The organism is Mucilaginibacter flavidus (assembly GCF_024055575.1).
GTDB classification, from domain to species: domain Bacteria; phylum Bacteroidota; class Bacteroidia; order Sphingobacteriales; family Sphingobacteriaceae; genus Mucilaginibacter; species Mucilaginibacter flavidus.
Genome location: NZ_JAMXOE010000023.1, coordinates 1 through 114329 on the forward strand (window position 1 = coordinate 1; position 114329 = coordinate 114329).

The following is a 114329-nucleotide window of genomic DNA, read 5'->3' on the forward strand; positions in this document are numbered from 1 at the left end:
AATAATGCGAGTAGCTGCGCGGCTTCCATGCAACAAAAGAACCGGCTATTTATCTTAAAAACACATCGAAATTATCCACTTATGGGGATAATCGATTTCTTCCGAACACCCATGGTGTTGTCACCAACAAGCCGGGTGTGCAAAATTCTTTAAGTTCTACGGTAAGCCGCCGACCTATTATACTCACAAACTTCATCGTTTTGTTGTTGAGAACACCAACAAAGGCGGAAACATAGCTGGCTGATATCCAACATAAAGTCTTAACAAAAACTCCGTTCTGGCGCGTATCCGGGCAGGCCAAAAGAGTTGAGGTACTCATGCCGCGCTGTGCATAGTTGTTCTGTAAATTTGAACGGGGTTTACAGGTGTAAAGGCCTTTTATTTATAATATGTTGGATACCAGAAATTTAACATTTAGCCTGGGTATACTGTAAACCTCGTCTGTAAACCCTGAATTAATACGCTGATTATCAATATGTTATAAAATGATAAAACTGAATACCGTTGATAATCAGCATGTTTCACAGCGTTCGGGGTGTTCGTGTGCAGATATGGAACACCCCGCTGCCGCCGGCTTTTTTTCCAATTTAATCAACAACAATTAACCCAATCAACTTAATCAACAATTCCCTAATTTAGCCACCTGGTTACCGTGATTAGCTAATCACTAAATCACCCATTCACTAATTCACTAATTAAAAGTCATGGCAGACGAGAAGATAATTTTTTCGATGGCTGGGGTAAGCAAAGTTTACCCGCCGCAAAAAACAGTTTTAAAAAATATTTACCTGTCGTTTTTTTACGGCGCCAAAATAGGGGTTATAGGTTTAAACGGATCGGGTAAGTCGAGCCTGTTAAAAATCATAGCCGGGATAGATAAAACAAACATCGGCGAGGTGGTTTTTTCGCCGGGATACACCGTTGGCTACCTTAGCCAGGAACCTGAACTGGATCCCAACAAAACCGTAAAGGAAGTGGTGGAAGAAGGTGTAGCCGAAACTACGGCCTTATTAAAAGAATACGAAGACATCAACGAAAAGTTTGGTCTTGAAGAGTACTACGGCGACCCCGATAAAATGGAAAAGCTGATGAACCGCCAGGGTGAATTGCAGGATAAAATTGACGCGGTAAACGCCTGGGAGCTCGACGTAAAACTCGAACGCGCCATGGATGCCCTGCGCTGTCCTGACCCTGACGCTAAAATTTCGGTATTGTCGGGTGGTGAGCGCCGCCGCGTGGCCCTGTGCCGCTTATTGCTTCAGGAACCGGATGTTTTACTATTGGACGAGCCTACCAACCACCTTGATGCAGAATCCATCGACTGGCTGGAGCAACACCTTAAACAATACAAAGGCACTGTTATAGCTGTAACCCACGACCGTTACTTCCTTGACAACGTAGCAGGCTGGATACTGGAACTCGACAGGGGAGAAGGCATTCCATGGAAAGGCAACTATTCCTCATGGCTCGACCAGAAGGCCAAACGCCTTGCCCAGGAAGATAAAACCGAGAGCAAGCGCCAAAAAGCTTTGGAGCGCGAGCTGGAATGGGTGCGCATGGGGCCAAAGGGCCGTCATACCAAATCAAAGGCGCGTTTATCAAACTATGACAAATTAGCATCGGAGGAAACAAAAGACAGGGAAGAAAAACTGGAGCTATTTATACCGCCGGGCCCGCGTTTGGGTAATATTGTGATTGAAGCCAATGGCGTCAGCAAATCGTACGGTGATAAATTGTTATTTGACAATTTGAGCTTTTCGCTGCCGCCAGCAGGTATTGTGGGGATTATCGGCCCTAACGGTGCAGGTAAAACCACGCTGTTCCGCTTGATTACCGGGCAGGATAAACCTGATGCCGGTACCTTTCGTGTTGGTGAAACGGTAGCGTTAGGCTATGTAGACCAGTTGCATGATGACCTTGACCCCAATAAATCTGTTTGGGAAAATGTAACCGGCGGACTGGAAACCATTATGGTGGGCAATAAGCCGCTCAACTCACGCGCTTACGTGTCGCGCTTTAACTTTAACGGCGCCGATCAGCAGAAGAAAGTGGGTGTGCTGTCGGGCGGAGAGCGTAACCGGGTGCACCTTTCTATTACCCTAAAAAAAGGCTCCAACGTTTTGTTGCTGGATGAGCCGACAAATGATATTGACGTAAATACTTTGCGCGCTCTGGAAGAAGCCCTGGAAAACTTTGGCGGCTGCGCGGTAGTCATCAGTCACGACAGGTGGTTTTTAGACAGGATTTGTACACACATCCTCGCCTTTGAAGGTAACAGCCAGGTTTATTTTTTTGAAGGGAATTACAGCGATTACGAAGAAAACCGGAAGAAGCGTTTAGGAGATGTTGCGCCGAAGAGGATTAAGTATAAGAAATTAACTGTATAGTTGATGGCTGTGGGGACACAGCCATTGGGTATTGATTAGACTTACGAAGTTTTCAAAACTTCGTAAGTCTTTTTTTGAACAATCCCATCCCAACTACTTCCCCTCCAAATGCCCCAGCATAAACTTCAACTCCTCCTTGTCCGGCAAAGGGCTCGTCATGGCCTTATCATCAAAAACAATTACCCTGCTTTTGGATTTATTATATTTTGGCCATTCGGACAGGTTGCCGCCGTTTGGATTGCCGGTTTTGATGAAATTTACCCAGTAGGCCGACATCTGGTTAGCCAGCACGTAGTCGGCCGGTTTCCAGGGACGGTTTAAAAATTTCAGGTCGTCCATTATGTAAGCAACTTCGCCTGTGTGGAATGCGCCATATTTTTCAAAATCGGGCGTTGCAGGCAGCTTGTGTTGAAAATAATAAACGTATACCGGCGCTTTCCGCGAAGCCTGCATACTCGCCCATTTATAACCCGATGCCGCGAATATCATATCGCGGCTTAATTTGTTTTGCGAATTCACGGCCTCTTCTTCGGTATTTGCAGGGAAAAATTTCAGGAAAGCTTCTGCTCCCTTGCCATATTGCTGTTCGGCGTCTTTCTTAAATTCTTCTTTGGTTTGATATTTAAACACAAAGGCTTCGTCGGCATTCCAGCCGGTTAAAAGTGGGATGCTGTTTTCTTTGTGTTCGGCAAATATTTGAGCAACAGGCTCAGGCAACACGTATCCGTCAACAATGGGCGAAAACCTTGCCGGCGCCTTCATCAAATCTTCGGCCGAAAGCTTACGCAGTTCTTCCAGGGTATTGGCATGTAATGTGGTTGCAACTTTTACGCCTTCCGCTTCGGCATCTTTTAAAGTTTTTGATTGTATCAGCGGGTTTGCCACCATAAATGAGCCGCTTTCTGCTATGGCCTTGTTAAACAAACCTTTTGCCACAGGCGAAGCAATTAAACAATTAACACTCATTGACCCTGCCGACTGCCCGGCGATGGTTACGTTGTTTGGGTCGCCGCCAAATTTGGCTATGTTTTTCTTTACCCATTTTAAAGCTTCGATTTGGTCAAGCAACGCATAGTTACCTGAAACGTTACCTGGAGACTCTTTGCTTAACTCAGGATGCGCTAAAAAACCAAAAATGCCAACGCGGTAATTTATCGACACAAATATTACCCCTTTTTTGGCCATTGCCTCCCCATCATAAATTGGCACGCCGGCGCCGCCGCTGCTAAAGCCCCCTCCATATATCCATACAAAAACAGGCTTTTTGGGCGCGATATTATTTTTAGCCCATACATTCAAATACAAACAATCTTCGCTTATGGGTGCATCGGGTATTAAAAATTCTTTTGTGTAAACACCAAACGGCACAGGTTTGGCCTGCATAGGGCTGGGACCAAAGGCATCACATTTTTTCACGCCCGTCCAATGCTCCACAGGCTGGGGCGCTTTCCAGCGTAAATTGCCCACAGGCGGCGAAGCAAAAGGGATACCTTTAAATGATATCACATCGCTGGTTTCGCTCTTAACACCCGAGACCTGGCCTCCTTCGACATTAATAAAACCCGGCAAAAAAGCAGCAGGATTTTTTGAACTGAATGAATAAAACAAAACAGCGGCGCCAGCCAACACGGCGCAAACCACCAGGGAATAAAGTTTTTTCATGAAATTGGGTTTATAATGTGTCTTTGTGACGCAATATAGTGAAATAGTTGATTAGGTTGATTAAGTTAGCGGTTGATTAAGTTGGAAATAGAATCGCTGATTTTGAGATGGTTGCGTTGATTTCGCTGATTTAGGCATACGTTGCTATAACTTAATCAACTCAATCTAACCCAATCAACTTAATCAACCTCTTTTTAAATTAAATTAAAAAGTATAATTTGCATCACGATATCCCTGCCAGTTAACCGCTTATAAATTTCAAATATGAAAAAACTATCCTTAGCATTTTGCTGCTGTTTTGTTTCGTTTTTATCGTTCGGCCAAACAGCCAAAAATACGTTGGCTATAATCCCCGAACCGGTAAAAACGGTAATAAAGCCCCGTCAATTTATTTTACCCAAATATGTAACCATACAGGCGCCTTTAACAAAAGACGTGGTGTTGGTAACCGAATATTTAAAAAGAAAACTAACCGGAGCCGCCGGGGCAATGGTTACCTTAAAAGCAAACTCGGCTGCGCCCGCCGCAATTAAGCTGTTGCTTAATAAAAAGGCAGATACTGTTTTAGGTAAAGAAGGTTACCATCTTTGGGTAGGCGCAAAAGGCGTTGTGATAAGCGCCAATGAACCTGCGGGCTTATTTTATGGAGTACAAACCCTTATACAATTATTGCCAAAGGAAATTGAAAGTACCGAAGTACAGCATGTAAAATGGGTTGCCCCTTGTGTTGATATTACAGATTATCCGCGTTTTGGATGGCGTGGTTTAATGCTCGACGTTTCCAGGCACTTCTTTACCAAGCAGGAGGTTAAACAATACATAGACCAGATGGTGCGCTATAAATTTAACCTGCTGCACATGCACCTTACTGACGACGAAGGCTGGCGTATTGAGATTAAAAGCCTGCCGCGTTTAACAACTGTGGGCGCTTTCAACGTTAAAAAAGTTGGGGAGTTTGGTGACTTTAGCGCTCCAACCCCTGACGAGCCGCGCACCTACGGCGGTTTTTATACACAGGAAGATATTAAAGAACTGGTGCAATATGGCAAAGACCGTTTCCTGAATATTATGCCTGAAGTTGATGTGCCGGGGCATAGCCTGGCAGCAGTGGTATCGTACCCCGAACTGTCGTGCACGGCAGGTGCTGATAAATACCAGGTTCGCTCGGGCGAGCATATGATGGACTTTGGTGCCGGCGGTATCAAGGCTTTGGTTGATAATACGCTTAACCCCGCCAGCGAAAAAACTTACGAGTTTTTGGATAAAGTGATGTCCGAAATTTCGCAGCTTTTCCCATTTGGCTATATCCATTTGGGCGGCGACGAATGCGCCAAGAATTTCTGGGAGCAAAGTGCCGATGTTAAGGCGCTGATGGCGAAGGAGAACCTAAAAAATATGGAAGAGGTGCAAAGCTATTTTGAGAAGCGCCTGGAAACCATTGTTGAATCGAAAGGTAAAAAGTTTATGGGCTGGGACGAGATTATTGAAGGCGGACTTGGCCCTAAAGCCGCAGTAATGAGCTGGCGCGGTATACAAGGCGGTATTACTGCTTCGAAACTTGGTCACGAAGTGGTGATGAGCCCGACAACCTTTGCATACCTGGATTATATGCAAAGCGACCGCGTTATGGAGCCGCATGTATACGCCTCCCTCCGCCTCAATAAATCGTACGAGTTTGAGCCAGTTCCTGACGGCGCCGACGCTAAATTAATTTTAGGCGGACAAGCTAACCTGTGGACGGAGCAGGTATTTAATTTCAGGCAGGTGGAGTACATGACCTGGCCGCGCGGGTTTGCGATATCCGAGTCGGTTTGGTCGCCAAAGGCAAAAAAGAACTGGAACAGTTTTTACCCAAGGGTTGAAAAACATTTCGCCCGTTTTAACGAGGCCGAGATAAAATACGCCCCAGGCGTTTATGACCCGGACTTTAAACCACAAATGAACACCGACAACAAACTGACCGTTGAGATGACCACCGAAATACCAGGTTTAGATATTTATTACAGCTTTGATAACTCGTATCCCGACAGGTTTTATCCAAAATATACCGGGGCTGTTGAAGTGCCTAAAGATGCCAGCCAGTTAAAGGTGATAACTTACCGCGGTAAAGATCCGATTGGCCGTATGATATCTATGCCGGTGGCGGAGTTGAAGCGAAGAGTTGGGCAGAAGGGGCAATAGTTGTTAGCCCCGAGCCGTTAGTCTGAAGTCTTGAGTCGGAAAATTGAAAAATTCTTCCGCTCAGGACTTTGGATTTTAAAAACAAACGTTTATGAAAAGAATAACTTACATCATCGCTTTGTTGGCCGCTTTTACCGGCATTTCTTCTTTTAATAATATTAAACCTGTTCCTTTCCGTCCACAGGTTGTTTTAACCCATGCAAAACGATTTGTTTTTAAATCATTTGTCGATTGTAATATGTCGGAAGTGTGGGTGGGTAATAAGTTTATTATTTTCCCCGGCAAATATGGCGAAGACCCGCTATGGGGACCATCACACAACCTTAAGTACGCTATTGGCAACACAGTTGATGATGCTTTCAATACCAAAGAGAAAAAATTTATTGAACCAAAATTGCCGCCAAATGTACCGCCCGGCAAACCGGGGTTGCACGGCGCCGTTTGGTTCGAGTCTGTATACCAGGATGTGAAGGATACATCCGGCAAAACCCTGTATGCACTTTACCATAACGAAAATTATCCCCAAACGCTGCCTTACGATGCCCGCACCGGCAAAGGGTATAAAAACTATAAGTGGCCTCAAGGGTTGAAAGGGCCGTCGTCGGCCTCGGCAGTTTGTCGTATTGGCATCATGAAATCAACCGATGGCGGCCAAAGCTGGGATAACCGGGGCATTTTCCTGGAGGACGAGCAACCGCGGTTGATACTACATCCCAACAACACAGCCGCCAACTTTGCCGGCGGCACCGGCGACCCATCTGCAGTTGCAAACGGCAAATACCTCTATCTTTTTTTTGGCGAATATGGCTATCCCGGTGTTTACAACGAGAAAGCCTACAATCCAAAAGACGAATGGAAAGGCCAGTGTATCAGCATAGCACGAATAGCCTTAACAGATTTGGATAACCCCGCCTCCAAAGCAAAGCGCTGGGACGGCAAAGCATTTACAATTCCATACAATGGTGTGGGCAAACCCGTGGCATCAATCCAAATCTCGCCCGCTGAAGGTGGCGGACCGGCATCATCGCCGACTGCCAAGTATTACTGGGGCCCATCCGTAAGTTGGAATACCTATTTAAATTGCTGGGTAATGCTGATGGCCAAAGCCGAAGGTCCCTCATGGAAAGGGAGCAGCCTTTATGTATCATTCAACAAAAACGCTGACCTGGGGGCCGGTAAGAATTCCCAACAATGGACTAAACCCGTATTACTGCTTGACAAACCCGGGCATACCCTTTGGTACCCATCGCTGCAGCCTTTAAACAGCGACGCCAACCCGGTAAATAAATATTCATCCGTTAAAATGGGGCAAAAGGCAAGGCTGTTTTATAAGGATAATGACGGGGGTAAGAATGATTATGTATCGGAATGGGGGGTGGAGTTTAGGAGATGAATGAAGGCAACCCTGTTGAAGGCGGTGCTTACCTGTGCTATTGTTGTGCCGAAAGGTCTTGCGAAACCAAATGGTGATAACTACCGCGGTGAAGCGCCGATTGGCCGTATGATAACTATGTCGGCGGCGGAGTTGAAGCTAAGAGTTTGGCAAAAGGACAGTGGCTAGCAGAATTTTTTGCCTTATTTTGTAAAGCAAAGCCCTGTATGTACGCGTAATTCGATTCAGGGCTTTGCTTTATAAAAGCAAACATAGTTTGACTGAATTAATTATTTGCTTTTCCTTTTATCGTCCGAAGAAATATTCTGCTTGGCTGCAGCTTTTTGAGATCCAAAATCTAGGAATTTATAGTTTAAAGATAAGGCGAACCATGATTTGTCCTGATAAATATAGGTTTTAGAAAGGTCGCCAACCGCATGGTCGTAGCCTTTAATTATTCCTATTTGAAACTTCTTTTGCCAATCAAAAACAATTCCGCCGCCATAGGTAAATCCGGAAATCGACTGAGAACTTTGTGCCGGAACCATGCTATTATTTGAAGAATTCATAGGCAACGAACTTACCCCAAATGTTCCGCCAATACTTATGCCGCCGGTATTTCCAAGTAACCCCAATCTAACACCTAAGAATGTACCCAAATTTATATCGCCATTAAGAATGGAACCTGAATGCGATCCTGTTGCCGGCCTGTACTTAAATGGTATTGACAAACCGGAGAATACCATTTGAAATGTTATTTTTCCATAATAGTTCGCTTTGTATTTATCAAAGTCTGCTTTTGTAATCCAAAGCCAGGAATTGAAATCGTCCGAATCAATAGGAACCCCATCGGGCCAGCCGTGTGCCTTCCAATTTAAGGGGTCGCTATAATGGGGCGGATCAAGATATTTGCCCGTCAAGCTATCATAGTTTAAATTAGAAGGAATTGTGATTCTGACATACTCCACTTTGTCAATAGTTTCTGTTTTATCAACCTTAAACCAATAATTGTTTTCCCAAAAGTTAAAACTTGATAAATCAGGGTGTCCATTCTGATCCTGCCAAACATGAATAGTGTTTGCATTTCCATTTAATTTGTATCCTATAATCGTAGGATCGTCCTGGGAATAGGATTGTAAAATTGTGAAGATCGTAAGTCCGATCATTAGAGCAATTGTTTTCATGACATTTGGTTTATTTAAGTTTTAAAGTCCTCAAATGTCCATTTCAACATAAGACATAACTACCGTAACAAAACCCTTTTTAATAGGGTGATTTTACGGTATTAAAAAGGGTGAAAACGCGTTGTGGATGTGATAGTTAGTAGGGAGTTTTGGATTATTAAATCTCAAATTAATTCATTAAATTTGGCACACTTAAATCTTATTAGTCATGAAAAAGTTAGCACTCGGGATCTTGTTTGTTTCAATCGCTTTTGGATTCACACTTAATGGAGGCAAAGCACTTTCTAATGCTTTAGCGATTTCAAAAACCGACTCCTTATTTAAATCAACATTAAATGGTCTACCCATCGGGCTTGCCGATACAATGATTTCAAATTTCATTAACGACAATAGAAGTTTCCACAAACGCACGTCTATATGGATAAGCAAAAAATGGATTTACAAAGTGGTCGCCCTGCAGCAGGAACATGCCGAAATAGACGGCCTGCGAATCTACTTTGCAAAATATGCGAATGGAAGAAATACGATTGCTATCGTGCCTACAAAACGTTCAGTAAGTAGCTTTAATTCAAATGATAAAGACAACATTACTAAATATTATCACGTCGATTACGATGTTAAAGATACAACAAGTTATTTCAATACTTCAGCCGCAGAGGTAACTGATGAATATCATCTTATTAGGGGAGCAAACCTTTATAGAAAATCCCCTTGCATTACTCCTGACACATGTTTGCTTACAGGGATAAACAATATTACCTGTGGCAATGCGTATATGGCTGTTGCCGATTTTAAGAAGCGTGCGCTTTTAAAAAAAAATACAGTTAATACAAACAGCGAATGGTTTCCAATCGGTGTATTTTCCGCTTTGAAAGCAGAATTAGATTCAGCGACTTATAAAATGCCTGATAAACCAGGGAGTGGCATACGTATCTATTTCGGGAAGCTAAAAAAGCGCAATAATTTAATAATAGTCACTACACAAGATATTAATAATATTCAAACGGATTATTACAAATGCTATAACTTGTCAGCTAACTTTAAGAAGATAAAAGACATTACAGACAACGGCGAGCAATGCCCTAATAATTGCAATGGAGTGACCTTACCTAAACCTCAATAGTTCTTAATAATTAATACTATGCTTCGCTATTTCACAATAAATACTGTATCAGAATTAATTTGCTTTATAATCGCTTTGGTCTGTTTAAGTACGGACAAAGGCCATATCTGGCGCGTTTTCATTATCTTTCTTTTCATTACCTGTCTTACTGAATTTTTAGGAATTTATTTCAAATTACGTTATCTCGCTGACATAAAACACAATGCACCAAATATTTGGCTTTACAACGTATTATTGATATTTCAGGCTGCGTTTTTCAGCTTAATGTTCTATCACTTACTCACTAAATATATTAATAGCAAAATCATCATTATCAGCGGGTTTTTACTTATAATGATCTTTTACATTTTTGAAATTATACGGCATGGAATTTATTTGTATAACGAGTTAACAAATACGCTCATGTTGGTACTTGTTGTGATAGGTAGCTTCTATTATTTTTATTTATTACTTAAAGACAAAGACTATATAAACCTTAAAATATCAGCTTCTTTTTGGTGGGCTGTAGGACTTTTGTTTTTCTATTTCATAACCACCGGTTGCAATATATTTTATGAAAAACTTCACCATGTTGTAGTATCGCCTAAGCATTATCTTACCTACTACATTTACGCTGGTTCAAATATTATCTTGTATGGTTTCTGGGTTTATGCTATTATTTGCAGAAGATGGGAAATACAGATGTTAAGGAACTGATAATTTATGTCGCCTTGATTTTTCTAATCGCTCCGACATTCCTGTTGGTTTATATATTAGTACACAACCGTCGTAAAAAGCGCCACATCGAAGAAAAAGCCCTCATGCAGCTCACCTTTGATGCGGAAATAACCAAAACCCAACTCGAAGTACAGGAACAAACCATGCAAACCATCGGCGCCGATTTGCATGATAACATTGGCCAGTTGCTTAGCCTTACTTCGTTAACGCTTAACTCCATTGAGCTGGATGGGGACAAAAAGGCAAGGAAGAAAATTGATGCAGCTATCGACCTCACGATGCGGTCCATTAAGGAAATGCGGTTGCTGGGAAAATTATTACAAGGCGACCAATTGGTAGGTATGGGCCTGGACGAAGCTATAAAATACGAGATAAACTGGATTGAAAAATCGGGGAAGTATAAAGTTAACTACACCAACGACGGCGAAATGCCGGCGGCCAGCAGCCCGGACAAAGACCTGATTTTGTTCAGGATTTTGCAGGAAGTGTTGAACAATATTATTAAGCATGCGCAGGCAACGGTGATATCGATAAAACTGGAATACCAGGATTCGGTGCTGCGACTGCAGGTTAATGATAATGGCATCGGTTTTAATCACGACGATTTGCAGCCGGGACAAACCGGCATGGGCCTGCTGAATATTCAAAAACGTGCCGGGATAATCGGAGGCGAGGCTACAATAACCTCAAACCCCAACGAGGGTACAACTATTTCAATTTTTACACCCTATCCATAACATGCAAACGGATAAAATATTAATAGCCATTGTCGACGATCATACCCTTTTCAGGGATGGAGTGGCGGTGCTTATGGCCGAATTTGACGAACTACAAGTGGTTTTTGAGGCAGAAAATGGCGAACAGATGCAACATATGCTGGCCAGGCACCCGCTGCCGCAGGTAATTTTAATGGATATAAATATGCCTGTGATGGATGGTTACCTTGCCACCAAATGGGTTAAAGATAACCATCCGCAAATCAAAGTTTTGGCGCTCAGTATGTTTGAAGAGGATAAGGCGGTTATCCGGATGATAAAAAGCGGGGCAGGTGGTTATGTGCTAAAGGAGTCGAAACCGAGGGAGTTGCTCCATGCAATAAAAACCATAAACGAAAAGGGCGTTTATATAAACGAAATGGTATCGGGCAAACTCGTCCGCAAAGTTGCCGATGATGACGGCCCCGATTTTTCGCGTAAGGAATTTGAATTTTTAAGGCTTTGCTGCTCCGAATTAACTTACAAAGAAATTGCCGACCTGATGTTTGTAAGCCCCCGCACAGTTGATAATTACCGGGAATCTCTTTTTCAGAAACTGAACCTGAAAACCCGTACTGGTTTGGTTTTATATGCCATTCAGAACGAAATATTTAAATTTTAACTCGTACAGACACAATACTTGTGTCTCCCGCTGACAGGTAAAGAAAACATTTTCAGATGCCGTGTTCTAGAGACACAAGTGTTGTGTCTCTACGGAAAAATTACCCCAAAATAAACTTTTCCACACCCATAGATTAACTTTTTGAGTACAAGGCTTAAATTTCGGGGTATCTTAGAAAATTATATAACATTTAAGCAGTTTTGACACAAAGGCTACAACAAAATTATATACCAGCATTGACCGGAGTACGCGCATTGGCGGCCTACCTGGTATTTATCTCCCACTTTGCCGAAGTTTTTGATGGCGGTTTTCCGCATATTATCCAGCGCTTTTTCGGCGAGTTCCATATTGGGGTTAGTATATTTTTCGTGCTGTCGGGTTTTTTAATCACTTTCAGGTATTACAACAGCTTTCATTTAACCGGCGCCTGGTTCAGGCAATATCTTAAAAACAGGGTCGCCCGTATTTACCCCATGTACTTTTTGCTAACGATTGCTGCCTTTGCTTACTTTTTTATTACCGGTGATGCAAAGGTCACCAAAGGATTGCCGAACCCGGTTGGGTTGATGTTTATGAACATAACTTTTGTGCGCGGCTTTTTTTACCAATACTGGGATACGGGCATTGCACAAGGCTGGAGCTTGACAGTTGAGGAATGCTTTTACTTTTCGGCACCCATTATTTTCCTCATCGCCAAAAAATACGGCAAGTTTTATATACAGCCGGTAATCATCACGCTTTTCGCTATAGTGATGTTCCTTATTTTTCGCAATATTAACTGGCATGGCTTTTTTGGCGAGTTCAGCTTTGTAATGGTATTTACCTTTTTCGGCAGATGTTTCGAGTTTTTTGTGGGCGTACAGCTGGCGAGATATGTATTAAAAAACGGCTTTAAACGCACCAATAAGATCAGCTTTACCTACGTCGGCTTTATCATGATTTTTGTTTGCGTATTTGTGATGGCGCTGCAAACACCCATAGCGCCATGGTTATTTGGCCTGGAGACACCAATAGGTATCATTACTAACAATTATGTGCTGTGTATAATGGTGGCCTTCTTTTTTTATGGGATACTCACAGAGGAAACCAGCTTTAAAAAGCTGCTGGCTACCCCGTTTGTCGAACTGCTGGGCAAAAGCTCGTACATATTTTACCTTATTCATTTAGGGTGGATGTATACCCTCATTATGGGCAGCTTCAATCAGCTAAACGATTACATTTTTACCTTGTACGACAAATGGCAAAAAGATTGGATTTCGCCCTTCCAGTACGATTGGGTGAACCTTTTGTTGGTTTTTATCGTATTAAACGCTGTTTCTATATGTTTATTTAAACTTATTGAGGAGCCGTTAAACCATACGATACGTAAATCAAACTTTTTAATAAAGTATAAACCACGCCCGAAAGGGATTACGGATTAAGGAATTATTTTACAACCGGCCTGAATTTACAATGAGAAAAACTGTCACTATTTGGCTTTATATCTGTCTGTGTTTTGTTTTAATAACCCCGTTAAAAACATTTGCAGGCTTTCCAATTGGCAAATATCGCAATATAGTCGTCCCCACATTTTCCTACTATCGGCAAACCGACAGGTTTGATGATAAAGACCATGTAATAAAAGGCGCCCCCGGTACCAGCTTTACATCGTATTCAAGTAACCTGTTTATAGGTTACGGCATATCACGCCGGTTAGATTTTATTGCCACCATACCCTATTTATACCAGCAAAACATTGTTGCGCCGGGTTACAAACTGGTTGATGCAGGTTTCGGCGACGCCGTAGTTGGTTTTAGCTACAACCTGGTGAACAGTAATTTTGTAAGATTTTTTTCGATAGGTGTATCTGCGATTGTGCCTATGTACAATATCCATGATGGGCCATCGCCGCTGGGGTTAAGTGCTTTCGGCAGCGAGGTTAAGCTAATGTACTGCGGTAACCTGCCTAAAGATGTTTCAACAAAAGGCTATTTTAATCTTGAATTTGCCTACCGCAGGTATTATAATACCCAGGGCCCTGACCAAATTAGCCTTTTAGGCACGGTGGGTTACCCTGTATCAAAACACGACCAATTGAGCCTTGATATTTTGCTCTACAGGTCGTTCAGTTCGAACAAAGAATTTAACAGTAATATTTTTGCCGCACGCGATTATTCGTTTTTTAAACCGCAGTTAAACTATGGGCATACGTTTACCCGCAGATTCTCGGCCTTTGTCGGCGGCTTTTATGTGCCATTTGGAGTTAACACCGGGGTGGGCTACGGCGGATCGCTTTTAGGGGTTATTAAGATATAGTTATGAAAAAGGTATGCTATATAATTGTTTTCGCGCTTTCAATCCTGCTGGGTTCATTGGCTGCCGTGAAAGCACAGCAGCAAACCGAAGAAACAGGCGATGTGGTATTAAAAGCAACGCCGTATAACAAAACTGCGCTTTTTACGAGCAGCGAAGAAGTACGGTACAGGGTGCAACTGCACAACAATACTAAGCAGCAGCAAAACGGCCGTGTTTTATACCAGGTAACTACGGATGATGGCAAAAAAGTTACTGCCGATTCGGTCCGGATTTCGCTTAGAGAAGGGGGAGATAAAGATATCATTGTAAACATCCGCAAACGGAACACCGGTTTTTACAGGATAAACTTTATCGTTAAATTACCTGAATACGACGACACGGTAAGACGTGTATTTGGCGTAAACCCCGAAAAGGTAACATCGCAATTGCACAAGCCTAAAGATTTTGATGCTTTTTGGAAACAAAGTAAAGTGGAACTGGCGCAGGTGCCGGCCAATTACCGGGTGCTGGAACGCAAAGACTTATCAACGCAGTATAAGAAAGTGTACTCGGTTGAAATGCATTCCTACGGCGACCTGGTTATCCGCGGCTGGCTGGTTGTGCCTACCGATGGCAACAAGTTTCCCGTGCACTACCGTGTTCCCGGCTACGTGGTAAGCCTGCAGCCTAATATGGATAACGACGATTTTATAGCCTTTGATTTGAATGTGCGCGGCAACGGCAACAGCAAAGATGTGATAAACATAGGCACGGATAATTACTCGTTGATAAACATCGAAAATAAAGAAAAATACATTTACCGAGGCGTTTATATGGATTGCCTGCGCGGCCTTGATTTTTTATACTCGCACAGCAACCTGGGTATCGATACCTCGAAGATTTTTGTGGAAGGCGGCAGTCAGGGTGGTTCGCTGGCGTTGATAACCGCTGCGCTGGACAAACGCGTAAAGCTGCTAACCATGCAGGTGCCGCTATATGCCGATATACACGATAATTTTGCCATATCGGCATCGTACGACCAGCAGGTTTTTCCGTTTAAAGTGTTCAGGAAATACCAAAGCCAGCATGCAGGTTTTTCGTGGGAGAAATTTTACAGCACCTTTGATTATTACGACCCGCAAAATTTTGCGCCAATGGTAAAGTGCCCGGTATTGATGGGGATTGGTTTGTTGGACCAGTTTTGCCCGCCGCGCTGCAGCATGGCATTGTATAACCATATAAGCAGTACCAACAAAGAATTTGTGTGTGTACCAAACTCCACACACGAGGTTAATTTTAATTATTTTATGTTTCAAAACCTGTGGCTTCGCGAGAAATTCAGGATACCATAGGCAAATAAGTGTTGAATTGTTTACCCATTTTTCAACAGGGTTGTTACAATCAACACGTTCAAAAAACGTTTTAAAAGCTGAAAAACCATACTGTGGGTACAATTGTTTACAGTTAAATGGGGAATTGGTATTTCGGCACGGTAATAGCAATATAAGGCAGTTACAAAGTTTAAATTGGCAGTATTATATGCCGGCCAGTTAATGAGTCAAAATTATGATGGTAAATTTTACAAATAAATTCCTGGTAATAGCCCTTGCCCTGGCATGCATAACCGGTGCTAACCGGGCGGCCGCACAGGATGGTACCGTGAACACCAATGTACTAACGCACGATAAAGATGGTGTTTTCAATTCCACAGCATCGTATACTTTTGATGTTAGCAGCACCTACACTACGCCGCAAACCGGCAGGGTTAAATACGAAGTAACCACAGAGGCCGGCAAAAAAATGAGGTCAGATTCGGTTGCCGTAAAATTGGGCGGTAAAGGTTCTGCCAGTTATAATTTTGATATCAGCGGCCTGCCATCAGGGTTTTACAAAATCAATTTCATGATTAATGTAACCGACTACGATGATACCACCCGCAAAGCATTTGGCATACGCCCCGAAGAAATACGCTCGCAATACGGCAAACCAGCCGATTTTGATGCATTTTGGCAAAATGCCAAAGCAGAACTTGCCACTGTAAATCCCGAGTTTAAGGTTACCGAAATGCCCGACTCGAGCAAAGACAAGAGAAAGGTTTTTTTGGTTGAAATGAAATCGCTGGGCGGCCTAACCATTCGCGGCTGGCTGACTGAGCCTATAACAAAAAACAAGAATAAGAAATTTGTAGTGATGCTGGCACTACCGGGTTACCAGGTTGATTTGAAGCCACTGTATGGCCTCGATCCGGATATCGCTATACTATCATTGAATATTCGTGGACAGGGCAACAGCAGGGATGTAATTAACGTACGCAAAGAAACTTACATAACTCTTGGTGTTGAAGACAAAAACAAATATGTATTAAAAGGCGCCATTATGGATTGTGTGCGGGCGGTGGACTTTATTTATACCCGCCCCGAATTACGGCATGATAACATAATTGCCGTTGGCGGTAGCTTGGGTGGATTCCTGGCTGTTGCAACTTCTGGCGTCGATAACCGTATAAGCTTCTGTTCAGCAGCGAACCCGATACTTGGCGATGTGCGCAATTTGGCTAACCAGGTTGACTGGCCTTTTAACGACATAAAAAGATATGTTAATACAAGGCCGGGACTAACTTTTGATAAGGTGTTAAATAATATGGACTATTTTGATGCCAAAAACTTTGCATCAGCAATAAAATGCCGCACATTGATGGGCATGGGCATGGTTGATAATATTGCACCGCCGAATACAGTACAAACCATTTACAACGGCATCCCGGCCGACAAACACCTGATTATTTTCAGGGATTTGGCGCACGAGATTGGCAAGAAGTATGTAGTGTATGAGGGCCGCTGGATGCGTGACACTTTTGCTTTATTTTAACATTAACCATTTATCATGAGCCTTTTGAAGACTTTTACAAAAATTTTATTTTTTACGCTGATACTTTTTATAACGACAGAAAGCGTTAGTTATGCCGATGGTGGATTTCCTACCAGGCCAGGTCGGTTGTTGATTGCCCCATCTGTTAGCTACTTTTTTGCCAATTCGCAATGGGATTCAACAGGTGTGAAAAGTCGTTTTCCAAATAATGGCAAGTTTTCGTCGGTGGGTGTAACCTTATATGCCGAATATGGCATCAGCCGGAAATTTGCCGCAGTTGCGTCAATTCCGTTCGTATACAATATGTACGACCAAACAGGCCTGCCGCAATCATCCAGTTCGGGACTTACCGACATGGAAACAGGTTTAAGATATTACCTGGCAAACATCGATTTTGTTTACTACTTTTCGATACAGGGTACTGCTATCACTCCGCTATATTCGAACAATAATAGCCTGGGCTATGGGCAGGAAGGCGCAGAGTTAAAGCTCGCATTTTCTGGTACAGGTCACTTAGGGGGCTTAAGCACTTATTTTAACGCTGCCGATGGTGTGCGCCAGTATTTTGGAACCAATGGCCCTATACAAAACAGGTACAATGCCACATTTGGCTTAACGCTTGATGAGGATTACGAAAACCAGGTATCTGCTACTGTAAGCGGTATCTACTCGCAAAGTAACGACAAGCGTTTTTCGGTAATACCACAAACCAATAAAGATTTTTCGTTCCTGCAGGCCTCAATAGGTTTCGGTCACTCGTTCACCCGCGAAACATCGTTGTTTTTAAGTGGCGGCAGGTTTTTAACAGGTCGTAACACAGGCATTGGTACCTCCGTGTCGTTGGCCTTTATTTACAGGCTGGATTATAAATAAAAAAGTTGGCACTAAACAGTAGGCAGTTGGCAGTAATTGAAAAAAAACTGCCAACTGCCTACTCACAACTGCCCACTGATTTCCCCAAACAACTCCTTTACGGCTTTTTCCCGGTAAGTAAATATTTTTTCAATTTGTTTGCCTACGTATACCGTATTGGTCAGCCTGCCTATTGGCCCGAATGGCATGGCGTAGTATAAAATATCGTTCATCAATACGCCGCCTTTTATCGCTTTAAAATGATGCTCATGATGCCATAAAGCATACGGACCAAAGCGCTGTTCATCTACAAAATATTCACCTTCCTTAACGTGCGTTATTTCGGTCATCCAGTTCAGCTTTATGCCTAATAAGGGTGAAATTTTGTAGGTGATGATCATGCCCTCGTACATCTTGGTATTAGGGGCATAGTCTGATGTCACAACAAACTTCATGTCATTAGGCGTAATCTTTGCCAGGTTTAACGGCGAGGAGAAAAAGTCCCAAGCCTGTTCTAAGCTGATGGGTATGGCTTGTTCGGTTTTTAATACGTATGATTTCACGTTGTAAGTTACGGTAATATATGTGCGGCGGTTTTAATTATATTTATTAATTAAGCCCCAGTCGCATCTCCAGCAGGTGCCCCTTAAATCCCGCTTTTTCATAAGCCTTTAGCGCGGGCTGATTTTGGTGGTAAACTTCCAGCCGCAGCTCCCTGATATCTTGTGAAAGTGCCCATGCTTTCAGTGCCTCCAATACTTTGTTGTTCACACCTTTGCCGCGATGTTCCGGCTTGGTGTACATAAAACCAAGGTAACAATACCGTGAATGCTTCAGGTAGCTTTTGGGTATCATTATCCGGGCATATCCGGAGCCAACTAATTCACCATCAAGTTCGGCAACAATTACTTCCACATCAGGCGCGGTAATCATCAGCCCCAAATCATAATAATGAATTTCGCCCTCCTTTAAAGTCGGGTCAAAAGGGCGTTCGGCTGTAATAATACCTTGTTCGAAGGTTAGCAATATGTCAAGGTCTGCCGGGCGGGCAGACCTTGTAATTATTTCACCCATATTTAAAACCGCTCGCTGGTAGCCATTGGTAAATCTCTTCTCGACCATTCGCTCCACGAGCCCACATACAATTTGGGTTCGGTAATTCCGGCGTAAGCCATCCCCAGCAAGGTATGGCAGGCGGTAACGCCGGAGCCGCAATGTACAATCACATCCTCTTCCGCCACGCTGCCAATGGTATCGTGATACATGCTCCGCAAAATTTCGGCAGGTAAAAATTTGCCATCGGCATCAAGGTTCAACACATAGGGCAAATTTGCCGCACCCGGAATATGGCCGGCAATTAAGTCGATGGGTTCGGTTTGGCCAAGATAACGCGGGCTTTCCCTTACATCTATAACAACGCGGCTATCGTCCTGTGCGGCTTCGCCAGCTTCTTCAATATCAACGGTGCCCGCATAGTAGCCATGCACCGGGTAAGGCTTTGCGGCTTTGGGTTGGTAGTCATCTTTATTTAGTTCGATGCCCGCCCTGTTAGCTGCCTGCAAGCCGCCGTTTAACACCTGCAGTCGTTTGTGACCAATGGCCCGCAACATCCACCATAAACGCGCCGCGCTAAACGCACCCGATTTATCGTCGTAAATAATTACATGGCTTTCGGGGGTAACGCCCCAACTTCCCAGTAAAGCAGCAAAGGCTTCGACGTCTGGCAAAGGATGTCGCCCGCCTTGTGAGGCGTCAGTTACTTTGGCCGCCAGATGCTTGTCTAAATCGGCATAAATGGCGTTTTTTAAATGGCCGGCAAGGTAGCGCTGGTGCGAGTCGGCACCGCCCCGGGCATCGATGAGGATGGTATTAGCGCCGGCAAAAGCCGGATCGTTGATTTCAATTAGTGGCGACATAGCTGCTTTGATATTTAGTGGTAAAGAGAACCAAGAGTCAAGAATCAGGAACCAAGATGAAAGCCGGCGTGTTTGATCGTCCTATCTTGATTCTTGGCTCTTGGTTCTTGACTCTCTCCCATATAAATATCAAATATAGCCACACCGAAATTGTTTTCAGCAATTTTACTGAACCATTTTATTGGCACAGTACGAACTGGCAAAAGCTTCGGGCTTAGCCTTAAACACAAAACCCATACTCAGGATGTAGCCCATGGCCTCGTGCAGGGCCTGGTTGCTTTTAAACATCGGGTTGGTGTTAATGTCGGCATGCACCTCAAGGTCAACTTCATACAGGTCGAGCAAGTCGCAAAGTTTGTAGGCAATGTCGATTGATTTTTGCACCTCGTTCAGCATTCTTTCTTTAATGCTCATTTTTTGCGAAGTGCGTTCCTGGTGGATAAACATAAACCCGCCACGTTGTTCGCGCAAAAAAACAATTACGGTTGCAAAATCAGTTACTGCGCCTTTTACCTGCGAGTCGGTGCCGATGCAAACTTTAAGCTTGTTGCCCAGGTTGGTTTCCCGTTCAATGGCCCGTTCAACTTCTTCTAAGATGGGCGAATTAATAACCTCGCCGCTAAATTTTCTCCAGGTCATAAATTTATATTTAGGTGGTAAATTTTAGCTGACCTTTTTACGGTCTATAAAAATAAGCGATAACGTTCCATATAAACGTTACTATGGTGTGATTTATTTGTTAACATTTAGCTGAATATTAACAGGTTGTGAAGTAGTTTATGGTGGATGGTTCATAGTTCATAGCAGTTGCATTGGCCGGGATATAAATAATCTCAAGCCAAGCCGACAATGAACGATGGATAAATAATCAATGAAATCTCTAAAACAGCAATCGGTGAAATCATCTTCCAATCGGTGCAACGGCAAAGCACTCTTGAGCGCCTATTGAAACAAACAACTGCGAAAAATCCCAACAAATAAAAACAGGTGAGATCAGCATATAATCCGTGAAATCACAACAATAATTTTATCCTATCTTTAACCTATAAACCCTTAACCCAATGAGATTAGCAAAATACTTCTTACTTGCTTTGCCTGTGGTAATTTTAGCCGGTTGCAAGCAGCCTAAAACGTCATCCGAAGCCGACGCTCCGAAGCGTACTGTGTTTTTTGATAAAAGCGGTATGGATACTTCGGTAAAGCCGGGCGACAATTTCTTTTTATATGCCAACGGTAAGTGGATAAAGGATACCCAAATACCGCCAAGCGAAAATAGCTGGGGACTGGGCAACATACTTTATAACGATAACCAAAAGCACCTGCACAGTATTTTGGATGATATATCAGTAAACGACAACCCCACTGGCAGCAAAGAACAAAAAGTTGCAGATCTGTATAAAAGCGGCATGGATACCGCCACCATAAACAAACTTGGCTACGACCCGGTGAAACAATTACTGGCTAAAATTGATGTAGTAAAGGATTATAAAGACCTGGTAAACCTCGCTGCAACTGGTTTTAAGGATGGCGATGGCTTTTTATTGGGCTTTTATGTATCGCCTGATGATAAAATCAGCTCGAAAAACGTGCCCCATTTCGATCAAACAGGGTTAACGCTTCCAGAAAAGGGCTACTACTTTAATACCGATTCGGCATCAAAAAAAATACGCGGTGAATATGTTAAATACATAACCAAGCTTTTTACGCTGACAGGCATCGACCCTACAATGGCGGCTTCAAAAGCGGATGGGATTTTAAAGCTGGAAACCGCGATTGCAGGCGCGAGCCTAAGCCCGGTTGAATTGCGAGACCCGCAAAAAAACTACAACAAGTTTACCGTTGGCGATTTTCAAAAACTGATACCGGATTTAGATATTCCCGGCGCCTTCCAGTTGATGGGTTTGAAGACAGACACCGTTTTGGTTGGGCAGCCGCACTACTACAAAGCGTTGGACTCATTGCTGAAAAGTCAGCCGATATCTGTTTGGAAGGACAAGGAATATTTTGGCGTGCTTGATGGTGCAGCAACATCGTTAAGTAAAAATTTTGCTGACGCTCATTTTGAGTTTTATGGTAAAACGCTAAACGGCCAGAAAAAACAAAAAGAACGCTGGAAAACTATCGTTGCTAAAGTTGATGACGGCCTGGGCGAATTGCTGGGGCAATTGTATGTGCAAAGGTATTTTACACCCGAAGCTAAACAGCGTATGCTTAGCCTGGTAAATAACCTCCAAAACGCATACCGCGACCGTATAGAAAAGCTTGACTGGATGAGTCCTGAAACCAAAAAGAGTGCAATTGCCAAGTTGGATATCATCACCAAAAAAATAGGTTATCCCGACAAATGGAAAACCTATGACGATGTTGAAATTAACAAGGATACCTATTACACCAACCTGCAATCAATAGCGAAGCATAATTATAATGAGCAGATCAAAAAAGTGAACAAGCCGGTCGACAGATCGGAATGGAGTATGACACCGCCGACAGTTGATGCCTATTATAACCCAACCTTCAACGAAATAGTGTTCCCGGCCGGGATATTGCAATACCCGTTTTTTGATAATGATGCCGATGATGCCATTAACTATGGCGCTATAGGCCTGGTAATTGGTCACGAACTTACGCATGGGTTTGATGACCAGGGCCGTCAGTATGATAAGGACGGGAACCTGAAAGACTGGTGGACAAAAGAAGATGCCGATAAATTTAAAAGCAAAGTGCAGGTAATGATTAACCAGTACAACGGCTTTACTGTTTTAAACAATGTGCATGTAAACGGCAGTTTAACCCAGGGCGAAAATCTTGCCGATATTGGTGGATTGGCCATTGCCTACCAGGCATTTAAAAACACCCCCGAAGGCAAAAGTGACAGAAAAATTGATGGTTTTACACCTGATCAGCGTTTCTTTCTGTCGTGCGCGCAGGTATGGCGGGCAAAGCGCAGCGACGAGTTAACAAGGATGTTAATTAACGTAGATCCGCATTCGCCGGGTATGTGCCGCGTAATTGGGCCCGTATCAAACATGCCCGAGTTTTACAAGGCATTTAATATAAAACCGGGTGATAAAATGTATAGGGAAGAAAAGGATAGGGTAAAGGTTTGGTAGAATATATGGAACAGTTTAGGGTCATAATTCCGGATGAAAAATATACCGTACTCGAATTTTTGCAGGAGGACTCTCCGGGTGTTGCGCTTATTAATAGGGCGCTTAGAACTTTCGAAGCAAAGGTGGTTTTTGGCTGGCATCTTTCATTGATGATTGATTTTGAAGATATCATAGAAAATGGTATGCCTTCTCAACAGGAGCGAAATGTTTTGGATGAGTTCGAAGAACGATTCAGTTCATTGTTAAAAGGTACTGATTTGGAAAAACCGAACGCATTGTTTTTAGCTCGCATTACCTGGAATAAAACCCGCGAACTAATTTGGCGGATTTACGAACCGGAAGCAGCAAATAAACTACTTGAAACTATTATTGAACAGAATCAATTTTCAAGAACGTTCGATTACCGGCTGGAATGTGATAAGGATTGGAAATTAGCTGAATGGCATTTAGCGGAACACAAAAAATAACGATTGCTTGGCGCATAGGTTTCGCACCTCCGGAGCGAAAAATTCTCTCGTGTTTTTTTCTACCAATATTTGCCCCCGATGGGGGCTGATTAGCATGTGCGATTCCGCTCGCTGGGGAAATAGTGGTTTAATTTCCTGACTGACATTATAGCCACAAAAGCGACTCCTTTGGGAGCCCAATATTGGTAGAAAAAACGCGTCACACATTTATTGCCCTGTAGGGGCAACACCTATACGATATGCTTTTACGCAATGTCTTTATTCCGGCAACTTGAAAATGTACCGTTCGTGATAATCTACTTCAAACTGTTTCAAAAACTGTTCGTATTCCTCCAGAAACGTTTTGTGGCGATGATGTCCCTCCTGGTTCAATACGTACTCGGTAACTTTGGCCACATGCGACCGCGAATATGAGAATGCTCCGTAACCCTCCTGCCAATTGAAAACTGCCGGGGTAAATTGCTTATCATTTATCCATTTGGAAGATTCGCTTTTGACAATCCTCATTAAATCTGCGAGAGATTGATTGGGCCTGAAACCAAAAAACATATGCATGTGGTCGGGCATGTTGTTTATGGCTAACATTTTATGTCCGTAATTTTGAACTATACCTATCATGTATTTTTTTAATTGGTCTTTCCAATCAGGTTGAAATAACGATGCACGGTATTTTACCGCCATCACGCACTGAATATGAATTTGGGTGTAGGTATTTGCCATTTATTCTTAATGATTATTTCCGCAATTTAAATGTTGCACCCACAAAAACAAAAAACCAACCAATAAACTAAATGCCTATATTGCAATATCAGTTATCCCCGTCGTTGTTCCCGCAATGCGGGTAAAACCCAATTAATAAAATTATCTAAAACCGAAAGATTATGTCATCTGATCGCAGAAAATTTATCAAGCAACTTGGCAGCACCATTGTACTCACATCTGCCTCACTTTCGAGTTTTGCAGCAATGGACGACCATGAGCGGCGACTATTACAGGCCGAAAAACGCTACAGCGCCAATGATAAAATTCGGATCGCAACCATCGGCATGGGGATAATGGGTTTTAATGATACACGGGCCGCACTTACCTGTCCAGGCGTTGAACTGGTTGGCGTATGCGATTTGTACCAGGGCCGGCTGCAGCGCGCCAAAGAAGTTTACGGCAATAATATTTTTATTACGGTTGATTACCACGAAATACTCGACCGTAAGGATGTTGATGCCGTAATAATTGCCACCAGTGATAACTGGCACAGCACAATAGCAATTGACGCCATGCGCAAAGGCAAAGCCGTTTACAGCGAAAAACCAATGGTGCATTACCTGAGCGAGGGCTTGGGTGAAATAAAGGTGCAACAGGAAACCAAAGCGGTTTTCCAGGTGGGTAGTCAGCGCATCAGCAGTGTTGCGTTTAAAAAAGCTAAAGAACTGTATAAGTCAGGCGCCATCGGGCAGATAAATTCGGTTGAAGCGTCGTTTAACCGCCAAAGTGCGTTGGGTGCGTGGCAGTATACAATACCACTCGACGCTGGACCGCAAACAGTGGCATGGGATCGCTACCAGGCACACGCAAAAACCAAGCTGCCTTATGATAGTAACCGATTTTTCCGGTGGAGAAATTACCGCGAATACGGCACCGGCGTGGCAGGCGACCTTTTTGTGCATTTGCTTACTGGTATTCATTTTTTAACAGATTCAAAAGGCCCCAGCAAAATATATTCCATTGGCGGCACCTACTACTGGAAAGATGGTCGCAATGTGCCTGATGTTATGAGCGCCGTTATTGAATATCCTGAAACACCGGAGCACCCAGCCTTCCAGGCAAACCTGCAGGTAAACTTTATCAGCGGCGAAGGCGAGCGCACCTCAACTAAAATTATTGGGTCGGAAGGCGTGATTGATTTATTTGGCGAGGGCGATGGGTTCACCATCCATAAAAACAAGCTGTCGGTGGCGCCGGGAATTGGCGGCTGGGATTCATTGGCAACTTACCCGGAAGCGATGCAAAAATCATTGATGGACGAGTACAATAAAAAATATTCTTCTTCCGACCAACAGCGGCCAACCCTGGCGCCGGTAACTTTCAGCGCCCCACCGGGATACAATGCATCAAACGAACACTTTGCCAATTTTATGGATTCTATCCGTACCGGCAAACCCGTAGTTGAAGATGCCGTATTTGGTTTCCGTGCAGCGGCCCCGGCGCTATCATGCAATGAGAGCTATTTCCAAAACAAAGTTATCCACTGGGATGCGGAGAATATGAAGGTGTTGGGATAGAGGTTAGTGAATTAGAGATTAGTTGAATAGGGATTGATATTATAAGCTTTTAACTAATCTCTGGTCGCTAATTAACTAATCTCTAATCAAATCACAGCTTCACGAAAGTGGTTTTTCCTACTACAGAATTATCCGCTTTATTAAGCACCTGGACAATATATGTACCGGGCAACAACGTGGCCACATTATCCTGCCAGTTTGGCTGCGACGATGTTGCCGTTTTAACAACATTACCCGATGCGCTAACTATTTTAATAACGTATGATTGATTGGATTTTAATCCGGGATTTTTGTCGATTCCCTGTATGCCTGTCAACATGCCGGTTTTTGTATTTTGGCCGATTGACATGTTGATGATACCGCTTGCAGGATTGGGATAAACGCTGATTTTCGTATTTGCAACGGCTGCAGCGGCTGGTGCATTGCCATAACTTAAAGCAATTGCCTTTGAGTAGCTGATGGTACCGTTTAAATCTTCAATTTTTAAGCGATAAATATCGACAACGTTATTAACCGGGTTTTTATCTGTAAAATTATATACGCCCTGCGAGTTTGATGCAAAGCCGCCCAGTACATCGAAAGTAATGCCGTTGTCGGTGCTTCTTTCAACTGTAAAATTGGTATAGTTTTCTTCGTTCTCAGTTTTCCACGCGGTTAAGGCGCCGCCGCTAGTTTTTGTGGCGGTAAAGTCAAGCAGGTGTATACCCAGTGCAGGGTTTTGCCTAACTATAATTGTAAAACGGTTGTTGCCGTAGCTACCGGTATCAGCCTTGTTGATGTCAAACACATACGAGTTGTTATTACGTATATCCAGCGAATCTTTCTTATAGCGGTCCATCAGCCACAGCTCATATATTTTTGGCAGCGAGTCTAACTGCGTTTTCTGTAGTGTAAGGCGGCCGCTGTTTGTTGCGTCAACTTTTAACCTTATTATTTGCCGTGTTTTTTTAGGCAGGGGCAGAAAGTTTATCGATAGCGGAACTGGTACATTGTCGGTAGAAAAGCTTGCCAATCCCTCTGGGGCACTCATACCTGCCAGGTATTCCGAATCTTCCTGCCTGTTATATTTTGACGAAGAGTTTGAATTAAAGGCAATAGCGATATCATCGTAATTAAAAGTATCAATAGCTAGTTTTAAGCGAAGCATCTGCCGCACGTCATACGGTCCTGCGGGCATGCCCATCAAAAAATTGCCGTTGGGGCCAGGGGTTGCCTGCACATCGGGTATTTTGGCAGCCTCGGTAAATTTTAGCGATGCAGAACTTGCAGCAGGGTCAGCTTGCACAAAAAACGCCTGGCCACTTACTATAATATTGCTGGCGCCGTTAATGGCCATCAGCGGGTTAGTTGGGTTGTAAATACCGTAGTTTTTGGTTATAGGGTTAAGTACATAAATATTGGGGAACAGGCCAGTACCGATAATGCCTGTTGTGCCGTTGGCGCCATTGTAGGTGTCAAGGTTTATGGAGCTTGCATAAGGGTTGCCAACCAATGTAAAGCCAGTGTTGGTTGATTTTAAATCGGCAGCGCCATACCATTCCTTAACATCAATATTGCCCTGGTTTAAAATGCCGGTAGCATTCAAAGTAGTCGGTGTTGATATATAGCCTGGCACCGTTTCATTGGCCAGCGCATCAGCCGAACGGTCCCCTCTGAAAAAGAATAAAAACCCTGCGCCAGCCGGGATGTTGAATGGGGTGGGGCCGTCTCCATCAATTAAATAGCTGTAATTGGTGCCGGTTCCTATTGTATTTATTCCCCTGAAATTACCACTGGTAAATGATGCGTTTGATGGTGGCAGGTTTTCACGATATAAGTAGAGAGTTGGGTTGCCCGCTTTGTCGAAACCACCCGCAGTGCCCGTTGTGCCTGTAATATATGCGCTGTTTTGAAGATAATTTATGCTGTAAACGTTAGTTGACCCAACGGTATTGCCATAAACAGGCGATGACATCAACCTGTAGCCCCTGAAACCGGTTCCACCCGATATATAACGCTCAACGCTGAAATTACCAACGCATGCAGCGCCGGAACCCAGCGGACCGATTGCAGCAGAACTGTTGTTGCTTGATTTTAGCGTAAAGGTATTAGTATTGATAATTTTTGCGCCATTGCCTGATGGGTAAATGACAGATGCTGCACCAAGAATAAAATTACCCGAATTACTGATGGATGAATTTTGCCCTGGGATCTTTATACTGCATTTTGAGCCGGGAGTGCCTGCATTAAACGTACCTGAATTTATAATGCCCGAATTTTTATCGCCCAAAGTAAACTCCGATGCTGCATCAGCAGTTAAAGTGCCGGTATTGGTGATTGAAGTACCATCGGTAAGTTCGAAATAAGTTGTTGTGGCAGTAAACACACCATTATTAATTAATGTGCTCGGATTTGTGCCGCCGTTAAAAGTAATCACGCAGTTTGCCTTTGTAATTACTTTACTGTTATTAATCAGGCTTGCGCCATTACTAAAAATAAGAGAGTTATCGAGTGTTAATACGGACGAACCTGAGACATTAACGCTTCCGGATAGCCCAATTGTCAGCAACCCGCCTACATCTGTCGTGCTGTTGCCGGCAAGTATTAAAGTATAAGGTGTATGAACATTTAATAAGCTGGCTATTGTTAAAGGGTGGTTCACCGTAACAGTAGTATTACCATCGATGGTTAAAGAATTACATGTTGAGCTAACATCTAATACAGCGTGGTTAGATGTAGCCGGTATCACGACGTCGGTAGTTGCTATTGGCACACCTGATGTCCAGTTACCGGCATCGCTCCATAAAGTGCCTGTGGCGCCTGTCCATGTAGTGGCAATGGGGTTGTTATAACTAATGATGATTTGATAAGTGTGGGTATTGCCGGCTGGGGCAGTAACTACAGTTGTAATTGTAGTGGTGCCGCTTGCATTGAGTGTGATACTTCCCGAAGCTACGCCTGATGCAACCGGAATGCCGTTTACCGTCATTGTTGCATTGGCATCGGTAGTAATGGCGGCTTGGGTTACACTGGTAACTGATGCATTAACAAATGCAGTGTACGTAGTTGTTGTGCCAACAGTACCTGTATTGGTAAGTAATGCGGCGGGGCTGATACTGATACTTTTGAGGGTTGCTATGCTGGCGCCATTTTTACTAATAATGATTTGATACGTGTGGGTATTGCCCGCAGGTGCGGTAACTATAGTTTTAATGGTAGTTGTGCCGCTCGCATTGAGTGCAATACTGCCCGAGGTGGTTCCTGACGTCACCGAAACGCCGTTCACTGTCATTGTTGCACTCAGGTCGCTAAGAACTGCTTTTTGTGTTACGGAAGTAACCAGTGGATCGACAGAAGTAGTATAGGTAGTAGTTGTGCCGACAGAGCCGGTATAGGTAAGGAAAGCGGTAGGGCTGATGCTGATAGCTTTGAGTGTTGCTATGCTGGCACCATTTTTACTGATAATGATTTGATAGATATGTATATTGCCTGCTGGCGCGGTAACTATGGTTGTAACAGTAGTTGTGCCGCTTGCATTAAGCGCAATATTGCCCGAGGCGGTTCCTGACGTTACTGAAACCCCGTTCACAGTCATTGTCGCACTGGGGTCGTTAAGAACGGCATTTTGTGTCACAGAAGTAACCGATGGATCAACTGAAGTGGTATAGGTAGTTGTGGTGCCGCTGGCGCCGGTGTTAGTAAGTAAAGCGGCAGGGCTTATACTTATGCTTTTAAGCGACGCTATGTTAGAACCATTTTTGCTGATAATTATTTTATACGTTCGGGTATTACCTGCTGGTGCGGTAACTACGGTTGTAATAGTGGTTGTGCCGCTCGCATTAAGTGCAATATTGCTTGAGGCAGTTCCTGATGCTACTGAAATGCCGTTTACCGTCATTGTTGCGTTAGCATCATTAGTAACAGCTGTTTGCGTTACATTGGTAACTGATGCAGCAACAGAGGTGTTATAAGTAGTTGTTGTGCCAACAGTACCAGTATTGGTAAGTAATGCGGCAGGGTTGACACTTATGCTACTGAGGGTTGCGATATTAGAGCCGGTTTTACTTATGATGATTTTATAGGTGCGGGTATTTCCGGCAGGTGCAGTAACTATGGTAGTAATTGTGGTGGTCCCGCTTGCATTAAGTGCAATGCTGCCCGATGCTGTTCCCGATGCCACCGGAACGCCGTTTACCGTCATTGTTGAATTTGGATCGATAGTAATGGCTTTTTGCGTAACCGAAGTAACCGCAGCGCTAACCGAGGCGGTATAAGTTACCAGGGATGCCGAACTGCCCGTTCTTGTAAGTAACGATGCCGGGTTAAGCGTTATAGAACTAAGGTTCGCGTTAGTACTGGCTTTATTGCCCACAGCGTGTGCAGCAAGCGTTGCTAATACCAGTAAACTAAACAGTATACGTGTTTTCAAATTAGTGGCAATAAAGTATCAAATCAGTTTCCCGGCAGCAATTGGATTGCTTTGGGGGCATCAAGTTATTAATTAATGTTGAAAAAAAACAATTGCTTTTTGATAAAGGCACTGTTTTTTCGTTAAAATATGTTTTTTTAATATAATAGTTATTAAAATATTGTTTAATGAATAATAAAGAATTAGGTTTTCAACATTGTAGGGCAAAACCAGCTATAAATTATACATTAAAAATAAACTGTGGCTAATAATTTGAATAACAGTATTTTATAGAATGTTAGTCCCATAAGTGCCTGTTTGCCTTATCAGCACAGTGTTAAAAAAATCAATAATTTATCAAATCGCTGTAGGTTTAGCAATAACAATGCTAAGGGTAAATTAGTGGGGAATAAATTACAGAATAACACAGGCTGAGTAATGTCAGTTAGTTATTTTTCTTTTAAGTGGTTGTGTTTAAGCAATGGTTAGTAAAGGCTTGCTTAATAGCTTAGTGGCGTGCGCAAGGCCTGAGTTCTGAAAGAAAAAGTTTCCACAATATTCGCTTTAAAAAGCCCCGGTTTGGGAAAAGGAGTGGGGAAGTCGGGTAAGTTGATTAAGTTGGACTGAGTTGATTAGGTTGGATTGAGTCAGCAACAACGCTAACTTGCTTAACTCAATCCAACTTAATCTAGTGCACCGATTATCATTACATCTTCACAAAAGTAGTTTTACCTACCACAGTTTTATCGTTGTTGTTTACTACTTGTATAATATAAGTACCGGGCTGCAGGGTGCCAACATCGTCCTGCCAACTCGGTTGCGATGAGTTTGCTGATTTTACCACACTGCCGGTTATGTTAACAATTTTAATAGCGTACGACTGGCTTGATGCAGCCAGCGACGGATTTTTATTTAAGCTTTGTATGCCCGAAAGTAAATTTGCCCTTGTATCGGGTTTAATAGCCAGGTTTATAGTGCCGCGTGTGGGGTTGGGGTAAACATTAATATTTGAACTTGCCACTGCCTGGGCCGAGCTGCCATAGGTTAATGAAACATTTTGTGAATGACTGATGGTGCCGTTCAAGTCCTCAATTTTTAACCGGTATATATCCTCACCCTTTACAGGGCTTTTATCAGTAAAGTTGTAGGTGCCCTGTGCGGCCGACAGAAATCCACCTAGTACATCATAAGTTACGCCATTATCGGTACTTCTTTCAACACTAAAGTTGGTGTATTTTTCTTCGTTTTCAGTTTTCCAGCTAATCAATGAGCCGTCGGTAGCTTTGGTGGCTGTAAAATCAAGCAGGTGAACACCTAGTGCCTTGTTTTGCCGTATAACAACAGTAAAGCGGTTATCGCCATAAGTGGTGGTGTCGCTTAAATCTACATTAAATACATAGGAGTTATTGTTACGCAGATCGAGCGAGTCTTTTGCAAACTTATCCATTAACCATACTTCATAAATTTTAGGAAGTGAATCGAGTATCGTCCTTTTTAGAGTAAATTGCCTCGAGACAGTTGCCTGCACGCTCAATTTAATAACCATAGGGGCCTGTTTGGGATATGGTACCGAATTTATCGCCAGTGGAACACCATCCGACGAAAAACTTGAGAGCCCTTCAAGCGCGCCTATGCCGCCTAAATCGCGCGCATCTTCATAACCATTATATTTTGTATTTGCCGATGATTTAAAAGCTATTAGGATATCATCGTAATTGTTCGAGTCGGCAAATAACTTTAAGCGCATTAATTTAGCAACTTCCTGTTGTACAGGCGCACCCATTAATAAATTCCCGCCAGTTAGCTGGGTAGTTGGTGTTTTTGCACTTTCGTTGAAAGTTAAAACAGCGCCGGTACCCGAAGCTCTTACAAAAAATCCTTGTCCGCTTGCAATGTCTCCGGTAAAAGTAACCGGGTTGCCCACATGTGTGGTTGATGAGTAGCTATTGTATTGATTGCTTACGGGGTCTAACACGTAAATGCTTGGGTCGATATTTGTTGCAGTAATGCCGCCGGTGTTAACCTTGTCCCAGTTTATGGTGCTGGGGTAAGGGTTGCCAACCATATTAAAACCCCGGTTATATGCTGAGTTGCCTGAAGCAGTTGTGTAGCCAAGGTTACCCGACGACGGTGTGTACCAGTCTTTAACAGTTATGGAACCCTGGTTTAGGGTGCCTGTTTGTGTTAATGTTACATTTTCTGGCGCAATAAATGGGGCCGCGGTTCGGGTTGTCCAGTTTGTGGCAGCCCCCCTAAAAAAGAATAACACGCCGTTACCTACGGGGATGCTCCAGGTGCCAGGGTCGGACGTGCCGATTGCCGAGGGCGATGTGATATTAGTTATGCCGATAAAATTTCCGCTTGTGAAACTGGCATTGCTAATGGCCCTGTTTTCGCGGTATAAGTATGTCGATGGATTGCCTGCGCTTGTGCTGCCGCCAACAGCGCCTGTAATAAATGCATTTGCTGTGCTGCTGGCCGCCGTGGTTTGACCGGCGGTAGCACCAACAATATAATTTAAGGCGTAAACATTGTTGCTGTTAACCTGTGTGCCGGTATTGACTGCCGATGAGATAATACGGTAATTTCGCTCAACCCAACGTTTTTTAACAGCATCGTAAGTTGTGCCACCCTGGAAATAACGTTCAACATTGTATGTGCCAACCAATGATGGGCTTGGGTTGGCGGCAACCGGCACCGAACCTATAGCTGCCGAACCATATTGGTCCGACTGAAGCGTAAACTTACAGTTGCTGCTATTGGTCATGAGGCAATTTGTTGACGTTGGGTATATTATAGAAGTGGAGCCAAGGTAAAAAGTGCCGTTTGCTGAGCCAACGTTGTTATTTAATTTAGGCTGATTACCATCTAAAGTAATAATGCATGACGAATTTGAGAGGCCGGCATAAAATGTGCCTGTATTGGTTATCGCACTCGATGCCGAGGCGCTGGTCATGTTTATTGATGAGCCATTTTTGGCGGTAAAAGTGCCGGAGTTTACAATTGAATTAGTGCCTGTAAATGTAAAAGCAGTATTATCTATAGTGAAATTACCTACGGTCGCGCCGCTGTTTTGATTGGTGATAACTGTTGGGTTTCCGCTGCAGGCCATAGTGCAGGTTGTTAACGACATGGTAGCGCCGGTATTGGTAATTGATGCACCGGCAACCATTATAAAGGCCGTGTTTGTTGCAGTAAAAGTACTGCTTACATTATTGGTTAATGGCGCGGTGTTGCCGTTTAATTTAAATGTTGAAGTGCCGCTTGTAGTTATGGTACCGGAATTTGTAACTGAAGCGCCGGCTTCAACATCAATAGTTGAACCGGTTACCGTTAGGCTGCTGCCGCTGCTGTTGTTGTTTATGAAGGAAGGATTTTGCAATGTGGCTGTTGACGCTGAAAGTAAAGACACCGAAGCCGTGCCTGTATTGGTAATATTTGAGCCGCCATTTAATGTCATTGTTGAAGCCGAAAGCGAAATACTGCCTGTATTAGCTATAGGTACTGGGTTGTTGCCAATAAATGACGATGACGAATTTGCGATAATTGAACCTGCATTGGTTACCGTAGTACCCCCGCCAAAATTTAAAGTCGATGCTGTTAGCTTTATGCTACCGGTGGAATTATTTGTAAATGTAACGGGGTTGCCAGTACTAATTGTTGAGGATGAATTAGCAACGATTTGGCCTGAATTTGATAATGTACCGTTGCCGGTGATATTTAACAATGAACCTGTTAGTGTTATAACACCTGTACTGTTATTGGTAATGCTTCCTGGGTTGCTTGTGGATATGCCTGTGGCCGAATTTGACTTGATGTTACCGTTATTGGTTAGTGTTGCGCTTGGGCCAAATGACATGGCACCATTAAATACTACAGTACAACCGGCACCGACAGTAAAAACTGATGGGTTGCCCGCGGATGATGCTGCGCCAAATGTAACTGTGTTTGTGCCGGCAAATTGAAAGTTTGAGTTTGAGTTAATGGTTAATCCATTGGTTACGGCTAAGTCTGCTGATAAAGTAATTGTGCTAGTCCCGGTAACAGTGATGGAGTTACAGGTAGAAGTTGCAGTTACGGTAGGGAGCCTTACCGTTGTTGGTATAATAACATCCACGCCCGAAGTAGGAACACCTGCTGACCAGTTGCCGGAAACACTCCAGTCGGTGCTCGTGCCGCCTGTCCAGGTTGTTGATGCAAGCGCATTTTCACCACAAAATACAAGGGTGAAGGTAATCACAATTAAAAGTACACTCGTTTTCAACACTTTATAAACAATTAGAGGTGCAAAATAAACATTTAAGTAATCAATATAATAATCACATTAACAGGTAATTATCAACATATCAACATTTATCAATTCGGGTTATCAACATCCGAAGTATTATAATTCCTTTAAGATTTAGGTTTTTGTTAAGAATAACTAACAATAATGGGCTCTTATACGTAATGACAATCAGTTAGTTACGTTTATTCTCTTTCGGAATGATTTTATTTGTTTAAACAGCTTTTGGGTCCGTTTAATAGGGTTTTTTGACCTAGGTGCCGAAAAAACGCCTGTACTTAAAAAAACTGTAACGGGCATGTTATACGGTAAACTAATAGCCATTGTTTCCGTAAAAGGGGTGGGATTTAAAGAAAAACAAGTTTTATATTGCGGTTTAAAAAAGCGGCCTTTACCGGCAATATATTTTTCGAAAAAACACACGGGTTAAGCATATGAATAAATTATACACAGCAATTTGCACAATACTAATATTGCTGTGCTTCGCCGATAAAAGTTATGCCCAACAGGTATTGGTTAACGATACCGGCAAAAAGGCGCTCATTGGCTTGTCGGCAAAATCACACAGCAATTTTATCATCAGTTATAAAAAGGCGCTGGCATTGGCAAAAAAAAATGGCTGGGCCGTTAAACGGAAAACGCGGAACGGCGGAGTTATATCGTTGCAGGGGATAAACAGCCTCGGTTTTCCCATCTACCTCAAAACCGATAACAATACCACAGCTGCGGCAACAACCGGCACCAATACCGTGCAACCCGGCGGCTCGACAGGTTTGAACCTATCAGGGTCAAGCTCCGTACTCAGCAATAAACTTGCCATATGGGACGGCGGCTCGGTTTACAGAGGGCACCAGGAATTTGCCGGTAAAACTATTACCCTGCACGATTCGACTGGCGTGATTGACCATGCCACACACGTTTCGGGCACTATGATAGCCAAGGGTGTATTCCCGGCGGCCAAAGGTATGGCCTTTAATGCCGCCACCCTGCAATCGTATGATTTTGATAACGATATAACCGAAATGAGCGGTGCTGCGTCGGGTTTACTGCTGTCAAACCACTCTTATGGCGATGCTGCAGGATGGTATTTTAATGATGGCGCTAATCACTGGGAATGGTACGGCCTGCCCGGCGACAGTGTTGACTATAGTTTTGGCTTTTATGGCGACCGCACCCAAAGCTGGGACAAAATAGCTTACAACGCACCTTACTATTTAATTGTTGAGTCGGCAGGCAACAGCCGTGCCGATACCGGGCCGGCCGTAGGTGACGACTACTATGGATACGCAAGCAAAACAAACCAGACACTGGTTGACAAAGGCCCGCGGCCTGCCGGAATAAGTAATAACGACGGCTACGATGTAATAGCCACAACCGGTAATGCTAAAAACATTTTAACCGTCGGGGCAATAAACCCTTTGCCCAACGGCCCTGCTTCCAGCAGCGGGATCAGCATTGCCTACTTTAGCAGTTACGGCCCCACCGATGACGGCAGGATAAAACCGGATCTTGTTGCCGATGGTGTTAACCTGCTCTCAACCGGCAGTAGTGGCACAACATCATACATTACCCTATCCGGAACGTCAATGTCGGCGCCAAATGTTACCGGGTCGCTCTATTTGCTGCAGGAATATTATGCGCAAAAAAATAGCGGTGGCTTTATGCGCGCAGCGACCCTGAAGGGCCTCGCCTGTCATACTGCCTTTGATGCAGGCAACGCCGGTCCCGATTATATTTATGGCTGGGGACTGCTTGACATGAAGAAAGCCGCCCAGGCGATAACCGATAATGGCGGCAAAAGCCTGGTAACAGAAAATAAACTGCAGCAGGGGCAAAAACAAATATTTAATGTGGTGGCATCGGGCCAGGGGCCGCTGATGGTATCCATATCATGGACCGACCCCGCGGGCACTATTACCCCCGATGGTACCATTAACAGTCGCACCCCGAAACTGGTGAACGACCTTGATATAAGGGTTAGCGATGGCACCAACACGTTTAAACCATGGATACTCGACCCATTGCACCCGGCTGCCGTAGCTACAACAGGCGATAATATTTTAGATAATCTTGAACAGGTATATATCCCCGGCGCTGTAACCGGCAAGGCCTATACCATCACTGTTTCGCACAAAGGAACGCTGCAGGGCGGCGTGCAGGATTATTCGCTTATTGCGACCGGGGTGGGGGGGCATGTTTATTGTGTTTCAACCCCACTTTCAAGCGCCGACTCGCGGGTTAATAATGTAACATTGGCAAACCTTAATTATACACCACCTGCGGGCTGCACCACCTATTCCGACCATACCGACAAAACGGTCCAACTGGAACTGGCGAAAATATACCCGCTGAGCCTTACCCTGGGTACATGCGGCGCTGACTTTAACAAGGCCGCCAAAGTTTATATTGACTGGAATGGTGATGGTATTTTTGGTGCTAATGAACTTGTAGCAACTTCAGGAATTATTAACGGAACAGGCTCATATACTACAAACATAACCGTACCTGCAACCGTTGTAGCCGGCGACTACAGCATTATGCGTGTTGTACTTGCCGAAACCAATGACGCATCAGTAATACAAGCCTGCGGCACCTATGCCAAAGGCGAAACGCAGGATTACCGCGTGCAATTTGTGCTTCCGGCGACCGATGCAGGCGCGACTGCTGTCGTAAGCCCCAGTACCGCGGGTTCATGTTCAGACGCTAACCAGGTTACAATATCAATAAAAAACTTTGGGAGGTTACCGATAAGCAATATCCCGGTAACGGTAACCATTACCGACGCGGCTAACGTTACAACTACTTTAACAGGAACTTATACTGGCACCTTACAAGCTTCGGAGCAGGAAGATTTTACTTTTAGTACGCCTTTTAATGAGGTTGCCGGAGCAACTTACAACATTGTAGCTTTTACGAGCCTCGCCGGCGACCCTGTTGCTGCCAACAACCAGGTATCAGCCGCGGTGACTATCAGCCTGCCACCAGAAGCGATCGGTTTAACAGCTTATTACTGTACCGACAGTAAAGACTACCGCTTAACCGGCACGGCTGACGGAACCATATTGTGGTACCAAAATATTGGCGACGCTATCCCGTTGGCATGGGGCTCGCCCGGAACAACCGCAACTGCCCCGGTTAACAATACGTTTTATGCAGGTGTGAACGATTTTAAAGGAACAGTTGGTCCCGCTACAAAAAATGTATTTACCGCAGGCGGATATAATCAGTTTACGCCATATGTTAATGTAAATACCAAAGTGCCGGTTGTTATTGAAAGCGCCCGATTGTATATCGGCAATTCGGGAAAAATTACTTTTAATGTGAACGATGCCAACGGCCGTACCGTATCGACCTCGACCATTAACGCCGTTGCAACCCGCACAACGCCCTTGGCCGGCGCACAACCCGACGATCCGAATGACCAGGGTGCGGTTTACAATCTTAATTTACAGCTGCCTGCAGCCGGTAATTATACTATAAATGTCGAGTTTGACAGCAATTCCACCTTATATCGCAACAACGCAGGCGTTACCGGCTACCCTTTTAAAATAGGCGATGTTTTCAGTATAACCGGCAACAGCGCCACTGCCAACCCGGATACCGCGGCCTACAAAACCTACTATTATTATTTTTACGATATGAAGGTAAAAAGCGCCGGGTGCCCTTCGGTATCGCGACAATCTGTAACTGTTTCAAAGCCCGTTATTACACAAAACGGGGCTGTTTTAAATTCCAGCGTGGCCACCAACAATCAATGGTATTTAAATGGTAAAGCTATTACAGGGGCTGTCGGCGCCACTTATACGCCAACACAAAGCGGCAATTACCAGGTTGCGCTGCTGCTTGATGGGGGCTGTACCGTACTGTCTGACAATTACGTATACATAATAACAGCTACCGGCGCCAATAACAAAACAGATATAGGCCTGGTAGTGTTCCCCAACCCGGCAAGCGGCCCGCTCAGCATTCTTTTTGCCGCCAAAGCGCCTGCAGATTTAACCATATCATTAATAAATATTGCCGGGCAGGTTGTAAACACCAGCAAGCAAACCATTGCTGCAGGTAATTTCAGTACCGTGGCCGATGTAACCAATTTACCGCCGGGTACCTATATTTTAAAGATACAACTGGGGCAAAAGGTTTATAATACGAAGGTGATAGTGTTGCGCTGAGTCGGGAAAGTCAGTAAAGTCCGAAAAGTCAGTAAAGACAGAAAGTTTATTTGATAAAAAAGCCTGTAAAGTCTGAACGTGCTTCGCTTGCAACTTCTTCGGACTTTACTGACTTTTCCGACTTTACGGACTAGAAAGTATACTTCAATCCCAGTCCCGGAGCGATATCAAAAAATGGCCCGGTGGCGAGTTCGGCGCGCGGATTTAAATCGAGGCTTACGGCTATGGGCGATTGCGGAATAAGGTACTCGAGGCCGATGACACCATCAACACCCAGCAATATGTGGCTATTGTTGTAAAATTCGTCGCTGCCGTTAAAACGACGGTAAAGACCGCTGCCTATGGCACCAATGTGCGCACCTGCACCGTAGTAAAATTTCAATTCTTTAACGCCAAATGCCTCCTGGTGAAATTCATACAGGCCGGTGATAACCACGCCATGCGAGCGGAAACCCAGCAAACCTTCAATAGCCACGTCGGGGGTAGTAAAATACTTGCCTGAGATGCCGTTTTCGTAACCGCCGAATTTAAGGCCGACGGCAGTTTTGTAGTCTTGTGCTTTTGAACGTATGCTTATTAATAACGAACTAGCTAAAATAAATGAGTAAACGAGTAATTTTTTCATTCGATAAATTTGTTTTGTCAAGGTTGATGAAACTATTATTTTGGATGTTACCGCATAATATTTCATAATATGTAAAAGCAACATAACGGCGAAAATGTGGTTTTATTGGTATTTTAAAGGGATAGCGGTCTTTAAAGGGTAGCAAACTGCTGATTTACAGTTGAAAATATTTGAGAAAATTTATGACTAGGGGGATATGAATAATATATTTTGGGGGACGGAACGGTGTGCACTGTTTCTTTAGCATGTCTCGTAGATGCCGCCGAGGCGGGTGAACATAAGAATAAAAAAATGAAATCGCGTGTTAATGTCCTAAAAAGTTTAAGTGTTTGGTTATAAGGTATTTAACCTAAAAACTTTCAAAGTTGTATTAACACGGTTAAAACCTTTTTGCGTTGTTAAAATGACTGACCATGATGATATCAGCATTTCAATCTTTATAAACCAATACCGTCATTTTTTAAATTGAAATATGATAAATTAGCCCGATTATTTTATAAATCACGTATGCATCATCCACACCTTTTAAAACAAGCCGCAATACTGCTTTTTTGTGCAACTATTTTACAAACAGCCGTTGCCCAGGATCCTGCCGCGAAAACGCCGGATGGCCCGTTCAGGAACGGAATGGTAGTTTGCGCCACACCCAATGCGTCAAAAGTTGGATTGGACATATTAAAAAAAGGTGGCAACGCGGTTGATGCTGCTGTGGCAGTACAATTTGCACTTGCGGTCACCCACCCCGAGGCCGGCAACATCGGGGGCGGCGGTTTTATGGTTTACAGGTCGGCAAAGGGAAATACCAATACGCTTGATTTTAGGGAAAAAGGCCCGGCAGCCGCAAGTGCCAATATGTTTTTGGACAGTGCAGGTAACGTGGTAAAAGATATGAGCCTTGCAACACACCAGGCCTCAGGTGTGCCGGGTTCGGTTGACGGCATGGTTGAGGCGCACCGCAAATATGGTAAGCTTAAATGGGCCGATTTGGTTCAACCCGCTATTGACCTGGCACGTAAAGGTTTTGCAATATCCAGGCGGTTGGCCGGCTCATTAAACTGGGGTGGCCCGCAGTTTAGGAAGCTGAACCCCGGCAAAACATATTTTTTAAAGGACGTAGCCTGGAAAGAAGGTGACTTGCTGGTGCAAGAAGACCTGGCAAAGACGCTGGAATTAATACGAGATAAAGGCCGCGACGGATTTTATGCCGGTAAAGTAGCTGATGAAATAGCAGCCGAAATGCGAGCCGGTAACGGACTGATTTCGAAGGCGGATTTACAAAATTATCATTCAGTTTGGCGCAACGCAATAACCGGAAAATATAAAGACTATAAAATTATCACCATGCCGCCGCCATCAAGTGGGGGGATTGCTTTGCTTCAGTTGCTCCATTCGGTTGAAAAATACCCGCTGCACCGCTGGGGCCATAACCAGGATTCGACCGTGCAACTGATTGTTGAAGCTGAGCGCCGTGTATACGCCGACCGTTCCAAATACCTTGGCGATCCAGATTTTTATAAAGTGCCGGTGGATAGCTTGCTAAACCCAACGTATCTTGACAACCGGATGAAAACATTTAACTGGAACGCAGCCACACCAAGCAGCAGCATACAACCAGGCGCGTTTGTGGGGTACGAAAGCGACCAAACTACACATTATTCAATAGTTGATAAAGAAGGCAATTCGGTTTCGATAACCACTACACTTAATGGTTCGTTCGGCTCAAAAATACTGGTTGGTGGCGCAGGCTTTTTGCTGAACAACGAAATGGATGATTTTAGCTCGAAACCGGGCGTGCCGAATATGTTCGGACTGATTGGTGGTAAGGCAAATAGCATACAGGCAGGCAAACGCATGCTGTCGTCAATGACGCCAACTATTATTGAAAAAGGTGGCAAATTGTTTATGGTGGTAGGTACGCCGGGCGGCTCAACAATAATAACTTCGGTATTTCAAACTATTTTGAACGTAATTGAGTTTGATGAGGATATGCAACAGGCCGTTACGTCGAAACGTTTCCATCACCAATGGCTTCCTGACCAGGTAAACATCGAGAAGGATGCGCTTGATCCTGCCGCAATAAGCAAGCTGGAGCAAAAGGGATATAAAATTATAAGCGGTGGTGCAAGCGGCCGCGTTGATGCTATACTGGTAACCAAAGATGGCTACTACGGCGGAGCGGACCCGAGAGGGGACGATACGGGGCTGGGGTGGTGAAGTAGTTGGCGGTTGTGAGTATGCAGTTGGCAGTCAAACAACTACTAAAAGTGCCAAATTTCTAACAACTGCCACTAAATACTGCAACTGCCACTGGCCAGCAAAAATTGCAACCGCGAGCCTGTCCTGCTATGAACTATGAACCATGAACTATGAACCAATTGAAACACCAGGAAACTATTGATTATTTTTTAAAGATAGTTTGGCAAACTGTGGCTAACCGGTACAACCAGATAGTTACCGAGTTTGGCATTACGCAGTCGATAGGGTATTTGCTGATAAATATTGATGAGAAGGAGGGCACTACGGTGTCGCAGGTTGCAGCGCTGCTGGGGCTGAAGTCGACAAGTTTATCGCGGATGCTGGCGCAACTTGAAAAATCGGGATTGATATACCGGGAATCAAACGAGGGGGACAAGCGCTCGGTAAAAATTTATTTAACCGAGCTTGGTAAAGAGAAGCGTCATCTGGCCCGGGTGATAGGGCGCCAGTTTAACAACTACCTTAACGATAACATCAGCGAAGCTGACCGGGAATACTTGATAAAGATGCTGAAGAAGGTGAATACGTTGACGATGAATTTTAAGCCGGGAGAGAAGTGAACCGGGAATAAACAGATTAAATGATTTCCGGGATGCCGTGCCTTCTTGTTAAATCCCAATTGACTCTAAACGGGGACGCAGAATCTTTCTGCATAATCCAATAAATCCTTTAATCCGCTTAATCCAGGTTCAGACAATTATCAAACCAAACCATACACGTTTATCAAAAAATCACCGTTATAAGTTGCGAAAACGGGCCTTAAAACGTACAGGCTTTTAGTGGCTTATACCATTAATTTGTTAAAAAATGTTAAGCTGCTGTTTTTGAATTATAAAAGAATAAATTTGCCGATTGAAATATAGGGGCCGTGTTTGTGCATTAGCTGCTTAATTTAAAGGCAAATAAACCGGATAAATGCCAGGATGAACAGGATACTGTTATTTTTATTGCTATTGTGCGCTTGTTTTGCGGGATGTAAAAACACCAACGATGTGCCTGCCCAGATAAGGGCGCAACAGGCGGTTGATGCTAAAATTATAACCGCATATTTGCAAAAAAACAGCATTACAGCCAAGCAGGTCGATTCGGCCGGGGTTGGTTTGGGGATATATTACGTGGTTGATACGCTTGGCGGCGGTAACGATGTGCTTACCAACTCAACCAGGATAACGGTTGGGTATACAGGTACAAACTTGCAGACGGGGACCACATTTATTACCACGGACCAGTTTCATCCGTCGTACGTATTAGGAAGTACGATAATGGGTTGGCAGTACGGGATAGCAAAATCGGGTGTAAAAAAAGGGGGGACAGTAACGTTGTACGTTCCTTCGCATTATGCTTACGGGCCGTTTGCGCAGCCGTCGTACGGATTGCCGGCTAATGCGATATTGATTTTTAGAATAAAACTTTACAACATAACCAACTAACATAACAAGCTCAGCATATTTATAACAGCGAAAAAGGTATGTGATGAGGGCAGCGACAAGCCGCTAAAACAACAAATAACAAATGAGACAAAAATTTTTTACCCTTCTTTTTATTTCTGCTATAGGTTTGGTATCATGCCGCAAAGACAAAATTGAGCTTGATATTAAACAATATGACGATGCCCAGATACAAGCCTATATAAGTTCGCACGGTATTACCGGCATGCAAAAGGATACTTCGAAGCAGGATAGTTCGGGTATTTATTACCAGCTGCTGCTGCCCGGTAAAGTTGTGCCTCCTGCAACAACATTACAGCAGCTTGATTATCCTGACAAGGTTTCGTTTGTATTTACGTTGCGCTCGGTTGATGGTCAATATATTTCGGCTGATACTATACAGAACCGGATGGAAGACTACCTTGGTCATTTAACATCAAATGCCATGCCTTATGGCCTGGAGATGGCCATAAGGAACATTGTAAAATACAAAGGTGCAAGCGCACGGTTACTGATACCCTCGCACCTGGCTTACGGGGTTAGCGGCTATGGCTTAGGCAGTTCCAGCAATGCTAATACAAAAATTGCCGGTAACCAGTGCCTTGATTATTACGTGCATGTAATTGATAGCTATAAAGATTATGATCAGCAACTGATACAAAGCAGGGTTAGTGATATATCAACCTATACCAAGGTTGAAAGTGCCGCAAAACCGGGGTATTTTTATTATTACAAAATACAAACACCAGGTACCGGTACTGATAAAATAGGGCCGAATAGCACAATAACCTGTACATACACCGGCGAATTGCTGAACGGGACTGTTTTTGACGGGAGCTATAACGGAACTAACATAGCAACACAACCGGTTGCAAGTTACGCAGTTAGCGGCTTATCAGAGGCACTGCAGAAATTTGCCGTTGCCGGAACTAAGATAGTTGTGATAGTACCATCAGATTTGGCGTATGGAAATACTACGGCAGGGAGTATCCCAACAAACAGTGTTTTGAAATTTAGTTACCAGGTGTTAACAGTAACTCAATAGTTATTTTGACAGCGCTTCTTTAAACGCTTTCAAACACCTTTCGCGCGCAAAAGCGTGATCAACAATGGGTTTTGGATATTTGCTAAAGTCAGCATATTCCGGAACCCATTTTTTTACATATTCCAGTTTGGGGTCGAATTTCTTCATCTGCGATTCGGGGTTGAAAATGCGGAAATATGGCGCAGCATCGGTACCCGAGCCGGCCGACCATTGCCAGCCACCAACGTTGCTGGCCATTTCATAATCGAGCAGCTTGCGTGCAAAATAGCGTTCGCCCCAGCGCCAGTCGATCAGTAAATCCTTGCTTAAAAAGCTGGCCACTACCATGCGCACGCGGTTGTGCATATAGCCTGTGGCGTTTAGTTCACGCATGCCGGCATCAACCAGCGGGTAACCGGTTTCGCCTTTGCACCAGGCTTCAAATTTCTTTTCGTCGTTGTTCCATTTTATCCGGTCGTATTCCGGGCGAAAAGCATGGTCGCCCGTATGCGGAAAATGATAAAGTATCATCATGTAAAACTCGCGCCATACCAGTTCGTTCAGCCATGTTTTCTCGTTGAAAGTACCGGCGGTGCGCGCCAACTCGCGGATGCTTACGGTGCCGAACCGCAGATGCAGGCCGATGTGCGTAGTGCCTTTTATAGCAGGGAAGTCGCGCTTTTCTGCGTAATCGGCAATTAGTTCTTTGTAATTAATTTGGGGTAATTCGAGATCGCTTTTTCCAAAACCCATCGCCTTTAATGTTGGCAGTGGTAGCGTTTTGGTTTGATAAAAGTTGTTGAAATGCTTCTTATTAGGATAAGCCTTCAGATAAAATGGAGTAAGCTTTTGGTGCCACTTACGCATATAAGGCGTGTAAACAGTGTAAGGTTTGCCATCATCCTTGGTCACCTCTTCGCGGTCGAAAATTACCTGATCTTTATATGTATTAAAAGTTATATCGTGCTTTTTTAGCATCATCGCCACCGAATCATCACGTTCGTTGGCATAAGGTTCATAATCGTGATTGGTATAAACGGCGGCTATGTTGTAATCGTTCAGCAACTTGCTCCAGGCATGGGCTGGGGTATCATAAATTACCAGCAAACCGCTACCATGTTGATGCAGTTCTTTATCAAGGGCTGTAATGGTTTCGTAAATAAAGGTCACGCGGGCATCGTCTTTATCTTCCAGTTTATCCAGTATATCCTTATCAAAAATAAATATGGGCAAAACGGGCTTGCCGCTTTTCAGGGCATGGTAAAGTCCCGCGTTGTCGTCAAGCCGTAAATCGCGCCGGAACCAAAATATCGAAACAGGTTGTTTATCCATAAATTTCTGCCAGGGCTGATGTTATATCCGGGTATTTGAATTTAAAGCCGGCATCCTCAATTTTTTGTGCCGATACTTTGGTGCTGCCAAGTACAATGGTGCTCATTTCGCCCATAATAAGTTTTAACACAAATGGCGGCACTTTTGGCGCCCATAAAGGTTTGTGTAATTGCGAGGCAATGGCTTTTGTAAGTTGCCCGTTCGTTACCGGGTTAGGAGCAACCTGGTTGTAAACGCCGGCGAAGCTTTCATTTTCAATACCCAGCATATACATATCAACCACATCCTGCCAGTGTATCCAGGGCACCCATTGTTTGCCGCTGCCTAAGGGAGAGCCAACATATAATTTAACAGGCTGCGCCATTAGCTTTAAAGCGCCATCAACAGCAAGCACCACGCCGGTACGGAATTTTACGATGCGTAAGCCAAGCTTTTGACCCTCGTCGACCGCATTTTCCCATTCCACGCAGCAACGGGCCATGAAATCGGTATTAGGCGGACTTTCTTCAGTTAGCAACTCATCACCCCGGTCGCTGTAATAGCCAATTGCTGATGCGGATACGATGGATGTTACCTGGTGCTTTTTTGTGCCGAGGAGGTTGTAAATTAATCTAATTGACTTTGCCCGGCTGTCTATAATTTCTTTTTTACGTTCGTCCGTCCAGCGCTTATCAGCAATGGCAGCGCCAGCCAGGTGAACAACTACATCAACACCGTCAATGCAGGCTGGGTCTATTTCGCCCTTGTCAACATCCCACAAAAAGGTTTTAACCTGCGGATTTTTACCCGCACTGCGGCTTAAATGGCTTACCCGCCAGCCCTTAGCCAGCAGTTGTTCGGTAAGCTTTATGCCGATAAGGCCCGTGCCGCCGGTAAGGAGGATGGATTTGTTTTGGTTCATAGTTGGGAAGGGTTCATAGTTGATGGTTCATAGTTCATAGTTCATAGTTCATAGTAGAAAAGTTTGTAGCAGATGGAAACTAGCACGATAGTATTGCGAAAGGATAACTGTTACTAACCACCAACCGAAGCGGCCATGAACCATGAACTATCAACCATGAACTGCTAAACGTTTACGCTATCCGATACAACAACTTTGCTGCAAAGCGGTTTGGCGTAGTTTTCGGCAAATATTACGTGTGTTGGGTCAACCTGGTAGGCTTCCTGTGCTTCGGGGGTATCAAATAACAGCAGCAGCGAAACATCGTATGAACGATCGACCACACTGCGGAATGTTTCGGCAGGTACGCCAATGTGAATTTCGCGGATGTGCGGTATAGGCAGCAGCAAGTTTAAGCCATCAAGCAGTTGTTGTTTATCGGCTTTATCATTAAGCCAGAAATGTACGTGGTGAACGAAGGTGTTTTTAAGGAGCATGGTAAGTTATTTTATTGGCTAAAATCGGAATAAAAATTAATGATTACGCTCGGGATTTATCAACTTTTTAAAAGTTGTCAAATCTAAGACTATGCGGATACTTCAAACTTTGTAATCTGCTCCGCCATCCCCTTAAAAATAAAGATATGAAACGGGAACATGGCCGCCCAGTACAACCTGCCCCATAAACCTTTGGGCCTGAAGGTAGCTACCTGGCTCAAAAATGTTTCACCATGGCGCTCTACAATTTTAAATTCGAGCCAGGCTTCGCCGGGAAGTTTCATTTCGGCATAAAGCAGCAGGCGTTTGTGGGGTTTGTCGGCCAGTAAAACGCGCCAAAAATCGATGGCGTCGCCGGGGGAGATATTGATATTACTGGTACGGCCACGGCGCGAGCCTACGCCGCCAACAACTTTATCTAAAAAACCACGCAGGTTCCAAATCCAGTTCCAGTAGTACCAGCCGCGTTTACCGCCAATGGCCCAAAGGTTGTTCAACACCTCTTTCACATCGCGCTTAAACGGCGTTTTTACTTTGTATTCAAGCGTTCCGTTTTGAGGTACTTTTATCTGGTCCATAAAGCCGGGTTGCAGATAGCCGCGGTTAAGAGCGTCCTTCCAACTGGAAACAATTGAGTTTTGCTCAATCTTTACGAATGCGAGTTCCAATGCTTCTTTATAGGTAAGGCAATTGCGCGGCGCAACTTCATTAATTGAATTATCTTTTACAATGGTTTCATTCTTCATGCTATCAACCAGGCTTTGCGCCAGTGAGTAGCTTACAGAAGTAACAAAGTAGAGCCAGTAAGATGATATTTTTGGTGACAGGAACGGTATGGTTATAATGTACCGCTTAAGTTTGCGCACTTCAGCATAACCCAGCATCATTTGTTTAAAGGTAAGGATATCCGGGCCGCCAATATCGAACGTGCGGTTATATGCTTTTTGGTTCAGTAAAACGCTTTCAAGATAGCCCAGCACATCCCTTATGGCAATGGGTTGGCATTTGGTGTTTACCCAGCGTGGTACAGTCATCAATGGCAATTTTTCTGTCAGGTCCCGTATAATTTCGAATGATGAGCTGCCTGAGCCAATAATAATTGACGCCCTTAAAACTGTAAGCGCGGATTTTCCTTCTTTCAGCACATCCTCCACATGCCGGCGCGATTTTAAATGAGTCGACAGGTGGCTGTCATTGGTGATGCCGCTTAAAAATATGGTTTGTTTACAATGGGTTTTATCCAGCTGCTTAACAAAATTATGGGCTGATGTTGCCTCCAGTTCAGCAAAATCTTTGTTCCCGGTCATGGAGTGCACCAGGTAGTAGGCAGCATCAATATCAGTGGGAAAATCCTCTATAGTTTCGGGATTCAGTAAATCTCCGGTCAGCAAAGTTACATGGGTGCTGTAGTCGCTGTTTTCGTGAAAACGGCGTTTGTCCCTCACCAGGCAAATCAAATCATGGCCTTTCTCCAGCAACACGGGGATGAGCCGGGTGCCGATGTATCCGTTAGCGCCTGCGAGAAGTATTTTCATATGCTTACTAACAATTTAACAACCAAACTTTCAGCAAGTTTTATCAGCAACAAAATTGTCTTTATCGCCAGCTGATAACTTGAAATTGGCGATTATTTAAACAAACTGCTCCACCACATGTGGTTTAAACGTGTCCGTTTTTACCTCAGCCTTTAACTCGTGCAATATATTGTATAAACCGAAATTGGTGCGGTTTACATAAATAAAATGCTTTACGCCGCGCGCTTGTTTAAACTCGGGCATTTTTGACACTTTTTCGCCAAAGCCGTATAACTCCTCGAAAAAAGCGGTTTGGCCAAAATCAAAATGGTCGGTAATATACGGTTTGGCAAACAGGCCAATCATTTGTCGGTACATGCCATAGTAAAACTCAATTTGCGCCGGGGTATCATTAGGGTGTATCATTTCCAGCTGGCGGAACGCTTTGATGGTTTCTTCTTTGTTATCCATTAACCCGGTTGAAGTAAGCGAGAAGAAGGGATAATAAAAGTCTTCCGGCATTTCCTTTATACATCCAAAATCAATAACACCAAGCTTGTCGTCGCTGGTAATCATAAAGTTGCCGGGGTGGGGGTCGGCATGTACTGCCCGCAACTCATGCTGCTGAAAGTTATAAAAGTCCCAAAGCGCCTGCCCAATTTTATTGCGCAGCTGCTGCGAAGGGTTGGTATGTAAAAATTCGCGCAGGTGTTTGCCTTCCAGCCAGTCCATAGTGATGATGCGTTTGCTGGATAGCTCGGGATAGTATTTCGGGAAGACAACGTTGTCCAACCCCGCGCAGGCGTTTGAAAACTCGATGGAACGGCGTACTTCCAGTTCGTAGTCGGTTTCTTCCAGCAGGCGTTCCTCCACTTCTTTCATATAAACATCAAGTTCGCGCTCACTCATGCCCAGCATCCGGAAAGCAAAGGGCTTTACCAGCTTAAGGTCGGACGAGATAGAATCACCAACACCCGGATATTGTATTTTAACGGCCAGCTTTTTGCCGTCCAACTCGGCCTGGTGCACCTGGCCTATCGAGGCTGCATTTGAGGAACGGACGTTAAATTTATCGTAAATTTTATCGGGCGTTTTGCCGAAGTACTTTTTAAAAGTCTGCACGATAAGCGGGCCTGAAAGGGGAGGTGCATTGTATTGCGACTGCGAAAACTTATCTGTATACGCTTGAGGTAGCAGGTTTTTATCCATGCTGAGCATTTGGGCCACCTTTAGCGCGCTGCCCTTCAGCTCGCTTAACGATTCATAAATGTCAGATGCATTATCCTCGTTCAACTCGCTTTTATCCATGTCGGGGTTGAAGAGCTTCTTGGAGTAGTGCTTAATATAATTGCCACCAATTTTAAACCCGGTTTTTACAAATTTGGCCGAGCGTTCAACCTTGCTGGTGGGTATGCTGTTTTGTTCTTTCGGTGTTTTATCACTCATGTTATTGTTCCTTAAATAATGCGGCCAGCTTTTGCACGGTTAGTTGTGAGTAATCATCAATTACCAAATCAACCGGGTGCAGGTCAGCTGCAGGGTGGCCCGTAGTTATGCCGACAACCTTCATACCTGCATCATTCGCCGCCTTAATGCCGGCAAGCGAGTCTTCGAAAACTACGCAATTAGCAGGCTCACGGTTTAGTTTTTCGGCAGCTTTTAAAAATATTTGTGGATTGGGCTTGGGTTTGCTTACCATGGTTGAATTAACAATCTCGTCAAAATCATCCCGGATCGGCACTTTATTCAGTATAAAGTTGATGTCTTCTACCGTTGCTGAAGTTGCCATTGCCATTTTAACGCCGGCATTTTTTAGTTCGGTTAAAAAGTTTTCCAGCCCGTTCACCGGCGCCAGGTATGGCGCATATAGATCGCGGTAAAGTCCTTCTTTTTCGGCAAGTAGCGCCTTTAACCCGCTTTCGTCGCGGTCGGGAAACAAACCCCGAAGGGTATCGATAATCGGTACCCCGCTTATTTGGGTGTAATAAGTTTGTTTGCTTAACTCGCCTTTGCCGTATTTTTTAAAAAGGGCCTGCCACGATTTAAAATGGTAGGGAGTATTATCGATTAATGTGCCGTCCATGTCAAATATCGCGGCGAACAAATTAATTGCTTCCAAAGCCCATTTTTTCGGTTAAGCCGCCGTTTTTTGCTAAAAACTTGCCATACTCAAAAAGGTTGTCGATAGGCGAACGCTGAAACAGATCGAAGGTTACGTTGATGCCTTTTTCAATGGCCTCGTCAGTCTTTTCAAAACCTGTCGAGTTATCATTTATCCAGAAATTAAGCACAAACACCAGCTGTACCCAAAGCGCATCCTTATAGCGGTTGCTAAAGAACTTACGTTCGGATAACTCGTTCGTTTCCAGCCCTTCGGTAATCAAATCGCTGCAGAAGCTTTCAAAAGCGTCCTTCATACCAGTAAAAATAACAGGGGTGGTAAATGATTTCGGCTGTTTTTTGATGCTGTAAACAACAAAGCTGCGGCTGCTTTTAAGCAACTCAAAAAAGCTGTAGAAAAATGACAAGGCCTTTTCGCGTGCCGAATATTGACCCCACACTTCCTGGGTTTTTATTTCGGCAATGGTGCGCACCGCAAAGTTGGTCCACAAATGTTGCTCAATAGCGTCGAACGAGCCAAAGAAGCGATAAAATTCCTCTTCGGTCATTTTATTCTTTTTTGCAAAAACGTAAACCGATTTGGGCTGAGTTCCCTCGGTTAATACAAAATCGATATATGCTTTCTGGATGCTTTCGATAGTAGCCATAACAGGTGTGTTAGTTGAAAATATAAAATTAAAATAATACTTGTAAGTAAATGTCACAGGTATCTATAATTAACGGTAGGATATTTAGGATAGTACAAAATATAGCTTACATTTAAATTCCTGTACTGTTTAAAATACCAAAATCACACTAAAAATGTTTAGCCGGTGTCAAATATTGGCGACAGATGTTGGTAACAAATAAATAAATTGCAAATTTGTACACTGCAGTAAAGTTAACCCCCCTTGATTAACTATGAGCGAAAGAACAATATTGGTATGGTTTAGGAATGATTTACGCATTCGCGATAATGAAATATTATTGGAAGCAATACGTAAAGCCGATAAAGTATTACCTGTTTATTGTTTCGACCCTTTCTATTTTAAACATAATCTGTCCGGCAACCCTAAGACTGGTAATATAAGGGCAAGGTTTCTTTTGGAGTCGGTAGCCAATCTTCGCAAAAATTTACAGGCACTGGGCGGTGAACTTATCATCCGGATAGGCAACCCGGCCGAAATATTACCGCAACTTGCCGATGAGTACCAGGTAAACGAAGTGTACCATCACCGCGAAGTTGCACACGAGGAAACCGAAATATCTGAACAAGTGGAAACCGCGCTTTGGAAAATGAGGCTTAATCTGAAGCATTTTATAGGGCATACTTTATATCATAAAGAGGATTTGCCGTTCCCTATAAAGGATATCCCCGACAGCTTTGCCGTTTTTAAGAAGAAGGTGGAGCGCGATAGTAATGTACGCCAGTGTGTGGTCACTCCCGACCAAATAGTTGCCCCGGAAATTAAAGATAAAGGCGAAATTCCAACCTTGCAAATGCTGGGCTTGAACGAACCCTTTGACGACCCGCGTGCAACTGAACATTTTGTTGGGGGCGAAGATGAAGCCCAGGCACAGCTCGAAAAGTTTTTCTTAAATAACAGCCATACCATTATCGGCAAAAAAAATACAAACATTAACTTGTCAAAGATGTCGCCATGGATTGCCCTAGGTTGCATCTCGCTGCGGCAGGTTTATTGGGAGGTTATTAAGCAACAACAGCTAAATAATACGGCTTACCCGGGTATGCTGCTCGATTTACTGTGGCGCGATTATTTCAGGTTTATGTTTAAAAAACATGGCCAAAAATTCATCGCCGTAAAAGATGAATTGACAGGTATGACCGAGAGCGTAGTAAACGGAAACGAGCTTTTTGAACATTGGGAACATGGAGAAACAGGCGTGCCGCTGGTAGATGCCATTATGCACGAATTGAACGCTACGGGCTATATCAATAATTACAGCAGGCAAATTGCAGCAGGTTTTTTGGTGAATGAGCTTAAGGTCGACTGGAAGAAAGGCGCCGCTTATTTCGAAGAAAAACTCATAGATTATTCGCCCGCCAGTAATTGGGGCAACTGGGCTTTTATAGCAGGCGTTAATGATCCCCGCGAAAGCCGTTACGCTATAGCGGCGCTGCCCGTAACCGAACAAACTGCAAAAAGCGACTACATCGATACCTGGCTGCCGGAAGTATATGCAACAGGTGTTGTGGTAAAATAATTGGTTAAAATTGTAATAATTGCGCGCCCATTACGTCATATATTTATTATGAACCACTTCGAGTAATTTACCGTTATTATTGGTTTACTCGCTATACTTTTCGAGGGGATTTCCTACGTGCGCGATTTTCTGCGCAAACTTTTACACAAATAAATGATGCTTGTTACCACATTTAAACTAATACCCCAAATGTTAATAAGTGGTTAAGTTTTATAAATTATTTATAAAGTTTATAAACCTATATGTTTACTTTTGTACCGTTTTAAAGATTGGTTTCTCATGGATCGCCTCAATTATATCAACAGCGGCAACGCTGCCTACATTAACTCCCTTTACGAAGCATATCAACAAGACCCGGAATCTGTAGACTTTGGATGGCAAAAATTCTTTGAAGGATTTGAGTTTGGGCAAAATGCCCCTGCTTCAGCCACAGCCCCTGCTACCGAAACACCGGAGCACTTTTTGAAAGAAATAAACGTACTGAATATGATAGATGGCTACCGTACACGCGGCCATTTATTTACCAAAACCAACCCAGTGCGCGAAAGGCGTAAGTATTTTCCGGGTAAAGAACTGGAGACTTTTGGTTTAAGTGATGCCGATCTTGATACGGTATTTTCATCGGGCGTTGAAGTTGGCCTCGGCGCAGCTACATTACGCGACATACACCAGTTATTGGAGCAAACCTATTGCCAGTCGATAGGTGCTGAATACCGCTACATCCGCAATCCTATCAAACTAAAATGGTTTGAAGACAGGATGGAGAGCAAGCGAAACACCCCGTCTTTTTCGGTTGATGAGAAAAAACTGATGCTCGACAAATTGAACGAGGCAGTTGTTTTCGAGAACTTTTTAGGAACAAAATTCCTGGGCCAGAAGCGTTTTTCGCTTGAGGGTGCCGAGGCGCTGATACCGGCGTTGGATATGGTTATCCAAAAAGGGTCGGAGTTTGGTATAGAGGAGTTTATTATAGGCATGGCCCACCGTGGCAGGCTGAATGTGCTTACCAACATCATGGAGAAGCCTTACAAAGAGGTTTTTTCGGAGTTTGAGGGTAAGAACTTTGATGAGGATACCCCTTTTGGCGGCGACGTTAAATATCACCTGGGCTACTCAACTGACATAATTTCCAAGAGTGGTAAAAAGGTGCATTTAAGCCTTTGCCCCAACCCATCGCACCTGGAAGCGGTCGACCCGGTTGTTGAAGGCCTTACCCGCTCAAAGATTGATTTTAAATACAATGGCGATGAATCAAAAATCGCCCCTATATTAATACATGGTGATGCCTCGGTTGCAGGCCAGGGCATTGTTTACGAAGTATTGCAAATGGAGAAGCTGGACGGCTACCGTACCGGCGGAACCATCCACGTAGTAATCAATAACCAGATTGGCTTTACCACAAACTTTAAAGATGCCCGCTCGAGCACCTATTGTACCGATGTGGCCAAAACTGTGCTTTCGCCGGTTTTCCATGTTAATGGGGATGATGTTGAGGCGTTGGCTTACGTGGTAAACCTTGCTATGGAATATCGCCAGGTGTTTCATGAAGATGTGTTTATCGATATTTTATGCTATCGCAGGTACGGGCATAACGAGGCTGATGAGCCTAAGTTTACCCAGCCATTGTTGTATAAAGCAATTGAGGCACACCCAAATCCGCTTGAAATTTACAAGCAGAAACTACAGGCCGAAGGCAGCATAGATGCCAACCTGGCTTTGGAGATGGAAAAGAAATTCCGTGCCGAGTTGCAAACCAAGCTTGATGAATCAAAGGCCGAAGACAAGTTTACCGAAACGGTTCACATGTTTGAAGGCGCCTGGCAGGGGATGCACCTGGCGACCACCAAAGAATTTTTTACACCGATTGAAACATCGGTTCCGGAAAAGGAACTTTTAGCTATCGGTAAGAAAATAACCGAGTTGCCGGAAGGAAAGGCTTTTTTCAAAAAAATTGAAAAGCTGTTTGAGGAACGGAATAAAATGGTAACCGGGACCCACGTGTTTGACTGGGCGATGGGTGAATTGCTGGCTTATGCTACTTTGTTGAAGGATGGTCACCCGGTTAGGCTAAGTGGCGAAGACGTTAAGCGCGGTACATTCTCGCACCGTCATGCTGTGTTAACCCTGGTTGATTCGGAAGAAGAGTTTATCCCGTTAGAGACTATAAACAGCGAAGCAAAGCTTAGTATTTACAATTCCCTGCTTTCCGAATATGGTGTGTTGGGTTTTGAATACGGGTACGCTTTAGCAAATCCCAATGCATTAACCATTTGGGAAGCCCAGTTTGGCGACTTTTTTAATGGTGCACAAATTATAATAGATCAGTACATAGCCAGCGCCGAAACAAAATGGCAGCGTGGTAATGGTTTAGTGATGTTATTACCACACGGCTACGAAGGGCAGGGCCCTGAGCATTCATCGGCACGCGTTGAGCGTTTTATGGAGCTTTGTGCCGATAGTAATATACAGGTGGCCAATTGCACTACGCCTGCAAACTTCTTTCACATATTGCGTCGCCAAATGTTGAGGGATTTCCGCAAGCCGCTGGTGATATTTACACCAAAAAGCCTGTTGCGCAGTCCTAAGTGCGTGTCGAAACTGGAAGAATTTACCAAAGGTAAATTCCATGAATTGATTGACGACACCTACGCCGACCCTAAAAAGGTAAAACGCGTATTGCTTTGCACCGGTAAAATATATTACGATCTGCTTGAAAAACAACAAGTTGACAAGCGCAAGGATGTTGCCATTGTTCGCGTAGAGCAACTATACCCAACGCCTGTAGTGCAGATATTAAAAATAAAGGCTAAATACACCAAAGCAACCGAGTTTGTATGGGTGCAGGAAGAGCCTGAAAATATGGGCGCATGGCCGTATATTTGCCGCAAGTTCCATAACGATAAAGTAATAAACCTGAATGTGATTTCGCGGCACGAGGGAAGCAGTACAGCTACCGGTTTTGCCAAGCAACACGCTGCGCAGCAATTACTTATTGTATCAAAAGCATTTGAGGCCCCGGCCGGAAAAGCGGTGAAAACTGTTGTTAAGGAAACAGCCGAGAAGATGGCGAATGTGGGTGCGGATTAATTAATTTGAAAGTTTGATGATGTGCCGATTTGAAGATGAACAACCTTTAGGCGGAGTCGTCAACTTTTTAAATACAAAAAAATATTAATTTGGAGATTTTGAGATCTGCTGCTTGGAAGATAAACAATCATCGAGCGGCATTTTCAAATTTTCAAATCAGCAAATTTTCAAATTGAAAAAATGAGTTTAACTATCAAAGTTCCGCCGGTTGGCGAATCGATTACTGAAGTAACTTTATCAGCCTGGAAAAAAAAGGACGGCGATACGGTGCAAATGGACGAAGTAATTGCCGAATTAGAATCAGATAAAGCAACTTTTGAGCTTACTGCCGAAAAGGCGGGCGTTTTAAAAATCGTTGCAGCCGAAGGCGATACCTTAGCTATCGGTGCAACCGTAGGCACTATTGAAGAAAGTGGTGCACCTGCTGCGGCGCCAAAAGAGAGCGCCCCGGCAGCACAGCCGCAACCTCAAGTTGTTGCAAACGCGCCTGCTCCTGCACCGGTTGAAGCTACGCCGGCAGCGGTTCCTGCCCCGGTAACGGGTGGCGGATCGTTACAGGTAAAGGTACCAACAGTAGGTGAATCGATTACGGAAGTAACCTTGTCACGTTGGATAAAGAAAGACGGAGATACAGTTGCCATGGACGAAGCCATTGCGGAACTGGAAAGTGATAAAGCGACATTTGAATTAACTGCCGAAAAAGCAGGTACGTTAAAAACCATAGCCAAGGAAGGCGATGTATTGCCAATAGGCGCGGTTGTTTGCACCATTGAAGGTGCCGGCGCAGCAGCCCCGGCTGCTAAACCGGTTGACGCATCACCCGCAAGTTCAGTTGCCCAGGCAAGTAATGGTAAAGCAACAACCTATGCGTCAGGCACACCGTCACCGGCTGCAGCCAAGATTCTCGCGGAAAAAGGAGTGGAAGCAAGCGGCGTTAGTGGTACAGGCGTAGCAGGCAGAATTACCAAGGCAGATGCTATATTAGCTGAAAAAGTTTCAGAAAACCCGCAGGCCCCCAGAGAAATACAAGGTACAGTTGCTGCCCCGGCAGCAAAGCCTGCAGATGTTGCTCCAAAAGCAGCGCCGGCTGCCACAGGCGCACGTTCAGACAGGCGCGAGAAGATGTCGTCGTTGCGTAAAACGGTTGCCAAACGTTTGGTTGCGGTTAAAAACGAAACAGCGATGTTGACCACCTTTAATGAGGTTGATATGTCGCCGATAATGGAAATCCGCAGCAAGTACAAGGATAAGTTTAAAGAAAAACACGGCGTAGGACTAGGCTTTATGTCGTTTTTCACCAAAGCAGTTTGCGAAGCACTGAAAGACTGGCCGGCAGTTGGCGCCCGTATTGAAGGCGAAGAAGTTGTTTACAGCAACTTTGCAGATATATCAATAGCAGTATCGGCTCCCAAAGGCCTGGTGGTTCCTGTTATCCGCAACGCGGAAAGCATGAGCCTGGCTGAAATTGAAAAGGCAGTTGCTGCCCTGGCAGTTAAAGCCCGCGAAAATAAATTGACACTTGAGGAAATGACTGGCGGTACCTTTACAATCACTAATGGTGGTGTGTTTGGCTCTATGATGTCGACACCGATATTAAACTCGCCACAATCGGCTATCCTGGGTATGCACAATATTATTGAGCGCCCTGTTGCTGTAAACGGACAAGTTGTTATCCGCCCGATGATGTACCTGGCTTTATCTTATGACCACCGTATTATTGATGGCCGCGAATCGGTAAGCTTTTTAGTAAGGGTAAAACAACTACTGGAAGACCCTGCAAGGTTATTGCTGGGAGTTTAAGCAGCCCAACAGAAAATATATTGAACCCGGGTTATGCCGGGTTTTTTGTTTACTGGTTTGTCTGAACCTTGATTTTTCACCAGTTATTTATTTTTTAATGGCGTTCAAGAAGGCTACGCCGTTTACTTGATTAGAGGATTAAAGGATGACTATCATCATTGTAATCTTAAAATCCTAAAAATCATGGTTCAGACAACAATAATCAGATGGCACGCTTCAGCGCCATAATATACCCCATATGCAAGCCATCATGAAAGGTTAGAAATTTAATAGCTTCCTTAATGCTGGATATTTCCACGCCGTAACGGGTAGTAAAAGTTGGGTAGTCGGTAAATATTCCTTCGTTGTAATCCTCTTCCAATTGATAAATGGTTGAAAGCATCAGGGTTTTGATTTCTTCAACCCCGGCTTCGTCAACAAAGCCTGTAGGAGTGGTGCCGGGTTTATATGTTTCAAAAAAGCTTTCTTCCACTACAAGAGGCGCATTGCTGCGTTTGTAGCACAACCCCTGCTGGGCGGCAACCATGTGCCCAAGGTTCCATATAATATTATTTATAAAGCCATCGGGAATTTTGTTTAGTTGATCAACAGATAAATGGGCAATTAAGCCGGTGGCGGCGGCACGAATTGTCTTGATGTCGTCGAATACTTTTTCCATAGTTAGGTTTTGTGCCGCTAAATTGGCGAAATAATTTTAATTACCATTGGGTAACTGTAACAAATTCAACGGGTTTAATATAATCAGGATACACACCATCGGGGCAAGGACGGGACGGAGATATTTTCATCTTTTATCCTAACTTTACCGCGCTAAAACATCAAATATTAATGCCCGCTACTACTTTCAATAAGCCTGTAAATTCAACCAAACTCATCTGGTATTTTATTATTGGCTGGACAGTGCTGAACATTATACAGGCTACTACTTTGGAGTTGCAGGGTGACGAGGCTTATTATTGGATGTACTCGCGCTATCTCGACTGGGGCTATTTTGACCACCCACCAATGGTGGCCCTGTTTATCCGCATAGGCGACATGTTAATGCACAACGAGCTTGGTTTGCGGCTGTTCACGGTGCTGCTAAGTTCGGCCTCCATTTACCTGCTGTGGCTCACGCTAAAATCGTACGCTGTTGATGCTTTGGCTTTCGTACTGGTGGTATCGGGGGTATTTATTTTTCATATCTACGGGTTCACCACAACGCCCGATGCGCCGTTGTTTTTCTTCACGGTACTGTTTTATTATTTATACCAAAAATATCTTCAAACTGATAAATGGGGGCTTGCCGTACTTTTAGGCATAACCATTGCCTGCCTGCTTTACAGTAAATATAACGGCATCCTGGTGGTCGGTTTTACATTGCTTGCTAATTTAAAATTGCTAAAACGTCCTTCATTTTGGGGTATCGTGGTCGTCGCTATAGTGTTGTTTGTCCCGCATATTATCTGGCAGGCAAACCATAATTATCCGTCCATTAACTATCATTTATATGAGCGTTCGTCCGACAAATACGACATTGTTAATACCTTTTCCTACCTGCCAGGCCAACTGTTAATGGCGGGGCCGCTTATCGGGTGGTTTTTGTTTTACAAGGCTTTTACAGTTAAAATTAAGGATGCGTTTATCCGCTGCCTTTTGGTTAATTGTGTGGCTACACTGCTTTTCTTTTTTACCAGCAGCTACAAAGGCGAGGTTCAGCCGCAATGGACATTTATTTTATTTGCGCCACTGGTTATGCTCACGCTCATCCGTTTTAAACAAAGCGGTGGCTGGCCAAAATGGCTGCTGCCGTTGGCAATTGTTAATGTGAGCATAATTATTGTAGTGCGGATAATTATTATAGCCGGTTTTGGCTTTGCCCGAACGTATGGGCACCTCAAAAGCTATTATGGTTTTAAAGAGTGGACGCAAATGGTTAAGCAAAAGGCTGGCGACAATTATGTGGTAATGACTGATGGTTTTCAAAACCCATCGAAGTATAACTTTTATACCAATAGCCTTAAATGCTTTGCTTACGATAATCGCTATTACCGAGCTACGCAGTATGATATATGGCCCATGGAAGACAGCCTGCAGGGTAAAAGGGTGTTTTATTTATCACCCGTACCATTAAACGGTTTTACTAACGATTCTATAAAAAACGAGGCAGGCAAGTGGTATTATAATTGGGTTGACAACGTGCGCACGTATCAAAAGGTGTCCATAGAAACTGCACCGCTTAAATTGACTACCGTGCCGGGAGGCAAAACCACATTCGACCTTAAAATAACCAATCCTTACCCGCATCCGATAAGTTTTGCCGATAGCGGCTACACGCACCCGTTAATATTGGAATATTGCTTTTTTAGGGGTGATGTGCAGACTGAGGTAGTTGAAGCAAAGTCGACTTATAAAAAGATAACTTTACAACCGGGTGAAAGTACCCATTTCAATTTTCCCGTAATTTCGCCGTTGGAAAAGGGGGATTTCAATTTGATATTCTCGCTTCGCACCGAGCCGTTTTTTGGCAGCAAAAACAGCCGGGTAATAAAAATAACCGTAAAATAACATCGCCCCAATGATAAAAAAGCTCTACCTCGTAATAATTGTTTCAATAATAAGCAGTACGGCCGCACTAGCCCAAAACCTGGATATCCATTTTAACGGACTTGGTTTTTTGGATAACCGCGAGTATAAAGATTTTGTTGCCCGCTCACGTACCTACTCTGGTACTCGTATTGCGCTTGATTTGGGGCTTAATCTTGATAGCCTTAACCACTTTATTGTGGGTATCGACGGCATCCATGAGTTTGGCGCCAAGCCTTACTTTTTAAAAGTAAACCCGGTGGCTTATTACAAATATGAAAGTGCTAACTGGCTTTTTGATGCAGGTGAATTTCCAAGAGAAGGGGTGATCAGCAATTACCCGCGGGCTATGCTGAATGATACGCTGCGCTATTACCGGCCAAATGTGGAAGGTTTGCTGGCGCGATATCACTCAGCAACATTTACCGAAACCGGCTGGATCGACTGGGTTAGCCGCCAAACCCAGACCGACCGCGAGCAGTTTTTATTTGGGTTTGAAGGCCGGTGGAGGCCGTCGGCAACCGGTCTATTTTATGTTTCACACTATGTGCTGATGCTGCATGACGCAGGTGCTGAGGTGCTTTTACCCAACGACCACGTAGGCGACGACGGTGCCGCACAGGTACGTCTTGGCCTCGATTTTAGCCGGAAGCAAACTACATTCGATTCATTGTCGTTCGAAGCGGGAGTGATGGGTTCATTCCAGCGCAGGCGTGGTTTGGGAGCTGCCAAAACGCCGGTTGGTTTTATAGCCAGCGGCTATTTAAGCTACCACAGGTTTGCCGCGTTTGATGAGTTTTATGCAGGCCAGGGTTCGGAATTAGCTTTTGGCGATGCCTTTTACGAAAAGAAATTTTATAACCGGTTGGATTTGATGTTTACTCCGTTCCTGTTCAATCATATAAAAGGCCAGTTTATTTTCAGCATACACCGCACCCCAGGCTTCACCAGCAACCAGGAAGCATTCAGGATTACGTATGATTTGGGAAGGAAAGTGATTGCGCGGTTTAAGGATTAATTTTCTGAACCTGGATTGAGCGGATTAAGCGATTTCATGGATTTAATTGCAGACTTGTTTTCCGTTAATCCATTAATCTGCTCAATCCCGGTTCAGACTCGCTAATACAATAAATCCAATCGTCGCCAGCAAACATACCGCCCCCAACCAATTTCCAAACCTGGCATATAAAGTATCAATATGATGTGGCGAAACATCACCCAGAAGGCTTGCCTGTTTATCGTTAGAGCAGTTGGCTTCGCTGGTTACGCGGCCAAACTGATCGTTAATGGTTAGTCTGCCGCGGCGGGCTGCACGTACCATCGAGAAACCGTTTTCAACGCTTCGTAATATCGCCATGCGGCAGTGCAGCCAATCGTCTACCACAAAATCCCAGGCAGGTACATATAAAATCCCCGGCTTATCATCGCTATAAGTTGACAATTGTCAATAATTTGACACGACAGCAAGATTTAACACGATTTGCAGGATGGTAAAAGATTTACAGGATTTTAAGCAGGCACAGAGTCGCCGCTGTAAGTAATCATGTAATCTTTCTAATCCTTAAATCGTGTTAAATTGGGTTTATAGTGCTGAACCCTGCACAACGCCTCTCGATAAAATCTTTTGGTCGATATAATATTGTATCTCCGATTTTTTTAGTCCCCAGTTGGGTGCTATCAGTAGTTCGCGGTCACTTAAGCCGAATAGGCGTTGGATAACTATATCGGGGCGGACGCGGGGAAGCAATTCGCACAGAAAGTCAGCATATTCATCAATGCTGAAAACTTTGAATGGCTGGCGCTTATATTTTACGCCCATTACCGAGCCCTCCACAATATGTAGATGGTGGAATTTTACAAATCTTATCTGTGGGAAACGGTTGATCTCGTCAGCATAGCGCAGCATCATTTCGTGCGTTTCCCACGGAAAGCCAAATATGGTGTGCACACAAATATCCAACTTGCTGTTCTCCACCATCTTCAGGGCCTTCACCAGATCATCGTGACTACAGCCCCGATTAATCTGTGCAAGAGTATCGTTATAAATTGATTCCATGCCCATCTCCAAATCCACGTCAAAACGGTCGGTATAGCTTTCAAGCAGGGCGATCTTTTCGGGGTCGATACAATCCGGGCGGGTACCTATGGATAGGCCCACAATATCTTCAGTACCGTAGCTTAAAGCCTCGTCGTACATCATTTTTAAATAATGCGCCGGAGCATAAGTATTTGTATTGGGCTGAAAATAAATAATAAATTTATCGGCTTTATTGCCGGTCCGAGCACGCTCCATCCCCTGTATCACCTGCTCGCGAACAGTGGGTGCGTTGCGTGATACAGAAGGCGTGAAGGAGTCAACGTTGCAATACGTACAGCCGCCATAGCCCTTTGAGCCGTCGCGGTTGGGGCAGGTAAAGCCGCCGTCAACAATCACCTTAAACACCCGGTGTCCCTTGTACTTCTCCTTAAGCCAGGGCCCGTAGTTGTTATATCCCTTTTCCCAAACTGCTGTTACTGTTGTTGATTCCACCGATTATTCTTTGATTTTACCGATGATGAATGGTTCATCGATTTGCAAGGCAAAGATACAAAACTATAACCTAACCAAGCCGTTGTCCTTATCTCCCCCTTAATTTGGCTCCGGAACACATTGTTATGGGCGAAGAGGGTGCCTACCTTTGAATAAATCAAATAAACAAAATTATGGCAACTACTATGGAAACATCCGCACAGCGAATTGCACCATTTTTATGGTTTAATGGTAATGTTGAAGAAGCTTTAAAGTTTTATACCTCAGTTTTTAAAGACAGCCGCATTGGAAGTGTAAGTAACCTGGATACCGGGGCTCACGGCAAGGTTACGGTCGCTAGTTTTTATCTTAACGGTGTTGAGTTTATGATTTTGGACGGCGGCCCTTTCGCTTTTAACGAGGCCATTTCGTTTTATGTAAAATGCGAAACCCAGGATGAGGTTGACTATTATTGGGAAGAGCTTTCAAATGGCGGCGAAAAAAGTCAATGCGGCTGGCTTAAAGATAAATTCGGTGTATCGTGGCAGATAGTTCCCGATGCAATGGTGAAATTGATGTATGATAGCGACCCGGAAAAATCAAAACGGGTAATGACCGCCATGATGAAAATGAGTAAGATGATTATTGCTGATTTGGAGAAGGCGTATGAGGGGTAGGTGAAGTCCAAAGTCTTGAGTAAACTGCATTATTACACTACTGGCTCAAGACTTTAGAACTAGAACTACACACTAAACTTAATTGTAGTAGTAGCCCCCAAACCCGGCCCGGGGCTTGCTATGTTAAATGAGCCTATATGGCTCTCAATAATAGTACGGCAATTGTAAAGCCCCAAGCCTGTACCGCTCTTTTTGGTGGTAAAACCACGCACAAAAAACAGGCTGGCCGTTTGTTCGCTAAAGCCACTCCCGTTATCGGTGATGGTTAGCTGCAATACATCGCCGGCAGACATATCAATAGAAATGATTTTTTCTTCGGCATTCGGGTCAATAGCTTCGATGCTGTTTTTAAGGATATTTAAAATTACCTGCATTAGCTTGGTGTGATCGCCTTTTATGGTGTAGTTGCCCGGCTTGATGTTTACTTTTAGCTGTATGCCTTTTTTATCGATAGTAGCAAACAGCATGCTGCGGCAATCGTGAATAATGGTTTCCATATTTACCGGCTTGCGTTCCTGCATGCCCTTATGGTTTTTTACTAACTGGCGTTGAATGTTGAGTATCTCCTGTATATGGGTGATGATATTCAGCAGTTCAGTTACCGATTTTTGTATATCAGCACTGTTTACCGCTTGCTCGCTCACAATCCCATCGGTTATCGATACCAGGGCACCGGCTTTATTAGCGCCAATGGCGCCAGCGATTTGAGTTTCGTTGGTCTTTAAAAATGCAGAAAGACTTTTAAGGTTATCCAGGTTATTTTTCCCGAGGCTTTGGTTGATACGGTTAAGATGCGCGCCAAGGCCTACCATGGCATTACCTATATCATGCAAAAACTCAGATGCAATTTCAAATTTTCCCTGGGCAATTGCTTTTTCCAGCTGCTGTTCTTTTTGTTCTTCTAACTGCCTGTTGAGCACGTTCAGGTCTTCCGCTTTCTTTTTTAGTTCCTCCGATTGTTCTTTAAGGCCCTTGTTTAATTCCTTTAGTTTTTCGTCCGATTCTCTTCTCAGGGTAACATCGTGACCGATGCCCAACAGCCGGATAATTTTGCCGCGTTCATTACGAATAGGTATTTTAGTGGTTTGCAGCCAGCGCATTTTGCCCGTTGCGTCTAAAAAATACTCATCGTTATTAATTATCGGCACGCCGGTTTTCATTATATGCATATCGTCCTCATAACCGCGCCTGCCTATATCATTGTTAAATAACTCCAGGTCTGTTTTGCCTAAAACTTCTTCTTCGGTTGCAGCGCCTATGCATTCAACGTCGGCGCGATTAGCAATAATCTTTCGCCCTTCTCTGTCCTTCACATAGATGGTATCAGGCAGATTGTCGATCAGCGTACGCAGCATAATACGTTCGCGTTGGATTATTTCTTCGGCTTTTTTGTGATGGGTAATATCAACCAGCGTACCGATTACGGCCAACTGTGCATTGTCGCCATCTTTGAAGACGCTACCCCTCGACCACATCCAAACCCAACTGCCGTTGCTATGAAGCATACGGAAATAAGTTTCAAATGTGTCCTTTGGATTATTGAGGACGTTATTAAATGAACTGATGGCAGCTTCTCTGTCTTCGGGATGAAGCAACTCAACCCAACAGCTTTTTAAATTACTGGCGCCCGACATGTCAAAATCCTTTATATCCCTGCCAAGTAATCTAAAATAGATGTCATTACACCAAAGAAATTCCGACTCGGCAAAGTATTCCCATGCACCAATTTCCGAAGCGCTGATAAAGGCCTTATATCGTTCAAGTTCTTTAAGGGCGGCTTTTTCAGATATTTTTGAGGAGATATTTTTGTCCTGCATTTCTGCATGCATATTCGTGAGCGTCATTTATAATGCGTATTATACTTGATATTGATAATTGTTAATTATATGGGCAATGTTATAGTAAACCTGGCGCCATCGTTGTTGGTTACGTCAATTCCACCGCCATGCCCCGTAATAAATTGTTTAGCTATTGAAAGGCCAAGCCCGGTGCCGTTCTTTTTGCGCCTGGTTACAAATGGTTCAAAAAGCGTGTTTCTTATTTCGGGCGATATTCCCGGGCCGTTATCGGCCACAACGAGCTTCATTTCTTTATTTTTTACCGTGCCCGAAATATCAATTTTACCGTTTATGATATGCTGATCGTGTAAGGCATCAACGGCGTTGTTCAATATATTTACAACAGTACCGCGCAACTTACTTTCGTCACCCGATACGATTAGGCTTTCAGGCAAATTTTTGGTGATAGTTATTTTGCTGAACCCATCCCGGTTTTCGGCCTGTTTTATGGCCTCGTTAACAATTTTGTGAACATCAACCGGCACCTTCACAATCTTCGTTTCGTTAATAAAATCCAGGAAATCGTCGAAAATATTTGAAGCTTGTTCGGCAGATGTATCAATCATATCGATCAGTTCGGTATCCTGGCCGCCTTCGCGCATCAGGGAGGTAATTTGCCTGATATTTTTTATAGGGCATCGCAAATCATGCATCACCATAGCCAAAACCTGGCCAGCCGCCGAAAGCTTTTCCTTTTGTATTAATTTTTCGGTTAGCTCGGCATTCCGGATAGCCTGGGCTGCGTTTTGCACAAACAATTTTAACAGGTACATCTTTTCTGTTTTGAGCCTTTCATTTTGCTTTAAAATGGCGAAAACGGAATAATTTTGCATACGGGCAAGCACAAGGTCGTCAATCTGTATTACTTCGTCCCTGGCGATATCGATGGTCTTTACCCTGGCTATCAACTCCTGGAGATTGATTTTCTCCTCAAATGTGCCGATAGAAAGCACCTTTTCGTACACAAAACCATCATGCAGCTTTCCAAGCAGCGCCATGTCGGTATTCAGCGAGGCAGCAAGCTGGTCGAGGATGTTTTTTAATAATGAGTTAAGCTGGTTGCTGTTAAGGCCGATGTTTGATATGGATTCAATCAGTTTTTCCAAATTACGCAGCTTGTTATAATCGGAGACTGCTTTAGTTGCAAGCTGTATAATTTCTTCGGATGCGTAGGGCTTGCAATGATAGCCTACATTTTGACCTGCCTGTTCAACAATATCTTCTATCGAACAATCGCTGTAGGCTGTTATGAAAATTATTTCGGCTTTTATGTCGTGTTTTCTTATCTCAATGGCCGCCTCAAGGCCATTTATGCCAGGCATACGCATATCCAGGAAAATAACTGCATAGGGTTTGCCCTTTGCCACAGCTGCTTTTACCTTTTGGATACCTTCCATTCCGTTCGACGCTTTGTCGACTGTAAAGCCGGGTATGTTGCGGGTGCGTGGCACCAGCAAGGTTGAGGGCGCATCGAACAAAATATTTACCGCATTGCTTATGTTAGTTTGCTCCTGCGAGGCGCCTCTAGGTACAAGAATATCTTCGATATTGTCACGTACCATTTCTTCATCATCAATTACCAGTACAGAAGTGTTAAGCTCAGTCATAATTAAAAAATAAAAGGGGTATAGTGATGTGTTAATACATCATTGGTTTTATAGCCGGCTTATACGCAGTTGATTTACATAAAGTTATGTTAGCAGGTATTAACTGACGAACAATTTAATTAGAGGTTTATGATTTATAGCCGTGATGCAAAATTGTACCTTTAACCACAGCTTACAAATGCTTAGCTTTTTCCATTGCTGATATTATTATGCACGCATAGTTTTTTGATGCTTTATTTATATTAATTTTGCACTTTACTAATTATAGCCTGCATGGAAAGCATTGCTCCCTACAAATCCAGGTACAAAATCCGTTTTGTAACTGCTGCCTCGTTATTCGACGGGCATGATGCCACCATTAATATCATGCGCCGTATTTTGCAATCATCCGGTGCAGAAGTAATTCATTTGGGGCATAACCGCTCGGTTGATGAGGTGGTGAATTGTGCCATACAGGAAGATGTGCAGGGGATCGCCCTAACCAGCTACCAGGGCGGCCACGTAGAGTATTTTAAATACATGCACGACCTGCTGAAGGAGCGCGGCGCAGGCCATATCAAGATATTTGGCGGCGGTGGCGGCGTGTTTTTGCCCGATGAAATTGCCGAACTGCAAGCCTACGGTATCACAAAAATTTACTCGCCTGATGATGGCCGTACCATGGGTCTGCAGGGTATGATAAACGATATGCTGGAAAAATGCGATTTCCAGAACAAAATAAAACTGAACGGCGAGCTAAAACACCTGCCCGAAAAAGACATCAAATCAATTGCTACGGCGATAAGCATTGTAGAGAACTACCCCGCCGAAGCTGATGCTTTTTTAACCGAAGTTCACAAAATAATTAATAAGCTTACCACGCCGGTGCTGGGCATTACCGGTACAGGCGGTTCTGGCAAGTCATCTTTAGTGGATGAGATTGTCCGACGGTTTTTGATGGAAACTGATAAAACCATGGCTATTATCTCGGTCGATCCATCCAAACGTAAAACAGGTGGTGCCTTGTTGGGCGATAGGATACGGATGAATGCCATCAACAATTCACGCATTTACATGCGCTCGTTGGCTACGCGGCAGGCAAACCTGGCGTTATCCAAACACGTGCAGGAAAGCATCGATATTTGCAAAGCTGCGGGTTATGACTTAATCATCGTTGAAACCTCAGGCATCGGACAATCAGACACCATGATTACCGATTACTGCGATTTGTCACTGTATGTAATGACTCCCGAGTTTGGCGCAGCTACCCAGCTGGAAAAAATCGACATGCTTGATTTTGCCGATTTGGTGGCGCTTAACAAGTTCGACAAACGCGGTGCACTTGATGCCATACGCGATGTGCGTAAACAATACAAGCGTAACCACATGCTGTTTCACGCTAAAGACGATGAGATACCTGTTTATGGCACCATGGCCTCGCAGTTTAACGACCCCGGCATGAACACCCTGTTTACCGCGCTGATGAAAGCGATTAAAACAAAAACAGGTGTTGATTTAATTGGAACGCATGCCGCTGTTGAGCATGAAGGCGAATCGGAAAAGATATACATTATACCGCCTGACCGCAACCGTTACCTGGCCGAAATTGCCGAAAGCAGCAATGCTTACAAAGAATGGGTGAATGAACAGTGCAAAATTGCCCAGCAACTTTACCAGTTGGACGGGGTGATAAAATTAGTAAACGCGGAGACGCAAAATATTGCGTCTCTACAGGATATAAAAAATCACCTTGACGACCAATTGCATGGCGATTGCAAACGCCTGTTGCGCGAATGGCCCGATACCGTTGCCAAATATAAAGCCGAAAATTTTATTTATAAAGTGCGGGACAAGGAAATAAAGCAACCGCTTTATTACACATCTTTATCCCAACTGAAAATCCCCAAAATATCATTACCAAAATACGAAGCCTGGGGCGATATTCTGCGCTGGCTGCTTACCGAAAACGTGCCGGGTGAATTTCCTTACGCGGCTGGTGTATTCCCGTTGAAACGTGAAGGTGAGGACCCAACCCGTATGTTTGCCGGCGAAGGCGGTCCGGAGCGTACCAACAAACGTTTCCATTATGTATCCTATGGTCAGCCGGCACACCGCCTATCAACGGCGTTTGACTCTGTAACCCTTTATGGAGAAGATCCGCACATCCGGCCGGATATTTATGGAAAGATTGGCAACTCCGGCGTGAGTATTGCCACGCTTGATGATGCTAAAAAACTGTACTCCGGTTTTGATCTGTGCAGTCCGTCAACTTCCGTATCCATGACCATAAACGGTCCGGCGCCTATGCTGCTCGGCTTTTTTATGAATGCCGCTATCGACCAGCAATGCGAGAAGTATATTAAAGAGCATAAGCTGGAGCATTTGGTGGAGGCGAGGTATAAAGAAGTTTATGACGACAGGAAAACAAGCCGCCCAACCTATGATGGCGGTCTACCAAAAGGCAACGATGGGTTAGGACTATCTTTACTCGGCCTCACCGGCGACCAGGTACTCCCCGCAGATATCTATGCAAAAATAAAAGCCTACGCCATTGCCACCGTTCGCGGTACGGTACAGGCGGATATATTGAAAGAAGACCAGGCACAAAATACCTGTATCTTTTCCACCGAGTTTGCCTTGCGGATGATGGGCGATATACAGCAATACTTTATTAACGAAAAGGTAAGGAATTTTTATTCCGTTTCTATCTCCGGCTACCACATTGCCGAAGCTGGTGCTAACCCGGTTACGCAGCTGGCTTTCACACTATCCAACGGGTTTACCTACGTGGAATATTACCTGAGCAGGGGCATGCATATCGATGATTTTGCGCCAAATCTGTCGTTTTTCTTCAGTAACGGCATCGACCCTGAATATTCGGTGATCGGTCGCGTGGCGCGCCGCATCTGGGCCAAGGCCATTAAAAATAAATACAAGGGTAACGACCGCTCGCAAAAGCTTAAATACCATATACAAACCAGCGGCCGCTCACTGCACGCGCAGGAGATTGACTTTAACGATATCCGCACTACGCTGCAGGCTTTGTATGCCATTTACGATAACTGCAATTCGCTGCATACCAACGCTTATGACGAGGCGATAACGACTCCTACGGAAGAATCCGTTCGCAGGGCAATGGCCATCCAGCTGATTATTAACCGTGAGCTTGGCCTTGCCAAAAATGAAAACCCCATACAGGGCGCATTCATTATTGAAGAACTTACCGACCTGGTGGAAGAAGCCGTATTAGCCGAATTTAAAGCCATAAATGACCGTGGCGGTGTGCTCGGCGCCATGGAAACCATGTACCAGCGCAGTAAAATTCAGGAAGAATCGCTGTACTACGAAACCCTTAAACATACCGGCGAATACCCTATCGTGGGGGTAAACACCTTCCTCAACAAAAAAGGGTCGCCAACAATAGTTCCATCCGAGGTAATACGTGCCACAGAAGAGGAAAAGCAGTACCAGATCGAGGCGCTGCACCAGTTTCAGCATCGCAACGAGGCGATTATTCCGCAACTGCTAAAAGAACTACAACACAAAGCCATAGCCGGTGAAAATATTTTCGAAAGCCTGATGGAAGCCTGTAAATATTGTTCATTAGGGCAAATATCGCATGCGTTGTATGAGGTAGGGGGGCAGTATAGGAGGAATATGTAGGGGTTGATATTGATTTGAAAATTAACAAAATAAAATATATTATATTCACACATCTAAATTGTCACATATAGATATGTTCGAAAAAAAATATCAAATTTTCCTTAGTTCAACTTACAGAGATTTAATAGATGCGAGAGAGACTATTACCAGATCAATATTAGATATGTACCACATACCAATTGGCATGGAAATGTTCAGCGCGGATAATAACGAACAGTGGGATACCATAAAAGCTACAATTGATAATAGTGATTACTATGTTTTAATTATTGGACACAGATATGGTTCGGTGACTACAGAAGGAATATCATATACCGAAAAGGAATATAATTATGCAAAGCAAAGCCGAATACCGATTTTAACATTCATCAGAGATCGCGATGTGCCGACTAGCCCCGAACAGAGGGATAAGGAAAATTTCAAAAAAAAGAAATTAGAGTCCTTTATTTATAAGGTATCAGCGGATGCAATGATTTGTTACTGGAATGATCAAAATGATTTAGCGCGAAAGGTGTCAATTTCGCTCCTAAAGGCATTTTATAAGTATGATCGGGCAGGTTGGACGCGCGCAACTGAGGTGACTTCTCCGATTACTGAGCAGAAGAAGCCTATTGTCGAGGACAAGAAACTTATTGTTGAAAATGAAATTACCGAAGTCGAGAGACTTGTTTTTGTTATAGAAAACGAGAAACTAAAAAAACAAATCAACTTACTCAATACCGAAATTTCACAGCAAAAGGATCGCTTAGTTAGAATAAACTATCATATAGAGGAGATAATAGACGAAAGAACGAAAGACTTGCAAGTAAAAAATAAAAAGCTTTCGGAATATTCTTCGTACTTATCCCATCAGATTCGCGGCCCTATAGCCACACTTAAAGGATTGATGAATTTGGAAAAGGAGGGATTGGTAGACCAATTTGAGTGCGTTAGGATGATGAATAAATGTGTTAGTGAAATTGACAATAGGATCATCGAAATGAGCGACATGCTACATGATCCTGTTAGGACAAACATGTAAATTATTTCGCTGAGGTTTCGAGAATTCACCTCAATTTAAAACGTCTATCGATAAGATTCTAAACATGTCAGGGAAAAAATTTCAAATTTTCATAAGTTCAACGTTCAAAGATTTAGTCGAAGCTAGAGAAACTGTAACTAAATCTATATTGGACATGTATCATATACCAATTGGAATGGAAATGTTCAGTGCTGATAACAATGAGCAATGGGATACGATTAAAACTACAATAGATAATAGTGATTTTTATGTTTTAATTATCGGGCATAGATACGGGTCGACAACCAGCGAAGGTATCTCTTACACAGAAAAAGAACATGATTATGCGAAAGAAATTGGTGTGCCAATTTTAACATTTATACGCAATCGCAATTCCGCCACCACACCTGAACAACGTGACATAGAAGCTTCAAAAAAGAAAAAACTAGAATCGTTTATCTCGAAAGTTTCTTCTGATGCAATGATTAATTTTTGGAATGAACAAAGCGATCTGGCATTAAAAATTTCTATAGCGCTTACAAAAGCGTTTGCAAAATACAATCGAATAGGTTGGATAAGGGCGAATGAGGGAATGTCGCCGAAAGTGGGCGAAGAAATGGCTGTTTTAAGTAAGGAGAACAGGGAATTAAAGAATCGGATAATCGAGCTTGAGAAGAAGCAAAGCTCTAGGTTGCCTTTTTTTGAAATATTAATAAATAACCAAAAGGATTTGGAGATAAAATATATCGCTGATTCTGAATTAGAGACTGTTTCAAATTTATATTTAAAAAAAATTACTGAAGCACCATATGACGTGCGTCCATACATAAATTCGAATTTACTTATTAGATATAATAATATCATCGAGAGCAATGGGACAGAAGTTGCCGAATATAATACTAACGTTATTTTGTACGAGCGACATAAGAGAACACATGTGCCTTTTTACCTTACCCTCAAGAATATAGGTAAATCAAAAGCGACCAATGTTGTATTAGAGATAGAATTTCCCAATAGCCTTTATATTTCGAAAAATAAAAGAGATGTTCCCAGTATTGACTTAACTAAACCGGAGAAATTACCAAGGAATCCAATTGATGAAGCTTCCGCTCTGAAGCGCAAGCAAGACGAACTTAGGTCGAGCTTTTTTTTGGGAACTGTAGGGAATTATTCGAGTGACGATGAAATATTCAATCGGAATTATTCCATTGATGAAAATAATTTTAGAGTTAAATTTAATCATATATTGCATACACAAATGGAGTCAACGGAAGAAATTTTGCTAACACCATTAGGTCGCGGTGCATATGATATTACAGTCAGTATAATTTGTGAAGAATTTGACGAACCTCAAATTTGTTATCTCAATGTGAATGTTCAGTAGAATCCATTTCAAAGTTTGAAATGGATTTTCGACAATTTCATCCGGCATAATTTCATTTAATAATCCCGAGTTGCGTGTATAATGTTTTACAAGTAAAGCAGTTGTATATAAAAACCTTATCGGTTGTTGGATGATAAGAAATTACTTATGAAAATTGTAATTTGCAAGATAAATTATCTGAATGCCCAATCTATACATTATAGCAGGCTGTGATGGCGCTGGTAAAACAACGGTAGCCAATATCTTATTGTCCGAAGTGCTGAACTGTACGGATTTTGTAAATCCCAGCAATATATTAGCAGGTTTATCGGCTTCTACTCCTGAACGGGTGGCTATTAAGGCAGGAAGAATCGCCCTTAACACGATTGAACTGTTATTGCAGCGCGGGGTAGATTTTGCGATTGAAACTACACTTGCCGGTAAATGCTATGTAGGCCTCATTAAAAAAGCACAATCAAACGGGTATAAAGTTTCGTTTATATTTTTGTGGCTTAACACCCCTCAACTTGCCATACAACGTGTAGCCGGTGCGGGAGGCAGGCCGCTTTCTGATGAAATAATAACTCGTAGGTTTACGAGGGGGCGCTATAATCTTCACAGCCTTTATATCCCTATTTGTGATTTTTACACAATAATCACCAACGATATGGGCAAGCCCGAACAGGTTAAAACCCGCGAAGCCGGCCAGGTAACCAAAGCTGTTGATAGCTCAGGATTGCTGGTAAACACCAAAACAAAATTGACGCCTGAAAATGTTTTGCTGCGCGATAAAATACTAAAAGGGGTAACAGAAGCTTATAAAAAGCTTTTAACTACAAGCATTGAAAACAATAGGAAACTTGTGATTGCCGACGAAGATAGTAATATTCAACACCTACCGGCAATTGAGTTACAAAAAAGGCTTTCAGAAAATTAATATCTCCGAAAGCCTCTTTTTCTCTTGATTCTTGTCTCTTGACTTCTTGCTTCTATTTCTGCGTTAAATAATCGGTCATTACAGCTTGCCTTAACAATGCAGGCGGCAGTATTCCCTGCGACAGGATAAAATCATGAAAGCGCTGTTGATTAAACTTGGCGCCCTGTATTTTTTCGACATCCTTGCGTAACGCTATCATTTTGGTGAAACCATAAAAGTAGCTGTTAGCCTGGCCCGGGGCATTAAGGCTGTAGCGTTGCACTTCCTGCTGGGCAAAGGCATGCGATTGCACTACATCGGTCATCAGCAGGTTTAACGCCTGTTCCTGGTTTATGGTACCAGCTTGCAACTCGGGGTCAAGGAAGGCGCGGGCGGCGCGCAACAGTCGGTAATCTAACGATACGAGCTGGCCCTCAACGGGCATAAACGGACGGGTAATATATTCGGAATACAATCCCCATCCCTCAACGTTGGTTGAGTTAAAGGCATAAAGGGCACGGGCTTGCGATACGCCTTCTTCTACCATCTTATCAAATTGCAGTTCGTGGCCGGGGCGTGCTTCGTGGGCTATAATGGTCCATGAGGCAGCATCGAAGGTAAAATCGTCGTATTTGTCTACCTTTTCGCCGGGAGCGGGCGGCATATTCAGCGGCAGCACAAATACACCACGCTGACCGGTATTATTTAAAAATGGCGGCGGTACCATATGCGGCGCTGGCGACTGTGCGGTTTCTGCCTCGCTGGCCAGCCTGATAATAGCAGGCCGGTTTGGCAGCGTTACCAAACGTTGTGCCCTTATTATGGCTTCAATATCCGCCAAATGCTTTTGGTAAATCGGCATTATAGAATCGCCTATAATTTGCTTCTTTTTCAAAAATTTCATCACCTCGCGGTAATTGCTTGATGGCAGATTGTATTTTTTAGCAATTTGCTCAGCCAAAGGCTTCATCTGTTCCTGGATATCGGTAAACGCAGCATGGGCCATTTTTGCCACTTCGGCCGGCGGGATGTCGATACCATAACCTTCCAGGTTCAGTTTGTACTCTTCAGGTGGCAGCCGGAAATCTGTGCGGGCTTTGGGAAGTATCGTTGCTTTCACCCAGGCATCATAATCTTCCAATTGCTTTTTTATTTCCGCATAAGCCGTTTCGTACCCGGTAACTTGATATTTTTTAAATAAACCCTCGATACCTGCCAGCATACTTGCATTGCGCGAAAGCGAAACCTCGGTGGCCTGCTTTGATGGGTAAATCATTCCCGGCTTGGCAATTTGCTCAAGCGTACGGGCTTTATAAATAGCGCTGATCGGTTGATAGCCATTCTGCAGCCCCGCATATTTTTTCAGGCGGATTACTGCGGCAGCCCTGCGCTCTACAGGTGTTTGATCGTCGAGCAACGACTGCAGCCCACTAAAAACGGTAGCAGTTGCATTTAGAAACGGAACTTTTTTGTTTAGAGAAAAGTCTTCGTTTCTAAAGCTCAGCTTCAATTGACTAATCAAAATATCAAGGTCCTGCTTTACAAATTTGTCGGTTTCTTTTTGCTTCGCGCCTTCCAGTGAGGTTAGTGCTGTTTCCCGTTCTTTACGCTCGGCAAGATCATTAGCGAGGGTTGGTACAGCTACCAGCGTATCGTACTTTGCAAGCCCCTGCGATGAGCCAAATTCGGGCGAATATTTTTCAGATATATCAATTAATATTTTGGTATAGCTGTTTGATTTCGCCACCCAGGCTTTACCGACGGCCGGGACAGTTTGCGCCTTTATATTAAACGGAGTAATGGCAAGGGTCAGTAGGGGGAGGCTTAATAAGGCTCTGTTAACATTAATCATAAATAACAATTTTTGAGCTATAAAAATAGGTTAATCGTCGATATGAAACGTACGTTTTCAATAAAAGAGGTGAAAAGTTTAACGGATTTTTGCAACTTTCAATATTTGATTTGAATTGTCTTTTCAAATTTTTACTGAACCAATATCATAACTAATGTCATATATTAGTCTCATGGCTAAATCAAAAAAAGGTACAATAATCGGTAATGATTTGAGCGGGCCGGATAACTACTCGTATATGAACCAGGATCAGCACGAAGTAAATGTATGCGATTGCCTCGATTATGTGAGAAACAGGCGTTTACATATATCACCTAAATTCAAACTAAAGAAAACGCAATATGATGTTTCTTACACTTTTGATAGCTACTTAATTGTATCTGAAAGGTTTAAGGATTTTTGTATCCAAAATAATTACGAGAATGTTGTTTTTTATTCTCTGCCAAATAATCCTAAAAAATTCTTTATGGATATTTTAAATCAGAAGAGATATGACTTAACGATTGAGGGAATAAGGTATATAGAATTTAACCCTGCATGCGGCGAGTACAACGAGGTTGTTGGCGCCCACCCAATCTATCTTGAAGATAGCACACCATTAGCGGACGGATTTTACAGAACAGATATTGAATTTGGGCGGAGTTATGCCAAGGGCCCGCTATACATGGTTGGTGTGGAAACCAGGGAAAAGTTAAAAATGGAAAAGTTTAAAGGACTTTACATGTGCGAAATATTGACGCATTATCTGTGACATAGGCCACACTGACGCAAGATAAACTTTAGGTTTGTTTACTCAACGAATAAATGAAAGCCACAACAACAATATTTCTTTACTTCCTAATACTGATAAGCTTGGCTAATCGGTCAACAGCTAAAATAAAAGGCCAAAAAACATCCGATACCATCCCTACATCTGCGGAAAAACTAATTAAATGCTACCCCGATTTTGTTAAAGGCTACCAAAACAACAACATCATCCTAAAAGACGGCACCAAACTATTATGGGACGATGGTATCAAGAACAAATCAGCGAAATTGCTACTGGATAAGCCCGACATTGAAGATATGTTCAGTCAAAAATATAGCGTTGGTATCCAAAAAATATCACTTGCTGTGAATTTCGACCCGGGCCGGGTTAGGAATGAGGCTTTTTTTATGAAGATGTACGGCGCAAGCGACAAAGACGTAAGGAAAAACCTGACCGAAATAACCTGGTGCCCCAAGCTGGTTAATCAAAAAATTACGGTCACTAAAATAAATGGGATAGATAAGAAGTTAATACAGATATCGGCGGAACTTGATGCACATCCTGAATATAAGAAATACGTAACCAATATAGGCGGCACTTTTACCTGGCGCAATATAAACGGGACTAACAGGCATAGCATGCACAGCTTTGGGATGACAATTGATATCAACACCACTTACTCCGACTACTGGCAGTGGGCCTGCAAATGCACCAATGAAAATGCCGGGGTAATGTATAAAAACAGGATACCACAGACTATAGTGGACATATTTGAACGACACGGATTTATATGGGGTGGCAAGTGGTATCACTTTGATACCATGCACTTTGAATACAGACCTGAATTAATTTAAGATACTCACCCTGCCCTCTCCAAAGTAGCGGGTTCTGAAAATTGCAACGGTAGAGAGCGAAGTTAAGTCCTCTCCTTTGGAGAGGATTTAGGTGAGGCGGAGAAGAATTTTGTGTGAAAAAATATCAAGTTTAACAACCTATGAAAACAACGTTAACCTTTATCATTTTATTTATCAGCAACTTTTTTGCTGCTGATAATGTGACTACCCGTTTTAAAGCCCCCGAAGGTTATCATCGCGTTGCAGTAACGCCCGGAAGTTTTGCGGCTTACCTCCAAAGCCTGCCTTTAAAACCGCCAGGTACACAGACAAAAACGTACAAAGGCGATATAGCCCGCACTGATGTTTATACTGCGGCGGTGGTCGATATGAGTGTTGGCAACCAGGATTTACAACAATGCGCCGATGCCGTAATGCGCCTGCGCGGCGAATATCTTTATCAGCAAAAAAACTACAAGGCCATCAGCTTTAATTTTGTGAGCGGCTTTAAATGCGATTACATACACTATGCCGAGGGCTACAGGTACCGGAACGATAAATGGGTGTTAAAAGCAAAAAAGGACTATGGTTATCCCGCATTTATGCGATATATGGAGCTGGTGTTTTCGTATGCCAGCACAATATCGTTGGAGCGCGAGACCCGCGCCATAGCAAACCCTAGCGAATTAAAAGCGGGCGATATATTTATACATGGCGGCTCGCCGGGGCATTGTTTTATTGTGATGGATGTAGTGGAGAACAGCCAGCACCAAAAGCAATTTTTACTGGCCAAAAGCTTTATGCCTGCGCAAAATATACAGGTGCTGCAATATAATTCGCCGTGGTTCAGTATGGAAAAGCGCAGTGATATTTTGTATGGGGAGTTGATTGCGAAGAATTATTTAAGAAAGTTTGAATAGCTGAGCCTGCTTAGATGCCGATGATTGAGGCGTTTTTATGAAAAGCACTGACACCAATTTGTCAGTACTTTTCGCGTTTTTTGAGTAGTAAATAAGTCAAAAAGTGCATTATTGTTGCAGAAACAAGCTTTTTAGTAGCTTGGGCCGAACCGTTGCTGTTCCACCCTGTTCATACTGTTCCACTGTGAACAGGAACGTTAAATTATACATCCGAAATCGGCACTTCGACGTCCGCATTCCCTCAGTTCACTTTATGAAAATCCAAATCCTGGAAATCAAAACTGAAATCTGTTGCCGGCGATACCGCTTTCAGCTTTAAACCAGATGATTTACCATTTTCATCAAATGAGAAGAGTGCAAAGGCATCGGCTTCCATGCTGCGGTACACCCATTTTATAACAAAGGTGTTGCCCTTATAAAGCATCATTTGCCCGCTTAGTTTGGGCGAATGCTTCACGTTAAACCAAAGCTGCCCGTTTTTTTCGCTGATAACCGCATCGCCAAGCCAGTTATCGTGATAAGTGCCGGTATAAAGCTTTGCATCTACGTTTGCAGCGTCTTTTTTACTGGCTTCTACCTGTTTCCAAACGTTGGCGGTTACTTTGTCGGCGCCGCCCATGTTTGCTTTTTCCTGGTCGGATAATAGTTTTATCCAGTCGCGCCCAGTTTTAAGACCAAGGTAACTATCTTTAATTTGGTTTGTTACTGCTGTAAACGCCGCGCCCGATGCCTGGTTGGTTAATACTATAATACCCAGCTTAAGCTCGGGCAGCAGCATTACCTGGGTTACCATGCCATCAATGCCGCCGGTGTGGCTCACTTGTTTGTATCCTTTTACATCAGCTAAGCCCCAGCCTAAGCCGTAAGCCGCAAAATGCGTGTTATAATACGGACTTTGCCCCACCGGTATGATAGTTTGCGGCGACCACATTTGCCAGTGTATCGCTTGGCTGAAAAGCTGCTTGCCGTCGCCGTATTTACCGTTGTTCATTTGCATAATTACCCATTTGCTCAAATCGGTTACACTTGAATATATGCCGCCTGCCGCATTGCCGGTAGTGCTCAAATATCTTGGGATAACCACTACCTTGCCATCAACAGGAGAGTGCGCGTCCACTACATTTGAATAATCTTTTATCCGCTGGTAGGCTGCCGAACTACCCGTCATACCCAATGGCTTCATAATCCGGGTTTCAATAAACTCTTCCCAGCTTATTCCCGATACCCGGGCGATAACCTCGCCTGCCAATTTATACAATTGGTTATCATAATCATATTTGCTCCTGAAACTCGACGCTGGCTTAAGATAACGCAGGTTGTGTATCACATCCTTCATAGTAAAATCGGTCGAGTCGGGGAAATCCATTAAATCACCGGCACCCAGGCCCAGGCCGCTGCGGTGTGTCAGCAAATCGCGGATAGTAAACTCAGCGGTAACGTAAGGGTCGTACATTTTAAATTCGGGGATGTAGTCGGTAACCTTGTCGTCCAGTTTTAATTTTCCCTCATCGCTCAAAATGCCTATTGCCGCTACAGTAAACGCCTTGCTGTTTGATGCAATGCCGAACAATGTATTTTCATCAACTTTTTTGCCGGTATTTAAAGAGCGTACGCCATAACCTTTGGCATAAACAACTTTATCATCTTTGACAATGGCTACAGCAATGCCCGGCACGTTGAAGGATTTTAGTGCACGTTCAACCAAGCGGTCGACAGAGTCAATGGTGATTACCTGGGCATTGGTTTTGATTGCAGCTATCAGCAGAAAAGAAAACAGCGCAATAAATTTAAAGTGATGGGAGAGTTTGGTTGATTGCATGATGAGATCAGTTTGTTACCCAAACATACAAATAATGAGGATAAATGCTACGCTTTTTCGCCCGCGGCAGCCCAGAAAACCAAATAGCCTGCTTTATCCTTTTTAATCGTAATGATTTTAAGAATTTTTCCAGGGTCGGTTTCTACCTTGAGCAAATCGATATTGTGATGATCCTTTTCGGTCATGTTGTTTTTATTGCCCCATTTCGCCAAGTCGTGGGCAAGATACCCCAGGCTTTTATCAGTGGGGTTGAGGTCGGCATAGTAATCAGGCAGTGTAATATCTTTGGTAACAATATCTGTTTTGTAGATAAGAGTAATGTGCAACTGCGACGCACCTTCAGAACTGGTAAGGGCAAGGTAAACAGCTTTATACTTTTGTTGCGGCACCGCAAATTCAACTTGTCCGGACCCGGCTATATTGCAGGTTTGTAAATTCAGGCTGTCGGCATTTGAGTAGTGTAGTTTTATTTCCGGATGCGATTCGTTTGCAGCGAAAATGGGATTATCAGGCAAAGCATGTGGCTCCTTATCGCCATTAAATAATGCTGCTGAAAGCGTGAGATAACCATCGCCGAAACCGCCACCATCAATGCCCTTTGTCCAGGTTGTTATGCGTCTATTATTTAAGGTAGATACCGGGCGTGCGTTTAATATTTTGCGGACATCGAACTGGACGACTTTGTTGTTTTGGAATGAGAAGTTGACGATTAACAAAAGGGCCAGGAAAGATAAAATTCTCATTTATAAATGTTTATTGAAGGGGATAGCCTGGAGGCTTACGGAATTCCAGATTGAGGATGTTTTTATAATAGCGAAGGGTTTCAAACCCATCGCTATTATAAAGCCTCTTTTATGTTTTTATTCAGTTCCTTTTGCCGGTGCCGGAGGTGGCTGGTTTAAAAGAAAGCGCTTGTGAATTATTGCGATGTCCCCATCCTTTAAATTTGTAGTTTTTTTCAAAATCGTATCAAAAAAAGCAACCTCTTTTTCGCTCGCAGGGCAACCTACGTTATCTTCGGGAATACCGATAAAAGCACCATCTTTTGGCATTAATGAATTGGCCAGCACGTTACCTTTTACATCTAACACAAGCCAGAAAGGCAAGCCCGAACTTTCGCCTGCATATTTAGTCATCACCTTCATCGCACCCGGGTTTTCAAGGTCGACCTTTTGAGGCTGCTCCATTACGTCCAGATGAGCGATAACATAATTATCATCGAACATTTTTTTAAGGGAGGGGTCGTTTAACGATGCATCCATTTTTTTGCACCAGCCGCACCACGATGCATGGAACATTAGTAATACCTTTTTATTTTCTCTGCCTGCCTGGGCGAAAGCGTCTTTCAGTACAGTTTCGGATGCCGGCATGGTTGTTTGGGCCACTGCTGCCGATCCTACCAGCATAAACAGGGCGTAAAGTAGATGTTTTGCTTTCATAATAATTAAATATAGGCGTTATTTTTCAATTAAGTTGCTGTAGGTAATCTAAAAAGCCGGGAATCGAAATTTCTCCCACTTTGCTACCTTTTACCATGATATTTATGCTGCCGTTTGCCTTGTGTAATTGCAGTCTGCCTTTAAATAGGTGGTTCTCACCTGATTGCATAAATGCCACGACGTTTTTTAGTGTCGATTTCCGACAAACATTTTCCACGCCATTGTTATAAACCACCAACCTGGCCTTTTTACCGGTGTTTTCAATGGCTAAATCAAACCCGTTATCAAGCTTTAAAATATTCATCTTTTTGCTGCGTAACTACTTAAAAATTAGGTGTAAATGGATTTATTGGATAGGATTTTTTAAGGCAAAAGAAAACAAATTACGGTACAAATAATAATCCACATGGCTATTACACAAGTGTTAATAACTTTAGTGGTAGAAAGTGGTAAGAAGTGGTAAAAGAAATCTAATTTTACATACAATTAATTGCCATAGCTTTTATATGTCCTATTTAAACGGCGAGTTTGAGTGTAAACTAGATAACAAAGGGCGCATGATGATCCCTGCGGGCCTCAAGAAACAGCTTCCAGAAGCTGAGAAAGAGAGCCTTGTGATCAATCGTGGCTTTAAAAAGTATCTGGTCATTTACACTAAACAAGAATGGGACAAAAAACTTGATGAACTCAACAAACTTAATCAATACGAAACCAAAAACATAGAATTCATCAGGTATTTTACCCGTGGCGCAACTGAATTAACGCTTGATGCTGCCGGCCGGGTGAACTTACCGCAGGGGTTATTGGATTATGCCGGTATTGGCAGCGATGTGGTTTTAAACTGTATGCTAACAAAAATTGAAATGTGGGATAGGGCAGCATACAATGCGATGATTGAAAGCGAGCCTGAAAACTTTGCTGCATTGGCCGAAGAAGTAATGGGTGATAAAAGAAGGGAGGGTAACGTATGAGTACCTACCATACTCCCGTAATGCTTAAGGAATGTATTGAAGGCCTTGCCATTAAACCGGCAGGTACCTACGTTGATGTGACCTTTGGTGGTGGCGGCCATTCGCGCGAAATATTAAAGCATTTGAATAAAGATGGAAGGCTTCTGGCTTTTGACCAGGATGCCGATGCGCAGCAGAATGCGATAGATGACGAACGGTTTGTGTTTATCGACCAAAACTTCCGTTACCTGAAAAACTTTTGCCGTTTGCACGATGCTGTTCCTGTTGATGGCATACTGGCTGATTTGGGTGTTTCGTCGTACCAGTTTGACCAGGCTGAACGCGGGTTTTCAATCCGCTTTGATGCCGAGCTGGATATGAGGATGAACCAGCAGTCGGAGTTGAGTGCTAAAGAGGTAGTTAATAATTACAGCGAAGCAGAGCTTCATAAAATTTTTGGCGTTTACGGCGAGATACAAAATGCAAAATCGCTGGCTAATACAATTGTAATGGCAAGGCTGAATGCGCCTATAATTACAGTTGCCGATTTGAAAAATGCCATCAGCAACCGCATCCCGAAGGGAAAAGAAAATAAATACCTGGCGCAGGTTTTCCAGGCTTTGCGCATCGAAGTTAACCAGGAGTTGGAAGCGCTGAAGGATTTTTTAATCCAGACAGCATCGGTATTGGTATCGGGCGGGCGTTTGGTGGTGATGTCGTACCACTCACTGGAAGATAGGCTGGTAAAAAACTTCATCGCCAAAGGCAAATTCAGCGGCGAACTGGAGAAAGATTTATACGGAAACGATAACAGGCCATTTGACGCGGTAAGCCGCGGGGCTATAACAGCATCAGAAGAAGAAATAAAGGATAACAACAGGGCACGGAGCGCTAAGTTAAGGATAGCGGTAAAAAAATGACAAACAGGCTGCGTACGCAAATAGAGGAGGAAGAAGCTGAACAACAAAAACTGATTGTTGAGGAAAAACGCGACCAGGAATTTCCCGACAACTGGTTCACCCAGTTTTTTACCAAAGGTTTCTGGAATGCCGAATCGGCAACCCGGGCGCTGCCGTTTGTACTGTTTATTGCCTTTTTGGGTATGGTGTACATAGCCAACATGCACCTTGCCGAAAGGAACATACGTGATATTAATAAGATAACCAAAGAAGTAAAGGAGCTGAGCTGGGATTTTAAAACCACCAAAGCCGAGCTTGCTTTTAAAAGCACGCTTACACAAGTTGTAAAACGCTCGGATACACTGGGGCTGGGTTTAAAGGAGTCGCTCACGCCACCACAAAAATTAACAGATACGGAGGTGAAGGATGAGCATTAGGAAAAATATACTCATACGGGTTTACCTGGCCTTCGGGTTGATACTGGTTTTCGCTGCTGCGGTGGTTATACAACTTTGCCGCGTACAGTTTGTGCAGGGGGCAAAGTGGAAAGCCATGGCAACTACGCTTAGCACCAAATACCAGACTGTAGAAGCCGCCCGCGGAAATATTTTCGCTGTTGATATGAGCTTGTTGGCAACATCGGTACCTGAATATGACGTGCACCTGGATATGGGTGCTCCCGGCTTTGATGATGATGATACATTTAATGCAAACGTTGACTCGCTGGCTATAAAGCTATCGGAGTTATATGAAGATAAAACGCCAAAAGAATATAACCGCTGGCTGCGTGATGCGCGTAAAGAAAACTCGCGTTATGAACTGCTGAACAGGCGCAGGTTAACACATCATGAACTGTTGGAGCTGCGTAAGTTCCCGATTTTTAGGTTGGGTAAATACAAAGGCGGGTTGATAGTGGTTGAGCAAAACAGGCGTGTACTGCCATTTAAATCGTTGGCCTCGCGTACTATCGGCTACAAGAATGATAATGTAAAGAATGCGGTTGGCCTTGAAGGGGCATACGCTAATTATATAAATGGCGAAAGCGGCAAACGCCTGGTGCAGCGTGTGGCCGGTGGATTATGGATGCCCGTAAATAACGGCGAGGATGAAGTTGAGCCTAAAGACGGCGCGGATATTATTTCGACGATTGACGTGAACTTCCAGGATATAGCCCAGGAAGTATTAAAAGCACAACTGGATAGCACCGGAGCCGACCATGGCTGCGTGGTGTTAATGGAAGTTGCCACCGGCGAGATAAGGGCGATAGCAAATTTCACCAAAACCAAAGAAGGCAAGTATGAAGAAAAACTAAACTATGCTATAAGTGATGCCGGCGATCCAGGTTCAACCTTTAAACTGGCTACTTATATGGCTTTGTTCGATCAGCATAAAATTGATACCAACACCATGATTAACGGCGACGGTGGTAAATACAAAATACCCAAAGGACCGATGATTAGTGATGTTGAGGACTACAATTTTATGATGACGGCTAAAAAGGCTTTCGAGGAATCGTCGAACGTGGCGGCTGCAAAATTTGTGTACAACGCCTATTATAACAATCCATGGCAGTATACCGATAAACTGTATAGCTTCCATTTAAACGAAAAACTTCAGCTGCAAATTTCGGGGGAGCCGACACCGGTAGTTAAAAACCCCAAAAGCCGTAGTTGGAATATCAATTACACCCTGCCTGAAATGGCCTACGGTTACGAAATGAAGATTACGCCACTGCAAATGCTGGCGCTTTATAACGCCGTAGCTAATAACGGCAAAATGATAGCACCGATACTGGTGAAAGAAATTCGCCGGCTAGGGAATACAGTTGAGCAATTCCAGGCGAGGGTAATCAATCCAAAAGTATGCTCGGATGCTACGCTTGGTAAAATGAAAAACCTGCTTGAGGGGGTAGTTAAAGAAGGTAACGTTAAAAGCCTGTTTAAAAATGCGGAATACACTGCCGCCGGAAAAACCGGAACAGCACAAATCGCTAATACCTCAAAAGGGTATGGCGGCGATAAAAAGAATTATCAAACATCTTTCGCGGGATATTTTCCGGCTCAAAACCCTAAATATTCCATGATAGTAGTGGTTAACCGGCCCTCAAAAGGCTCATACCTGGCCGCTAAAGTCGCCGCGCCGGTATTCAAAAAAATTGCCGACCGGGTTTATGCCGCCGATCATGGATTGCACCCTGCGCCTGTAGTGCATTATGTGGGCAATACAAATTTACCGCAGATAAAAAAGGGTAATGTAAAGGCGCTGAAACAGGTTTATGCCAAGCTTAATGTTAAGCCGCTTTATGCAAATAATACAGCAACCAACAGTGTTGACACCAGTAACGGTATTGCGTTTGAAGAGGCTACTTATAAAAGCGGGGTTGTGCCGCAAGTAAAAGGCATGGGTTTAAGTGATGCATTGTATGTGCTGGGAAATGCAGGCTATAAAGTTATGGCACGCGGCAGCGGTATGGTGGCAAATCAGTCTGAAGCGGCGGGCAGTATAATTCCAAAAGGATCAAAAATAATAATTCAATTGCAATGAGATATTTGAGCGACATAATAGAGGGGCTGGCATTTACCGAACTGCAGGGAAGCGCCGATGTGGAGATTACCGCCATTGTTTTTGATTCGCGCAAGGTGGTGCCGGGCTGCATGTTTGTGGCTGTAAAGGGCACCGTTGTTGACGGGCACGATTACATTTTGCAGGCAATTGAGCAGGGTGCCATCGCGATAATTTGCGAAGAGCTGCCGTCGCGTGTTACCGGTGAAGTTGATTTTTTAATGGTAGCGAATTCGTCCGTTGCGCTGGCAATTGTATCCGCTAATTTTTACGACAATCCATCATCGCAATTAAAACTGGTAGGGGTAACCGGCACCAATGGCAAAACCACTATCGCCACATTGCTTTATAAGCTGTTTCGCGATATGGGTTATAAATGCGGGTTGCTATCGACTGTTGAAAACCAAATAAACGGCGAAGTAATAACTGCTACCCACACCACGCCGGACCCGGTAGTACTTAACGCTTTATTGGCCGAAATGGTTGAAAAAGGCTGCGATTACTGCTTTATGGAAGTTAGTTCGCATGCTATAGCCCAGCACCGCATAACCGCGCTGAATTTTACCGGGGCCATATTCTCGAACTTAACACACGACCATTTAGATTACCATAAAACATTTGAAAAGTACCTGAAGGCCAAGAAAATGTTTTTTGATGAGCTGCCGGCCAACGCTTTTGCATTGACCAACATCGACGACAAGAATGGTAATGTAATGCTGCAGAATACCAAAGCGCACAAGAAAACATACGGTTTAAAAAATATGGCTGATTATAAGGCCCGCATTTTAGAAAACCAGTTTGAAGGCTTGCATTTGCAGATTGACGGTGAAGAGGTTTGGTTTAAAATGGTAGGGACGTTTAACGCCTACAATTTACTGGCAGTTTATTCGGCAGCCATGCTGTTAGAGCAAGACAAAACCAAAATACTTACCAGCCTGAGCAAGCTTACCGGCGCACGTGGAAGGTTTGATTACATAATAGCGCCAAATAAAATCATCGGTATTGTTGATTATGCCCACTCGCCGGATGCAATCCAGAACATCCTGAGCACAGTGCATGATATCCGCAAGAATAACGAGAAAGTGATAACCGTAATAGGCTGTGGCGGTGACCGCGACAAAACCAAACGCCCGGTTATGGCCAAAGCCGCCTGCGAGTGGAGTGACAGGGTAATTCTAACATCCGACAATCCCCGTTCAGAAGACCCCGCGCAGATCATAAGGGATATGGAAGAAGGCGTTGACCCGGCATTTAAAAGGTACACGCTGAGTATCGTAGATAGAAGAGAAGCGATAAAAACAGCATGCATGCTGGCCAAGCCAGGAGATATAGTGGTGGTAGCAGGAAAAGGTCACGAAAAATATCAGGAAGTAAAAGGCGAACGCTCACACTTCGACGACATGGAAGAATTGTCAAACATTTTCAAGGATTTAACTTAAGAGAAGAACCAAAAAACGGTGAAATCATCTCAAATCGGTGATATCTCCACAAATAAATCAATTAGTAAAAACCAATGAAATCTGAATAAATGCTTTACTATTTCTTCACCTGGCTAAACAAAAATTACACAATTCCTGGTACGGGGGTGTTTCAATACATCACGTTCCGAATGGCAATGGCTGTAATTACATCGCTGATAGTTACAACGGTGTTCGGGCGCAGGCTGATTGATTATTTGCGTTTTAAACAGGTTGGGGAAACAGTTCGAAACCTTGGTTTAGAAGGGCAGATGCAAAAAGCAGGTACCCCCACAATGGGCGGGCTTATCATTATTTTAGGCATACTGGTACCAACGCTGCTGTTTGCTAAACTTGGTAATATCTACGTTGTCATGATGTTGGTTACCACCGTATGGCTGGGCGCAATAGGCTTTTTGGATGACTATATTAAAGTATTTAAGAAGAACAAGGAGGGCCTTGCAGGCAGGTTTAAGATAATAGGCCAGGTAGGTTTAGCACTGTTTATTGGCTTTACCATGTATTCCAATTCGGATATAGTGATACGCCAGGAAGTGAAACCACCGGTAAAAATTGATGCTCCGGTTGAGTTCCACATGCGTAACAACAAACCGGTTTACACCCAGGATATCCGTTCGACAAAAACAACCATGCCATTTTATAAAAACAACGAATTTGATTATGGCAAGGTGTTAAAGTTCATCGGCGCCGATTCTGACCATTATTCGTTGCTGGTGTTTATGTTTTGCGTAATCATCATTATCACCTTCATATCAAACGGGGCAAATATTACTGACGGCATCGATGGGTTGGCAACAGGCACGTCCGCTATTATCGGCATTACGCTGGCCATATTGGCTTACGTATCAAGTAACACGATTATAGCCGAATACCTTAATATAATGTACATCCCCAATTCGAGCGAGCTGGTAATTTTTGCAGGTGCTTTTGTGGGAGCTTGTGTGGGCTTTTTATGGTATAACTCGTATCCTGCGCAAGTATTTATGGGTGACACCGGCAGCCTTGCCATAGGTGGGATAATAGCAGTATTCGCCATTATGATACGTAAGGAACTTTTAGTGCCATTACTGTGCGGGATTTTTGTGATAGAAAACTTCTCGGTAATTATCCAGGTAGGCTGGTTTAAATATACGCGGTTAAGATTTGGCGAAGGCCGCAGGGTGTTTTTAATGTCGCCCCTGCACCACCATTATCAAAAAAAGGGTTTCCATGAAGCAAAAATCGTAACCCGGTTTTGGATTATAGGTATCCTGCTGGCGATAGTGACGATTATAACATTGAAGCTGAGATAGAAGCAGAGGCCCCCTAACCCCCTGAAGGGGAACAGAACAGAAAAAAATAGAATTATTAAAAAATGACGACCGAGAACAAAAATCAACCCAATCAAAAACTCCCCCACCAGCTGGCGGGGGCTGGGGGGCTAATTGCCATTCTCGGGGCCGGCGAAAGCGGCGTGGGAGCGGCATACCTGGCACAACAGCAGGGTTATGATGTTTTTGTATCTGATTTTGGGGCCATCGCTGATAACTACAAAAAGCAACTGCAGGATTGGAATATCCGCTTTGAAGAAAACCAACATACTGAAGCTGAGATATTAAATGCGATTGAAGTTGTTAAAAGCCCGGGCATACCCGAAAAGGCACCGATAATTAAAAAACTGAGGGCACAAGGCACTCCGGTTATTTCCGAAATTGAATTCGCGGGCAGGTATACCGATGCCAAAATTATAGGTATTACGGGCTCAAACGGTAAAACCACCACTACTACGCTAACCTACGAAATTCTGAAACATGCAGGTTTAAACGTAGGGCTGGCCGGTAACATAGGGCAAAGCTTTGCTTACCAGGTAGCTACGGAAAAATTCGACATATACGTGCTTGAGTTGAGCAGTTTTATGTTGGATGATATGTACAAATTAAGGGTTAACATAGCCATGCTACTTAATATAACACCCGATCATTTAGACCGGTACGAATATAAAATGGAGAACTACGCGGCGTCGAAGTTTCGCATCTCTCAAAACCAAACAGCCGACGACGTTTTCATCTATTGCGCCGATGACCCCGAAACCATTAAAGGAATGGCCGGGCGAAGCTTTGCAGCACAATTATTCCCTTTTTCAATTGAAAAAACAGTTGAACAGGGCGCTTTTTTAGACCAGGACAATATTGTCATTAACACTCACCAAGAACATTTTACAATGTCAATTCACGATTTAGCATTACAGGGCAAGCACAACCTTTACAACTCAATGGCATCGGGCGTTGCAGCTAAATACCTCGAAATACGCAATCCCGTGTTGCGCGAGAGTATGAGCAGCATTAAGCCCATTGAGCACCGGATGGAATCGGTTGCGGTAATATCCGGCATCAGCTTTATCAACGATTCAAAGGCTACCAATGTGAATTCAACATGGTATGCCCTGGAAAGTATGACCAGTGACGTAATACTGATTTTGGGTGGTGTCGACAAAGGTAACGACTATACTATGCTCCGCAGCCTGGTGAAGCAAAAGGTGAAAGCTATAGTGTGCCTGGGTAAAGACAATAAGCGCATCCACGATGCTTTTGAAGATATAGTTGAGGTGATTGTGAATACCCACTCGGCCCAGGAGGCGGCAACGGTATCATACCACCTCGCTACAAAAGGCGATACGGTGCTATTATCGCCGGCATGTGCCAGTTTTGATTTATTCAAAAATTATGAAGACAGGGGGCGGCAGTTTAAACAAGCGGTGAAAGAGTTATAGAAGCGACCCCCTGGCCCCCTAAAGGGAGAACGAGCGGGACTATAGAGAATAGAAATTAATAAATATTAACAAAAAAACGCCCCTTTAGGGGTTGGGGGCATATGCATAGAATACTCAGTAATACAAAAGGAGACCGCTGGATATGGCTTATCGTCATATTGTTGTCGGTTATTTCGTTGCTGGCTGTTTACAGCGCCATCGGGTCGCTTGCTTATAAAAAAGGGGTGGGGACAGAGTCGATTTTAATTAAGCACCTGGCTATGTTGGTTGCAGGGTTGGCGCTGATGTACATTGCCCATAAAATTGATTACCGCTATTACCGGGGTATATCAAAATTGTTGATGATTATAACCATACCTCTGCTGTTGTATACACTACTTTCTGGTCACCATGTTAACGAGGCCAGCAGGTGGATTCCGATACCGGGTACGGGTTTAAGCTTCCAGACATCAGATTTGGCGAAACTGGCATTGATAACCTACCTGGCGCGGACATTATCAATAAAACAGGAAAATATAAAGGATGTAAAGGAATCTTTCATTCCTATAATGGGGGCAGTATGCCTGGTATTTGCGCTGATTGCATGGGCAAACCTTTCAACCGCGCTGATGCTTTTTGGGGTTAGCATATTGTTGCTGATAATGGGGCGCATAAGTGTTAAACAAATTGCGGTGGTGTGTTTAGGCGGTGCTATTGTGTTGTGCGGGATAGTGTTTTTAGGTCCACGCAGGCACATGTACATTACCCGTATTGAAACCTATATGCATCCTGAAAAGGCCGACAAAGATAAATCACAACAAGCTAACCACGCAAAAATAGCTATAGCCACCGGTGGGCTATTTGGTAAAGGCGTTGGTAAAAGTGAGGAGATAAACAGTTTGCCCGAAGCATATTCGGATGAGATTTATGCCATTATAGTTGAAGAATACGGGCTTGTTGGCGGTATAGTACTGATAGGTATTTACCTGTTTTTGTTGTTCAGGTGTATAAGAATTGCAACCCGGGCACCAAAAGCGTTTGGTACACTGCTCGCGGCTGGTTTAAGCTTTAGCTTAACCATACAGGCATTTGCAAATATGGCTGTAGCGGTAGGGCTTGGCCCGGTAACTGGTATCCCGCTGCCATTTGTAAGTATGGGTGGTACCAGCATATTATTTACAAGTTTAGCGTTTGGTATTATATTATCGGTAAGCAGGGATATTGACGAACCGAAAAAGGTTGTGGTGGGGGAGATTAGCATAGCGTAAGCTCCCTAACCCCTGAAGGGGGAATTAAAAAAGATAGAAAAAAGTAACGAAATGGTAGAGAGCAAAGGCAAACCCAATCAAAAACTCCCCCTTCAGGGGGCTGGGGGGCCACGCATTATAATTAGCGGTGGCGGCACAGGAGGGCATATTTTCCCGGCTATTGCTATTGCCAATGCTTTGAAGGCCATTGACCCGGCTACTGAAATATTGTTTGTAGGCGCTGCAGGCCGTATGGAGATGGAAAAGGTGCCTGCTGCCGGTTATAAAATTATTGGGTTAGAGATACAAGGCATTCAGCGTAAATCTATCTGGAAAAATATAATGTTCCCGGTAAAGCTGATGCTGAGTGTAAGGCGTTCGGTTGATATTATAAAAGATTTTAAACCGGATGCGGTTGTGGGTGTGGGCGGCTATGCTTCGGGGCCATTATTGTATGCGGCATCGGTGCGGAAAATTCCTTATTTAATACAGGAACAAAACTCGTACGCAGGCATCACCAATAAATGGCTGGGCAAGCATGCCAAAAAGATATGCGTTGCTTTTGACGGCATGGAGAAGTTTTTCCCGGCCGACAGGATTATAAAAACAGGCAACCCGATCCGAAAAGATTCGGTAAATATAGCCGGCAAACAAATGCAGGCGCTGGAGCTTTTTAAGCTGTCGGCGTTTAAAAAAACTATCCTGGTAACAGGGGGCAGCCTTGGAGCGGGTACTTTAAATAAAAGCATAATGGCCGGGCTTGATAAGCTGATAGCCGCTGATGTGCAGGTGATATGGCAAACCGGCAAGTTTTACTATAAAGGAATTATTGAAAAACTGGGTGAGAGCATTAACCCCAATATAAAAGTACTGGAGTTTTTAAATAGGATGGATTTGGCCTATGCCGCTGCCGATGTAATTATATCGAGGGCGGGCGCCGGCACCATCGCCGAGCTGTACATGGTAAAAAAGCCGGTAATACTGGTGCCTTCGCCAAACGTGGCTGAAGACCACCAGGCAAAAAACGCATTGGCCCTGGTGCAGGAACACGCGGCAGTATTTATCCCCGACAGGGATGCCGAAGAGAAATTAGTAGACAAAGCCATCGAGCTTTTAAACGATAAGGATTTACAAAAAAAGCTAAGCACCAACATCGCCAAAATGGCCATGCCAAATGCAGATGAGGTGATAGCGAAGGAAGTTTTTAAAATAAGTCGGTGGTCTTAAGTCCCGAGTCCAAAGTCAAAAGCACCGAGCTTTTGATGAACGACTAAAGACTTTAGGCTCAAGACTCAAGACTTGACAATATGGAATTAAGCAATATAAAACGGGTTTATTTAGTGGGAATTGGCGGTATCGGGATGAGCGGCCTGGCCCGGTATTTTCATCACCTGGGCTGTGTTGTTTGCGGGTACGACAAAACATCCACCGATTTAACCACCGATTTACACAACGAAGGCATACAGGTAATTTTTGACGACCGTATTGATTGGATTCCGTACAGCTTTCAAACACCGGATGCCAGCACGCTTATTATATACACGCCTGCAATCCCGAAAGATTCGGCCATCCTGAACTTTTTTAAGGACAACGATTTTGGGCTGTATAAACGTTCACAGGTATTGGGGATTATTAGCCAGGGTATGTTTACCGTGGCCGTTGCAGGTACACATGGTAAAACCACCACCTCAACCATGGTGGCGCATATTTTAAAGGATTCGGGTAATGATTGTTCGGCATTCCTTGGCGGCCTGTCATCAAACTATAACAGCAATGTGCTCTATGGCAAAAACAATGTAGTGGTGGTTGAGGCCGACGAGTACGACCGTTCGTTTTTAACGTTGCACCCTGATGTTGCCATAATCACGTCGATGGATGCTGACCATTTGGATATTTATGGCGACCACTCGCATTTAACCGATTCGTTTAAGTTGTTTGCATCGCAAATAAAGCCTGGCGGTACATTGATACACAAAAAAGGGTTACCACTTGAGACAGGTTTTACATACACGGTTGAAGGTGAGGCTGACGCAACAGCATCAAACATAAAAATAGAAAACGGCGACTTCTATTTCGATTTTAAAAACAGCAACACCAGCATTACCAACATCAGGATGGGTATTGCGGGCACACACAATATTGAAAACGCGGTTGCAGCTATCGAGGCCTGTTTGATTCTGAAGGTTGATGCCGATGCTATAAAAAATGCCTTAGGCTCGTTCAGGGGGGTGCATCGCAGATTTGAGTATATTATCAAAAATGAAAATCAAATTTTTATTGATGATTATGCACATCATCCCGAAGAATTAAAGGCGGCAATAAAATCGGTTAAAAAGCTATATCCAAACAAAAAGCTCACCACCATTTTTCAGCCGCATTTGTTTACCCGTACCCGCGATTTTGCCGACGGCTTTGCCGAAGCGCTCGATCTTTCGGACCAATTGATAATGCTGGACATATACCCGGCACGCGAACTGCCAATTGAAGGTGTAAATGCTGAAATGATATTGCAACGGATGAAGCTTGGCAACAAGCGTTTGAGCAGCAAGCAAACCGTAGTGAACGAAATTAAAGTCGAAAAGCCTGAACTGTTACTAACAGTTGGGGCCGGCGATATAGATACATTGGTGCAACCATTAAAACAAGTTTTGCAAAATGTTTAAAAAACGAATCTGGAAACCATTACTGATAAGCCTTGCATGGTTAATATGCTTTGGCGGACTGGTGGTGCTGATGAGTTTTATTGAGGGCAAGAAAAACGAAGTGGTTTGCAAGGACGTGAAAATATACATTCCGGGCAACCAGTACTTTATCGACAGGGAAGAGGTTGACAATATTATACAGGTAAACAGCCGTGCGTTGGTTGGTCGCCGGATGGCGAGTATTAACATTCATGAATTAGAAAATAAACTGCGCGCTAATCCATTTATAGAATTTGCAAAGGTTTATACAGACATGGATGGCGTTATAAGTGTAGAAATAAGCCAGCGGCAGCCAATTTTAAGGATGATGAACAGGTTCGACCAGGATTTTTATGTCGATCAGCATGGCTTAAAAATCCCGTTGTCGGGAAATTTTACGGCGAGGGTATTGGTAGCAAATGGCTTTATCGATGAAGCTTTTGCCAATCATGTGGATAGCCTTCATTCGCCAATGGCAATGCAATTGTTTAAAACAGCTGATTTTATCAGGCGCGATTCGCTTTGGGATGCGCAGATAGCACAGCTTTATGTGAACAAAGACCACGAAATTGAACTGATACCCCGCGTTGGCAACAACCGCATTTTACTCGGTACTGCCGATTCGCTGGAAAGCAAATTTCATAACCTGCTGGTGTTTTACAAAAAAGCGCTGCCGTTAGTTGGTTGGGAGGCTTATAAAGTTATAAACATAAAATATGCCAACCAGGTGGTTGGTATACGGAACGGAATTTTAAAAACAGATTCGTTGAATGCAAAACCGGGGGGTAACGATTCAACAAAAACAATCAGGGATACATCTATAAAATTGAATTAATATGGACAAAACTTCAACTCAGGAAAAAACCTCACCAATTGTAGTGGGATTGGACATAGGTACTACAAAAATCTGTGCCATTGTTGGACGTAGAAGCAAGAACGGGAAAATCGAGGTGTTGGGGATCGGCAAGGCCGAGTCGGCCGGGGTAACACGCGGGATGGTTTCGAACATAGATAAAACAGTACAAGGCATTGTGCAGGCTGTTGACATTGCGGGCACACAATCAAACGTTGAAATTAAAGTAGTAAACGTTGGTATTGCCGGTCAGCATATAAAAAGCTTGCAACACCGCGGTTTAATAACCCGTCGTGATATGTCGAACGAGATATCGCGCAAGGATATCGATAAACTGGTTGAAGACATGTATAACCTGGTAATGCCTCCGGGCGAGGAGATTATCCATGTGTTGCCACAGGAGTTTACTGTTGATAATGAGCCGGGTATAAAAGACCCTATTGGTATGGCAGGAGTGAGATTGGAAGCCAACTTTCACATCATATCAGGCCAGGTTACTGCTATAAAAAACATTGTGAAGTGTGTTAATAAAGGCGGTTTACAAAGCGAAGAACTTATACTGGAGCCACTGGCATCGTCTGAATCGGTATTGAGCGACGAGGAAAAAGAAGCGGGTGTAGTTTTGGTTGATATAGGTGGTGGAACAACAGACGTGGCCATTTTTCACGAGGGAATTATACGCCACACTGCCGTTATCCCGTTTGGAGGTAATAGTGTAACCGAAGATATACGCGAAGGTTGCTCGGTAATGCGCAACATAGCCGAGCAGTTAAAAGTGCGTTTTGGTTCGGCGCTGGCTGATGAGAATAAGGAGAACGAGATAGTTTGCGTGCCCGGATTACGTGGCCGCGAACCAAAGGAAATATCCGTAAAAAACCTTGCTTTTGTAATACAAGCCCGCATGGAAGAGATTGTGGAGCACGTGTACTACGAAATAAAATCATCGGGCTACGAAAAGAAACTGATAGCAGGCATAGTAATAACAGGCGGTGGCGCACAATTGAAACATTTGTCGCAATTGGTTGAATATGTTACCGGTTTGGATTGCCGTGTAGGCTATCCTAACGAGCACTTGGCAAAAAATGAAATGCTGCCTAAAAATGTTTACGAGGAGCTGCAAAGCCCAACTTTTGCTACAGGTATCGGGCTGTTAATAAAGGGTATACAAAAAATGGAATACAATGATTTTGTACCGGCAACCGAGGAAGTAAAGGTGGCAAAACCACGCTACACCGAGGATAGAAAATTTGGTTTACTAGGAAAATTATTGGAAAGCGGCAAGCGTTTTATCAAGGATGATATAAACGATGAGGATTTTTTAAAGTAAACTTTCCACATTGGTTCGTTCTTTCCACATATTGACAATTGTGGATAAGTGTTGTTTAAAAAGTGCTAATATTACGATAGAGAAATCTGTTTATTCGTCAATCACATATAACTCATTATAAGGATTATGCAGTTTGAGATGTTAAAAGAAAAGTCGTCCATCATAAAAGTAATTGGTGTTGGCGGCGGTGGTGGTAACGCGGTAAACCACATGTACAGGCAAGGCATCACGGGTGTCGACTTTATTATTTGCAACACCGATGCCCAGGCGCTTGAGCTTAGCCCGATACCTAACAAGGTACAACTGGGTGCAAGCCTTACCGAGGGGATGGGAGCAGGGTCAATACCTGAAGTTGGTAAAAACTCGGCTATCGAGAATATTGACGATATAAAACAAATGTTGGGCTCAAATACCAAAATGCTGTTTATTACTGCTGGTATGGGTGGCGGCACAGGCACCGGCGCAAGCCCGATTATTGCCAAAGCTGCCCGCGAGCTGGATATACTTACCGTTGGCATTATAACTACACCGTTTGCATTTGAAGGCAAGCGCCGTAAGTTACAGGCCGATGCCGGTATGGAGGAACTTAAAAAGCACGTCGACTCGTTCCTGGTAATCAGTAACGACAGGCTGCGCCAGATATTCGGCAACCTGACATTAGGTTCGGCATTTGCACAGGCTGATAATATTTTGACCACTGCCGCAAAAGGCATTGCAGAAATAATCACACTACCGGGCTATATAAACGTCGACTTTAAAGATGTACGCACCGTAATGAAAGAAAGCGGTGTTTGTATAATGGGTAGTTCGGCTGCCGAAGGCGAAAATCGTGCCTTGAAAGCTGTTGAAGGTGCTTTATCATCGCCGTTGCTGAAAGATAACGAGATTGAAGGCGCACGTTATATCCTGCTTAACATCAGCTCCGGAAGTAAAGAAGTTACAATGGATGAGGTAAGCGTAATTACTGACTACATACAGGAAGAAGCTGGTTTGGCTGCCGACCTGATTTGGGGTAACTGTATTGATGAAAACCTGGGCGAGAAAATATCGGTAACTATTATAGCCACCGGTTTCCAAACTAAGGATGAGCGCGAAAAAGAGCAAAGCAGCAAGAAGATCGTATCAATGCTGGTGCCCGAAGTTGAGCCGAAAACTAAAGTTGTAAATGAATTTATAACAGTGGTTAAGCCTGATGCAGTTACAGAGCCATACATGAAATCGGCCAAGGAAGAGCCTAAGCAAACCGGCTTGTTTGATTTATTTGCGCCACGCGTTGAAGAACCTGCTGTTATAAAATATGACCTTTCGGCTGAGGAAGAGCCTGTTGCTGAAGCAGAGCCATCTGACGTGCCTGAAATGACTTTCAAAATTTCCGAACCGGTTACAACATTCATGCAGCCAAAAGAAGAAAGACTGCCTGAGCCTGAGCTAGTAAAGGAACCGGAAATTGTGGTTGGTGCCGACGATAATAAAACTAATGAGTCGATTGAAGAGCAATTGCGCAAATCGCGTGAGCGTATTATGCGGCTTAAGGATTTGAGCATGAAATTACGTAGCGGTAACATCCAGGAACTGGAAAGCGTACCTGCTTACAAACGCAAGGAAATTGCGCTGCAGCAAACCCCTGCATCCGACGAAAGCCATGTATCACGTTTCTCGTTATTGCCAGACAATGAAGGCAACACCGAGATAAGGAACAACAACTCGTTTCTGCATGATAATGTGGATTAGTTCATAGTTGATGGTTCATAGTGAAAAATTGAAGAGGCGCTTTTTATGGCGCCTCTTTTCATTTGATGTAACAAATTTTCATTTAATACAATAAACGGCCATGAACTATGAACCATCAACTATGAACTCTTCATTATAGCCTATTATAAAAAGTAATAATGATTGTTTCTGCGCGTTTTAACGGCTATATTTGTATCTTTAATACACAATAAAAAATAGCAGTTTGGATATATTTAACAAAATATCGAAAAACATGGGCGGCCCGCTGGGGCAACACCAAAAATGGTCGCATGGATATTTCTCATATCCAAAGCTGGAAGGCGAAATTGGGCCACATATGATGTTTAATGGCAAAGAGCATTTGGTTTGGAGCCTGAACAACTACCTGGGCCTGGCTAATCACCCGGAAGTAAGAGCAGCAGATGCACAAGCAGCAGCCGACTATGGTATGGCTTACCCAATGGGTGCCAGGATGATGTCGGGTAACTCTATCCATCACGAAGAACTGGAGCAAAGCCTTGGTGAGTTTGTTGGTAAAGAAGATGCCTATTTATTAAACTATGGCTACCAGGGAATGGTATCAATTATTGATACACTGGTTGACCGCAACGATGTTATTGTTTATGATGCCGAATCGCACGCCTGTATAATTGATGGCTTGCGGATGCATATGGGTAAGCGTTATGTGTACCAACATAACGACATCGCGAGCTGCGAAAAACAACTGGAACGCGCAACCAAACTTGCCGGCGAAACCGGCGGCGGCATATTGCTGATAACCGAAGGCGTGTTCGGCATGTCGGGCGCGCAGGGTAAGCTGAAAGAGATTATCGACCTTAAAAAGAAATTTAACTTCCGCATATTGGTTGACGATGCGCATGGTTTTGGCACCATGGGTAAAACCGGAGCTGGGACTCACGAAGAGCAGGATTGTGTTGACGGGGTTGATGTGTACTTCGGTACCTTCGCCAAATCAATGGCTGGTATAGGCGCATTTGTTGCGGCTGATAAAGTTATAGTTGATTACCTCCGCTACAATATGCGCTCGCAAATATTTGCCAAAGCATTGCCGATGCCAATGGTAATAGGGTTGAAAAAACGTTTCGAACTATTAAAATCGCAACCACAGCTGCGCGAAAAGCTTTGGGAAATATCAAACACCCTGCAAAAAGGCTTGCGCGACCGCGGCTTTAACCTGGGCGTTACCAATACCATGGTTACCCCGGTAATACTTGAAGGCGAGCTAACCGAAGCAACCGCACTAACCCGCGATTTGCGTGAGAATTACGGCATATTTTGTTCGATAGTGATATACCCGGTTATACCTAAAGGATTAATCCTGTTAAGGCTGATACCAACTGCAGCGCATTCACTTGAAGATGTACAGCGCACCCTGGATGCCTACAGCGAAATGGCTGAGAAATTGAAAGCCGGTTTTTATAAAGAGAATAAATTGGTGGTGGCTTAACAGGTCATTCGCTTTTATGATATTAAGCCTTTCGGGATTCGAGAGGCTTTTTTATTTTAGACAAAAATCTGCACAGGTAAATCCACTTGATAATTTATGAAAGATTTAGCTTCAATCCCAGCCTTTAATCTTAACTGGAACCCTATCACAGTCGAAGCATATAATGAAGAAAAGAACGAGGCAACAATGATTTTTAATCTCGACGTGACGACAGAAGGGAAAGTTAAACATGTAATTCATTATGTTGTCGGACGCACAATTTGGTGTCATCGAAACGTTCCTGCAAATGCTCATATTATATTATCTTTCGACTTCCGGGGGCAAGGCATAATTGTTTCAAGGGCGAGTAAATTCAAACAGGAAATACTTGAATTATTAGCTAACTTGAATATTAATAATCATATTTCAATTGATTTTTTACTATAACATGGCAATAGTGAATATACTGGCTCGAAGTGACTATTCAATAAACTGGGAAGAAGTACTGAATAGGTATTCCATTTTAACTTTTCCTCACGTCGAAGTTTTTCCTATTCCAAAAGAACTGGGCTTTGAAATGGATTGCATTGGAATTAACGTGCATAAAGGTTATTCAGACAGTGCAATAGTGATTTCGGAACTAAAGCAAGCAATTAGCTTTTTTACTTCTTTCGGATTAAGATTTATTGAGCTTTATGATGGAATAGAAATCGTCCCGGGCAATATTGATAAAATATTTAATGGATTGCTGGCACCCTAAACTTTGTGGGGGGAATGGATTTGCTTTTTAAATTAATTTAAAAACCCCTTCGCATATCCGCCCTGCTTTTTTATTTTTACCGCTCACCAATTGAAAACAACATGCTATCCCGAAGAAACTTTATCAAAATTAACGGCGTTACTACTGCCGGTATCGGCTTGGGTTTAAGACCGGCCTGGTTTGCATCTGCCGCAGCTTTTGAAAGTAACCGCCCAAAGCTGGCCGATCGTAAATTTACCAGCAAAGCCGTTGAGGCCACTATAAAAAGTGTAAAGGCCGCTATTAAAGACCCCGAATTGGCATGGTTGTTTGAAAATTGTTACCCAAATACCCTGGATACCACCGTGCACTACTCTGAGAAAGGTGGCCGTCCGGATACGTTTGTAATTACCGGCGACATCGACGCTATGTGGATGCGCGATTCATCGGCACAGGTTTGGCCGTATTTGCCATTGATCAAAAATGACCCGGAACTAAAAAACGTAATAAAAGGCGTGCTTAACCGCCAGGCTGCTTGCATTTTGATTGATCCTTATGCAAATGCCTTCAACGCAGGCCCAACCGGCAGCGAGTGGGACAGCGATCGCACCGATATGAAACCCGAGTTACACGAACGTAAATGGGAGGTCGACTCACTTTGTTATCCCGTTCGACTGGCCTATAACTATTGGAAAATAAGCGGTGACAGTAGTTTTTTTGATGCTAACTGGCAAAAAGCAGGTAAATCAATAGTAAATACCTTCAAAGAACAACAACGTAAAGATAATAAAGGACCTTACCATTTTCAGCGTAAAACCGAGGTTTCAACAGATACCGCGCCATTAAGCGGCTATGGTAACCCGGTAAAGCCTGTAGGTTTGATTTGCTCTATCTTCAGGCCGAGTGATGATGCTACCATTTATCCGTTCCTGGTGCCATCAAACTATTTTGCCGTGGTAAGCCTTTACCAAATGGCTGAGATGTATCAAAAGATAACAAACGACTCAGCTACTGCAATAGACTGCAAAGCCCTTGCAGCCGAAGTTGCACATGCCCTGCAAAAATATGCTACCGCACAACATCCGGTTTATGGTAAGGTGCTGGCTTATGAGGTTGACGGCTATGGTAATCAATTGTTTATGGACGACAGCAATGTACCAAGCCTGTTGGCCTTACCATACTTAAACGCCTTATCCGAACACGACCCACTTTATCAAAATACCCGTAAAATGGTGTTGAGCACAGCCAACCCTTACTTTTTCAAGGGCAAGGCAGCTGAAGGTATTGGCGGACCACACGTGGGGCTGAATTATATATGGCCAATGAGTATTATTATGCGCGCCTTAACATCTACAGACAAAGCTGAAATAGGTAAATGTATTAAATGGCTTAAAACTACGCATGCAGGAACCGGCTTTATGCACGAGTCGTTTAATAAGGATAATGCAGCAGATTTTACGCGTAAATGGTTTGCCTGGGCAAATACTTTATTCGGCGAATTAATAATTAAAGTGCATAAATATCACCCCGAATTATTGTAATAACAACACACTAAAATGTTAGTTGTAATATTTCCGGCTAAATCGAATAGAAATATTTAGCACAAAATGGCAGTATTGTTTTCGTGTTTTCAATAATTGTGAACTATGTATTAAAATACCGTAAAATTAAGTGTCGTTTGTGATAATATCAACCTTCTATTAAATATATAAAATTGAATATTTAATAGTTTTTCAATATCCTGTTTAGGCTAAAAATGTTGAAAAAAACCACTTTAAAGGCATTGTTTTTCTTTACCAAAAGTTTTTAATTAAGAAAAAACATTTTAGATTAGCTTCATAAAACAATAAACCTCATAATTATTTAAAAAAGGAGTAACTGAAATGAAAAAATTTACTGAAGTAAAAGAACTGGTAGCATCGTTGGAAGCAGATGCTGACAAATTTTATAACAAGGGTAACAGCGCTGCTGGCACTCGTGTTAGAAAAGGGATGCAAGACCTTAAAAACTTAGCGCAAGCAATTCGCCTTGAAGTACAGGATGCGAAAAACAAAGCGTAAGTAATAGAGAAGCATATTCTTTACTTTATCATTAAAACCCGTACCCACATCTCAGGTACGGGTTTTTTATTGGCTTAAAGATAACCTTGTTTCTTAAGGAAGGCTACCCAAATATCATAAGCAGGCGGTTTAAGGTGCAGCCCCTCATAGCTGTATTGAGCGTCGAGCCGTTTATCATTATCCAAAAACAGGGGGAAGATATCAATGAAAGTGTAATTACCCGCAACGGCATTGGCTTTATACAGTTTGTTTACGGCTAAAACATGTTCTTCTTTATCATAGTGCTGTGGGAAATTAGGCATAGTTGGATTTAGTGGTAACACACTTTCTACATAGATTTTAGTCTGTGGGCAGGCGGCATGCACCCGGTTTACAATCTTCAGCATGTTATCAGCAATTACCGCATCCGGTATATCCTTGCCAATGTCGTTTATTCCGCATAAAATAAAGAGTTTGGATGGCTGCCTGTCGGTTATGTCCTTTAACCGCCTTAAAATACCATAGGTAATGTCGCCACCAATGCCACGGTTTACTACGGTGGTATCGTTTAGTGCCTTTTTCCAGTTACCCATTTCAGTAATACTGTTGCCCAGGAAAATAATGTGGCCGGTTACTATTGGCTCCTTCTGAAACTGGGCCAGCTTGTCGGTGGTGTGTTCAGGGATAAAGGGGATGGTATCGTACACCCGCTGATTGGTTACGGGGTTTTGTGCCAGTAACCCAAACGGAAATAGGAGGATGAAGAATAATAGACGTTTCATAGAAGCTTGCAAATGGTTTGGTTACAAACTTAAGATTATCAGGCTATACATAAAAACGGGGTGTCATCATCACAGCCTCGTTTTTGTTATTTTATCTTACTGAGTGAAGAAAGTTATGACAGTTTCTTCGTCTCCGCTATAATCTTATCGGCAATTCCACTGCTTACCTGCACTAGTGGCAAACGCACGGTGTCACCACAAATACCCAGTTGCTTCAAAGCAGTTTTTACACCGGCAGGACTGCCTTCAATAAACATCAGGCGGGTAAAATCAATTAAATCCGAATGCCCTTTTTGTGCTGATTTAAAATCTCCTGCGAGGCAGGTCCTTATCATATCCGACATTCGCCTTGGTAAAGCATTGCCCACAACCGATATCACGCCAACACCACCTAAAGCAATCATTGGCAAGCTGATTGGGTCATCGCCCGAAATTAATAAAAAGTCTTCCGGCTTATCACGCGCTATCTGGTTAAGCTGGTCGAAATTGCCCGAAGCTTCTTTGATACCGATGATGTTTTTAAAATCGTGTGCCAGCCTTACGGTTGTGTCGGCGCTGATGTTGCTGCCGGTACGGCTGGGTACGTTGTATAATATTATTGGCAACGGCGAAACTGCCGCTATCGCTTTATAATGCTGGTAAATACCTTCCTGGGTTGGTTTGTTATAATGCGGGCTCGCCGACAAAATTGCATCGTAACCGGTTGTGTCAAATTGTTTTATTTGCTCAACCAGTTCGTGCGTATTGTTACCACCAAGGCCTGCAATCAATCCAACACGGCCATTAACACTTTTTGAAGTGAATTCCCAAACTTGCTTTCGTTCATCACTGCTTAGGGTGGCACTTTCACCGGTTGTACCCAATGAAACGATGTATTCCACACCTCCGTCAATTAAATGGTTGATGAGCTTTCCTAAAGCCTCGTAGTCAACCTGCCCGTCTGTTTGAAAAGGAGTTATAATTGCAACTCCGGTTCCATAAAATTTGTTCATGTAGTATTAAAAGGCGCTAAGATAAGAATAGTTCATAGTTCATGGTTGATGGTTGATGGTTTTTTTGCGAATGAATAGGTATCAACTTGTTGGCTATGGTTATCGCGGTTAAATAAGCAGTAAAAGACAGCCGGCAATTGACCCGCTTAATACGATGAAAGCATTATTTATTCGAGGGAATTTTAAAAGTATACAGATACTGACGATGGCGATAAGCACACTGCGCCAATTATTTATGCTGTCTTTCCCCAACTGGTAACAAACAACCACTATTAGCGCTATTGATGCCACATTAACAGCATTTAAAAATGCACCGAATAGTTTGGAACCCCGCATTTTGCTCACGAGAGGATTAAGCAACGCCACAAATACAAACGAGGGCAGGAAAATGCCAATGGTTGATATAATGGCCCCGTTAATACCGTTAACCTGGAAACCTATAAATGTTACTGAGGAAAAAACAGGCCCGGGTGTAAACTGTCCCACGGCAATAGCGTCGACCAATTGTTGCCGGGTTATAATACCATGTGCCACCAGTTCAGAATCAAGAAAGGCAAACAACACATACCCGCTGCCATATAGTATTGCACCTATTTTTAAAAATGACAGGAATAAACTTATGTTGATCCTGCTGAAAAAGTCATCGCCACCCATAATAAAAAGGGGCAATAAAGTAAATGATTTGCCTTTATGTTTTAAGCGGATAGCATACAACCCCATTGCCAGGAAGCCTGATCCAAACAAAATAAGCACTTCAGAGTATCCCAATATGCTTAGCACTAATGCAACAATGCCAATGGCACCCAGCTCAAATGTTTGCAGCGATTTTTTTGCCAGCGGATAAATTGCGGCCAGGATAACAGCAATTATTGCGGGCTTAATGTCATAAACAAATGGTTGAATTTGCGGCAATTGGCCGTACTTTTTATAAAGCCATGCCAGGGTACCGGTAATTAATACTGCCGGCATAATAAAACACAATCCTGCTATTATTAAGCCTTTCCATCCGCCTTTTTCATGGCCAATATGTATAGCCATTTCGGTGCTGTTTGGACCCGGGATAAGGTTTGTTGCACCTATAAGGTCAAGAAAGTGCTGTTCTGTTAACCAATTGCGCTTAACAACTACCTCCTGGCGCATCATTGCAATATGGGCGGCTGGGCCACCAAAGGCGGTGGTGCCCAGTTTCAAAAACAATAAGGCAATTTCTTTAAGCGGCGTTGCTTTCATGGCACTGCTAAGATAACACTTGCCATGTTATGGTACTATTAAGAAAAACAGACGTCGCTCCAATAATTTCACAACTGCGCCGGCCGTAAAGGTACATGCGGAGCTTCCCTTTTTAGCTATGAACCATCAACTATGAACTGCAACGCTAAAAACTCACCCCAATCCGCACCGCCGAATTTGTATTGCTGCCGCTATTGTACGATTTGCCATACATCAGCCTGAAATTTAAATATTGTATGCCTATGCCCAGCTCGGTGTAGTTTTTAAGGGCAGGGGTAGATAGATAATTAATATCAAGTATTTCCTGCAGCTTAAGCTTCCTGATCAGCGGTATTTTGTTGAGGAAAAAGCCCGAAAAATTTTGCTCGATATGGCCTTCAATATACTTGGTATAGGTGCTGTTGGTATAATAGTTTAGTAGTAAAAAACTGTTGATGCCGGTATGCGAAAATAACACCTGGTTACCCTGGAATTGTTTATAATCAGGATAAAAAAGGCTGTTGTTGTTTAAAAACTTGCCTGCGCCAATAAAGAACGACGTTTGCCCTAAAACGCCTGCATTAATGTTTGATTTTGATACATCAGCAGTAAGCAAATCGTAATCGACATCGGAGCCGAATAAGCTCTTGATCCCCTTTGTATAGCTTAGGCCGATGGTTGGATATTTTGATGGCAAATAACGCCGACCGGTAGGGTAGGTCTCGTATTTGTCGCTAAAATCATAAGTGGTACGTAAGCCAATTTTAAACGATTGATTGTCGGCAAACATCGGTACATCCAAATTTGGAGAAAAAGGATTGTTCGAGGTATAGTTGTGATTGCCCGGGCTGAAAAAGCTATAGTTTGATGAATTGGTGAGCGCTTTCCTTTCGGCCCATTCAACATATCCGCTGGCCATCCATCCACCGGTTATGCGCCGGCTTGCTGATGCCGAAAGGTATTGCTTTTGATAAAGCTTTTCATAATTCTGCCTTTCGAACAAACTGTAAACCGTATTAATCAACGGCGACATGGGCGTATAATAATTCAAATCAACAATTTCCGAGCCTGCGCTTAAGCCCAGGTTGTATTCACCCGCAGGTATGCCGGCGTAAATACTTCCGGTAAATTTCTTATTGCTAAAGCCATAACCTGCTCTTGCGCCAACGGTTAAATACTTATTGCTGGTGCTATCTATCAACTTACTGAATGATGCGCCGTAATTAAGATTAAAACCCTGTACCGTATTAAATTTTATCGAAGGTAAAATAGCATCAAGGTTGTAATATTCATGCTCATAACGGTTGGCGTGACGATAGTTCTTATAAGTCAAATCAAGCAGGCTGAATTTGTTGTTCACTTTATCCAGCGAGTCGAGGTATGGCTTTGACTCCCGTTTTTTGGCCAGTATAGCTTTTTTCTCGTAGTCCATTTTCTCCTCGTCCGTCAGCGGAACCGGCCGTTCATTTGCCCAATAGGTCGAATCTTTTTTATTACTGCCTTTGGTAACCCGCATCACTTCTTTAAATTCTTTTTTATTGAGCGTTGGGTTAAGGTCATAATCCTTATAAACAGATATAAAATAGCCGCCAATTTTGAAGCCCAGCAGGCCTCCTGTAAATTCAAACTTAACTGATGAAGGCATCCATGCCTGCTTGCTCACCGGGAAAAACTGTTCGCTAACCCTAAGTGTATCAACAAAGTTTATGTTTTGTTTTTTGGTGATAAAAAGGTCGAGCCCGTAAAGGCGCCAGCTATCCTCCAGGATATAAATATACCCCTGGAAACACGCATCATACCCACGTTTTGGTATCACCTTTATTTTGTCAACCGTTTCTCCGTTTTCGGTAGTAAAGCCAATGTATTTGTAGTTATAATAAAACATCGCGTTGTCGGCAATTGGCGATACCAGCGGGCGCAGGCTTAAGCCACCCCAATTTTGAATATTCTCATAAAAATTAACCTGTATATCCGAAGCCCGGTTATAGCTAAATGCCTGGTTGCTGCCCGATACTTTTGATGATATCAATTCCTCATGTACGTTATCCGGCCGCTTAAAGCTGTATTTCGATTCCGACTCCGACAGGTAGACAATACCCCGGCGGTTCGAATCAAGGCCCATTTCGCGGGTGGCTTTCTGCACATCAAACCCTAAAAACCTTTTAGGGGCAGCCAATAGTTTTTGCAGGCCCTTTATATAAACTTCGCAGGTATAAGCATCAACCTCGTTAAGATGGCCCTTACGCGCCTTAATAGCCTTGCGGACAATAGCATAAGCAGGATCTTCGCCGCCCGATTTCACCACCACGTCATTTAGCTGGTAGGTTTCGGTTTGTAAAACAATATCAATGGCCTGGTTTTTTGTCAGCTCGACTTTACGGCTCTGCTGCTTATAGCCAACGGCCTTGTATTGCACCTCATAAGTACCGGGCTTTAACAGCAGGCCATACTCTCCCTCGCTGTTTGCCGATGTTCCCCTGGTCGTGTTTTTTATGTAGATACTAGTAAAGGGAACAGGCTTGTTTTGCTCGTCGGTAATTTTGCCGCTTACGGTAAATGTTTGCGAAAATGCACTGAAACTGATGAAGATAAAGAAGGCGAAAGGTAGGGCTAATTTCATTTAACAGGCTTTTGTACGAAGGTGAAATAATTTTATTTAACCTGTTAGACTGTTTGTGTTAATAATTGTTAAAGATATTTGGTGAAGAATTTAGCCATGGTAATGCAGCTGGCAGTAAATATTGTTGATAAGGGTGTTATTAAATATTAAAAAATATTATATAAACTATAATAAAAAATAAAAGCCTCCTCACACTCGCTGCTTGGAGGCTTTAACCTAAACCTTATCACAATAGGTGAGCAGGATGCCCACCATATGAAGCGACTAATATAGGGGTTTCTACAATAGAATAAAAATTTTTGTGTTAAAATGACACAACTTATTTTACTAATATATCTATATATTAAAACACTAACTTTAAGTTAAATTTACCTTTAATTAACGTTCGGAAAATATACTATTAAGCTATCATTTCAAATAGTTCTGCATCACTAATTATCGGGATATTTAGTTTTTGAGCCTTCTCCAATTTCGCGGGGCCCATGTTATCGCCCGCAACCAGGAAATTTAGCTTGGCTGATATGCCGCTCACTATTTTGCCTCCATTTTGTTCGATGATGTCCTTCAGCTCATCGCGCGAGAATTTCTCAAATACACCGGATATGATAAATGATTGACCACTAAGCTTTTCGCTGGCCAGTGTTACTTCTTTTTCAATAGTTACAAACTGCAGGCCTTGTGTTTGTAGCTTTTCAATTTCCTGCTTATGTTTCTCGTCGCTAAAATATTCAATAATACTTAGTGCAATGCGTTCGCCTATTTCTTCAGCCGCAATTAATTCATCAAATGTGGCGGATGCAAGCCTGTCGATATTTTTAAAATGAGCAGCCAGTTTTTTAGCTACGGTTTCGCCAACATAGCGGATACCCAGGCCAAACAGCACTTTTTCGAAAGGCATTTCTTTCGATTTTTCAATACCTGCCAGCATGTTGTTGATGGATTTTTCGCCGAAACGGCCCATCTTTTTTAACTCTTCGCTGTGTTGCTGCAGGTCGTAAATATCACTTATGCGGCCGATGAATTTATTTTGATAAAGTGTTTCGATGGTTTCATCGCCCAGGCCATCAATATTCATAGCCTTGCGGCTGATGAAATGCTGCATTTTGCCCACTATCTGCGGATGGCAGCCCTCGTCGTTAGGGCAGTAGGAGGCAGCCTCGCCCTCCTTACGGATAAGTTCTGTCCCGCACTCCGGGCAATGAGTTAAATATTTTACAGGTTTGGCATCCGGGCTGCGTTTTTCAAGGTTTACGCTGATGATCTTCGGGATGATCTCGCCGCCCTTCTCCACAAAAACCCAATCATGTTCGTGCAGTTTTAGGCGTTTTTCAATTTCATCGGCATTGTGCAGCGTTGCCCGTTTAACAGTGGTGCCGGCCAGCAGCACGGGTTTTAAATTGGCAACAGGTGTAACAGCCCCGGTGCGACCAACCTGGTAAGTAACTGCCAGTAACTCAGTTTGCACCTGCTCTGCTTTGAATTTGTAGGCTATGGCCCAGCGTGGTGATTTGGCGGTAAAGCCCAGTTCCTGCTGTTGCGCGTAGCTGTTTACTTTGATCACAATCCCATCGATGTCGTAACTGAGGTCGAACCTGTTTTTGTCCCAGTAACTGATGAATTTGAAAACATCATCAATAGTGCTGCACAGCTTGCTATGCTCGTTGGTGTGAAAGCCCCAGTTCTTTACCGCCTGCAGGCTTTCCCAGTGCGTTCTGAACAGTAGCCTTTCGGTATACAGGAAATACAGGAAACAATCCAGCGGACGGCGTGCAACCTCGGCGGAGTCCTGCATTTTTATGGTGCCCGATGCAAAGTTACGCGGATTGGCATAAGGTACTTCGCCTGCCTCAATGCGTTCGTTGTTTAAGCGTTCAAAGGCTTTGAGGTGCATAAAAACCTCGCCCCGTATTTCAAACTGGCTGGGATAATCGCCATGCTTAAGGCGCTTGGGTATGGTATTGATGGTACGTACGTTGGTAGTTACATCATCACCCTGTATGCCGTCGCCACGGGTAACGGCACGCACAAGTACACCATCCTCATAAGTAAGACTCATGGAAAGCCCGTCGAATTTCAACTCACACACATACTCAAAATTATCGCCGATAGCCTTGCGGATGCGCTGGTCGAAATCAAGTAATTCCTGCTCGTTGTAGGTATTGCCCAAAGAGAGCATTGGCCAGCGGTGCGTTACGGTTACAAAGTCTTTAGTGATATCGCCACCGACCTGTTGGGTAGGGGAGTTGGGGTCGGCAAACTCGGGGTATTGCTTTTCGAGTGCGTTTAATTCTTCCAGTTTTTTATCAAAATCGTAATCGGCAATGGTAGGCATTGCCAGCACATAATAGTTGTAATTGTGCTGCTTTAATTCGCTTGTTAACGATTCTATTCGGGTTTTTGCTTCAGCCGGTGACATATTAGCGAAGATAAGTTTTAATTTGAAAATGCTATAATTTGATGATTTGAAGATGGGGAAATTTGATGATTTGAAGATGGAGAAATTTGAAGATTTGAAAGTTTGTAACGGGGAAGTTTCAAATATTTTTTAAACACTTGCTCTTCTTGATCGTCATACCAAAAAAAACAAAATAAATTTTACCATGAAAAAGTACGGAAGAATTTTGATGCTATTTTCGGCGCTTACCTTGTTCGCGGCAGCAAGCAGCCAGGCGCAAATTATTGTAAGGGCACGTTTAGGCCGTCCGCGCACGGCTATAGTTGTACGCCCGGTGCGCCCAACCCCGCGCCATGTTTGGGTGGCCGAAGAATGGGTGCCCACCCGCGGCACTTATGTTTATAAAGAAGGCTACTGGGCCGAGCCGCCACGTGCACGTGCAGTTTGGGTACCAGGCAGGTGGAGGCACCATCACCGTGGCTACGTTTGGGTAGGCGGGTACTGGAGATAACAAGAGTCCCCAACTCCCTAAAGGGGGCTCGAATGCCTCCTTTAGGGGTATAGGTTACTTACTGGTAGTAACTGCATCCGTATTAAACGATAGCGGCACCGTCATCCCGCCGGGCACTTTTTCGTTGTCGAGTATCTGCATATCGCCCATCATTACCTGTTTTACTTTCATTTCGCTTATCCAGCCGGTAGCCTTATCTACCCGGATGTCGGATACCATGGAGCCATTCAAATTATATTTTACCGGCATGCCGTTAACATTCGCTGGCGCTGCATTTTTGTCGGATGTTATGGTGCCGTCGCCGTGGATAATGTACTGGCCCGCTACAACATCAACCAATTGGTAATTAACGCTTACTGCTGCTTTTGCCGGGCTTTCCGGACTGGTATTTACTATCCATTTATCCTCTTTGGCAATGGGGTTTACAGGGAAAATAGCGGTGCCAACCTCTATGCTCCCTTTAAAAGCATTTGGCCCGAACGACTGCATCATCATAGCCTTAACCTGTTCCCGTTTAGTGGCATCCACTTGTGTGAAGGTATCAAATACGGCAAATAATTTATCAATATTAGTTACCGACTTTACCCTGCCGCTTTTGGTCATTTCAATATTAAAAGGCTTGCCCATCATGGCGGCAATCATGGTGGAAGGTAAATCCTGCGGGTCGTTCGTCTTCGAGTCGAAGGTGATGCCATTGCCGGCCACGTCCATCGTCATCCTCAGTGTATGATAGCTAACCTCCATGCTGTAAACCGAGTCGACGGTACCGGTTACTTTAAACGCCATGCTAAATGCAAAACTCAGGTTTATCTTGTTTTCCTGCCCCGCAATTGTTTGCGTAATAGCCGAATTGGCGGTTGAGTTTAAATAGTAAGTAACGCCGTTGGCCAGGTTTAACGCCGGCTTAAACTTTTGGGCGCTGCAATAACTTATTGCTGCGCAAAAAAATAAGGTGAATATAAAGTGTTTCATTACCGTGTTTTTTGTAAAGTTAATAAAGCCGCCGGGATGGGGAGCAGGAAATTGATTGCCGGTTAAAAAATTAAGGGAACACGAGTTGGCACGGGAAGCAAATTGCTATAAAACAAGAATAGCCGGTCTCTCAACCCCGGCTACTCTCAAATTAGCATTATCATTAAATTTTCACTCAGGGTTGTATACGGAAACCGGACAGGCATGGTTTCAAAAAAAACAATAAAGTCAAAAAAAAACTCCCGCTGAGAGGGCGGGAGTTAAACTATGGTATTTTGCCACAACTAATAAAAGATATTGGCTATATTAATGATTAATACAGTGTCTTATTTTTTATCATGTTGATGCTTGTTTTGATAATAAAAAATACCGGGATAGCTTGTATGGCAATGCCGATATATGCAAGTGTGCTCATGATAATACTAATTTGAGAGTGAACGGGAAATGTATGATATTGTACTATTGGAAATGCAAAAATCGTACCTGTTTCACTAAAAGCACACCCTGCTTGTTGGCCGAATTAATAATTTTCTAATGAAGAAAAAATGGGGGTTATGCCATTGGGGAATGTGTGAAAAAAATTACCCAAATTGGGCAATAAATTACACTATTGATTAATAATAAAATTGTGCCAATTAAGTGTGTTATCAACAGGTGTTGATAAAAAGTGGCATTTTCGCCGTGTCCACTGCAATATAACCTAAAATTAATAATTTAGCAAGAATTAATAATTCTGTTCGGTTTTTAATTACTGCGACATTGCGCTTGTCACCAAGCAATTGTTATACCGCTTTTGGAGTTTGCAGTTGGCGGTTTTCAGTTTGCAGTAAATGTCGCTCATCCACTGCTCACTGCTCACTGCCAACTTTTCCCTCTACTGCTAACTGCTCACTGCCAACTTTTCCCCGTATTGCCCACTGCTAACTGCTCACTGCCAACTTTTCCCCTCTACTGCCCACTTCCATTCACCACACCCTTAGCCATCATCACGTCCTTAATTAACTTTACCGGTGCGCTGCCGTAGCTTAAAAACTTTTCGTTAAAATCCTTCAGTTTATACTTGTCGGCCATTTTCTTTTTCCAGTTTTCGCGCAGGTCGGTTATTTCGCGGTAGCCGGAGTAGTAGCTGCAAAGCTGTACGCTGCTAACCGTAACACGCTGCCATTTGCCTTCGGCTTCGGCCTGTTGTTGGAAAGCTTCGCGGGTAAGCAGCTTCAGGGCATCGGGCTTCTGCATGTTCTGGATATGCACCGAATAATCCAATATAGCGTTGCAAACCGAGCGCAGGTGCCATTTATACCACATCAGGCGCATTTCGGGCTCATCGGCGCCGTAGCCGTTATCCAGCATCATTTCTTCGCTGTAAACCGCCCAGCCCTCAACCATGGCGCCATTGCCAAATATCGCTTTAACTATACCTGGTGCTTTGTTGGCATACACCAGCTGCGCATAATGGCCCGGTATAGCCTCGTGCATGCATAATATCTGTAGCGTGTAGTTATTATACTCGCGCAGGTAACTTTCGGCTTTGTCGGCGCTCCAATTGGCCAGGCTGCCAACGTTAAAGTACGAGTTGCCGCCCTTGTCATACGGTCCCGGCGCGCTCATCGACGCTCCGGCAACGCCAGCCATGTAGCCCGGCTCCTTACGTACTACCAGCGGTTTTGACGGGTCGAGCGTTACCATGTCCTTCGATTTTACAAAAGCCGTAAGCTTCGGTATCGCCTTTTCAATGGCCGACTGGAACTCACCCTGCGCAGCATGCTTGCTGCTCAGTGTGTCAATCAGTTTGGCAATCATCTCCAGCGAATCTGCCGGCGGTTTGGTGGTGCCAAAATACTTGGGCCAAAGTTTACGGGTTATCTTCGCCATCTCGCGGTGCAGGTATTTCTTGCGCTCAACCGCCGAGTTAAACAGCTGCTGTGCCGTGGCTTCGCTCTGCATATCATATTTAAACTTAGCCTCGTAAAGTTCCTTGCCCAGCCTGAAACTGCGGGGTTTGTCGTTTTTAAGCGCCTTTAGCCAGGCCACATGTGCCTTTATGGCCTCGGCCGATAATCTCGCCCGCTCCAGCATCGGTTTTTGCTCGGCCTGCGAAATGTTCGTTTTTTTAAGCGAATCGGCATAATCCTTTTCAAAAACGCCCAGGCCGCCCTCGTGCTGGGTTATGGCCAGGGCGGTAAGTTCGGCAACTGGGTTTTTAATGTGCTTTTCGGCTTCTTTATAGTAGGCCGGTATATTGGCCATTTTCTGGTAAAAGTTGCGCATGCGCTTATCAAGCGGGGCATAATGCTCATTTAAAATATAAGCGAAACTGCCGATAACGTTATATCCGGCTGGGTCCCATTGCCAGTCCTTAAGCGTTTGCAGGCGCCACTCAATTTCTTCCATCTGGTTCTGCATCATCCGGTAATCAACCCGGTTCCCTTCGTTCAGTGTGTTCACCTCAAAGCGGCTCATCGAGTCGATCTGTACCTTGGCAAAGGTTATTTGCTTGTCGCGCAGCTTATCATCTGGCACCAGCAGCAGGCTGTCGTATTTGTGGTAACCCACGCTGGTGGCCCAGTCGGGGTTTAGCTTCCACAGGCCATCCATAAAGTTATTTTCGTAGATGCTGAACGCGCCATCATCCTTGCCCAATTGTTCGCCCACAGACGAGCCATCTTTTTTGCAGCCAATCAGCACGCAGTAAACCAGGCACGATGTAATTAAAAGTTTTTTTATCACCGGGGTATCATTTATAATTTGATGGATAAACTTAAAACATTTACCCGAAATAAGCGAACGATTGTAAATATGGATTTGGAAGTTTTACAAAAGGGCTGATATAAGCCCCGCATATTGATTAATTAGGGCATTCCCCGGTTGGTAGAAACCGGGGCCGTGCTGTATGGTAGGGATATTGAGTTATCGGGAAATTGCAGCTTACCCTCTTTCCGCTGCGTGGCCGTTGCGCAACTAAGCTAGCCAATAAGGGCTTGCAAATAAAGTTCTTTGAAATATTGATTAAAACATTGATTATTAGTATATTAGCGCATGCAAGGAAAGAAAACACATC

The 114329-nt window shown here is 43.6% G+C and carries 87 protein-coding genes and 1 pseudogene; 53 read left to right on the top strand and 35 right to left on the bottom strand.

All coding sequences use genetic code 11. The features are described 5' to 3' along the window. Nucleotides 1-704: 704 nt before the first annotated feature. Nucleotides 705-2387: an energy-dependent translational throttle protein EttA gene (ettA, locus tag NAF19_RS24375; RefSeq protein WP_252792968.1), complete on the top strand. Its 1683-nt coding sequence runs from the start codon at nucleotides 705-707 to the stop codon at nucleotides 2385-2387. Between the two features lie 93 nt (nucleotides 2388-2480). On the opposite strand, the gene NAF19_RS24380 is transcribed toward ettA, so the two are convergent. After that, the gene (locus tag NAF19_RS24380) at nucleotides 2481-4049 is read right to left on the bottom strand and encodes a carboxylesterase/lipase family protein (protein WP_252792969.1); all 1569 of its coding nucleotides are present in this window, start codon (nucleotides 4047-4049) and stop codon (nucleotides 2481-2483) included. A gap of 264 nt (nucleotides 4050-4313) precedes the next feature. On the opposite strand from NAF19_RS24380, the gene NAF19_RS24385 reads away from it, so the two are divergent. The 3 genes from NAF19_RS24385 (at nucleotide 4314) to NAF19_RS24395 (ending at nucleotide 7791) form a co-directional block, all read left to right on the top strand. Then, nucleotides 4314-6230 carry a beta-N-acetylhexosaminidase gene (locus NAF19_RS24385; RefSeq protein WP_252792970.1) on the top strand — a complete coding sequence of 639 codons (1917 nt, stop codon included), beginning with the start codon at nucleotides 4314-4316 and terminating at the stop codon, nucleotides 6228-6230. Between the two features lie 91 nt (nucleotides 6231-6321). Beyond that, nucleotides 6322-7623, top strand: a complete 1302-nt coding sequence (locus tag NAF19_RS24390; protein WP_252792971.1) for a hypothetical protein — start codon at nucleotides 6322-6324, stop codon at nucleotides 7621-7623. Next, nucleotides 7624-7791, top strand: a complete 168-nt coding sequence (locus NAF19_RS24395) for a hypothetical protein (RefSeq protein ID WP_252792972.1) — start codon at nucleotides 7624-7626, stop codon at nucleotides 7789-7791. 101 nt (nucleotides 7792-7892) lie between these two features. On the opposite strand, the gene NAF19_RS24400 is transcribed toward NAF19_RS24395, so the two are convergent. Then, nucleotides 7893-8786: a hypothetical protein gene (locus NAF19_RS24400; protein WP_252792973.1), complete on the bottom strand. Its 894-nt coding sequence runs from the start codon at nucleotides 8784-8786 to the stop codon at nucleotides 7893-7895. 208 nt (nucleotides 8787-8994) lie between these two features. Between NAF19_RS24400 and NAF19_RS24405 the strand changes: the two genes are divergently transcribed. The 8 genes from NAF19_RS24405 (at nucleotide 8995) to NAF19_RS24440 (ending at nucleotide 18018) form a co-directional block, all read left to right on the top strand. Further along, nucleotides 8995-9909, top strand: a complete 915-nt coding sequence (locus NAF19_RS24405; protein WP_252792974.1) for a hypothetical protein — start codon at nucleotides 8995-8997, stop codon at nucleotides 9907-9909. A gap of 668 nt (nucleotides 9910-10577) precedes the next feature. Next, entirely contained in the window at nucleotides 10578-11363 is a 786-nt protein-coding gene (locus tag NAF19_RS24410; RefSeq protein WP_252792975.1) for a sensor histidine kinase, read from the top strand. 1 nt (nucleotide 11364) lies between these two features. After that, nucleotides 11365-12003, top strand: coding sequence for a response regulator transcription factor (locus tag NAF19_RS24415; protein WP_252792976.1), 639 nt, complete (start codon nucleotides 11365-11367; stop codon nucleotides 12001-12003). Nucleotides 12004-12239: 236 nt separating this feature from the next. Then, on the top strand, nucleotides 12240-13424 hold the full coding sequence (locus NAF19_RS24420) for an acyltransferase family protein (RefSeq protein ID WP_252792977.1): 1185 nt from the start codon (nucleotides 12240-12242) through the stop codon (nucleotides 13422-13424). A gap of 31 nt (nucleotides 13425-13455) precedes the next feature. Further along, nucleotides 13456-14298 carry a hypothetical protein gene (locus NAF19_RS24425; RefSeq protein WP_252792978.1) on the top strand — a complete coding sequence of 281 codons (843 nt, stop codon included), beginning with the start codon at nucleotides 13456-13458 and terminating at the stop codon, nucleotides 14296-14298. Nucleotides 14299-14300: 2 nt separating this feature from the next. Continuing rightward, on the top strand, nucleotides 14301-15629 hold the full coding sequence (locus NAF19_RS24430) for an acetylxylan esterase (protein WP_252792979.1): 1329 nt from the start codon (nucleotides 14301-14303) through the stop codon (nucleotides 15627-15629). 214 nt (nucleotides 15630-15843) lie between these two features. Further along, a complete protein-coding gene (locus NAF19_RS24435) occupies nucleotides 15844-17145 on the top strand; it encodes an acetylxylan esterase (protein ID WP_252792980.1) in 1302 nt (433 codons plus the stop codon). Between the two features lie 15 nt (nucleotides 17146-17160). Further along, complete coding sequence (locus tag NAF19_RS24440) at nucleotides 17161-18018, top strand: hypothetical protein (protein WP_252792981.1); 858 nt, start codon at nucleotides 17161-17163, stop codon at nucleotides 18016-18018. A 62-nt stretch (nucleotides 18019-18080) separates the two neighbouring features. Here the strand turns inward: NAF19_RS24440 and NAF19_RS24445 are convergent, their stop codons facing one another. From NAF19_RS24445 to NAF19_RS24460, 4 genes are all read right to left on the bottom strand, one after another. Next, entirely contained in the window at nucleotides 18081-18560 is a 480-nt protein-coding gene (locus NAF19_RS24445) for an SRPBCC family protein (protein WP_252792982.1), read from the bottom strand. Between the two features lie 46 nt (nucleotides 18561-18606). After that, nucleotides 18607-19071 carry a GNAT family N-acetyltransferase gene (locus NAF19_RS24450; RefSeq protein ID WP_252792983.1) on the bottom strand — a complete coding sequence of 155 codons (465 nt, stop codon included), beginning with the start codon at nucleotides 19069-19071 and terminating at the stop codon, nucleotides 18607-18609. Between the two features lie 2 nt (nucleotides 19072-19073). Beyond that, nucleotides 19074-19913 (bottom strand): sulfurtransferase, encoded by an 840-nt coding sequence (locus NAF19_RS24455; RefSeq protein WP_252792984.1) that lies wholly within the window; start codon nucleotides 19911-19913, stop codon nucleotides 19074-19076. A 165-nt stretch (nucleotides 19914-20078) separates the two neighbouring features. Next, nucleotides 20079-20552, bottom strand: a complete 474-nt coding sequence (locus NAF19_RS24460; RefSeq protein WP_252792985.1) for a ribonuclease H-like YkuK family protein — start codon at nucleotides 20550-20552, stop codon at nucleotides 20079-20081. 422 nt (nucleotides 20553-20974) lie between these two features. Between NAF19_RS24460 and NAF19_RS24465 the strand changes: the two genes are divergently transcribed. Continuing rightward, nucleotides 20975-23023: a M13 family metallopeptidase gene (locus NAF19_RS24465; protein WP_252792986.1), complete on the top strand. Its 2049-nt coding sequence runs from the start codon at nucleotides 20975-20977 to the stop codon at nucleotides 23021-23023. Nucleotides 23024-23028: 5 nt separating this feature from the next. Then, entirely contained in the window at nucleotides 23029-23490 is a 462-nt protein-coding gene (locus NAF19_RS24470; RefSeq protein WP_252792987.1) for a DUF695 domain-containing protein, read from the top strand. Nucleotides 23491-23748: 258 nt separating this feature from the next. Here NAF19_RS24470 and tnpA read toward each other — a convergent pair whose 3' ends face one another. Next, nucleotides 23749-24210, bottom strand: coding sequence for an IS200/IS605 family transposase (gene tnpA / locus NAF19_RS24475; protein ID WP_252792988.1), 462 nt, complete (start codon nucleotides 24208-24210; stop codon nucleotides 23749-23751). Nucleotides 24211-24371: 161 nt separating this feature from the next. Between tnpA and NAF19_RS24480 the strand changes: the two genes are divergently transcribed. Further along, a complete protein-coding gene (locus NAF19_RS24480; RefSeq protein WP_252792989.1) occupies nucleotides 24372-25769 on the top strand; it encodes a Gfo/Idh/MocA family protein in 1398 nt (465 codons plus the stop codon). 91 nt (nucleotides 25770-25860) lie between these two features. Here the strand turns inward: NAF19_RS24480 and NAF19_RS24485 are convergent, their stop codons facing one another. Next, nucleotides 25861-30177 (bottom strand): beta strand repeat-containing protein, encoded by a 4317-nt coding sequence (locus NAF19_RS24485; RefSeq protein WP_252792990.1) that lies wholly within the window; start codon nucleotides 30175-30177, stop codon nucleotides 25861-25863. Between the two features lie 685 nt (nucleotides 30178-30862). After that, nucleotides 30863-33268, bottom strand: a complete 2406-nt coding sequence (locus tag NAF19_RS24490) for a DUF8693 domain-containing protein (protein ID WP_252792991.1) — start codon at nucleotides 33266-33268, stop codon at nucleotides 30863-30865. On the opposite strand from NAF19_RS24490, the gene NAF19_RS24495 reads away from it, so the two are divergent. Next, nucleotides 33237-34121: a hypothetical protein gene (locus NAF19_RS24495; RefSeq protein ID WP_252792992.1), complete on the top strand. Its 885-nt coding sequence runs from the start codon at nucleotides 33237-33239 to the stop codon at nucleotides 34119-34121. The genes NAF19_RS24490 and NAF19_RS24495 overlap by 32 nt on opposite strands. A 53-nt stretch (nucleotides 34122-34174) precedes the next feature. On the opposite strand, the pseudogene NAF19_RS30940 reads toward NAF19_RS24495, so the two are convergent. Then, nucleotides 34175-34423, bottom strand: a pseudogene (locus NAF19_RS30940) (hypothetical protein); the annotation flags it as partial. A 452-nt stretch (nucleotides 34424-34875) separates the two neighbouring features. On the opposite strand from NAF19_RS30940, the gene NAF19_RS24505 reads away from it, so the two are divergent. Beyond that, nucleotides 34876-38613 (top strand): S8 family serine peptidase, encoded by a 3738-nt coding sequence (locus NAF19_RS24505; RefSeq protein ID WP_252792994.1) that lies wholly within the window; start codon nucleotides 34876-34878, stop codon nucleotides 38611-38613. A gap of 130 nt (nucleotides 38614-38743) precedes the next feature. On the opposite strand, the gene NAF19_RS24510 is transcribed toward NAF19_RS24505, so the two are convergent. Next, nucleotides 38744-39238: a hypothetical protein gene (locus NAF19_RS24510; RefSeq protein ID WP_252792995.1), complete on the bottom strand. Its 495-nt coding sequence runs from the start codon at nucleotides 39236-39238 to the stop codon at nucleotides 38744-38746. Nucleotides 39239-39745: 507 nt separating this feature from the next. Between NAF19_RS24510 and ggt the strand changes: the two genes are divergently transcribed. The 4 genes from ggt to NAF19_RS24530 all read left to right on the top strand — a co-directional run bounded on the left by ggt (nucleotide 39746) and on the right by NAF19_RS24530 (nucleotide 43966). Next, the gene (ggt, locus tag NAF19_RS24515) at nucleotides 39746-41452 is read left to right on the top strand and encodes a gamma-glutamyltransferase (protein WP_252792996.1); all 1707 of its coding nucleotides are present in this window, start codon (nucleotides 39746-39748) and stop codon (nucleotides 41450-41452) included. A gap of 161 nt (nucleotides 41453-41613) precedes the next feature. Then, nucleotides 41614-42054: a MarR family winged helix-turn-helix transcriptional regulator gene (locus NAF19_RS24520; RefSeq protein ID WP_370362916.1), complete on the top strand. Its 441-nt coding sequence runs from the start codon at nucleotides 41614-41616 to the stop codon at nucleotides 42052-42054. Nucleotides 42055-42417: 363 nt separating this feature from the next. Next, on the top strand, nucleotides 42418-42924 hold the full coding sequence (locus NAF19_RS24525) for an FKBP-type peptidyl-prolyl cis-trans isomerase (RefSeq protein ID WP_252792998.1): 507 nt from the start codon (nucleotides 42418-42420) through the stop codon (nucleotides 42922-42924). A gap of 82 nt (nucleotides 42925-43006) precedes the next feature. Beyond that, nucleotides 43007-43966, top strand: coding sequence for an FKBP-type peptidyl-prolyl cis-trans isomerase (locus NAF19_RS24530; RefSeq protein ID WP_252792999.1), 960 nt, complete (start codon nucleotides 43007-43009; stop codon nucleotides 43964-43966). Here the strand turns inward: NAF19_RS24530 and NAF19_RS24535 are convergent, their stop codons facing one another. The 7 genes from NAF19_RS24535 to NAF19_RS24565 form a co-directional block, all read right to left on the bottom strand. Then, the gene (locus NAF19_RS24535; protein WP_252793000.1) at nucleotides 43967-45277 is read right to left on the bottom strand and encodes a cryptochrome/photolyase family protein; all 1311 of its coding nucleotides are present in this window, start codon (nucleotides 45275-45277) and stop codon (nucleotides 43967-43969) included. It abuts the gene before it with no gap. After that, nucleotides 45270-46178 (bottom strand): TIGR01777 family oxidoreductase, encoded by a 909-nt coding sequence (locus NAF19_RS24540; RefSeq protein WP_252793001.1) that lies wholly within the window; start codon nucleotides 46176-46178, stop codon nucleotides 45270-45272. The genes NAF19_RS24535 and NAF19_RS24540 overlap by 8 nt, the downstream gene beginning before the upstream one ends. Nucleotides 46179-46342: 164 nt before the next feature. After that, nucleotides 46343-46654, bottom strand: coding sequence for a Dabb family protein (locus NAF19_RS24545; protein ID WP_252793002.1), 312 nt, complete (start codon nucleotides 46652-46654; stop codon nucleotides 46343-46345). A gap of 89 nt (nucleotides 46655-46743) precedes the next feature. After that, nucleotides 46744-48189 (bottom strand): SDR family oxidoreductase, encoded by a 1446-nt coding sequence (locus tag NAF19_RS24550; protein WP_252793003.1) that lies wholly within the window; start codon nucleotides 48187-48189, stop codon nucleotides 46744-46746. Between the two features lie 96 nt (nucleotides 48190-48285). Continuing rightward, on the bottom strand, nucleotides 48286-49614 hold the full coding sequence (locus NAF19_RS24555) for an ABC1 kinase family protein (protein ID WP_252793004.1): 1329 nt from the start codon (nucleotides 49612-49614) through the stop codon (nucleotides 48286-48288). Between the two features lies 1 nt (nucleotide 49615). Then, nucleotides 49616-50287 carry an HAD family hydrolase gene (locus tag NAF19_RS24560; protein WP_252793005.1) on the bottom strand — a complete coding sequence of 224 codons (672 nt, stop codon included), beginning with the start codon at nucleotides 50285-50287 and terminating at the stop codon, nucleotides 49616-49618. Then, entirely contained in the window at nucleotides 50274-50936 is a 663-nt protein-coding gene (locus NAF19_RS24565; protein ID WP_252793006.1) for a TetR family transcriptional regulator C-terminal domain-containing protein, read from the bottom strand. The genes NAF19_RS24560 and NAF19_RS24565 overlap by 14 nt, the downstream gene beginning before the upstream one ends. A gap of 253 nt (nucleotides 50937-51189) precedes the next feature. Here NAF19_RS24565 and NAF19_RS24570 point away from each other — a divergent pair, with 253 nt between their 5' ends. The 3 genes from NAF19_RS24570 to odhB all read left to right on the top strand — a co-directional run bounded on the left by NAF19_RS24570 (nucleotide 51190) and on the right by odhB (nucleotide 57381). Then, the gene (locus NAF19_RS24570; protein ID WP_252793007.1) at nucleotides 51190-52494 is read left to right on the top strand and encodes a DASH family cryptochrome; all 1305 of its coding nucleotides are present in this window, start codon (nucleotides 51190-51192) and stop codon (nucleotides 52492-52494) included. A gap of 279 nt (nucleotides 52495-52773) precedes the next feature. Further along, nucleotides 52774-55581 (top strand): 2-oxoglutarate dehydrogenase E1 component, encoded by a 2808-nt coding sequence (locus NAF19_RS24575; RefSeq protein WP_252793008.1) that lies wholly within the window; start codon nucleotides 52774-52776, stop codon nucleotides 55579-55581. Nucleotides 55582-55761: 180 nt separating this feature from the next. Further along, nucleotides 55762-57381: a 2-oxoglutarate dehydrogenase complex dihydrolipoyllysine-residue succinyltransferase gene (odhB, locus tag NAF19_RS24580; protein WP_252793009.1), complete on the top strand. Its 1620-nt coding sequence runs from the start codon at nucleotides 55762-55764 to the stop codon at nucleotides 57379-57381. A gap of 202 nt (nucleotides 57382-57583) precedes the next feature. Here the strand turns inward: odhB and NAF19_RS24585 are convergent, their stop codons facing one another. Beyond that, a complete protein-coding gene (locus NAF19_RS24585) occupies nucleotides 57584-58039 on the bottom strand; it encodes a DinB family protein (RefSeq protein WP_252793010.1) in 456 nt (151 codons plus the stop codon). A gap of 170 nt (nucleotides 58040-58209) precedes the next feature. Between NAF19_RS24585 and NAF19_RS24590 the strand changes: the two genes are divergently transcribed. Next, entirely contained in the window at nucleotides 58210-59928 is a 1719-nt protein-coding gene (locus NAF19_RS24590) for an ArnT family glycosyltransferase (RefSeq protein WP_252793011.1), read from the top strand. A gap of 10 nt (nucleotides 59929-59938) precedes the next feature. Next, nucleotides 59939-60964, top strand: coding sequence for a lipid A deacylase (locus NAF19_RS24595; protein WP_252793012.1), 1026 nt, complete (start codon nucleotides 59939-59941; stop codon nucleotides 60962-60964). An 81-nt stretch (nucleotides 60965-61045) separates the two neighbouring features. Here the strand turns inward: NAF19_RS24595 and NAF19_RS24600 are convergent, their stop codons facing one another. Next, a complete protein-coding gene (locus NAF19_RS24600) occupies nucleotides 61046-61387 on the bottom strand; it encodes a hypothetical protein (RefSeq protein WP_252793013.1) in 342 nt (113 codons plus the stop codon). 141 nt (nucleotides 61388-61528) lie between these two features. Continuing rightward, a complete protein-coding gene (mnmL, locus tag NAF19_RS24605; RefSeq protein ID WP_252793014.1) occupies nucleotides 61529-62476 on the bottom strand; it encodes a tRNA modification radical SAM protein MnmL/YtqA in 948 nt (315 codons plus the stop codon). Nucleotides 62477-62649: 173 nt separating this feature from the next. Here mnmL and NAF19_RS24610 point away from each other — a divergent pair, with 173 nt between their 5' ends. Continuing rightward, entirely contained in the window at nucleotides 62650-63132 is a 483-nt protein-coding gene (locus NAF19_RS24610; protein ID WP_252793015.1) for a VOC family protein, read from the top strand. A 65-nt stretch (nucleotides 63133-63197) separates the two neighbouring features. Here NAF19_RS24610 and NAF19_RS24615 read toward each other — a convergent pair whose 3' ends face one another. Together NAF19_RS24615 and NAF19_RS24620 are read right to left on the bottom strand one after the other, a co-directional pair. Beyond that, entirely contained in the window at nucleotides 63198-64976 is a 1779-nt protein-coding gene (locus NAF19_RS24615) for a PAS domain-containing protein (protein WP_252793016.1), read from the bottom strand. A 38-nt stretch (nucleotides 64977-65014) separates the two neighbouring features. Next, on the bottom strand, nucleotides 65015-66577 hold the full coding sequence (locus tag NAF19_RS24620) for a hybrid sensor histidine kinase/response regulator (protein ID WP_252793017.1): 1563 nt from the start codon (nucleotides 66575-66577) through the stop codon (nucleotides 65015-65017). Between the two features lie 273 nt (nucleotides 66578-66850). On the opposite strand from NAF19_RS24620, the gene NAF19_RS24625 reads away from it, so the two are divergent. The 4 genes from NAF19_RS24625 to NAF19_RS24640 all read left to right on the top strand — a co-directional run bounded on the left by NAF19_RS24625 (nucleotide 66851) and on the right by NAF19_RS24640 (nucleotide 73519). Beyond that, nucleotides 66851-70219 (top strand): methylmalonyl-CoA mutase family protein, encoded by a 3369-nt coding sequence (locus tag NAF19_RS24625; RefSeq protein ID WP_252793018.1) that lies wholly within the window; start codon nucleotides 66851-66853, stop codon nucleotides 70217-70219. Between the two features lie 73 nt (nucleotides 70220-70292). Then, nucleotides 70293-71240, top strand: coding sequence for a DUF4062 domain-containing protein (locus tag NAF19_RS24630; RefSeq protein WP_252793019.1), 948 nt, complete (start codon nucleotides 70293-70295; stop codon nucleotides 71238-71240). 64 nt (nucleotides 71241-71304) lie between these two features. Further along, nucleotides 71305-72603 (top strand): DUF4062 domain-containing protein, encoded by a 1299-nt coding sequence (locus NAF19_RS24635; protein ID WP_252793020.1) that lies wholly within the window; start codon nucleotides 71305-71307, stop codon nucleotides 72601-72603. A 181-nt stretch (nucleotides 72604-72784) separates the two neighbouring features. Continuing rightward, nucleotides 72785-73519 carry an ATPase gene (locus NAF19_RS24640; protein ID WP_252793021.1) on the top strand — a complete coding sequence of 245 codons (735 nt, stop codon included), beginning with the start codon at nucleotides 72785-72787 and terminating at the stop codon, nucleotides 73517-73519. A gap of 52 nt (nucleotides 73520-73571) precedes the next feature. Here NAF19_RS24640 and NAF19_RS24645 read toward each other — a convergent pair whose 3' ends face one another. Continuing rightward, the gene (locus NAF19_RS24645; protein WP_252793022.1) at nucleotides 73572-75350 is read right to left on the bottom strand and encodes a DUF885 domain-containing protein; all 1779 of its coding nucleotides are present in this window, start codon (nucleotides 75348-75350) and stop codon (nucleotides 73572-73574) included. Between the two features lie 172 nt (nucleotides 75351-75522). Between NAF19_RS24645 and NAF19_RS24650 the strand changes: the two genes are divergently transcribed. The 3 genes from NAF19_RS24650 to NAF19_RS24660 all read left to right on the top strand — a co-directional run bounded on the left by NAF19_RS24650 (nucleotide 75523) and on the right by NAF19_RS24660 (nucleotide 77851). Continuing rightward, a complete protein-coding gene (locus NAF19_RS24650; RefSeq protein ID WP_252793023.1) occupies nucleotides 75523-76101 on the top strand; it encodes a hypothetical protein in 579 nt (192 codons plus the stop codon). Between the two features lie 53 nt (nucleotides 76102-76154). Further along, on the top strand, nucleotides 76155-76952 hold the full coding sequence (locus tag NAF19_RS24655; RefSeq protein ID WP_252793024.1) for a M15 family metallopeptidase: 798 nt from the start codon (nucleotides 76155-76157) through the stop codon (nucleotides 76950-76952). 140 nt (nucleotides 76953-77092) lie between these two features. Then, nucleotides 77093-77851, top strand: coding sequence for a DUF4846 domain-containing protein (locus NAF19_RS24660; protein WP_252793025.1), 759 nt, complete (start codon nucleotides 77093-77095; stop codon nucleotides 77849-77851). Nucleotides 77852-78092: 241 nt separating this feature from the next. On the opposite strand, the gene NAF19_RS24665 is transcribed toward NAF19_RS24660, so the two are convergent. From NAF19_RS24665 to NAF19_RS24680, 4 genes are all read right to left on the bottom strand, one after another. Next, nucleotides 78093-79670: a serine hydrolase gene (locus NAF19_RS24665; protein WP_252793026.1), complete on the bottom strand. Its 1578-nt coding sequence runs from the start codon at nucleotides 79668-79670 to the stop codon at nucleotides 78093-78095. A gap of 47 nt (nucleotides 79671-79717) precedes the next feature. Further along, nucleotides 79718-80413, bottom strand: coding sequence for a hypothetical protein (locus NAF19_RS24670; RefSeq protein WP_252793027.1), 696 nt, complete (start codon nucleotides 80411-80413; stop codon nucleotides 79718-79720). Nucleotides 80414-80530: 117 nt separating this feature from the next. Next, nucleotides 80531-81109: a thioredoxin family protein gene (locus NAF19_RS24675; protein ID WP_252793028.1), complete on the bottom strand. Its 579-nt coding sequence runs from the start codon at nucleotides 81107-81109 to the stop codon at nucleotides 80531-80533. Nucleotides 81110-81134: 25 nt separating this feature from the next. Then, nucleotides 81135-81413, bottom strand: a complete 279-nt coding sequence (locus tag NAF19_RS24680) for a hypothetical protein (RefSeq protein WP_252793029.1) — start codon at nucleotides 81411-81413, stop codon at nucleotides 81135-81137. A 202-nt stretch (nucleotides 81414-81615) separates the two neighbouring features. On the opposite strand from NAF19_RS24680, the gene mraZ reads away from it, so the two are divergent. The 18 genes from mraZ (at nucleotide 81616) to NAF19_RS24770 (ending at nucleotide 101811) form a co-directional block, all read left to right on the top strand. Continuing rightward, on the top strand, nucleotides 81616-82080 hold the full coding sequence (mraZ, locus tag NAF19_RS24685; RefSeq protein WP_252793030.1) for a division/cell wall cluster transcriptional repressor MraZ: 465 nt from the start codon (nucleotides 81616-81618) through the stop codon (nucleotides 82078-82080). Further along, complete coding sequence (rsmH, locus tag NAF19_RS24690; protein WP_252793031.1) at nucleotides 82077-82979, top strand: 16S rRNA (cytosine(1402)-N(4))-methyltransferase RsmH; 903 nt, start codon at nucleotides 82077-82079, stop codon at nucleotides 82977-82979. Before mraZ ends, rsmH begins: the two co-directional genes overlap by 4 nt. Next, nucleotides 82976-83395, top strand: coding sequence for an FtsL-like putative cell division protein (locus NAF19_RS24695; RefSeq protein ID WP_252793032.1), 420 nt, complete (start codon nucleotides 82976-82978; stop codon nucleotides 83393-83395). Before rsmH ends, NAF19_RS24695 begins: the two co-directional genes overlap by 4 nt. Beyond that, nucleotides 83385-85502 (top strand): PASTA domain-containing penicillin-binding protein, encoded by a 2118-nt coding sequence (locus NAF19_RS24700; RefSeq protein ID WP_252793033.1) that lies wholly within the window; start codon nucleotides 83385-83387, stop codon nucleotides 85500-85502. The genes NAF19_RS24695 and NAF19_RS24700 overlap by 11 nt, the downstream gene beginning before the upstream one ends. Beyond that, nucleotides 85499-86959, top strand: coding sequence for a UDP-N-acetylmuramoyl-L-alanyl-D-glutamate--2,6-diaminopimelate ligase (locus tag NAF19_RS24705; protein WP_252793034.1), 1461 nt, complete (start codon nucleotides 85499-85501; stop codon nucleotides 86957-86959). The genes NAF19_RS24700 and NAF19_RS24705 overlap by 4 nt, the downstream gene beginning before the upstream one ends. Before the next feature lie 89 nt (nucleotides 86960-87048). Continuing rightward, nucleotides 87049-88290, top strand: a complete 1242-nt coding sequence (mraY, locus tag NAF19_RS24710; protein ID WP_252793035.1) for a phospho-N-acetylmuramoyl-pentapeptide-transferase — start codon at nucleotides 87049-87051, stop codon at nucleotides 88288-88290. 62 nt (nucleotides 88291-88352) lie between these two features. Then, the gene (murD, locus tag NAF19_RS24715) at nucleotides 88353-89747 is read left to right on the top strand and encodes a UDP-N-acetylmuramoyl-L-alanine--D-glutamate ligase (protein ID WP_252793036.1); all 1395 of its coding nucleotides are present in this window, start codon (nucleotides 88353-88355) and stop codon (nucleotides 89745-89747) included. A 101-nt stretch (nucleotides 89748-89848) separates the two neighbouring features. After that, nucleotides 89849-90994: an FtsW/RodA/SpoVE family cell cycle protein gene (locus tag NAF19_RS24720; RefSeq protein WP_252793037.1), complete on the top strand. Its 1146-nt coding sequence runs from the start codon at nucleotides 89849-89851 to the stop codon at nucleotides 90992-90994. 51 nt (nucleotides 90995-91045) lie between these two features. Then, nucleotides 91046-92200 carry an undecaprenyldiphospho-muramoylpentapeptide beta-N-acetylglucosaminyltransferase gene (murG, locus tag NAF19_RS24725; protein ID WP_252793038.1) on the top strand — a complete coding sequence of 385 codons (1155 nt, stop codon included), beginning with the start codon at nucleotides 91046-91048 and terminating at the stop codon, nucleotides 92198-92200. Nucleotides 92201-92280: 80 nt separating this feature from the next. Beyond that, nucleotides 92281-93636: a UDP-N-acetylmuramate--L-alanine ligase gene (gene murC, locus NAF19_RS24730; RefSeq protein WP_252793039.1), complete on the top strand. Its 1356-nt coding sequence runs from the start codon at nucleotides 92281-92283 to the stop codon at nucleotides 93634-93636. Next, nucleotides 93629-94489: a cell division protein FtsQ/DivIB gene (locus NAF19_RS24735; protein ID WP_252793040.1), complete on the top strand. Its 861-nt coding sequence runs from the start codon at nucleotides 93629-93631 to the stop codon at nucleotides 94487-94489. Before murC ends, NAF19_RS24735 begins: the two co-directional genes overlap by 8 nt. Nucleotide 94490: 1 nt before the next feature. Further along, on the top strand, nucleotides 94491-95834 hold the full coding sequence (gene ftsA, locus NAF19_RS24740) for a cell division protein FtsA (RefSeq protein WP_252793041.1): 1344 nt from the start codon (nucleotides 94491-94493) through the stop codon (nucleotides 95832-95834). 126 nt (nucleotides 95835-95960) lie between these two features. Continuing rightward, on the top strand, nucleotides 95961-97565 hold the full coding sequence (gene ftsZ, locus NAF19_RS24745; RefSeq protein WP_252793042.1) for a cell division protein FtsZ: 1605 nt from the start codon (nucleotides 95961-95963) through the stop codon (nucleotides 97563-97565). Nucleotides 97566-97788: 223 nt separating this feature from the next. Next, entirely contained in the window at nucleotides 97789-99033 is a 1245-nt protein-coding gene (locus NAF19_RS24750) for an aminotransferase class I/II-fold pyridoxal phosphate-dependent enzyme (RefSeq protein ID WP_252793043.1), read from the top strand. Between the two features lie 96 nt (nucleotides 99034-99129). Further along, entirely contained in the window at nucleotides 99130-99459 is a 330-nt protein-coding gene (locus tag NAF19_RS24755) for a hypothetical protein (protein WP_252793044.1), read from the top strand. A gap of 1 nt (nucleotide 99460) precedes the next feature. Beyond that, complete coding sequence (locus NAF19_RS24760) at nucleotides 99461-99772, top strand: hypothetical protein (protein ID WP_252793045.1); 312 nt, start codon at nucleotides 99461-99463, stop codon at nucleotides 99770-99772. A 101-nt stretch (nucleotides 99773-99873) separates the two neighbouring features. Continuing rightward, a complete protein-coding gene (locus NAF19_RS24765) occupies nucleotides 99874-101292 on the top strand; it encodes a glycoside hydrolase family 125 protein (protein WP_252793046.1) in 1419 nt (472 codons plus the stop codon). Nucleotides 101293-101634: 342 nt separating this feature from the next. Then, nucleotides 101635-101811, top strand: coding sequence for a BF3379 family histone-like protein (locus NAF19_RS24770; protein ID WP_252793047.1), 177 nt, complete (start codon nucleotides 101635-101637; stop codon nucleotides 101809-101811). Nucleotides 101812-101885: 74 nt separating this feature from the next. Here the strand turns inward: NAF19_RS24770 and NAF19_RS24775 are convergent, their stop codons facing one another. The 5 genes from NAF19_RS24775 to ligA all read right to left on the bottom strand — a co-directional run bounded on the left by NAF19_RS24775 (nucleotide 101886) and on the right by ligA (nucleotide 109809). Further along, on the bottom strand, nucleotides 101886-102572 hold the full coding sequence (locus NAF19_RS24775; protein ID WP_252793048.1) for a GDSL-type esterase/lipase family protein: 687 nt from the start codon (nucleotides 102570-102572) through the stop codon (nucleotides 101886-101888). 113 nt (nucleotides 102573-102685) lie between these two features. Next, nucleotides 102686-103564: a 4-hydroxy-tetrahydrodipicolinate synthase gene (gene dapA / locus NAF19_RS24780; RefSeq protein WP_252793049.1), complete on the bottom strand. Its 879-nt coding sequence runs from the start codon at nucleotides 103562-103564 to the stop codon at nucleotides 102686-102688. Between the two features lie 108 nt (nucleotides 103565-103672). After that, the gene (chrA, locus tag NAF19_RS24785; protein ID WP_252793050.1) at nucleotides 103673-104794 is read right to left on the bottom strand and encodes a chromate efflux transporter; all 1122 of its coding nucleotides are present in this window, start codon (nucleotides 104792-104794) and stop codon (nucleotides 103673-103675) included. 145 nt (nucleotides 104795-104939) lie between these two features. Continuing rightward, nucleotides 104940-107393, bottom strand: coding sequence for a DUF5686 and carboxypeptidase regulatory-like domain-containing protein (locus NAF19_RS24790; RefSeq protein ID WP_252793051.1), 2454 nt, complete (start codon nucleotides 107391-107393; stop codon nucleotides 104940-104942). A 400-nt stretch (nucleotides 107394-107793) separates the two neighbouring features. Continuing rightward, nucleotides 107794-109809, bottom strand: coding sequence for an NAD-dependent DNA ligase LigA (gene ligA, locus NAF19_RS24795; RefSeq protein WP_252793052.1), 2016 nt, complete (start codon nucleotides 109807-109809; stop codon nucleotides 107794-107796). Nucleotides 109810-109993: 184 nt separating this feature from the next. Between ligA and NAF19_RS24800 the strand changes: the two genes are divergently transcribed. Continuing rightward, a complete protein-coding gene (locus NAF19_RS24800; RefSeq protein WP_252793053.1) occupies nucleotides 109994-110299 on the top strand; it encodes a hypothetical protein in 306 nt (101 codons plus the stop codon). Between the two features lie 54 nt (nucleotides 110300-110353). Here the strand turns inward: NAF19_RS24800 and NAF19_RS24805 are convergent, their stop codons facing one another. Together NAF19_RS24805 and NAF19_RS24810 are read right to left on the bottom strand one after the other, a co-directional pair. After that, a complete protein-coding gene (locus tag NAF19_RS24805; protein ID WP_252793054.1) occupies nucleotides 110354-111271 on the bottom strand; it encodes a DUF6263 family protein in 918 nt (305 codons plus the stop codon). 948 nt (nucleotides 111272-112219) lie between these two features. Next, nucleotides 112220-113998, bottom strand: a complete 1779-nt coding sequence (locus NAF19_RS24810) for a DUF885 domain-containing protein (RefSeq protein ID WP_252793055.1) — start codon at nucleotides 113996-113998, stop codon at nucleotides 112220-112222. Nucleotides 113999-114329 lie beyond the last annotated feature (331 nt).

Bases quoted from the DNA above. Each gene is read 5' to 3' on its own strand.
- NAF19_RS24465 (WP_252792986.1), top strand. From the start codon at position 20,975: ATGAGATTAGCAAAATACTTCTTACTTGCTTTGCCTGTGGTAATTTTA.
- NAF19_RS24615 (WP_252793016.1), bottom strand. From the start codon at position 64,976: ATGACGCTCACGAATATGCATGCAGAAATGCAGGACAAAAATATCTCC.
- NAF19_RS24455 (WP_252792984.1), bottom strand. From the start codon at position 19,913: ATGTCGCCACTAATTGAAATCAACGATCCGGCTTTTGCCGGCGCTAAT.
- NAF19_RS24635 (WP_252793020.1), top strand. From the start codon at position 71,305: ATGTCAGGGAAAAAATTTCAAATTTTCATAAGTTCAACGTTCAAAGAT.
- ftsA (WP_252793041.1), top strand. From the start codon at position 94,491: ATGGACAAAACTTCAACTCAGGAAAAAACCTCACCAATTGTAGTGGGA.
- NAF19_RS24610 (WP_252793015.1), top strand. From the start codon at position 62,650: ATGGCAACTACTATGGAAACATCCGCACAGCGAATTGCACCATTTTTA.
- NAF19_RS24790 (WP_252793051.1), bottom strand. From the start codon at position 107,393: ATGAAATTAGCCCTACCTTTCGCCTTCTTTATCTTCATCAGTTTCAGT.
- NAF19_RS24670 (WP_252793027.1), bottom strand. From the start codon at position 80,413: ATGAGAATTTTATCTTTCCTGGCCCTTTTGTTAATCGTCAACTTCTCA.
- NAF19_RS24385 (WP_252792970.1), top strand. From the start codon at position 4,314: ATGAAAAAACTATCCTTAGCATTTTGCTGCTGTTTTGTTTCGTTTTTA.
- NAF19_RS24565 (WP_252793006.1), bottom strand. From the start codon at position 50,936: ATGGCTACTATCGAAAGCATCCAGAAAGCATATATCGATTTTGTATTA.
- murG (WP_252793038.1), top strand. From the start codon at position 91,046: ATGGTAGAGAGCAAAGGCAAACCCAATCAAAAACTCCCCCTTCAGGGG.
- rsmH (WP_252793031.1), top strand. From the start codon at position 82,077: ATGAGTACCTACCATACTCCCGTAATGCTTAAGGAATGTATTGAAGGC.
- NAF19_RS24450 (WP_252792983.1), bottom strand. From the start codon at position 19,071: ATGGGTGAAATAATTACAAGGTCTGCCCGCCCGGCAGACCTTGACATA.
- NAF19_RS24425 (WP_252792978.1), top strand. From the start codon at position 13,456: ATGAGAAAAACTGTCACTATTTGGCTTTATATCTGTCTGTGTTTTGTT.
- NAF19_RS24545 (WP_252793002.1), bottom strand. From the start codon at position 46,654: ATGCTCCTTAAAAACACCTTCGTTCACCACGTACATTTCTGGCTTAAT.
- ettA (WP_252792968.1), top strand. From the start codon at position 705: ATGGCAGACGAGAAGATAATTTTTTCGATGGCTGGGGTAAGCAAAGTT.
- NAF19_RS24665 (WP_252793026.1), bottom strand. From the start codon at position 79,670: ATGCAATCAACCAAACTCTCCCATCACTTTAAATTTATTGCGCTGTTT.
- NAF19_RS24490 (WP_252792991.1), bottom strand. From the start codon at position 33,268: ATGGCCTGCAGCGGAAACCCAACAGTTATCACCAATCAAAACAGCGGC.
- NAF19_RS24550 (WP_252793003.1), bottom strand. From the start codon at position 48,189: ATGAAAATACTTCTCGCAGGCGCTAACGGATACATCGGCACCCGGCTC.
- NAF19_RS24630 (WP_252793019.1), top strand. From the start codon at position 70,293: ATGTTCGAAAAAAAATATCAAATTTTCCTTAGTTCAACTTACAGAGAT.
- NAF19_RS24510 (WP_252792995.1), bottom strand. From the start codon at position 39,238: ATGAAAAAATTACTCGTTTACTCATTTATTTTAGCTAGTTCGTTATTA.
- NAF19_RS24585 (WP_252793010.1), bottom strand. From the start codon at position 58,039: ATGGAAAAAGTATTCGACGACATCAAGACAATTCGTGCCGCCGCCACC.
- NAF19_RS24755 (WP_252793044.1), top strand. From the start codon at position 99,130: ATGAAAGATTTAGCTTCAATCCCAGCCTTTAATCTTAACTGGAACCCT.
- NAF19_RS24735 (WP_252793040.1), top strand. From the start codon at position 93,629: ATGTTTAAAAAACGAATCTGGAAACCATTACTGATAAGCCTTGCATGG.
- NAF19_RS24440 (WP_252792981.1), top strand. From the start codon at position 17,161: ATGAGCCTTTTGAAGACTTTTACAAAAATTTTATTTTTTACGCTGATA.
- NAF19_RS24410 (WP_252792975.1), top strand. From the start codon at position 10,578: ATGGGAAATACAGATGTTAAGGAACTGATAATTTATGTCGCCTTGATT.
- NAF19_RS24380 (WP_252792969.1), bottom strand. From the start codon at position 4,049: ATGAAAAAACTTTATTCCCTGGTGGTTTGCGCCGTGTTGGCTGGCGCC.
- odhB (WP_252793009.1), top strand. From the start codon at position 55,762: ATGAGTTTAACTATCAAAGTTCCGCCGGTTGGCGAATCGATTACTGAA.
- NAF19_RS24675 (WP_252793028.1), bottom strand. From the start codon at position 81,109: ATGAAAGCAAAACATCTACTTTACGCCCTGTTTATGCTGGTAGGATCG.
- mraY (WP_252793035.1), top strand. From the start codon at position 87,049: ATGCTTTACTATTTCTTCACCTGGCTAAACAAAAATTACACAATTCCT.
- NAF19_RS24800 (WP_252793053.1), top strand. From the start codon at position 109,994: ATGAAAAAGTACGGAAGAATTTTGATGCTATTTTCGGCGCTTACCTTG.
- NAF19_RS24655 (WP_252793024.1), top strand. From the start codon at position 76,155: ATGAAAGCCACAACAACAATATTTCTTTACTTCCTAATACTGATAAGC.
- ftsZ (WP_252793042.1), top strand. From the start codon at position 95,961: ATGCAGTTTGAGATGTTAAAAGAAAAGTCGTCCATCATAAAAGTAATT.
- NAF19_RS24775 (WP_252793048.1), bottom strand. From the start codon at position 102,572: ATGAAACGTCTATTATTCTTCATCCTCCTATTTCCGTTTGGGTTACTG.
- NAF19_RS24400 (WP_252792973.1), bottom strand. From the start codon at position 8,786: ATGAAAACAATTGCTCTAATGATCGGACTTACGATCTTCACAATTTTA.
- NAF19_RS24595 (WP_252793012.1), top strand. From the start codon at position 59,939: ATGATAAAAAAGCTCTACCTCGTAATAATTGTTTCAATAATAAGCAGT.
- NAF19_RS24405 (WP_252792974.1), top strand. From the start codon at position 8,995: ATGAAAAAGTTAGCACTCGGGATCTTGTTTGTTTCAATCGCTTTTGGA.
- NAF19_RS24395 (WP_252792972.1), top strand. From the start codon at position 7,624: ATGAAGGCAACCCTGTTGAAGGCGGTGCTTACCTGTGCTATTGTTGTG.
- NAF19_RS24415 (WP_252792976.1), top strand. From the start codon at position 11,365: ATGCAAACGGATAAAATATTAATAGCCATTGTCGACGATCATACCCTT.
- NAF19_RS24590 (WP_252793011.1), top strand. From the start codon at position 58,210: ATGCCCGCTACTACTTTCAATAAGCCTGTAAATTCAACCAAACTCATC.
- NAF19_RS24645 (WP_252793022.1), bottom strand. From the start codon at position 75,350: ATGATTAATGTTAACAGAGCCTTATTAAGCCTCCCCCTACTGACCCTT.
- murC (WP_252793039.1), top strand. From the start codon at position 92,281: ATGGAATTAAGCAATATAAAACGGGTTTATTTAGTGGGAATTGGCGGT.
- NAF19_RS24480 (WP_252792989.1), top strand. From the start codon at position 24,372: ATGTCATCTGATCGCAGAAAATTTATCAAGCAACTTGGCAGCACCATT.
- NAF19_RS24530 (WP_252792999.1), top strand. From the start codon at position 43,007: ATGAGACAAAAATTTTTTACCCTTCTTTTTATTTCTGCTATAGGTTTG.
- NAF19_RS24535 (WP_252793000.1), bottom strand. From the start codon at position 45,277: ATGGATAAACAACCTGTTTCGATATTTTGGTTCCGGCGCGATTTACGG.
- chrA (WP_252793050.1), bottom strand. From the start codon at position 104,794: ATGAAAGCAACGCCGCTTAAAGAAATTGCCTTATTGTTTTTGAAACTG.
- NAF19_RS24430 (WP_252792979.1), top strand. From the start codon at position 14,301: ATGAAAAAGGTATGCTATATAATTGTTTTCGCGCTTTCAATCCTGCTG.
- NAF19_RS24680 (WP_252793029.1), bottom strand. From the start codon at position 81,413: ATGAATATTTTAAAGCTTGATAACGGGTTTGATTTAGCCATTGAAAAC.
- NAF19_RS24805 (WP_252793054.1), bottom strand. From the start codon at position 111,271: ATGAAACACTTTATATTCACCTTATTTTTTTGCGCAGCAATAAGTTAT.
- NAF19_RS24570 (WP_252793007.1), top strand. From the start codon at position 51,190: ATGAGCGAAAGAACAATATTGGTATGGTTTAGGAATGATTTACGCATT.
- NAF19_RS24435 (WP_252792980.1), top strand. From the start codon at position 15,844: ATGATGGTAAATTTTACAAATAAATTCCTGGTAATAGCCCTTGCCCTG.
- NAF19_RS24390 (WP_252792971.1), top strand. From the start codon at position 6,322: ATGAAAAGAATAACTTACATCATCGCTTTGTTGGCCGCTTTTACCGGC.
- NAF19_RS24660 (WP_252793025.1), top strand. From the start codon at position 77,093: ATGAAAACAACGTTAACCTTTATCATTTTATTTATCAGCAACTTTTTT.
- NAF19_RS24505 (WP_252792994.1), top strand. From the start codon at position 34,876: ATGAATAAATTATACACAGCAATTTGCACAATACTAATATTGCTGTGC.
- NAF19_RS24620 (WP_252793017.1), bottom strand. From the start codon at position 66,577: ATGACTGAGCTTAACACTTCTGTACTGGTAATTGATGATGAAGAAATG.
- NAF19_RS24575 (WP_252793008.1), top strand. From the start codon at position 52,774: ATGGATCGCCTCAATTATATCAACAGCGGCAACGCTGCCTACATTAAC.
- NAF19_RS24540 (WP_252793001.1), bottom strand. From the start codon at position 46,178: ATGAACCAAAACAAATCCATCCTCCTTACCGGCGGCACGGGCCTTATC.
- ligA (WP_252793052.1), bottom strand. From the start codon at position 109,809: ATGTCACCGGCTGAAGCAAAAACCCGAATAGAATCGTTAACAAGCGAA.
- NAF19_RS24525 (WP_252792998.1), top strand. From the start codon at position 42,418: ATGAACAGGATACTGTTATTTTTATTGCTATTGTGCGCTTGTTTTGCG.
- NAF19_RS24765 (WP_252793046.1), top strand. From the start codon at position 99,874: ATGCTATCCCGAAGAAACTTTATCAAAATTAACGGCGTTACTACTGCC.
- NAF19_RS24640 (WP_252793021.1), top strand. From the start codon at position 72,785: ATGCCCAATCTATACATTATAGCAGGCTGTGATGGCGCTGGTAAAACA.
- murD (WP_252793036.1), top strand. From the start codon at position 88,353: ATGACGACCGAGAACAAAAATCAACCCAATCAAAAACTCCCCCACCAG.
- NAF19_RS24460 (WP_252792985.1), bottom strand. From the start codon at position 20,552: ATGACCTGGAGAAAATTTAGCGGCGAGGTTATTAATTCGCCCATCTTA.
- NAF19_RS24720 (WP_252793037.1), top strand. From the start codon at position 89,849: ATGCATAGAATACTCAGTAATACAAAAGGAGACCGCTGGATATGGCTT.
- NAF19_RS24555 (WP_252793004.1), bottom strand. From the start codon at position 49,614: ATGAGTGATAAAACACCGAAAGAACAAAACAGCATACCCACCAGCAAG.
- NAF19_RS24650 (WP_252793023.1), top strand. From the start codon at position 75,523: ATGGCTAAATCAAAAAAAGGTACAATAATCGGTAATGATTTGAGCGGG.
- NAF19_RS24700 (WP_252793033.1), top strand. From the start codon at position 83,385: ATGAGCATTAGGAAAAATATACTCATACGGGTTTACCTGGCCTTCGGG.
- ggt (WP_252792996.1), top strand. From the start codon at position 39,746: ATGCATCATCCACACCTTTTAAAACAAGCCGCAATACTGCTTTTTTGT.
- NAF19_RS24625 (WP_252793018.1), top strand. From the start codon at position 66,851: ATGGAAAGCATTGCTCCCTACAAATCCAGGTACAAAATCCGTTTTGTA.
- mraZ (WP_252793030.1), top strand. From the start codon at position 81,616: ATGTCCTATTTAAACGGCGAGTTTGAGTGTAAACTAGATAACAAAGGG.
- dapA (WP_252793049.1), bottom strand. From the start codon at position 103,564: ATGAACAAATTTTATGGAACCGGAGTTGCAATTATAACTCCTTTTCAA.
- NAF19_RS24695 (WP_252793032.1), top strand. From the start codon at position 82,976: ATGACAAACAGGCTGCGTACGCAAATAGAGGAGGAAGAAGCTGAACAA.
- NAF19_RS24470 (WP_252792987.1), top strand. From the start codon at position 23,029: ATGGAACAGTTTAGGGTCATAATTCCGGATGAAAAATATACCGTACTC.
- NAF19_RS24760 (WP_252793045.1), top strand. From the start codon at position 99,461: ATGGCAATAGTGAATATACTGGCTCGAAGTGACTATTCAATAAACTGG.
- NAF19_RS24770 (WP_252793047.1), top strand. From the start codon at position 101,635: ATGAAAAAATTTACTGAAGTAAAAGAACTGGTAGCATCGTTGGAAGCA.
- tnpA (WP_252792988.1), bottom strand. From the start codon at position 24,210: ATGGCAAATACCTACACCCAAATTCATATTCAGTGCGTGATGGCGGTA.
- NAF19_RS24705 (WP_252793034.1), top strand. From the start codon at position 85,499: ATGAGATATTTGAGCGACATAATAGAGGGGCTGGCATTTACCGAACTG.